This is a genomic window from Streptomyces sp. NBC_00390, assembly GCF_036057275.1.
Lineage (GTDB): Bacteria > Actinomycetota > Actinomycetes > Streptomycetales > Streptomycetaceae > Streptomyces.
The window spans coordinates 6,923,311-7,038,025 of the sequence record NZ_CP107945.1 but is presented as its reverse complement, the minus strand read 5'-3'; the positions used below and the strand labels follow the sequence as shown (position 1 = coordinate 7,038,025).

Annotated in this window: 100 protein-coding genes, 7 tRNA genes and 4 pseudogenes (2 of these 111 running past the window's edge); 25 read left to right on the top strand and 86 right to left on the bottom strand. The window is 70.8% G+C overall.

Annotated elements, in window-relative coordinates; all coding sequences use genetic code 11:
• From OHS70_RS31240 to OHS70_RS31210, 7 genes are all read right to left on the bottom strand, one after another.
• Positions 1–642, bottom strand: the 5' end (the start) of a protein-coding gene (locus tag OHS70_RS31240) for a flavin monoamine oxidase family protein (RefSeq protein ID WP_328402920.1). Its footprint begins 1,053 nt before the window's first position; the window shows 642 of its 1,695 coding nt (coding positions 1–642); its start codon is at positions 640–642; its stop codon lies off the left edge, out of view.
• A 58-nt stretch (positions 643–700) separates the two neighbouring features.
• Positions 701–1,495 carry a carbon-nitrogen hydrolase family protein gene (locus OHS70_RS31235; RefSeq protein WP_328402918.1) on the bottom strand — a complete coding sequence of 265 codons (795 nt, stop codon included), beginning with the start codon at positions 1,493–1,495 and terminating at the stop codon, positions 701–703.
• A 267-nt stretch (positions 1,496–1,762) separates the two neighbouring features.
• Positions 1,763–2,218, bottom strand: a complete 456-nt coding sequence (locus OHS70_RS31230; protein WP_328402916.1) for an Lrp/AsnC family transcriptional regulator — start codon at positions 2,216–2,218, stop codon at positions 1,763–1,765.
• 10 nt (positions 2,219–2,228) lie between these two features.
• Positions 2,229–3,695, bottom strand: a complete 1,467-nt coding sequence (locus OHS70_RS31225; RefSeq protein ID WP_328402914.1) for an amino acid permease — start codon at positions 3,693–3,695, stop codon at positions 2,229–2,231.
• A 256-nt stretch (positions 3,696–3,951) separates the two neighbouring features.
• Entirely contained in the window at positions 3,952–4,320 is a 369-nt protein-coding gene (locus OHS70_RS31220) for a DUF742 domain-containing protein (RefSeq protein WP_328402912.1), read from the bottom strand.
• Positions 4,321–4,350: 30 nt separating this feature from the next.
• Positions 4,351–4,803 carry a roadblock/LC7 domain-containing protein gene (locus OHS70_RS31215; protein WP_328402910.1) on the bottom strand — a complete coding sequence of 151 codons (453 nt, stop codon included), beginning with the start codon at positions 4,801–4,803 and terminating at the stop codon, positions 4,351–4,353.
• Positions 4,796–7,546 carry a sensor histidine kinase gene (locus OHS70_RS31210; RefSeq protein WP_328402908.1) on the bottom strand — a complete coding sequence of 917 codons (2,751 nt, stop codon included), beginning with the start codon at positions 7,544–7,546 and terminating at the stop codon, positions 4,796–4,798. The genes OHS70_RS31215 and OHS70_RS31210 overlap by 8 nt, the downstream gene beginning before the upstream one ends.
• Before the next feature lie 179 nt (positions 7,547–7,725).
• Between OHS70_RS31210 and OHS70_RS31205 the strand changes: the two genes are divergently transcribed.
• Positions 7,726–8,145, top strand: coding sequence for an ATP-binding protein (locus OHS70_RS31205; protein ID WP_328402906.1), 420 nt, complete (start codon positions 7,726–7,728; stop codon positions 8,143–8,145).
• 256 nt (positions 8,146–8,401) lie between these two features.
• Here the strand turns inward: OHS70_RS31205 and OHS70_RS31200 are convergent, their stop codons facing one another.
• The 4 genes from OHS70_RS31200 to rpe all read right to left on the bottom strand — a co-directional run bounded on the left by OHS70_RS31200 (position 8,402) and on the right by rpe (position 12,915).
• Positions 8,402–9,277, bottom strand: a complete 876-nt coding sequence (locus OHS70_RS31200) for an RNA polymerase sigma factor SigF (protein ID WP_328402904.1) — start codon at positions 9,275–9,277, stop codon at positions 8,402–8,404.
• A 146-nt stretch (positions 9,278–9,423) separates the two neighbouring features.
• Positions 9,424–10,866 (bottom strand): GuaB1 family IMP dehydrogenase-related protein, encoded by a 1,443-nt coding sequence (locus OHS70_RS31195; protein WP_328402902.1) that lies wholly within the window; start codon positions 10,864–10,866, stop codon positions 9,424–9,426.
• 225 nt (positions 10,867–11,091) lie between these two features.
• Entirely contained in the window at positions 11,092–12,135 is a 1,044-nt protein-coding gene (locus tag OHS70_RS31190; RefSeq protein ID WP_443062679.1) for a sugar-binding transcriptional regulator, read from the bottom strand.
• 93 nt (positions 12,136–12,228) lie between these two features.
• A complete protein-coding gene (rpe, locus tag OHS70_RS31185; RefSeq protein ID WP_328402900.1) occupies positions 12,229–12,915 on the bottom strand; it encodes a ribulose-phosphate 3-epimerase in 687 nt (228 codons plus the stop codon).
• 267 nt (positions 12,916–13,182) lie between these two features.
• Here rpe and OHS70_RS31180 point away from each other — a divergent pair.
• Together OHS70_RS31180 and OHS70_RS31175 are read left to right on the top strand one after the other, a co-directional pair.
• Positions 13,183–14,555 (top strand): annotated as a pseudogene (locus OHS70_RS31180) (S41 family peptidase).
• Positions 14,556–14,718: 163 nt separating this feature from the next.
• Positions 14,719–16,644 carry a glycoside hydrolase family 5 protein gene (locus tag OHS70_RS31175; RefSeq protein WP_328406040.1) on the top strand — a complete coding sequence of 642 codons (1,926 nt, stop codon included), beginning with the start codon at positions 14,719–14,721 and terminating at the stop codon, positions 16,642–16,644.
• 102 nt (positions 16,645–16,746) lie between these two features.
• Here the strand turns inward: OHS70_RS31175 and katG are convergent, their stop codons facing one another.
• A complete protein-coding gene (gene katG / locus OHS70_RS31170) occupies positions 16,747–18,978 on the bottom strand; it encodes a catalase/peroxidase HPI (RefSeq protein WP_328402898.1) in 2,232 nt (743 codons plus the stop codon).
• A gap of 448 nt (positions 18,979–19,426) precedes the next feature.
• Here katG and OHS70_RS31165 point away from each other — a divergent pair, with 448 nt between their 5' ends.
• Positions 19,427–19,837 carry a Fur family transcriptional regulator gene (locus OHS70_RS31165; RefSeq protein WP_328402896.1) on the top strand — a complete coding sequence of 137 codons (411 nt, stop codon included), beginning with the start codon at positions 19,427–19,429 and terminating at the stop codon, positions 19,835–19,837.
• A gap of 125 nt (positions 19,838–19,962) precedes the next feature.
• Positions 19,963–20,325, top strand: coding sequence for a hypothetical protein (locus OHS70_RS31160; RefSeq protein WP_328402894.1), 363 nt, complete (start codon positions 19,963–19,965; stop codon positions 20,323–20,325).
• A gap of 181 nt (positions 20,326–20,506) precedes the next feature.
• Here OHS70_RS31160 and OHS70_RS31155 read toward each other — a convergent pair whose 3' ends face one another.
• Together OHS70_RS31155 and fmt are read right to left on the bottom strand one after the other, a co-directional pair.
• A complete protein-coding gene (locus OHS70_RS31155; protein WP_328402892.1) occupies positions 20,507–21,946 on the bottom strand; it encodes an RsmB/NOP family class I SAM-dependent RNA methyltransferase in 1,440 nt (479 codons plus the stop codon).
• Between the two features lie 82 nt (positions 21,947–22,028).
• Positions 22,029–22,973, bottom strand: a complete 945-nt coding sequence (fmt, locus tag OHS70_RS31150; protein WP_328402890.1) for a methionyl-tRNA formyltransferase — start codon at positions 22,971–22,973, stop codon at positions 22,029–22,031.
• Positions 22,974–23,293: 320 nt separating this feature from the next.
• On the opposite strand from fmt, the gene OHS70_RS31145 reads away from it, so the two are divergent.
• The gene (locus tag OHS70_RS31145) at positions 23,294–23,848 is read left to right on the top strand and encodes a hypothetical protein (RefSeq protein WP_328402888.1); all 555 of its coding nucleotides are present in this window, start codon (positions 23,294–23,296) and stop codon (positions 23,846–23,848) included.
• A gap of 457 nt (positions 23,849–24,305) precedes the next feature.
• Here OHS70_RS31145 and OHS70_RS31140 read toward each other — a convergent pair whose 3' ends face one another.
• The 15 genes and pseudogenes from OHS70_RS31140 to pyrR form a co-directional block, all read right to left on the bottom strand.
• The gene (locus OHS70_RS31140; RefSeq protein WP_328402886.1) at positions 24,306–26,450 is read right to left on the bottom strand and encodes a primosomal protein N'; all 2,145 of its coding nucleotides are present in this window, start codon (positions 26,448–26,450) and stop codon (positions 24,306–24,308) included.
• A 120-nt stretch (positions 26,451–26,570) separates the two neighbouring features.
• A pseudogene (locus OHS70_RS31135) lies at positions 26,571–26,647 on the bottom strand.
• Between the two features lie 203 nt (positions 26,648–26,850).
• Entirely contained in the window at positions 26,851–28,059 is a 1,209-nt protein-coding gene (gene metK / locus OHS70_RS31130; protein ID WP_328402884.1) for a methionine adenosyltransferase, read from the bottom strand.
• Positions 28,060–28,299: 240 nt separating this feature from the next.
• A complete protein-coding gene (gene coaBC, locus OHS70_RS31125) occupies positions 28,300–29,502 on the bottom strand; it encodes a bifunctional phosphopantothenoylcysteine decarboxylase/phosphopantothenate--cysteine ligase CoaBC (protein WP_328402882.1) in 1,203 nt (400 codons plus the stop codon).
• A 147-nt stretch (positions 29,503–29,649) separates the two neighbouring features.
• Complete coding sequence (rpoZ, locus tag OHS70_RS31120) at positions 29,650–29,922, bottom strand: DNA-directed RNA polymerase subunit omega (protein ID WP_005319902.1); 273 nt, start codon at positions 29,920–29,922, stop codon at positions 29,650–29,652.
• A gap of 44 nt (positions 29,923–29,966) precedes the next feature.
• Positions 29,967–30,530: a guanylate kinase gene (gene gmk, locus OHS70_RS31115; RefSeq protein WP_328402880.1), complete on the bottom strand. Its 564-nt coding sequence runs from the start codon at positions 30,528–30,530 to the stop codon at positions 29,967–29,969.
• Positions 30,531–30,568: 38 nt separating this feature from the next.
• The gene (locus OHS70_RS31110) at positions 30,569–30,892 is read right to left on the bottom strand and encodes an integration host factor (RefSeq protein WP_005319887.1); all 324 of its coding nucleotides are present in this window, start codon (positions 30,890–30,892) and stop codon (positions 30,569–30,571) included.
• A gap of 259 nt (positions 30,893–31,151) precedes the next feature.
• A complete protein-coding gene (gene pyrF / locus OHS70_RS31105; RefSeq protein ID WP_328402877.1) occupies positions 31,152–32,000 on the bottom strand; it encodes an orotidine-5'-phosphate decarboxylase in 849 nt (282 codons plus the stop codon).
• A 94-nt stretch (positions 32,001–32,094) separates the two neighbouring features.
• Positions 32,095–33,219, bottom strand: coding sequence for a quinone-dependent dihydroorotate dehydrogenase (locus OHS70_RS31100; protein WP_328402875.1), 1,125 nt, complete (start codon positions 33,217–33,219; stop codon positions 32,095–32,097).
• 57 nt (positions 33,220–33,276) lie between these two features.
• A complete protein-coding gene (gene carB / locus OHS70_RS31095; RefSeq protein WP_328402873.1) occupies positions 33,277–36,585 on the bottom strand; it encodes a carbamoyl-phosphate synthase large subunit in 3,309 nt (1,102 codons plus the stop codon).
• The gene (gene carA, locus OHS70_RS31090) at positions 36,578–37,714 is read right to left on the bottom strand and encodes a glutamine-hydrolyzing carbamoyl-phosphate synthase small subunit (RefSeq protein WP_328402871.1); all 1,137 of its coding nucleotides are present in this window, start codon (positions 37,712–37,714) and stop codon (positions 36,578–36,580) included. Before carA ends, carB begins: the two co-directional genes overlap by 8 nt.
• Positions 37,711–38,313 carry a PH-like domain-containing protein gene (locus tag OHS70_RS31085; RefSeq protein ID WP_328402869.1) on the bottom strand — a complete coding sequence of 201 codons (603 nt, stop codon included), beginning with the start codon at positions 38,311–38,313 and terminating at the stop codon, positions 37,711–37,713. Before OHS70_RS31085 ends, carA begins: the two co-directional genes overlap by 4 nt.
• Positions 38,310–39,596 (bottom strand): dihydroorotase, encoded by a 1,287-nt coding sequence (locus OHS70_RS31080; RefSeq protein ID WP_328402867.1) that lies wholly within the window; start codon positions 39,594–39,596, stop codon positions 38,310–38,312. Before OHS70_RS31080 ends, OHS70_RS31085 begins: the two co-directional genes overlap by 4 nt.
• 5 nt (positions 39,597–39,601) lie before the next feature.
• Positions 39,602–40,576: an aspartate carbamoyltransferase catalytic subunit gene (locus tag OHS70_RS31075; protein ID WP_328402865.1), complete on the bottom strand. Its 975-nt coding sequence runs from the start codon at positions 40,574–40,576 to the stop codon at positions 39,602–39,604.
• Between the two features lie 92 nt (positions 40,577–40,668).
• The gene (gene pyrR / locus OHS70_RS31070) at positions 40,669–41,247 is read right to left on the bottom strand and encodes a bifunctional pyr operon transcriptional regulator/uracil phosphoribosyltransferase PyrR (RefSeq protein ID WP_328402863.1); all 579 of its coding nucleotides are present in this window, start codon (positions 41,245–41,247) and stop codon (positions 40,669–40,671) included.
• A gap of 234 nt (positions 41,248–41,481) precedes the next feature.
• Here pyrR and bldD point away from each other — a divergent pair, with 234 nt between their 5' ends.
• Complete coding sequence (bldD, locus tag OHS70_RS31065) at positions 41,482–41,982, top strand: transcriptional regulator BldD (protein WP_005319862.1); 501 nt, start codon at positions 41,482–41,484, stop codon at positions 41,980–41,982.
• Positions 41,983–42,441: 459 nt separating this feature from the next.
• Here the strand turns inward: bldD and nusB are convergent, their stop codons facing one another.
• From nusB to OHS70_RS30990, 15 genes are all read right to left on the bottom strand, one after another.
• Positions 42,442–42,870, bottom strand: coding sequence for a transcription antitermination factor NusB (gene nusB, locus OHS70_RS31060; RefSeq protein WP_328402860.1), 429 nt, complete (start codon positions 42,868–42,870; stop codon positions 42,442–42,444).
• A 2-nt stretch (positions 42,871–42,872) separates the two neighbouring features.
• A complete protein-coding gene (gene efp / locus OHS70_RS31055) occupies positions 42,873–43,439 on the bottom strand; it encodes an elongation factor P (protein ID WP_328402858.1) in 567 nt (188 codons plus the stop codon).
• A gap of 58 nt (positions 43,440–43,497) precedes the next feature.
• Positions 43,498–44,604: an aminopeptidase P family protein gene (locus tag OHS70_RS31050; RefSeq protein WP_328402856.1), complete on the bottom strand. Its 1,107-nt coding sequence runs from the start codon at positions 44,602–44,604 to the stop codon at positions 43,498–43,500.
• 111 nt (positions 44,605–44,715) lie between these two features.
• The gene (locus OHS70_RS31045; protein WP_328402854.1) at positions 44,716–45,618 is read right to left on the bottom strand and encodes a Pro-rich N-terminal domain-containing protein; all 903 of its coding nucleotides are present in this window, start codon (positions 45,616–45,618) and stop codon (positions 44,716–44,718) included.
• A gap of 155 nt (positions 45,619–45,773) precedes the next feature.
• Positions 45,774–46,214 carry a type II 3-dehydroquinate dehydratase gene (gene aroQ, locus OHS70_RS31040; protein WP_328402852.1) on the bottom strand — a complete coding sequence of 147 codons (441 nt, stop codon included), beginning with the start codon at positions 46,212–46,214 and terminating at the stop codon, positions 45,774–45,776.
• Entirely contained in the window at positions 46,211–47,305 is a 1,095-nt protein-coding gene (aroB, locus tag OHS70_RS31035) for a 3-dehydroquinate synthase (protein ID WP_328402850.1), read from the bottom strand. Before aroB ends, aroQ begins: the two co-directional genes overlap by 4 nt.
• Positions 47,302–47,826: a shikimate kinase gene (locus OHS70_RS31030; protein ID WP_443062769.1), complete on the bottom strand. Its 525-nt coding sequence runs from the start codon at positions 47,824–47,826 to the stop codon at positions 47,302–47,304. The genes aroB and OHS70_RS31030 overlap by 4 nt, the downstream gene beginning before the upstream one ends.
• Positions 47,827–47,855: 29 nt before the next feature.
• Entirely contained in the window at positions 47,856–49,040 is a 1,185-nt protein-coding gene (gene aroC / locus OHS70_RS31025; RefSeq protein WP_328402846.1) for a chorismate synthase, read from the bottom strand.
• A 210-nt stretch (positions 49,041–49,250) separates the two neighbouring features.
• Complete coding sequence (locus tag OHS70_RS31020) at positions 49,251–49,595, bottom strand: hypothetical protein (protein WP_328402844.1); 345 nt, start codon at positions 49,593–49,595, stop codon at positions 49,251–49,253.
• 51 nt (positions 49,596–49,646) lie between these two features.
• Positions 49,647–50,483, bottom strand: a complete 837-nt coding sequence (locus tag OHS70_RS31015; protein WP_328402842.1) for a shikimate dehydrogenase — start codon at positions 50,481–50,483, stop codon at positions 49,647–49,649.
• Positions 50,467–52,251: an endolytic transglycosylase MltG gene (gene mltG, locus OHS70_RS31010; protein ID WP_328402840.1), complete on the bottom strand. Its 1,785-nt coding sequence runs from the start codon at positions 52,249–52,251 to the stop codon at positions 50,467–50,469. Before mltG ends, OHS70_RS31015 begins: the two co-directional genes overlap by 17 nt.
• Before the next feature lie 106 nt (positions 52,252–52,357).
• Complete coding sequence (gene ruvX / locus OHS70_RS31005) at positions 52,358–52,822, bottom strand: Holliday junction resolvase RuvX (protein WP_328402838.1); 465 nt, start codon at positions 52,820–52,822, stop codon at positions 52,358–52,360.
• A gap of 8 nt (positions 52,823–52,830) precedes the next feature.
• Entirely contained in the window at positions 52,831–55,515 is a 2,685-nt protein-coding gene (gene alaS / locus OHS70_RS31000) for an alanine--tRNA ligase (RefSeq protein WP_328402836.1), read from the bottom strand.
• Positions 55,515–55,916 carry a DUF6167 family protein gene (locus tag OHS70_RS30995; RefSeq protein WP_328402834.1) on the bottom strand — a complete coding sequence of 134 codons (402 nt, stop codon included), beginning with the start codon at positions 55,914–55,916 and terminating at the stop codon, positions 55,515–55,517. Before OHS70_RS30995 ends, alaS begins: the two co-directional genes overlap by 1 nt.
• Before the next feature lie 6 nt (positions 55,917–55,922).
• Positions 55,923–56,354: a DUF948 domain-containing protein gene (locus OHS70_RS30990; protein WP_328402832.1), complete on the bottom strand. Its 432-nt coding sequence runs from the start codon at positions 56,352–56,354 to the stop codon at positions 55,923–55,925.
• A 147-nt stretch (positions 56,355–56,501) separates the two neighbouring features.
• On the opposite strand from OHS70_RS30990, the gene OHS70_RS30985 reads away from it, so the two are divergent.
• Positions 56,502–58,685, top strand: a complete 2,184-nt coding sequence (locus tag OHS70_RS30985) for an ATP-binding protein (RefSeq protein WP_328402830.1) — start codon at positions 56,502–56,504, stop codon at positions 58,683–58,685.
• Positions 58,686–58,728: 43 nt separating this feature from the next.
• Here OHS70_RS30985 and rpsD read toward each other — a convergent pair whose 3' ends face one another.
• Positions 58,729–59,343 carry a 30S ribosomal protein S4 gene (gene rpsD, locus OHS70_RS30980; RefSeq protein ID WP_328402828.1) on the bottom strand — a complete coding sequence of 205 codons (615 nt, stop codon included), beginning with the start codon at positions 59,341–59,343 and terminating at the stop codon, positions 58,729–58,731.
• A gap of 188 nt (positions 59,344–59,531) precedes the next feature.
• On the opposite strand from rpsD, the gene OHS70_RS30975 reads away from it, so the two are divergent.
• Positions 59,532–60,263: a DUF2470 domain-containing protein gene (locus OHS70_RS30975; RefSeq protein ID WP_328402826.1), complete on the top strand. Its 732-nt coding sequence runs from the start codon at positions 59,532–59,534 to the stop codon at positions 60,261–60,263.
• A gap of 32 nt (positions 60,264–60,295) precedes the next feature.
• Here OHS70_RS30975 and OHS70_RS30970 read toward each other — a convergent pair whose 3' ends face one another.
• The 4 genes from OHS70_RS30970 to OHS70_RS30955 form a co-directional block, all read right to left on the bottom strand.
• A complete protein-coding gene (locus tag OHS70_RS30970) occupies positions 60,296–61,666 on the bottom strand; it encodes a replication-associated recombination protein A (protein ID WP_328402824.1) in 1,371 nt (456 codons plus the stop codon).
• A 35-nt stretch (positions 61,667–61,701) separates the two neighbouring features.
• Complete coding sequence (locus OHS70_RS30965) at positions 61,702–62,349, bottom strand: vitamin K epoxide reductase family protein (protein ID WP_328402822.1); 648 nt, start codon at positions 62,347–62,349, stop codon at positions 61,702–61,704.
• 276 nt (positions 62,350–62,625) lie between these two features.
• Entirely contained in the window at positions 62,626–63,888 is a 1,263-nt protein-coding gene (gene hisS / locus OHS70_RS30960; protein WP_328402820.1) for a histidine--tRNA ligase, read from the bottom strand.
• 11 nt (positions 63,889–63,899) lie between these two features.
• Positions 63,900–64,610 carry an MBL fold metallo-hydrolase gene (locus OHS70_RS30955; protein WP_328402818.1) on the bottom strand — a complete coding sequence of 237 codons (711 nt, stop codon included), beginning with the start codon at positions 64,608–64,610 and terminating at the stop codon, positions 63,900–63,902.
• 162 nt (positions 64,611–64,772) lie between these two features.
• On the opposite strand from OHS70_RS30955, the gene OHS70_RS30950 reads away from it, so the two are divergent.
• Both OHS70_RS30950 and OHS70_RS30945 read left to right on the top strand, forming a co-directional pair.
• Positions 64,773–65,561, top strand: coding sequence for a peptidylprolyl isomerase (locus OHS70_RS30950; protein ID WP_328402816.1), 789 nt, complete (start codon positions 64,773–64,775; stop codon positions 65,559–65,561).
• A gap of 175 nt (positions 65,562–65,736) precedes the next feature.
• Positions 65,737–66,966 (top strand): DUF349 domain-containing protein, encoded by a 1,230-nt coding sequence (locus OHS70_RS30945; protein WP_328402814.1) that lies wholly within the window; start codon positions 65,737–65,739, stop codon positions 66,964–66,966.
• A gap of 75 nt (positions 66,967–67,041) precedes the next feature.
• On the opposite strand, the gene OHS70_RS30940 is transcribed toward OHS70_RS30945, so the two are convergent.
• The 15 genes from OHS70_RS30940 to pgsA form a co-directional block, all read right to left on the bottom strand.
• A complete protein-coding gene (locus OHS70_RS30940) occupies positions 67,042–69,528 on the bottom strand; it encodes a RelA/SpoT family protein (RefSeq protein WP_328402812.1) in 2,487 nt (828 codons plus the stop codon).
• A gap of 215 nt (positions 69,529–69,743) precedes the next feature.
• Complete coding sequence (locus tag OHS70_RS30935; RefSeq protein WP_328402810.1) at positions 69,744–70,289, bottom strand: adenine phosphoribosyltransferase; 546 nt, start codon at positions 70,287–70,289, stop codon at positions 69,744–69,746.
• A complete protein-coding gene (gene secF, locus OHS70_RS30930; RefSeq protein WP_328402808.1) occupies positions 70,286–71,395 on the bottom strand; it encodes a protein translocase subunit SecF in 1,110 nt (369 codons plus the stop codon). The genes OHS70_RS30935 and secF overlap by 4 nt, the downstream gene beginning before the upstream one ends.
• A 1-nt stretch (position 71,396) precedes the next feature.
• Positions 71,397–73,178, bottom strand: coding sequence for a protein translocase subunit SecD (gene secD, locus OHS70_RS30925; protein ID WP_328402806.1), 1,782 nt, complete (start codon positions 73,176–73,178; stop codon positions 71,397–71,399).
• A 149-nt stretch (positions 73,179–73,327) separates the two neighbouring features.
• On the bottom strand, positions 73,328–73,801 hold the full coding sequence (yajC, locus tag OHS70_RS30920) for a preprotein translocase subunit YajC (RefSeq protein ID WP_328402804.1): 474 nt from the start codon (positions 73,799–73,801) through the stop codon (positions 73,328–73,330).
• A gap of 163 nt (positions 73,802–73,964) precedes the next feature.
• Entirely contained in the window at positions 73,965–75,035 is a 1,071-nt protein-coding gene (gene ruvB / locus OHS70_RS30915) for a Holliday junction branch migration DNA helicase RuvB (protein WP_328402802.1), read from the bottom strand.
• An 82-nt stretch (positions 75,036–75,117) separates the two neighbouring features.
• Positions 75,118–75,735: a Holliday junction branch migration protein RuvA gene (gene ruvA, locus OHS70_RS30910; RefSeq protein ID WP_328402800.1), complete on the bottom strand. Its 618-nt coding sequence runs from the start codon at positions 75,733–75,735 to the stop codon at positions 75,118–75,120.
• A complete protein-coding gene (ruvC, locus tag OHS70_RS30905; protein WP_328402798.1) occupies positions 75,732–76,265 on the bottom strand; it encodes a crossover junction endodeoxyribonuclease RuvC in 534 nt (177 codons plus the stop codon). The genes ruvA and ruvC overlap by 4 nt, the downstream gene beginning before the upstream one ends.
• 197 nt (positions 76,266–76,462) lie before the next feature.
• Complete coding sequence (locus OHS70_RS30900; protein WP_328402795.1) at positions 76,463–77,215, bottom strand: YebC/PmpR family DNA-binding transcriptional regulator; 753 nt, start codon at positions 77,213–77,215, stop codon at positions 76,463–76,465.
• Positions 77,216–77,277: 62 nt separating this feature from the next.
• Positions 77,278–77,868, bottom strand: coding sequence for a pyridoxal 5'-phosphate synthase glutaminase subunit PdxT (pdxT, locus tag OHS70_RS30895; RefSeq protein ID WP_328402793.1), 591 nt, complete (start codon positions 77,866–77,868; stop codon positions 77,278–77,280).
• Positions 77,868–78,782: a pyridoxal 5'-phosphate synthase lyase subunit PdxS gene (pdxS, locus tag OHS70_RS30890; protein WP_328406038.1), complete on the bottom strand. Its 915-nt coding sequence runs from the start codon at positions 78,780–78,782 to the stop codon at positions 77,868–77,870. Before pdxS ends, pdxT begins: the two co-directional genes overlap by 1 nt.
• A gap of 119 nt (positions 78,783–78,901) precedes the next feature.
• Positions 78,902–79,396, bottom strand: a complete 495-nt coding sequence (locus OHS70_RS30885) for a hypothetical protein (protein WP_328406036.1) — start codon at positions 79,394–79,396, stop codon at positions 78,902–78,904.
• Between the two features lie 289 nt (positions 79,397–79,685).
• The gene (locus OHS70_RS30880; RefSeq protein WP_328402791.1) at positions 79,686–80,843 is read right to left on the bottom strand and encodes a glycosyltransferase family 4 protein; all 1,158 of its coding nucleotides are present in this window, start codon (positions 80,841–80,843) and stop codon (positions 79,686–79,688) included.
• Positions 80,840–81,745 carry a phosphatidylinositol mannoside acyltransferase gene (locus OHS70_RS30875; RefSeq protein ID WP_328402789.1) on the bottom strand — a complete coding sequence of 302 codons (906 nt, stop codon included), beginning with the start codon at positions 81,743–81,745 and terminating at the stop codon, positions 80,840–80,842. The genes OHS70_RS30880 and OHS70_RS30875 overlap by 4 nt, the downstream gene beginning before the upstream one ends.
• A complete protein-coding gene (pgsA, locus tag OHS70_RS30870; RefSeq protein ID WP_328402787.1) occupies positions 81,742–82,413 on the bottom strand; it encodes a phosphatidylinositol phosphate synthase in 672 nt (223 codons plus the stop codon). The genes OHS70_RS30875 and pgsA overlap by 4 nt, the downstream gene beginning before the upstream one ends.
• 269 nt (positions 82,414–82,682) lie before the next feature.
• Between pgsA and OHS70_RS30865 the strand changes: the two genes are divergently transcribed.
• On the top strand, positions 82,683–84,887 hold the full coding sequence (locus OHS70_RS30865) for an elongation factor G-like protein EF-G2 (protein ID WP_328402785.1): 2,205 nt from the start codon (positions 82,683–82,685) through the stop codon (positions 84,885–84,887).
• A gap of 157 nt (positions 84,888–85,044) precedes the next feature.
• Positions 85,045–86,706, top strand: coding sequence for a hypothetical protein (locus tag OHS70_RS30860; RefSeq protein ID WP_328402783.1), 1,662 nt, complete (start codon positions 85,045–85,047; stop codon positions 86,704–86,706).
• Positions 86,707–86,728: 22 nt separating this feature from the next.
• Here the strand turns inward: OHS70_RS30860 and OHS70_RS30855 are convergent, their stop codons facing one another.
• From OHS70_RS30855 to OHS70_RS30840, 4 genes are all read right to left on the bottom strand, one after another.
• Positions 86,729–87,286 (bottom strand): HIT family protein, encoded by a 558-nt coding sequence (locus OHS70_RS30855; protein WP_328402781.1) that lies wholly within the window; start codon positions 87,284–87,286, stop codon positions 86,729–86,731.
• Between the two features lie 82 nt (positions 87,287–87,368).
• The gene (gene thrS, locus OHS70_RS30850) at positions 87,369–89,345 is read right to left on the bottom strand and encodes a threonine--tRNA ligase (RefSeq protein ID WP_328402779.1); all 1,977 of its coding nucleotides are present in this window, start codon (positions 89,343–89,345) and stop codon (positions 87,369–87,371) included.
• 106 nt (positions 89,346–89,451) lie between these two features.
• Positions 89,452–90,678, bottom strand: coding sequence for a hypothetical protein (locus OHS70_RS30845; RefSeq protein WP_328402777.1), 1,227 nt, complete (start codon positions 90,676–90,678; stop codon positions 89,452–89,454).
• The gene (locus tag OHS70_RS30840; protein ID WP_328402775.1) at positions 90,678–91,244 is read right to left on the bottom strand and encodes a DUF4365 domain-containing protein; all 567 of its coding nucleotides are present in this window, start codon (positions 91,242–91,244) and stop codon (positions 90,678–90,680) included. The genes OHS70_RS30845 and OHS70_RS30840 overlap by 1 nt, the downstream gene beginning before the upstream one ends.
• 182 nt (positions 91,245–91,426) lie before the next feature.
• Between OHS70_RS30840 and OHS70_RS30835 the strand changes: the two genes are divergently transcribed.
• Positions 91,427–92,152: a 3'-5' exonuclease gene (locus OHS70_RS30835; protein ID WP_328402773.1), complete on the top strand. Its 726-nt coding sequence runs from the start codon at positions 91,427–91,429 to the stop codon at positions 92,150–92,152.
• 38 nt (positions 92,153–92,190) lie between these two features.
• Here the strand turns inward: OHS70_RS30835 and OHS70_RS30830 are convergent.
• Positions 92,191–92,412 (bottom strand): annotated as a pseudogene (locus tag OHS70_RS30830) (chitinase); the annotation flags it as partial.
• Between OHS70_RS30830 and OHS70_RS30825 the strand changes: the two are divergent.
• Positions 92,408–93,159 (top strand): annotated as a pseudogene (locus tag OHS70_RS30825) (glycoside hydrolase family 18 protein); the annotation flags it as partial. The pseudogenes OHS70_RS30830 and OHS70_RS30825 overlap by 5 nt on opposite strands.
• A gap of 71 nt (positions 93,160–93,230) precedes the next feature.
• Here OHS70_RS30825 and OHS70_RS30820 read toward each other — a convergent pair.
• Both OHS70_RS30820 and OHS70_RS30815 read right to left on the bottom strand, forming a co-directional pair.
• Positions 93,231–93,302, bottom strand: a tRNA-Val gene (locus OHS70_RS30820).
• Positions 93,303–93,341: 39 nt separating this feature from the next.
• Positions 93,342–93,788, bottom strand: a complete 447-nt coding sequence (locus OHS70_RS30815; RefSeq protein ID WP_328402771.1) for an SRPBCC family protein — start codon at positions 93,786–93,788, stop codon at positions 93,342–93,344.
• A gap of 104 nt (positions 93,789–93,892) precedes the next feature.
• Here OHS70_RS30815 and OHS70_RS30810 point away from each other — a divergent pair, with 104 nt between their 5' ends.
• On the top strand, positions 93,893–96,493 hold the full coding sequence (locus OHS70_RS30810) for an SCO7613 C-terminal domain-containing membrane protein (protein WP_328402769.1): 2,601 nt from the start codon (positions 93,893–93,895) through the stop codon (positions 96,491–96,493).
• Between the two features lie 56 nt (positions 96,494–96,549).
• Here the strand turns inward: OHS70_RS30810 and OHS70_RS30805 are convergent.
• Together OHS70_RS30805 and OHS70_RS30800 are read right to left on the bottom strand one after the other, a co-directional pair.
• Positions 96,550–96,621, bottom strand: a tRNA-Val gene (locus OHS70_RS30805).
• 54 nt (positions 96,622–96,675) lie between these two features.
• On the bottom strand, positions 96,676–97,179 hold the full coding sequence (locus tag OHS70_RS30800) for a TIGR02611 family protein (RefSeq protein ID WP_328402767.1): 504 nt from the start codon (positions 97,177–97,179) through the stop codon (positions 96,676–96,678).
• A gap of 201 nt (positions 97,180–97,380) precedes the next feature.
• On the opposite strand from OHS70_RS30800, the gene OHS70_RS30795 reads away from it, so the two are divergent.
• Both OHS70_RS30795 and OHS70_RS30790 read left to right on the top strand, forming a co-directional pair.
• Complete coding sequence (locus OHS70_RS30795; protein WP_003959770.1) at positions 97,381–97,794, top strand: SsgA family sporulation/cell division regulator; 414 nt, start codon at positions 97,381–97,383, stop codon at positions 97,792–97,794.
• A 191-nt stretch (positions 97,795–97,985) separates the two neighbouring features.
• Complete coding sequence (locus OHS70_RS30790; protein ID WP_328402765.1) at positions 97,986–98,543, top strand: CGNR zinc finger domain-containing protein; 558 nt, start codon at positions 97,986–97,988, stop codon at positions 98,541–98,543.
• A gap of 23 nt (positions 98,544–98,566) precedes the next feature.
• Here the strand turns inward: OHS70_RS30790 and OHS70_RS30785 are convergent, their stop codons facing one another.
• Both OHS70_RS30785 and OHS70_RS30780 read right to left on the bottom strand, forming a co-directional pair.
• Entirely contained in the window at positions 98,567–98,743 is a 177-nt protein-coding gene (locus tag OHS70_RS30785; RefSeq protein WP_328406207.1) for a hypothetical protein, read from the bottom strand.
• A 122-nt stretch (positions 98,744–98,865) separates the two neighbouring features.
• Complete coding sequence (locus tag OHS70_RS30780) at positions 98,866–99,288, bottom strand: hypothetical protein (RefSeq protein ID WP_328406034.1); 423 nt, start codon at positions 99,286–99,288, stop codon at positions 98,866–98,868.
• A gap of 163 nt (positions 99,289–99,451) precedes the next feature.
• On the opposite strand from OHS70_RS30780, the gene OHS70_RS30775 reads away from it, so the two are divergent.
• Positions 99,452–99,982, top strand: a complete 531-nt coding sequence (locus OHS70_RS30775) for a DsbA family protein (protein WP_328402763.1) — start codon at positions 99,452–99,454, stop codon at positions 99,980–99,982.
• On the opposite strand, the gene OHS70_RS30770 is transcribed toward OHS70_RS30775, so the two are convergent.
• From OHS70_RS30770 to OHS70_RS30760, 3 genes are read right to left on the bottom strand one after another with little or no spacing between them, the layout of a single operon-like run.
• Positions 99,979–100,818 (bottom strand): GNAT family N-acetyltransferase, encoded by an 840-nt coding sequence (locus OHS70_RS30770; protein WP_328402761.1) that lies wholly within the window; start codon positions 100,816–100,818, stop codon positions 99,979–99,981. The two genes, OHS70_RS30775 and OHS70_RS30770, sit on opposite strands and share 4 nt — an antisense overlap.
• A gap of 42 nt (positions 100,819–100,860) precedes the next feature.
• Positions 100,861–101,691: an aminotransferase class IV gene (locus tag OHS70_RS30765; protein ID WP_328402759.1), complete on the bottom strand. Its 831-nt coding sequence runs from the start codon at positions 101,689–101,691 to the stop codon at positions 100,861–100,863.
• Positions 101,688–102,746, bottom strand: a complete 1,059-nt coding sequence (locus OHS70_RS30760; protein WP_328402757.1) for a chorismate-binding protein — start codon at positions 102,744–102,746, stop codon at positions 101,688–101,690. Before OHS70_RS30760 ends, OHS70_RS30765 begins: the two co-directional genes overlap by 4 nt.
• A gap of 199 nt (positions 102,747–102,945) precedes the next feature.
• Between OHS70_RS30760 and OHS70_RS30755 the strand changes: the two genes are divergently transcribed.
• From OHS70_RS30755 to OHS70_RS30735, 5 genes are all read left to right on the top strand, one after another.
• Positions 102,946–103,018: transfer RNA gene (locus tag OHS70_RS30755), tRNA-Gly, on the top strand.
• A 38-nt stretch (positions 103,019–103,056) separates the two neighbouring features.
• Positions 103,057–103,130, top strand: a tRNA-Cys gene (locus OHS70_RS30750).
• A gap of 1 nt (position 103,131) precedes the next feature.
• Positions 103,132–103,203, top strand: a tRNA-Val gene (locus OHS70_RS30745).
• Between the two features lie 20 nt (positions 103,204–103,223).
• A tRNA-Val gene (locus OHS70_RS30740) sits at positions 103,224–103,295 on the top strand.
• Between the two features lie 49 nt (positions 103,296–103,344).
• Positions 103,345–103,419: transfer RNA gene (locus tag OHS70_RS30735), tRNA-Val, on the top strand.
• Between the two features lie 55 nt (positions 103,420–103,474).
• Here OHS70_RS30735 and OHS70_RS30730 read toward each other — a convergent pair.
• The 4 genes from OHS70_RS30730 to OHS70_RS30715 all read right to left on the bottom strand — a co-directional run bounded on the left by OHS70_RS30730 (position 103,475) and on the right by OHS70_RS30715 (position 106,084).
• The gene (locus OHS70_RS30730) at positions 103,475–103,756 is read right to left on the bottom strand and encodes a TFIIB-type zinc ribbon-containing protein (protein WP_328402755.1); all 282 of its coding nucleotides are present in this window, start codon (positions 103,754–103,756) and stop codon (positions 103,475–103,477) included.
• Positions 103,757–103,824: 68 nt separating this feature from the next.
• Entirely contained in the window at positions 103,825–104,790 is a 966-nt protein-coding gene (locus OHS70_RS30725) for a phosphotransferase family protein (RefSeq protein WP_328402753.1), read from the bottom strand.
• A gap of 634 nt (positions 104,791–105,424) precedes the next feature.
• Positions 105,425–105,631, bottom strand: a complete 207-nt coding sequence (locus OHS70_RS30720) for a hypothetical protein (RefSeq protein ID WP_328402751.1) — start codon at positions 105,629–105,631, stop codon at positions 105,425–105,427.
• Positions 105,632–105,850: 219 nt separating this feature from the next.
• Positions 105,851–106,084, bottom strand: coding sequence for a hypothetical protein (locus tag OHS70_RS30715; RefSeq protein WP_328402749.1), 234 nt, complete (start codon positions 106,082–106,084; stop codon positions 105,851–105,853).
• 231 nt (positions 106,085–106,315) lie between these two features.
• On the opposite strand from OHS70_RS30715, the gene OHS70_RS30710 reads away from it, so the two are divergent.
• The gene (locus OHS70_RS30710; RefSeq protein WP_328402747.1) at positions 106,316–107,494 is read left to right on the top strand and encodes a serine/threonine-protein kinase; all 1,179 of its coding nucleotides are present in this window, start codon (positions 106,316–106,318) and stop codon (positions 107,492–107,494) included.
• 13 nt (positions 107,495–107,507) lie between these two features.
• Here the strand turns inward: OHS70_RS30710 and OHS70_RS30705 are convergent, their stop codons facing one another.
• From OHS70_RS30705 to cbiE, 4 genes are all read right to left on the bottom strand, one after another.
• Positions 107,508–108,326: a TrmH family RNA methyltransferase gene (locus OHS70_RS30705; protein ID WP_328402745.1), complete on the bottom strand. Its 819-nt coding sequence runs from the start codon at positions 108,324–108,326 to the stop codon at positions 107,508–107,510.
• Positions 108,327–108,390: 64 nt separating this feature from the next.
• The gene (cobA, locus tag OHS70_RS30700; protein WP_328402743.1) at positions 108,391–109,620 is read right to left on the bottom strand and encodes a uroporphyrinogen-III C-methyltransferase; all 1,230 of its coding nucleotides are present in this window, start codon (positions 109,618–109,620) and stop codon (positions 108,391–108,393) included.
• Positions 109,621–110,007: 387 nt separating this feature from the next.
• Positions 110,008–113,556 (bottom strand): nicotinate-nucleotide--dimethylbenzimidazole phosphoribosyltransferase, encoded by a 3,549-nt coding sequence (gene cobT, locus OHS70_RS30695; RefSeq protein WP_328402741.1) that lies wholly within the window; start codon positions 113,554–113,556, stop codon positions 110,008–110,010.
• A gap of 310 nt (positions 113,557–113,866) precedes the next feature.
• Positions 113,867–114,715, bottom strand: partial view of a precorrin-6y C5,15-methyltransferase (decarboxylating) subunit CbiE gene (cbiE, locus tag OHS70_RS30690; protein ID WP_328406032.1) — the 3' portion only. It continues 405 nt past the right edge of the window; the window shows 849 of its 1,254 coding nt (coding positions 406–1,254); its start codon lies beyond the right edge, outside the window; it ends in the stop codon at positions 113,867–113,869.

Here is a 114,715-nt window from a genome sequence, read left to right as displayed (position 1 = left end):
GCAGAGGAAGCCGTAGAACGTCTGGTTGTCGAGCTTCTCGACCAGCTTGGCCCAGATCTCCCGGATGCGCGGGACGTCGCGCTCACGCATGGCGCGGTTCATGTCGGAGAAGTCCGCGCCCTCCTCCAGACAGGCGTTCCAGGCGTCCATCACATCGCGGTAGACCTGCGGCAGGTCGTCGATGGTCTCGGCGTAGTGCGACTCGCCCTTGAGGTCCACGACCGTCGACGGGGTGCACGGGGCGAGCGGGTTGGGGAACGGCTGCGTGGTCAGGCCCACCAGGTCGATGTAGTGCTGCAGCGCCGTCGAGGAGGGCGGGAAGCGCATGGCGCCCATCTCGGCGGAGAGCTCAGGGTCGCAGCCGTCGAAGCCGACGGTGCGCAGCCGGCCGCCGATCTTGTCCGCCTCGTAGACGACCGGCTTGAGGCCCATCTTCATCAGCTCGTACGCGGCGACGATGCCGGAGAGGCCGCCGCCGATGACCGCGACCTCCGTGCCGTGCTCGGTCGCCGGTATCTGGCCGATGCCCGCGGGGTGGGCCAGATAGTCGTCGTACGCGTACGGGAAGTCCGGGCCGAACATGGTGATGGGCGGCTGCGCGTCGCTGTGCTGGACGGCGGTGGTGGGCACCGTGGACGTCATGGGGTACGGACTCCTTGCACGGAAGGGTGAAGCAGCGGGGCGGGGGGTCGGGAAGGCGTCAGGCGAGGGAGCCGTAGAGGCCGGGGCGCCGGTCGCGCAGATAGGGGTTGGTCTCCCGCGAGGCGCTGAGCAGCACGGGGTCGACCTCGCCGAACACCAGCTCCTCGCCGTGGCCGGCGCGGGTACGGACGGTTCCGTCGGGGCTTGCGAGGCAGCTGAGTCCGACGAACTCGAACTCGCCCTCGGGGCCTGTCCTGTTGACGTACGCGATGTACATCTGGCTCTCGAAGGCCCGGACGGGGACGACCGAGGTGGCCACGAACTGGAAGGGGTGCATCTGCGCGGTGGGCACCAGCAGCAGATCCGTGCCGGCCAGGGCGTGCGCCCTGACGTTCTCCGGGAACTCCACGTCGTAGCAGATCAGCAGGCCGACCCGGATGCCGTCGAGGTCCGCCTGCACCACAGGCTGGTCGCCGGGCGTGAACCACTCCTGTTCGAAGCAGCCGAAGAGATGGGTCTTGCGGTAGTTCGCGAGCCGGTCGCCGTTCGCCGAGATCAGCTGGGAGGAGTTGTGGATCAGCTCGCCGTTGCGCTCGGGGTAGCCGTAGAGGACCGCGAGGCCGTGGCGCACGGCGATCTCCGCGACGCTCACGGCGCAGGCGCCGTCGGCGGGCTCGGCCAGTCGGGGCACGTCGTCCCCGATCGCGTACCCGGTCAGGAACATCTCGGGGCACACCAGCAGCCCGGCACCGGCGGCGGCCGCGCGGCCCGCGGCCTCGTCCAGCACCTTCAGGTTCTCGGCGACCGAGCCCGGCCGGCCGGAACTCTGGAGCAGGGCGGTGCGCAGGGGCATGGGATGACCTCGGGCGATAGGGCAGGTGAAGGGGAGACGTCTAAAAAGGTACGTTCCGCCCTTCCGCCGGGACAAGACGCGAGCGTTGCGCGCTGGTGCGCGATCTGTTGCGCAATCGGAGGCGCCGGCGGTGATTCGTTGCGCACCCGGTTGCCGACGGGCGGCCATGTGACGGCGGTCACCTCCCGGGCGTCTGTACCGGCGGCCCGGTCCGCGGACGCGGCGCGACGGACCGGCTCGGCCGCCGCGGGCCCCTCGCCTCGGCGTCTACGTCGGCGCGCCCGACGTGAAGCGCCGCAGCAACGGGGAGAGCACGAGCACCGATTTGGTGCGCTCGACGAACGGCTCGCCCGCGATCCGCTCCAGCACCCGCTCGAAGTGGCGCATGTCGGCGGCGAAGACCTGGACGATCGCGTCCGCCTCACCGGTGACGGTGGAGGCGGACGCGACCTCGGGATACCGCTCAAGACCGCGCTGGATGGTCTCGGGCGAGGTGTTGCTGCGTGCGTAGATCTCGATGAAGCCCTCGGTCTCCCAGCCGAGCGCGGCCGGGTCGACCCGGACCGTGAAGCCGGTGATGGCCCCCTCGGCCCGCAGCCTGTCCACGCGCCGCTTCACGGCGGGCGCGGACAGGCCGACCAGTGAGCCGATGTCGGCATAGGAACGACGGGCGTCCTCGGCGAGGGCGTGGACGATGCGTTCGTCGAGATCGTTCAGTCGCACAGGAGGCGGATCACTTCTCTGCTGAGGCCAGTCGGGAACGGCGCAGGCCGTAGACGAAGTAGAACACGAGGCCCGCGGCCATCCAGCCACCGAAGACCATCCACGTGGCGGGCGGCAGGCTCCACATCATGTAGGCGCAGAAACCGAAGCCCAGGATCGGGGTGAGGGGGAACAGCATCACCCGGAAGGTGCGGTTCATCTCCGGCCGCTTGTAGCGCAGGATGACGACGGCCACATTGACCAGGGCGAACGCGAAGAGCGTGCCGATGCTGGTGGCGTTGGCCAGTTCACCCAGCGGGATGAAGGCGGCGAGGATGCCGCAGAACAGCGACACGATCACGGTGTTGGCGCGCGGCGCTCCGGTGCGCGGGTTCACCCGGGCGAACACCTTCGGCACCAGGCCGTCACGGGACATCGCGAACAGGATGCGGGTCTGGCCGTACAGCACGGCGAAGACGACGCTGGCGATGGCGACGACCGCGCCCGCGGCGAGCACCACGCCCCAGAAGCTCTGGCCCGTGACGTCCTTCATGATCTGGGCGAGCGCGGCCTCGGTGCCCTCGAAGTTCTCCCACGGCATCGCGCCCACGGCGACCAGTGCCACGAGGCAGTAGAGCACGGTGACGATCAGCAGTGACAGCATGATCGCGCGCGGCAGGTCCCGCTTGGGGTTCCTGGCCTCCTCGCCGGCGGTGGAGGCGGCGTCGAAGCCGATGTACGAGAAGAACAGGGTGGCCGCGGCGGCGCTGATCCCGGTGACGCCGAGCGGAGCCAGCGGGGCGTAGTTGCCCGCCTTGATGCCCAGGAAACCGATGCCGATGAAGAGCAGCAGCGTCACGATCTTCACGACGACCATGATCGTGTTGACGCGGGCGCTCTCCTTCGCGCCGCCCATCAGGAAGACCATGGCCAGCAGCACCACGACGAGCGCGGGGAGGTTGATGAAGCCGCCCTCGCCGAGCGGCGCGGCGACGGCCTCGGGGATGGTGACGCCGATGGTCCCGGCAAGCAGTTCGTCGAGGTACTCGCCCCAGCCGACGGCGACGGCCGCGACCGAGACGCCGTACTCCAGCACCAGGCACCAGCCGCAGATCCAGGCGACGAGTTCGCCCATCGTGGCGTACGAGTAGGAGTACGAGGAGCCGGAGACCGGGATGGATCCTGCCAGCTCGGCGTAGGACAGCGCCGAGAAGAGCGCGGTCAGGCCGGCGATCACGAACGAGATCGCCACGGCCGGGCCGGCGAGCGGGGTGGCCTCGCCGAGCACGACGAAGATGCCGGTGCCCAGTGTGGCGCCGATGCTGATCATGGTCAGCTGCCACATCGAGAGCGAACGGCGCAGTGCGCCGCCCTCGCCCTGACCGCCTTCGGACACCAGCTGCTCGACCGGCTTGCGCCGCATGAGCCTGGTGGCGAGACCCTGGGCCTTCAGAGGCGGAGGCTCGGTCGCGGGCGGGGCTGCGCCGTGATCCAGCACGTGGGGGCTCCTTCATCGCTGCGGGTCGGCGAAGGTGACCTGAGGCGGCCCGCGGGCATGACGGGGAGCCCGTGCATGGGTGTGGGACCGCCGAGCAGACGACGGTCACCGTCACTCCTGGTTCGAGGCCCGAGCCTACGAGTCCGCCGCTCATGCCCGTAATGCATCGATGTTGCGCACCGGCGAACGATCATTGCGCGCTGAGGGGAGGCGCGGGGAAACATTGCGGCCCGATGCATGCCCGGGTCGGGCGGCGTCACAGCCTGCGCAGGGCGTGGACGATGTCGCGCAGCAGGTCGGGGTCCTCCAGACCGGTGCGCACGGCGGGTGCGGACACGGTGATCAGGCCGGCCTCGGCGAGGTCGGCCAGCAGTACGCGGACGACCGTGAGCGGCAGGTCCGCGTCGGCGGCGATCTCCGCGACGGGGCGCGGCGCGCGGCGAACGAGCTCCAGCAGCGAGCTGCGGGCGTGGTCGAGCCGTGACTCGGTGCCGTCGGCCACCGTCGCCGAGATCCTCGACATCAGATCGAACGAGTGCTCGGCGGCGGGCCGGGTCCGGCCCCGGGTGACGGTGTACGGCCGCACCATGGGGCCGGTCTCGTCCTCGTACCAGGTGTCGCTCACGGCCGCCCGTCCGGAAGTCTGCGTCGTCGGCTAGAGGTCTGCGTCGTCGGCCTGGCCGCCCGATCGCGCGGGTACGGCCATGTGCCGGCCCACCTTCGTGACCAGCAGGGACATCTCGTGGGCGAGCTGGCCGACGTCGGTTGCGAAGTCGGACAGCACGGCGAGCCTGCTGCCGTCGCCGGCCGGTGTGACGAAGAGATACGCGTCGTCGAGCATGACCATGGTCTGCCGCACGTCGCCCGCGCCGAACCGGGAACCCGCCTCGTTCGCAAGGCTGTGGAACCCGGCGCAGACGGCGGCCAGGTGGTCGATGTCCCTGCGAGGCATGCCGCGGGAGGCGCAGATCGCGAGGCCGTCCGCGGTGAGCAGCACGGCCTGGCGGACGTTCTCGGTCTTGGCCAGCAGCTCGTCCAGCAGCCAGCCGAGGTCCGGCTGGCTGTACGCCGGCGCGTCGGCGGATCTGTGCTCGGGTGCCTCAGGCATCGTCGTGCGTCCCTTCATCGGTGGTGCGAGGGCGTGGCGTGCTGCTCGCCGACGCCGGTCCTGCGGGTTCGCCCCTGCGGCCGCGGTCCAGCCCACGCTGGAACGACCCGAAGATGGAACGCATCTCGTCCGCGGACACCTCCCGTGCGGGCGCGGTCTCCGCCGCGGTGGGCGCGTCCCGCAGGGGCGCGGCCAGGGAGGCCTGCCGCACCCGTGTGGGCAACGCATGCGGCACCACCTCGCCGGCCGCCTCGACCGGGCCGGGCTCGGCAGGACCATCACCCCGGCCTCGCTCGGGCAGCTCGCCGGACTCGGCGCGGCGCTGCGGCAGTACATCGCCGTGGCCGCCGAACGCCTCCGCCGTGTCCCCCGTACCGCGCTCGGCCGGCCCATCGGACTCGCCGCGACCGCGCTGCGGCAGGGGACCGCCGTGTTCCCCCTGGTCACGCCCGGGCTGCCCGGCTACGCCACGACCACTGTGCGACGAGCCGTCGCCGCGGTCCGCGCCCCGACTGCGCTGTCGCTGCGGAAGCACACCGGCCGGCGCCTCGGCGGGGGCGGACGTGTCCTCACCATCGTGCTCGTCGAACGAGGCGCCCGCCTGCGTCCGCCGGCCCGCGTCATCCCGCGGCACCCCGGCACCCGGCCTGTCCGGGCCGCGTTCCCGGTCACGGCGGGGCAACACGTCCGTCTCACCGTGGCCGCGGTGGGGAAGCGGGCTCGCACCGTAGGAGCCTGCCTCGTGGGTGGGCCGCGCCGGCTCCTCCCCCGTCGTGCCCTCCGGCCGGTGGGCCCGCGCCCCCGCCGGGACGTCCGTCGGTACGACCGGGGCGAGGACCGCGCTGGGGAGCAGCACCACCGCCGTCGTGCCGCCGTACGGGGACCTCGTGAGCGTCACGCCGATGCCGTGCCGCTCCGCCAGCCGGCCCACGATGTACAGGCCCAGACGCTCGTCCTGCGCCGGGTCGAAGTCGCCGGGCCTGGCGAGCGTCCCGTGGGCTTCCTCCAGCTCGGTGTCGTCCATGCCGAGGCCACGGTCGTCGATCTCCAGGACGAAGCCGTTGCGGACCTCGCTCGTCCGCATGGTCACCTGGGTGTGCGGCGGGGAGAACGCCGCGGCGTTCTCGACGAGCTCGGCGATCAGGTGCACCACGTCCGCCACCGCCTGCGCGCTCACGCCCACCGAGGGCATGGGCGGCACGACGACCCGGGTGTAGTCCTCGATCTCGCCCACCGCGGCGCCGACGACGTCCACGACCGGCACCGGCTTGCGCCACCGGCGTCCCGGCGTGGCGCCGGCGAGGATGATCAGGCCCTCCGCGTGGCGGCGCATACGGGTCGTCAGGTGGTCGATGCGGAACAGGTCCTCCAGCGTGTCCGGATCGCTGGTACGCCGCTCCAGGGTGTCGACGAGCTTGGACTGGCGGTGCACCAGCGCCTGGTTGCGCCGGGCGATGTTGAGCAGCACGGCGAACACCCCGCGGCGCAGGGTCGCCTGCTTGACGGCCGCCTCGACAGCCGCGAGGCGTGCCGTGTTGAGGGCCTGGCCGACCTGGCCGATCTCGTCCAGGTCCTTGGCCTCGGCGCCGAAGTCGAGCGGCGGTGCCGCGGCCGCGGGGTCGATCCGCTCGCCTGCGGCGAGGCGTTCCATCACCTCGGGCAGCTGACGGCTGGCCAGTACGTCCGCGGCGTCGCGCAGTTCCTCCAGGCGCCGGGAGATCCGCCGGCCGCTCGTCATCGAGAACCAGATGGAGAGCCCGACCGCGATCAGCCCCACCCCGCCGACGACCGCGGCCTTGACCATCTCGTCGTAGGCGTAGGCCCGTCCGCGGTCCGCGGCGTTGAGCGCCGACTCGGTGCACAGGAGCATGTAGCGCTTGACCGCCCGGTCGGTGGTCGTACGCCAGGAGTCGGTGGCCATGGCCGCGCCCGCACCGGACGCTCCGGCCCGCAGCAGCGCGTCCTCGCCCGCCACGAGCGCCCGGTACTCGCCGGTGCGCTCGAAGTCGGTGAACAGTCTGCGGGAGTCGGCGGCCAGATCGGGGACATAGGTGCGGTGGAAGACCCGCCGGTCCTCGATGGTGGCGGTGAGGGTGTCGTACTGCCGGTCCGTGAGGCCTCCGGTGGCGCGGGCCCCCGCGACGAAGGCGTCCTCGCGGGAGACGAACTCGCGGACCCGCACCAGTTCCACGACGACCTGCGCTTCACGCGCGAGCTGGCCGGCCTGCAGCGCGGTGAGCGTGGACTGCACGTCGAAGGCCGGCTCGACGATCCCGGTGTAGGCCTCGATCGACCCGTCCCAGGTGATGTCTCTGGCCAGCACCCGCTCCCGCAGCCCGTCGAGGCGGTCGACGGCCGCTCCCATCGCGTCGACGGACTCCCGCTGACGGCCGGAGAGCTCGGATCGCCGCTCACCGTCGCCGATCGCGTCGCGCATCTCGGCGACGGTCCGGTCGGTGTTCCTTTGCTGCCGCATCAGCGCGGCGAGGGCGGCCTCGCTGCGGTTGCGTGCGGTGCCGAGATACTCCGCGGAGAGCCGGCGTTCGATCTGGATCTGGCCCACGGCGGTGTCGATGGGCGTACCGAAGCTCTCGTACACCCCCTGCAGTCTGACCAGGGCGCGGAGGTCGCCGGTGACGGAGACCATGGCGAAGCTCCACAGCATCAGGAGCGCGACGACCGGTATGACGGTGAGTGTCACGATCCGGCCGCGGATCGTGGGGCGGCGAAGTCGCCGTCGCATGGTCTCCCCTGAGCATGTCGAGCACGATGACGTAGTGGACCAACCGCGGTTAGTTACCCCTTGGTAGCGGCGTCAAGTTACGGGATTTCGGCACGTCGGCGCAATGGTTTCCTCCGGTAACGAAATCGTTGGGTTCCGCGCACCGATATCCGGGGGCCGACGGGGTAGGCGAGTCCTCGATGAACGCAGAACCGCACGTCGTGATCGAGGAGTCACGGCGTCACGACACAGGTGACGGATCAGGCAGCGCAGGCGCCCGGTCGGCCACCGCGGCGTTCCTGCTCCAGCACTGCCCCTGGGCGGATCCGGACGCGGTGCTCCTGGTCGTCTCCGAGCTGGTCGCCAACGCGGTACGGCACACCGCGGGCTGGTGGCGGCTGCATCTGACGGCGGGCGCGGACACCCTGGTCGTCGCGATGGAGGACTCCAGCCCGCAGCAGCCCGTCGCGCGCCGGCCGGACCTCGGCGGCGGCGGCGGCTTCGGCTGGCACATGGTGCAGAACCTGGCGGGGCGGGTGGAGGTCCGGCCCCTGCCGCACGGGAAGCGGGTGCAGGCGACCTGGATACGCAGCGCGGCGGGCGCCCCTTCCGGCTGCTGATCCACTCGGCATCCCCCGGCGCTCGGAAAGGCCGGCGGTCAGCAGACGCACCGCCCAGCGCCCAGCCGCACCACCAGAAGGTCCAGCCGCACCACCAGAAGGTCCAGCCGCACCACCAGAAGGTACGGACCACCAGAAGGTACGGATGCAGAGGCGGCGCCCTGGTCGGCCAGGACGCCGCCTCCTCCGTGGGGGGAATGGGTTCATGACGGGCGTTCCGGATGCGTCACCATCCGGGTCGCGGCCCGAGGCGCGGTCACTCCACCACGAGCAGTCCTTCTCGCAGCCGCCCGGTGATCCGCGTCAGCAGCCGCGAGACGTGCATCTGCGAGACCCCCAGCTCCTGGCCGATCTCGGACTGGGTCATCTCGTCGCCGAACCGCATCTGAAGGATCTTCCGGTCCCGGTCGTCCAGCTCCTCGATCAGCGGTTTGAGCGCCTGGACGTTCTCCGCGATCTCGAGGTCGGAGTCGGGCGCTCCGAGCCGGTCGGACAGCGGGGCCGCGGTGTGGTCGGAGGCGTCGTCCATCGGCATGTCGATCGAACCCGCGGTGTAGCCGTTGCTGGCCACCACGCCCTCGATGACCTCCTCCTCGTCGAGCCCGAGATGCCCGGCGAGTTCGGCGGTGGAGGGGGTGTGGTCGAGCCGCTGGGAGAGTTCGTCGACGGCCTTGGCCAGATCGATCCTCAACTCCTGGAGCCTGCGCGGCACATGGACGGCCCAGCTGGTGTCCCGGAAGAAGCGCTTGATCTCACCGACGATGTACGGGACGGCGAAAGTGGCGAACTCGACCTCGCGGCTGAGCTCGAAGCGGTCGATCGCCTTGATCAGACCGATCGTGCCGACCTGGACGATGTCCTCCATCTGCTCCGCACGGTTGCGGAACCGCCCGGCCGCGTACTTCACCAGTGCCAGATTGAGTTCGATCAGGGTGTTGCGTACGTACTGGTATTCGTGGGTTCCTTCGTCCAGCGAGTCGAGCCGCCGGAAGAAGACCTTCGAGATCTCCCGTGCGTCCTTCGGTGCAACCTCCCCCGGGTTCTCCACGTCCGGAAGGTCCAGCTCTGCCGCAATCGGGCGCTGTACTCCCACCTGCGTGAGTTCGGTCGGGACTGTGCTCGCCGTGGACACTTCGTCCTCCCCTGCTCCGTTGTCAGTGCGAAGGGGCGCCTACCCCGGCTTCCGCCGGGCATGCCTGCGAAGTTGGGCGGATCCAACACGCCGGCCTCCGGCCGCCGCGAAGAGGCGGCGACCGGAGGCCGGCGGAGCGGAGTCCGTCAACTCCAGCTGGCGTGCAACGGCTTGCCCTCGGCGTAACCGGCGGCGCTCTGGATGCCGACGACCGAGTTCTCGGCGAACTCCTCCAGCGAGCGGGCGCCCGCGTACGTGCAGGAGGAACGGAGACCGGCGATGATCGAGTCGATCAGGTCCTCGACGCCGGGGCGGTCCGGGTCGAGGAACATCCGCGAGTGGGAGATGCCTTCCTCGAACAGGGCCTTGCGGGCCCGGTCGTAGGACGACTCCTCGCTCGTGCGGTTGCGCACGGCGCGCGCGGAGGCCATGCCGAACGACTCCTTGTACAGCCGCCCGTCGGCGGTCTGCTGCAGGTCGCCAGGAGACTCGTACGTGCCGGCGAACCAGGAACCGACCATCACATTGGACGCGCCGGCGGCGAGGGCCATGGCGACGTCGCGCGGGTGGCGCACTCCGCCGTCCGCCCAGACGTGCTTGCCGAACTTCTTCGCCTCGGCGGCGCATTCGAGAACGGCGGAGAACTGGGGCCGGCCCACGCCGGTCATCATGCGGGTGGTGCACATGGCTCCGGGGCCCACACCGACCTTGATGATGTCCGCGCCGGCCTCGACGAGGTCGCGTACGCCCGCGGCGGCCACGATGTTGCCCGCGACGATCGGTACGTGCGGGTCGAGACCTCGCACCGCCTTCAGCGCGCTGATCATCGACTCCTGGTGGCCGTGCGCGGTGTCGACGACGAGGGTGTCGACGCCCGCATCGAGCAACTGCTTGGCCTTGCCCGCCACATCGCCGTTGATACCGACGGCGGCGGCGATGCGCAGCGTGCCCGCGGCGTCGACGGCCGGGGAGTACAGCGTCGCGCGCAGCGCGCCCTTGCGGGTGAGCACACCGGCGAGACGGCCTCCGGCGTCAACGGCGGGCGCGTAGCGGCGGTTGGCGGCGTCGAGCGTGTTGAAGGCCTCGCGCGGATCGATGTCCGCGTCGAGCAGCAGCAGGTCCCTGGACATGACCTCGGACAGCTGCGTGAAGCGGTCCACGCCCGCCAGGTCGACGTCGGTGACGATGCCGACGGGCCGCTGCTCGTCGTCCACGACGACGCCCGCGCCGTGCGCGCGCTTGGGCAGCAGGGACAGCGCGTCGGCCACGGTCTGGTGCGGGGTCAGGACGATCGGGGTGTCGAGCACCAGGTGGCGGCTCTTGACCCAGGTGATGACATCGGTGACGACCTCGATCGGGATGTCCTGGGGGATGACGACGAGGCCACCGCGGCGGGCGACCGTCTCGGCCATCCGACGGCCCGCGATGGCGGTCATGTTGGCGACGACCAGCGGGATGGTCGTGCCGGTGCCGTCGGGGGAGGAAAGGTCCACGTCCTGGCGGGAACCCACGGCCGAACGGCTCGGCACCATGAACACATCGTCGTACGTGAGGTCGTACGGCGGCTTCAGGTCATTGAGGAAACGCACGTGCTGAACATCCCAGTCGTTCGAGTTGGCCCCCGGGCATTTCAGCCGGGGGGAAAACGCACGTACTTCAGTGTCCCATGACAGGCGATCGTCCGGCCCCGGAGAAACCTCCAGCTCATGGCCGCCTCCACAAGCAGATCCTCCAAATCCGCCCGCGGCGGGAACGCGCGGGTCCCGGCCGCAGCGGCCGCCCGCCCCCTGTTCCCGGGGCCTTCCCGTGCCGGATCAGTCGTCGGGGTCGGCGCGCTCCAGCGCCGGGCGCGGTCCGGGGGCCGCCGTCAGCAGCTGGTCCGCCGCGGCGGTGTCCGTCACGAGGCTCGTGACCAGACCCGAACGCAGGACCGCTCCGATCGCCTCCGCCTTGCGCTGCCCGCCCGCGATCGCGACAACCTCGGGGATACGGCGCAGCCGGTCGGCCTCGACCGTGATGCACCGCTCCCCCAGGTCACGGCCGACTCGCCGGCCCTCGGTGTCGAAGAGATGCGCGGACATCTCGGCGGCGACGCCCAGAGACGCGTAGTGGGCGCGCTCCTCGTCGGTGAGCATGTCGTGCACGGTGGAGATACCCGGCTCCCACGAACCGATGGAGACGCAGGCGACGGTGACCTTGTCGAAGTACTCGAAGGCCCGGGCGATCCCCGTCTGGTTGCGCAGGGCTGCCGCGGTGGCCGGGTCGGGCAGCAGCATGGGGGCGTAGATGGGGTGCGCCTCGCCGCCGGAGACCTGCGCCGCCCGCCGTACCGCCTCGACCGAGCCGCGCTCGGCGGTGCCCGCGTCGTACACGCCCGTCAGCTGGACGACCGTGCAGGGCGGCAGCCGGTCCAGCGCGGCCGCCATGTGAATCGTGGAACGGCCCCAGGCGAGTCCCAGCACATCGCCCTCCGCCACCAGCTCGCCGAGCAGGTCAGCGGCCACCTCGCCCAGGTTCTCCGGGTCGGGGGACTCGTCCATGCCTTCCGCAGGGGTCTCGACGACGACCGCGTGGCGCAGCCCGTAGCGTGCGCGCAGGGCGTCGGAGCGCTCCGCGTCCAGCTCGGCGGGAACGCGGATCTCGATCCGTACCAGATCACGCTCGAGCGCCGTCTCCAGGACCCGGGCCACCTTGAAGCGGCTCACGCCGAACTCCTCGGCGATCTGGATCTTGGACTTGCCCTCGAGGTAGAAGCGGCGCGCCATGGCAGCCGCCTGAACCAGCTCGGCGGGTCCCATCCGCAGGGCTGGCCGTCCCGCCGACATTGCAGACACCGCGCTCTCCTCACTGCTGTACACACTCCGGATCCGCCATCCTGTCAGATCCGGTTGCTGTTGATCGGCCCTGATGGGCCAACATCGGTTGAACAAGCACAGCCGCCGAGCCGGGGCTCAGTGGCTGCACGCCCAGGCTGCCGAAGCGGTCGCCCGCGTCGCCTGGTCGCGCAGTGCCCGTACGGCCGCCGCCGGGTCCTGCGTGTTGTAGACCGCCGAGCCCGCGACGAAGACATCGGCGCCCGCTTCCCCGCACCGCTCGATGGTCGACGCGGACACTCCCCCGTCGACCTGGAGCCACAGCTCGAGGCCGTGCTTGGAGATCAGTTCCCGGGTGCGGCGGATCTTGGGGAGCATGATGTCCAGGAACGCCTGGCCCCCGAAGCCCGGCTCCACGGTCATGATCAGCAGCATGTCGAGCTCGGGAAGCAGGTCCTCGTACGGCTCGATGGGCGTGGCGGGCTTGAGCGCCATGGAGGCGCGGGCGCCCTTCGCCCTGATCTCGCGCGCGAGCCGGACGGGTGCGTCCGCGGCCTCGACATGGAAGGTGACCGATCCGGCCCCGGCCTCGACGTACTGGGGTGCCCAGCGATCGGGGTCCTCGATCATCAGGTGGCAGTCCAGCGGGGTGTCCGTCGCCTTGCTGAGCGACTCGACCACCGGCACGCCCAGCGTCAGGTTGGGCACGAAGTGGTTGTCCATCACGTCGACGTGCAGCCAGTCGGCGCCCTCGACGGCACTGGCCTCTTGCGCAAGGCGGGAGAAGTCGGCGGAGAGAATACTGGGGTTGATCTGTACGGCCATGGGCCAAGCCTGCCACGTCCGGCGGCTCTTCCCCTCCCCGAGACGGGCATCGGTACGGACCGGAGACCCCCGGGCCCGGCACAGGCCTCGCAATCCCGGCGATTCGGTCCGCCTGCCCGTGCCGCGGAAGGCGGGTTTTCCAGGGTGAGGGCGGGGGGCCTGCCCGACCCCGTACCCACCTGCGGGCCGGATGTCCTCGGCCCGCCCGCCCCGTGAGCCACCGGTTCACTCAGCCACTCAGGGGGCACGCCCATGCGCCGTACGGCCATCACCCGCACGACCGTCACCGCCGTCGCACTCGCGCTCGGAGCAACGCTCGTCACCGGCCCGGCGCCGGCGGCGGCGGCCGCGAAGGACGCACACGTCGAGGGGGTATGGCGCAGCGACGGTTACGGGGCTGTGTACGCGATCGACGAGGGGCGGCTGCGGGAGTTCCAGACCACGGCGGCAGGGTGTCTGCCGGGCGCCACGGCGCAGCGGACGGGCAGCGGTCGCCGGGCCTCGTACACCACCGAGGACGGTACGGTCCTGGACGTACGGCCCGGGAAGCTGCGCTTCGCCGGGTCCCCCGGGGAACGGGGGCTTCGCCGCCTTTCGGCACTGCCCGCCGAGTGCACACGGCCGGCGCCGAGCGGCCCGCTCGCCACGTTCGACGTCTTCCGGCAGACGTTCGAGGAGAACTATCCGTTCTTCGCCGCCAAGGGCATCGATCGGCATGCGGTCCGGGACCGCCACCGCCCCCGGATCAGCGGCCGCACCACCGACGAGGAACTGTTCGCCGTGCTGAGCGACATGGTCCGGCCGCTGTACGACGCGCATGTGCGCATCACCGCGGGCAAGGACCGGTTTTTCTTCGAGAAGCGCCCCGGCACCGAGATTCCCGGGCCCGAACTGGACCAGCGGGTCAAGGCGCACATCGAACGCCGCGACCTCGGCGGCCGCCCGCTCCAGGAGTTCGCCAACGGCCGGATCGGCCACGCGGACCTGCCCGACGGCCAGGGCTACCTGCGCGTCACGGGCTTCGGCGGCTACACGGACGCCGATCCCGAGACGTACGACGACTGCTCTGCGGCGCTGGACCGTGCCCTGGACGCGGTCTTCACACGCGAGCGCACGGCCCGGCTGAACGGCTTGATCATCGACCTGCGCATCAACGGCGGCGGATCGGACAGCCTGGGCCTCCGCCTCGCGGGGCGGCTGACGGACCGCACACACTTCGCCTACGCCAAGCGCGCCCGCAACCACCCGTCCGACCCGGCACGCTTCACGCGCTCCCAGCCCCAGTACGTCCACCCGCCCGAGGCCCGCGCTACACCGGTCCGGTCGCGGTCCTGACCGGAGGCTCCACGGTGAGTGCGGGTGAGACCGTCACTCAGGCCCTGATGGACCGCCCGGGCCGCACGGTCCGCATCGGAGCGCCCACCCAGGGTGCGTTCTCGGACATGATGCCCCGAGTACTGCCGAACGGCTGGCAGCTCATGCTCCCGAACGAGGAGTTCCGCACCCGGACGAGCCGCACCTTCGACGGCCCCGGCATCCCGCCGCACCTGACCGAACCGGTTTTCACGGACGAGGAGTTCGACCGCAACAGGGACTCGGCATTCGACCGCGCGGTGAGCGTACTGCGCCTCTCACGCTGAACGCTCGCGAGTGTCGTGCACCTGGGCCACTGGTCAACGTCATCGGACGCCCGCCATCATGGCGCAGACATGCCAATGACGCAGTTCGCCGGACGGATCGCACTCTGCGAGGGAACGGGTGGTCGTGAACAGGTATTTCGTCAGGTGGGCGCCGGCCGCCGTGATGCTGGGCGTCCTGGCGGGCGCTTCGGTCGCGCCTCCGGCAGCAGCCGAGTCGGTGCCCTCTGCCCCCGCGCCTGCCCCCGCCCCCGCGCCTGCCGGGCATGGCACCGAACTCGCCGCCGTCCGGCCGGCGGAGGCATGGACACCTCCCCTGAGCACCCGGGGCCGTTACGTCGTCGACGCCGGCGGCAACCGGTTCAAGCTGAAGTCGGGCAACTGGCACGGGGCGAGCGGCACATGGACCGGTTCGGGCAGCCCCGACGACCCGGCGAACAACCACGCGGGCGAGAAGTCGGACCGTATGCCGCTGGGCCTGGACCGCGCCCCGATGTCCGAGATCGTCGGCGGATTCCGCGAACTCGGTCTCAACAGCGTCCGCCTCCCCTTCTCCAACGAGATGGTCCACGACGCCCGCCCGGTCGCGGACGCCTCGGTGGCGGCCAACCCGGCGCTGAAAGGAAAGACGCCTCTCCAGGTCTACGACGCCGCCGTCAAGGCCCTGACGGACGCGGGCCTCGCGGTGATCCTCAACAACCACACCAACACGACGCGCTGGTGCTGCGGCGTCGACGGCAACGAGCGGTGGAACGCGAGCCGGAGCACCGAGACCTGGGAGAGTGACTGGCTGTTCATGGCCCGCCGCTACCGGGACAACCCCCGGGTCGTCGGCGCCGATCTCTACAACGAGGTACGCCGCTCCGTCCTCGACGACCCCAACTGGGGCCTCGGCGACCGGCACGACTGGTTCGCCGCGTCACAGCATCTGGGAGACCGGATCCTTCAGGAGGCCAATCCAGACCTGCTGGTGATCGTCGAAGGAATCAACTGGACCGGAATTCCGGTGGACGGTCTCCCGCACGAACGGCCCACCCTCGAGCCCGTCCAGCGGCTCTCGCACACCCTCGTGCGATCCGGGAAACTGGTGTACTCGGCCCACTTCTACGACTACACGGGACCGAACCACAGCGGAGCCACCGGCATCGGAGAGACCTCCGACCCCCGCTACCGCGACTTCAGCCGCTCCGAGCTGTACGACGTGCTGCGGCGGCAGGCCTTCTACGTCGCCTCACAAACGGACCGGCACTTCACGGCACCGGTGTGGATCAGCGAGTTCGGCGTCGGCGGCCGGGAGGAGACCGGGGCGAAGCAGCGGGCATGGTTCCGCCACTTCGTCGACTTCCTCATCGAGACGGACGCCGACTTCGCCTACTGGCCGCTCGTCGGCTGGCACAAGGACCGCAAGGGCAACGGCTGGGCGCTGCTGCACTGGGACTCCGCGGGACGCAGGGCCGGCGTCTTCGACGGCGACGACTGGCGCGCCGAGCACTGGACGCGGCTGATCGAAGCACGGGGCCGGACGGGCGAGGTCGCCCCGGCCGACCGCTGGTCGATGCTGAGCCCGGACCACGGGGACTTCGTCCAGTCACTGCGGATGCGCGAAGTGCAGGACTGGGACCACGGCGCGCGGAAGGCGGCGTGCCCGGACGACCAGCGACTTGCCGGGCTCAGCCACTCCGGCAACCGGGGACTGTGCTCCGACGCCGGAGCCCGCGCTCTTCGCGCACCTGGCGGCGCCCATGAGGTGGTCCGCGACGAACGGCACGTCGAGCCCGGCCGCGACTGGGCCTCCGGATACACCAAGCTCCAGTGTCCGCCGCGGCACTTCCTGGTCGGCTACAGCGTGCGCGGGGCCGCCGTGTCCGCCGCCCTGTGCGCCGAGGCGGGCGAACCGCTGGGATCGGCGGGGCGGACCGTATGGTTCGACCGGTCCGACAGCCGCCCGCCGGCGGCAGGCGGAGGCGACTTCGCGTACGGCCACCACAAGGGGCAGTGCGCGAACGACGAGTACGCCGCCGGTATCGCGTACACCGGCCGCCTGGGCTCGTCACGGACCCCGGATGCGCTCCTTTGCCGGAAGCTGCGCTGATGCCGCCACCGCCCCGCCGTACCCGGCGGATCAGGGCGGCGGCAAGGTCCACGGGCTGAGGACGTCCAGGCCGGCCGGCGCGGGCCGGCCTGGACGTCATGATCAGACGAGGTCGAACCGGTCGAGGTTCATCACCTTGTTCCACGCCGCGACGAAGTCGTTCACGAACTTCTCCTTCGCGTCATCGCTCGCGTAGACCTCCGCGAGCGCGCGCAGCTCGGAGTTCGACCCGAAGACGAGGTCGGCCCGGCTGCCGGTCCACTTGACCTCGCCCGTGGCGGCGTCGCGGCCCTCGAACGTGTTCTGGTCCTCGGACGTCGCCTTCCACGTCGTGCCCATGTCGAGCAGGTTGACGAAGAAGTCGTTCGTCAAGGACCCGGGCGTCGTGGTGAGGACGCCGAGCGACGACTCCTGATAGTTCGCGCCCAGGACGCGAAGGCCACCGACGAGGACCGTCAGCTCCGGCGCGCTGAGGGTCAGCAGGTTCGCCTTGTCCAGCAGCAGGTACTCGGCCGGCAGGCGGTTGCCCTTCCCGAGGTAGTTGCGGAACCCGTCGGCGGTCGGCTCGAGCGCGGCGAACGACTCCACGTCGGTCTGCTCCTGCGACGCGTCCACACGCCCCGGCGTGAAGGGGACCTCGACATCGAAGCCGGCGTCCTTGGCGGCCTTCTCGACACCCGCGGCACCGGAGAGCACGACCAGGTCGGCGAGGGAGATCTGCTTGCCGCCGCTCCGGGCGTCGTTGAAGTCCTTCTGGATGGTCTCCAGCGTGCGCAGCACCGCCGCCAGCTCGTCGGGCTCGTTGACCTCCCACCCGCTCTGCGGCTGGAGGCGGATGCGCGCACCGTTGGCGCCGCCGCGCTTGTCGCTGCCACGGAAGGACGAGGCCGACGCCCACGCGGTGGACACGAGCTGGGACACCGACAGGCCCGAGGCGAGGATCCGCTCCTTGAGGGAGGCGATGTCCTCGGAGCCGACGAGCTCGTGCGTCACCGCGGGGAGGGGGTCCTGCCACAGCAGCGTCTCGGCCGGGACCTCCGGGCCGAGGTAGCGCACGATCGGGCCCATGTCGCGGTGGGTCAGCTTGAACCACGCGCGGGCGAAGGCGTCCGCGAACTCGTCGGGGTTCTCGAGGAAGCGCCGCGAGATCTGCTCGTAGGCCGGGTCGAACCGGAGCGAGAGGTCGGTGGTCAGCATCGTCGGGGCGTGGCTCTTCGACGGGTCGTGGGCGTCGGGCACGGTGCCCGTCCCGGCCTCCTCCTTCGGCCTCCACTGGTGCGCACCGGCGGGGCTCTTGAACAGCTCCCACTCGTAGCCGAACAGGATCTCGAAGAAACTGTTGTCCCAGGTGATCGGGGTGTTCGTCCAGATGCCCTCAAGGCCGCTGGTGATCGCGTCGCCACCCTTGCCGGTGCCGAAGGAGTTCCTCCAGCCGAACCCCTGTTCCTCGATCGGGGCGGCCTCGGGGTCGGCGCCTACGCTGTCCGCCGGGCCCGCGCCGTGGGTCTTGCCGAAGGTGTGGCCGCCCGCGATCAGGGCGACCGTCTCCTCGTCGTTCATCGCCATCCGGCGGAACGTCTCGCGGATGTCGCGGGCCGCGGCGAGCGGGTCCGGATTGCCGTTCGGGCCCTCCGGGTTGACGTAGATGAGGCCCATCTGGACCGCGCCGAAGGGATTCTCCAGCTCACGGTCGCCGCTGTAGCGCTCGTCGCCGAGCCAGCTGGTCTCGGGACCCCAGTAGACGTCCTCGTCGGGCTCCCAGACGTCCGCACGACCGCCGCCGAAGCCGAAGGTCTCAAAGCCCATCGACTCCAGGGCGACGTTGCCGGCGAGGATCATGAGGTCGGCCCACGAGAGGTTCTGGCCGTACTTCTTCTTGACCGGCCACAGCAGGCGGCGAGCCTTGTCCAGGTTCCCGTTGTCCGGCCAGCTGTTGAGGGGGGCGAAGCGCTGCTGGCCGGCTCCGGCGCCGCCGCGGCCGTCGCTGATCCGGTAGGTACCCGCGCTGTGCCACGCCATCCGGATCATGAACGGGCCGTAGTGCCCGAAGTCGGCGGGCCACCAGTCCTGCGAGGTCGTCAGCACCTCCGCGATGTCCTGCTTCACCGCCGGGAGGTCGAGGGTCTTGAACGCCTCCGCGTAGTCGAACTCCTCGCCGAGGGGGTTGGCCACGGCAGGGTTCTTGGCAAGGATCTTCAGGTTCAGCCGCTCCGGCCACCACTGGCGGTTTCCGCCGCCCTGAGTCGGGTGCGGGGCGCGCCCGTGCGCGACCGGACAGCCACCTCCACCCTCCGCCTTCGCGTCTACGACGATTGCATCATGGTTCTCAGACATGGGAATCCTTCCGGACCAGACGGATCACGGTGCTCAGAAACTGCGGGCGGTGGAACAGCCGGGGCGCAGGCCCCGGTGGATGACCTCGGCCTCGTCCACGAGAAGTCGTGGTCGCCGACGGCGGCGGGGCAGGGGGGCCTTGCCGAGCGCGCACCCCGGAGGCGATCGCCTCGATGCCGAGGTGTTCACGCCCTGGAAGGTCTCGGGCGGCGGGACACGGACGGCCGTCATACACAGGCCGGCACCGCCCAGCTCCTCGGCGGTAGTCCCGTCACGTCCCTGTCTCCTGCCCCTACTGGAGTCTTCCTGTCCCTTGGCCGGCGCCAAAACCGATCCTACGATGGACAGAGTCCAAGTCAAGAAGCGCGCCAAGCCCATATCCAATCAGAAACCGGACGTCCACCGGTAAACTTCGGGCATCCCACCGAATCTGAATAGGTGAACCGATATGAGTGACCTGCTGGAGCGACTGCGAGGGCGTGGCTGGCGGATGACCTCCCAGCGGCGTGTCGTTGCGGAGGTCCTCGACGGTGACCACGTGCATCTCACGGCCGACGAGGTGCACGCCCGCGCGGCACAGCGGCTGCCCGAGATCTCCCGGGCGACCGTCTACAACGCCCTGGGCGAGCTGGTCTCCCTCGGCGAGGTCATGGAGGTCTCCACCGACGGCCGCGCCAAGCGTTACGACCCCAACGCGCACCGTCCGCACCAGCACCTGGTGTGCTCCCGCTGCGGCACCATCCGCGACGTCCACCCGACCGGCAATCCACTGGCCGATCTCCCGGCGGAGGAACGGTTCGGCTTCACCGTGTCCGACGTCGAGGTCACCTACCGCGGACTGTGCCCCTCCTGCGCCTGACCACAGCGCGTTGCAGAGGGGCAGGCCCCGCTTCCACCGTTGACCTGGTTGCTGAGTACCTCGCATCCGCGACGTGAGTACGCGGACGGATGCGGCGGAACGGGGAGTTGACGTCGGATGGGGGCATGAACACAACGGAGTCCCGGTCGACGCCCGCGACCAAGGAGATGCGCGCCACGGACCGCGCCGGCTTCGGCGGCCGCAGCAGCCGATTCTGGTCCGTCCTGGCCGCCGTGCTCTTCGTGCCTGCGGCGCCGGCCGCGGGCGTGCTGACCCTCGCCTCCGAGCGGGCGGGGCGCTGTATGACGTACGGGGAGCAGTGCGGCTCGCCGCTGCCCGGGTGGCTGTTCGTGTGGGGCGTCGGCCTGGGCGGTGTGGCGTGTGTCGTCGCGCTGGCCGCGCCTGCTGTACGGGTGCGTCGGGTGGCGTTGATCGCGCAACTCCTGGCGGAGTGCGTGGCGCTGATGGTGATCCTCAGCTACGCGTGACACGCGAGCTCGCGGGCCGCGCACCCGCCAGCCGCCGGCGGTGAGCGCTTCAGCAGGCGGGCCTCGCCGGCTGAAGCGCTCCTTCTCAATTCCCGGGGGGGTCGGCTACCTCGCTTCAGTCGGCCCTGTCGCGCTACAGCTCACAACAGTCGGCCCTGTCGCGCTACAGCTCACACCTGGGTCACGCCGTGCGGCGCAGCAGTGCCAGATACATCGCGTCCGTGCCGTGCACATGCGGCCACAGCTGCACGTCCGGTCCGTCGCCGAGCATCGGGACGCCCGGCATCAGCGGGCGGGCGTCGATCCACTCCGCCTCGGCCGGTGCGGCGCCGCCGCGTCCCCGCAGGACGTCGTCGACGACGATCCTGGTCTCCGCGAGATGCGGCGAGCAGGTCGCGTAGCCCACCACGCCGCCCACCCGCACGGCACTCAACGCCTCGCGCAACAGGCCGCGTTGCAGCGGTGCGAAGCCTTCGAGGTCCTCCGGTCGCCGACGCCAGCGGGCCTCCGGGCGGCGGCGCAGCGCGCCGAGGCCCGAGCAGGGGACGTCGACGAGTACGCGGTCGAAGCTGCCGGGGCGCCACGGTGGGCGGGTGCCGTCGGCGGCGATGACCTGGTACGGGCCGGGGTTGCCGGCCAGCGCCCGCTCGACCAGCCGTGCGCGGTGCGGCTGCCGCTCGGAGGCGAGCAGCGCGGCGCCGCGTCCGGCCGCCATCGCCCCGAGCAGGGCCGCCTTGCCGCCCGGCCCCGCGCAGCCGTCGAGCCAGCGCTCGTCCGGACCGTCCAGGGGCGCGTTGGCCAGGGCGATCGCCACGAGCTGGCTCCCCTCGTCCTGGACACCGGCCCGGCCGTCCCGTACCGCCTCGATGGCACCGGGCTCGCCGCCCTCGGCCAGGCGTACCGCGTACGGGGACCAGCGCCCGGGCAGCCCGGAATCCTCGCCGAGCACGTCGAGCAGTTCGTCGGTGGTGGCCCGGCCGGGCCGTGCCACCAGGGTCACCTCGGGCCGCTCGTTGTCCGCCTCCAGGAGGTCCTCGATGCCCGCGCGCCCGCCGCCGAGCGAGTCCCACAGCGCCGAGACGATCCAGCGCGGATGCGAGTGCACGACCGCGAGATGCTCCTCGGCGTCCTCGTCGTACGGCGGCGCGACCCGGTCCAGCCACGTGCCCAGGTCCTCCTGCGCGATCTTCCGCAGCACGGCGTTGACGAACTTCGCCCGGCCGTCGCCCAGCACCACCCGCGCGAGCTCCACGCTCGCCGAGACCGCGGCGTGCGTCGGGATGCGCGTGCCCAGCAGCTGGTGGGCACCGAGTGAGAGGACGTCCAGCACGGGCGGATCGACCTCGCGCAGCGGCCGGTCGATGCATGCCGCGATGATCGCGTCGTACGTGCCCTGGCGGCGCAGCGTCCCGTACACGAGCTCGGTGGCGAGCGCCGCGTCGCGCCCGTCGAAGTCGTCCTTCTCGCGGGCCTTCTTCAGCAGGGGCGGCAGGACGAGGTTCGCGTACGCGTCCCGCTCGTCGACGGCCCGCAGCGCCTCGTAGGCGAGGATCCGCACGGGATCCTTCTGGGGCCGGCGGTACGGCTTGTGCGGGGGACGGCGACGTGCCTGCTCGTTCAAAGGTGCTCCGCTGGTGACATTCGTGCTGATGAATCCGCTGGTACCCGGCGAATGGGGCCGGCTCAGAGAGGCGGGCCCGCTCTCAGCGTACGTCCGTCGTACCGAGCCGCTCGCCCGGGGCGATCCGCACCCCCCGCGCCCAGTCCGCCGCGCGCATCGGCTTCTTGCCCTGCGGCTGGACCCAGAGCAGCTCCACGGCGTGCGATCCGGTGCCGACGTAGACGTTGTTCCTGTGCACGTCGAGCTGGCCGGGAGCGAGATCCGCCCGGTCCGGCAGCGGCAGCAGATTGACCAGCTTGAGCCGCTCGCCCCGGAAGACCGACCATGCGCCGGGCGCGGGCGTGCAGCCCCGGACGACCCGGTCCACGCGCAGCGCCGGAGCCGCCCAGTCCACGTGCGCACTTTCGACCGTGATCTTGGGGGCGTGGGTGACGCCGTCGGCCGGCTGCGGCACCGCCTTCAGCGAGCCGTCCTCGATGCCGTCCATGGTGGCGGCGAGCAGCCCCGCACCGGCGAAAGCGAGCCGGGTGAGCAGATCACCGCTGGTGTCCGTGGGCCGTACGTGCTCGGTGATCACGCCGTAGACCGGTCCCGAGTCCAGCCCCTCCTCGATCAGGAAGGTCGAGGCGCCGGTCATGTCGTCGCCGGCCAGGATGGCGTGCTGCACGGGTGCGGCGCCGCGCCAGGCGGGCAGCAGCGAGAAGTGCAGATTGACCCAGCCGCGTGCCGGGACGTCGAGAGCCACCTTGGGCAACAGCGCGCCGTATGCGACGACCGGGCAGCAGTCGGGGCCGATCTCGCGCAGCCGCGCCAGGAAGTCCTCGTCCCGCGGCCTGGCCGGCTTGAGCACCTCGATCCCGGCTTCCGCGGCCCGCTGGGCGACCGGGCTGGCCACCAGCCTGCGCCCGCGTCCGGCAGGGGCGTCGGGGCGGGTGACGACGGCCGCGACCTCGTGCCGGCCGGAGGCGATCAGGGCGTCCAGGGCGGGCACGGCGACCTCGGGGGTACCTGCGAAGACGAGCTTCATCGGTTGCTGACTGCCTCTCAGACGTGTACGTGCAGGTGACGGCTGTACGTGCGGCTGTCATCAGTACACGCGACATGCGGTTGGCGTGCGGAAGCCCAAGGTGCCGACATGCGGTGTGCGTGCGGTGACGACCAGCACACCAGTCTATGGGCCGTGGCGGCGGGGGCGTACGGACGGCCGCGCGCCCCACTCTGATGCGTACACGCCCCCGAAGCGTGACCAGATCGACGGGTTGAGCGTTGGTCAAGACAGATTGACCCCAAGCGGGCCGCCCTGACGCGGCCCGGCCCCTTTCCAACGCCGGTTCGAGAGGCTTTTCCATGGCCGACCACGCAACCCACGACGCCCAAGCCCGGGCAAGCCTGCACCTTCTGGTGCGGGACATCGAGCGGGTCCGCCGGCAGGTGGACGCACTGCGCACGCTCACCGCCCAGCTGGGCAACGTCTACCGACCGCGCCGCTCCGGCCCCTCCACGGGCTTCGTCGTCTATGGCAGGGCCCCGGCTCCGACCGTCCGTCTCGCACAGGAACTGCGGGACAGCGTCGAGACCCTGGTGACCGCGGCTGTGGACTTCGACCGTTCGCTGGGCTTCTCCTGGGATGCGGTCGGCTCGGCCCTCGGGGTCACGAAGCAGGCCGTGCACCGCAGGTACGGGGCCCGGCGGGCCGCAGCCCAGGCCGGACCGGCCGACGCCGAGGGGACGGGCGACGGCACCACGACCCGTACGCTGCCGAACCCGTCGGGCATGCCGGCGTTGTCCCCGGTGCCCGCCGTACCTGCCGCGCGCTCCATGCCGCCGCAGCCGACGGCGAGCAGCCAGTCGCTCCGGGAGGAGCCGCGCACGAGCACGTTCCCGGGTCCGCGCAACGGCTGACGACCGCGGCGCGACCGAGCAGCCCCGGGGCGCTCCGGGCTTCGTGCCGGGGCCGCTCCTGGCACACGGCCACGAGCCGTTCCCGCAGGAGGCCCGGGAAGCTGGGCGCCAGGGACGGATCGGCACACGTGCCGAGGCACCTCGCAAGGCCCCGGGTTCGCGCCGCAGGCCGCGCTGCCCGGTACGGAAGAAGCACCGGCCGGTGCCCGGGACGGCAGGCACCGGCCTGAGCGCGTCCGCCCGGCGGGTGCCCCGCCTCGACGCCGGATGCGGCGCATCGGCGGACGCCCGAGCCGAAGGGGCTGCGTCCGCCAGGCATCGGGTGCCTCGAACCTGCCGTTACGCACCGGCCGTCACACACCGGGCGAGAAGGGCCGGGCCACACGGGCGGACAGCCCGGCACGGCTCGGGGCCGCACCCGGGCAGGGCCGGCCCGGCGAGGGCGTACGCGCCCGTGTCAGCCGATGTCCGGCGGGTCCACCCTGATCCGTACCGTCTCTGCGCCGCCCCGCGCCAGCCGCGCCGCCTGCGCCGTCTTCAGGGCGGTGGCCAGCGCTGCCCCGCTCCCCGGCGGCACTCTCAGCAGCGCCCGCTCCCACCGCTCCCCCACCGGAGGGTCCTTCGGCCTGCGCGTCCGCCCCGGCTCCGTGACCGGCAGCGGCACAGGCCCCAGCACCTCGGCGTCAGCGGGCAGTTCGGCCGTGACCAGGAACTCGGCAACAGCCTGAGGACTGCCGGTCACCTCGGCCATCCTGGACACCGGCGGAAAGCCCAGCTCGGCCCGCTCGGCCAGTTCGCGCAGGGCGTGCCCGACGGGGTCCCAGCGCACCAGTGCCTGCACCGGCCGCAGCGTCGGCTCCGCCACGACCACGACCGTGCCGCCGTCCTGCTGTCCGCGCACCAACGAACCCGCGGCGATCCAGCGGCGCAGCGCCTCCTCGCCCGCCCGCAGATCGGGCCGGCCAAGCATGGCCCAGCCGTCCAGCAGCAGCGCGGCCGCATAGCCCCCGTCGGCGACCGGTTCGGCGCCCGGTGTGGCCACCACCAGCGCGGGCCGCCCTGGTACGGAGTCGAGCACGTGGTCGCGCCCCGAGGTTCGCACGGGCACGGCGGGGAACGCCCGTCCCAGCTCTTCGGCCGTGCGGCGGGCGCCGACTATCTGCGCCCGCAGCCGCGTGGACCCGCATGCGGCGCAGTGCCACTCCGGCTCGTCGAGTCCGCACCACGCACACCGCAGTTCCCGCTCGTCCGGAGCCTGCAGCGGCCCGGCACAGTGGCGGCACCGCGCGGGCGTCCGGCAGCGCTCACAGGCGAGCCGGGGCACGTACCCCCGCCGGGGCACCTGCACCAGCACGGGCCCGCTCTTCAGCCCGTCCCGCACCGCCTGCCAGGCGAGACTGGGCAGTCTGGCCGCCCGTGCGGCCTCGTCCCTGGCCAGCTCCTGGTCGCCCACGGTCCGCACCAGCGGCGCCGCGGCCCGCACCTGGGCCCGGTCGGCCACCAGCGGCACGGCCCAGCCGCTCTCGACGAGCTGCGCGGCCTCGACCGTGCAGCTCGTACTGCCCAGCAGGAAACCACAGGCGTCGTGCGCCGCACGCAGCTCCAGCACCTCGCGCACATGCGGGAACGGCGCGTTGTCGTCGCTGTGGCTGGAGTCGCCGTCGTCCCATATCGCCACCAGACCGAGGTCCGGTACGGGGGCGAACATGGCGGCCCGCGTTCCCACCACCGCCCGCACCGAGCCCCGGCGCACGGCGAGCCACTGCCGGTAGCGCTGCTCGGGTCCGGACTCCGCGGTGAGCACGGCATGCCGCCCGGCCCCCAGCAGTGCGGTGAGCGCGGCATCCACCCGCGCCGCCCGCCTGCCGTCCGGTACGACGACGAGCGCGCCCCGGCCGGAGGAGAGCGTCGCGGCGACAGCACGCGCCAGCTCGTCCGGCCAGTGCGGCCCGGGCAGCGCGGTCCACACGGCCCGTGGCGTGCCTCGGCCCGACAGCGCCTCCAGGAATGCCGGCCCGCGGCCGTATCTCACCCAGGTGCCCGGGTCGGGCGCAGGGGGCGGCGGCAGGGGCTCTGGTGAGGGCTTGGACTCGGCCCGTCCGTTACGCGGCGGGACGGCGAGCTGCAGCACATCCGCCAGGCTGCCCGCGTACCGGTCGGCGACGGCTCGGGCGAGGGCGAGCATCTGCGGGCTGAGCACCGGCTCGGGCGAGACGACATAGGCGAGCGCGGCGAGCGCTCCGCCGTAGTCCGATTCGGCGCGGCGCTCGATCAGGAACCCGTCGATCAGGCCACCGCCTTCGCGCCGCCCTTCCCGCACCCGGTGCGCTCCCGCCCCGAACCGCACCCGGACCCGCACCCCGGGCTGGGCCGAGGCGTCGAGCTCCTCGGGTACGGCGTAGTCGAAGAACTGGTCGAGATGCAGTGCGCCCTTGTTGACCATCACCCGGGCGACGGGCAGCTCCTTGGCGAGCGGCGCCCCGCGCCAGGTGCGCGGCTTGGCCTTGGGCACCGCGGCCTTGCGCACGGTCTCCCGGATGAGCGCAAGCTGCTCCGGCCCACCGGCGGGGGGCTCTTCGGGCTGCTTGTCGTTGCTGCTCACAGCCACATACCTACCAGACGGGACCGACAGCCCGGCGTGCCCGAGATCGGAGCGGCCGCGGATCGCTCACGCCCTGGCGGGGCGCGTCTGCCTTTGCCCACTCGGCCACACCGGCCCACGGGCCGGCGGCAGGATTCGAACCTGCGAGGGAACACGTCCCGGGAAGTATCCGCTGCCTGCGCACCGGGCACACCGGCGCGTCGGTCTCCCGAGATCACTCAGGCGGCGGAAAGAGGTTCCTTCACGGCGGGACACGTCCCGCTCCAGATGTATCCGTCGCCTTCGCACCGGGAGATCACGAGCGTATCGAGGGCGCGTGCGGACCGTCACACGATTAAGAGGCCTGCGCGCGAGGGCCCCGGACCAGTTGGTCCGGGGCCCTCGTACGAAGCGGTACGGCTCAGAGGCCGGCGGCCTGGCGCAGCGCGTCCACGCGGTCCGTGCGCTCCCAGGTGAAGTCGGAGAGCTCGCGGCCGAAGTGGCCGTACGCCGCGGTCTGGGCGTAGATCGGGCGCAGCAGGTCGAGGTCGCGGATGATCGCGGCCGGACGGAGGTCGAAGACGTCCGCGATGGCCTGCTCGATCCTGTCGACGTCCACCGTCGCGGTGCCGAAGGTCTCCACGAACAGACCCACGGGCTCGGCCTTGCCGATCGCGTACGCGACCTGGACCTCGCAGCGGGCCGCGAGACCGGCGGCCACCACGTTCTTGGCGACCCAGCGCATGGCATAGGCGGCCGAGCGGTCCACCTTGGACGGGTCCTTGCCGGAGAACGCGCCGCCGCCGTGGCGGGCCATGCCGCCGTACGTGTCGATGATGATCTTGCGGCCGGTGAGGCCGGCGTCGCCCATCGGGCCGCCGATCTCGAAGCGGCCGGTCGGGTTGACCAGCAGACGGTAGCCCTCGGTGTCGAGCTTGATGCCGTCGTCGACGAGCTCCTTGAGCACGTACTCGACGACGAACTCGCGGATGTCGGGGGCGAGCAGCGAGTCCAGGTCGATGTCGGAGGCGTGCTGGGAGGAGACGACGACCGTGTCGAGCCGGACGGCCTTCTCGCCGTCGTACTCGATGGTGACCTGGGTCTTGCCGTCGGGGCGCAGGTACGGGATGGTCCCGTTCTTGCGGACCTCGGACAGGCGGCGGGAGAGCCGGTGCGCCAGGTAGATGGGGAGCGGCATCAACTCGGGCGTCTCGTCGCACGCGTAGCCGAACATCAGGCCCTGGTCGCCCGCGCCCTGCCGGTCGAGCTCGTCGTCGTCACCCTCGACCCGGTTCTCGTACGCCGTGTCGACACCCTGGGCGATGTCGGGCGACTGGGCGCCGATGGAGACCGAGACGCCGCAGGACGCGCCGTCGAAGCCCTTCTTCGAGGAGTCGTACCCGATCTCGAGGATCTTGTTCCGCACGAGCGTGGGGATGTCGGCGTACGCCTTGGTGGTGACCTCACCGGCGACATGCACGAGGCCGGTGGTGATGAGGGTCTCCACGGCGACCCGGGAGGTCGGGTCCTCGCGCAGAAGCGCGTCGAGAATGGTGTCGCTGATCTGGTCGGCGATCTTGTCGGGGTGACCCTCGGTCACGGACTCCGAGGTGAAGAGACGGCGGGACACATCGCTCCCTGGGGTTGCAGCGGCTGCTGGCTGATCATTGGCGGACCGGCAGGGGGCTGCGCCCCACGACGTTCCGCGACCAGTTTACGGGTCGCGCTCCGCCACCGGACAACCCGTCTCGCGGCTTGGAAGGGCATCTGCCTGCGGTCCAATGGCAAACGGTACGTGGCCGACGCCGGCTCCGGGAGCAATTCGCCAGTTTTCTCCGAATTTCTTCAGCGCCGGGATGACACCCAGAGTTCATCCGAGCCGTGGTGCGACAAGATCCCAGACCGTGTCGGCAAGTGACTCCTTCGGGCCGTAGGGCACCGGGGTCTCGGCGCCGTCGGCGGCGAGCACGACGGCTTCGTTCTCCTCGGACCCGAAAGTCTTACGCTCGCCCACCTCGTTGACGACGAGCAGATCACAGCCCTTGCGGCGCAGCTTGTCGCGGCCGTTGGCCAGCACGTCGTCGGTCTCGGCGGCGAACCCGACGACGATCTGGCCGGGGTGGGCGCGATCGGCGGAGATCTCGGCGAGGATGTCCGGGTTGCGGACCAGGGCGACGGGCGCGGGCTCCTGCCCGTCCTTCTTCTTGATCTTGCCCTCGGCGTACGCGGCCGGGCGGAAGTCGGCCACCGCCGCGGCCATCACCACGGCATCGGCGTCCGCGGCCGCCTTGAGCACGGCCTCGCGCAGCTGCACGGCGGTTCCGACATGGACGACATCGACGCCCGCCGGGTCCGGGATGCCGGTGTTCGCCTCGATCAGGGTGACGCGCGCGCCACGAGCGGCCGCGGTACGGGCCAGGGCGTAGCCCTGCTTGCCGGAGGAGCGGTTGCCCAGGTACCGGACGGGGTCGAGCGGCTCGCGGGTGCCGCCGGCGCTGACGACCACATGGCGGCCGGCGAGGTCGGGGGCGGTGACGCCGCGGGCGAGGACCCGGCGGCAGACCTCGAACAGCTCGCCCGGCTCGGGAAGCCGGCCCTTGCCGGTGTCGACGCCGGTGAGGCGGCCGCTGGCGGGCTCCACGACCAGGGCGCCGCGCCGGCGCAGCGTGGCGACGTTCTCCTGGGTGGCGGGGTGCTCCCACATCTCGGTGTGCATCGCCGGCGCGAAGACGACCGGACACCGCGCGGTGAGCAGCGTATTCGTCAGCAGGTCGTCAGCGAGGCCGTGAGCGGCCTTGGCCAGCATGTCGGCGGTGGCGGGGGCGACCACGACGAGATCGGCGTCCTGACCGATGCGCACATGCGGGACCTCGTGCACATCGGTCCAGACCTCGGTCGAGACGGGACGGCCGGACAGCGCCGACCAGGTGGCGGCACCGACGAACTGCAGCGCCGACGCGGTCGGGACGACCTGGACGTCATGACCGGACTCGGTCAGCCGCCGCAGCAGCTCGCAGGCCTTGTACGCGGCGATGCCTCCGCTGACACCCAGAACGACCTTCGGCTTGTCCACTGCGTCTCCCCGCACTCGGATGCGTACGACACGTTCCGTACGACTCCATGCTGCATCACCCTGGGGGAAGGCTCCCCGGGACCCCCCGGTACGCACCACAGGCCCGGCGGATGTTCCGCCGGGCCTGTGGTGAAGAACTGTTGACGCCTACTGGGCCGGGCCCTCGATGGCCTCGGAGGTCAGCAGACCCGCGTTGATCTCACGCAGGGCGATCGAGAGCGGCTTCTCGTGGACGTGGGTGTCCACCAGCGGACCGACGTACTCGAGCAGGCCCTCCCCGAGCTGCGAGTAGTACGCATTGATCTGACGCGCGCGCTTGGCCGCGTAGATCACGAGGCTGTACTTCGAGTCAGTGGCCTCGAGCAGCTCGTCGATCGGCGGGTTGATGATGCCCTCGGGCGCAGTGATGGAAGAGGACACGCTCTAGCCTTCCGAAGAACTTGCAAAAAAGATCGGACAAAAGATCAAACAACTGCCATCAAGGCTAGCAGCTCACGGGCTACGTCCTCGACGGAGGTGTTGACCAGGGTCGTATCGAACTCCGATTCGGCGGCGAGCTCCACCTTGGCGGCCGCCAGCCGGCGCTCGATGACCTCGGGGGACTCGGTGCCCCGTCCGGTGAGCCTGCGGACCAGTTCGTCCCAGCTCGGCGGGGCCAGGAAGACCAGCTGGGAGTCCGCCATGGACTCCTTGACCTGCCGGGCACCCTGGAGATCGATCTCCAGCAGCACGGGTTCGCCCGCCTCCAGGCGGTCGAGAACCGCACGGCGCGGCGTGCCGTAGCGGTTGCCCGCGAATTCGGCCCACTCCAGAAGCTCTCCGTTGGCGACGAGCTTGTCGAACTCGTCGTCGGTCACGAAGAAGTACTGGACGCCGTGGCGCTCGCCTGGGCGCGGCTTACGGGTGGTGGCCGACACCGAGAGCCAGACCTCGGGGTGGACCTTGCGCATATGGGCGACGACCGTGCTCTTACCGACCCCGGAGGGGCCGGAGAGCACGGTCAGCCGCGGACGTACCTCTGCTGCCATGCAGCGATTATCCAGGTTCTCGGGAGTGCCCGGGAACGTCAGGCAGCGCCGCCGCCGAACTCGCGCTCGAGGGAGGCGATCTGGTTGGAGCCGAGACCCCGCACGCGGCGGCTCTCGGAGATGCCGAGCCGCTCCATGATCTGCTTGGCGCGGACCTTGCCCACGCCCGGCAGGGACTCGAGCAGGGCGGAGACCTTCATCTTGCCGATGACGTCGTTCTCCTGGCCCTGCTTGATGACCTCGTGGAGCGAGGCGCCGGAGTGCTTGAGTCGATTCTTGACCTCGGCCCGCTCCCGGCGAGCCGCGGCGGCCTTTTCGAGCGCGGCTGCGCGCTGTTCAGGGGTAAGGGGCGGAAGAGCCACGCCTACGTCACCTCGGATGTCGAACTGTCGGATACGGACCGGTGAGGAAGCTGGGTAGCCCCGCACCAGGCGAGCAACGAACAACGCAGATCACCTGCGCTGCACGTTCGCTCTGGTCGGAGACTAGCGGCCATGGCCGCTCTCGTCAGCGAGAACAGACGAAAAGTCCTGGTCAGCATCGACCGACCAGGACATTTCCGCCATAACGACCGACATTTGAGCCAAGATTCCGTCAAGGGCGCCGGATCCCGCCCCTGGATCACGCGGAGGCGACTGCCTCGCGCACCTCGTCCGCGAACCGCAGGGCCGCTTCACGCAGCGCCGCCGCGTCCGGACCGTGACGCAGGACACCACGGCTGACATTCGGAACGACATTGCGCACCGCCGGGCCGAAGACCGCCGGAAGATCCGCGGCATTCGCGCCCTGGGCTCCGATACCCGGGGCCAGCAGCGGGCCGTTGATGTCCAGATCGAAGGAGGCGAGGTCCCCGAGCGTCGCGCCGACCACCGCGCCGAACGAGCCCATCGGGCTCCGGCCGGCGTTCTCGGCGGCCAGGTGACCGAGCATGGTCGCGCCGACGGAGCGGCCGTCCTCACACACCGCCCGCTGGACCTCCGCGCCCTCCGGGTTGGAGGTCAGGGCCAGCACGAACAGACCGGCGCCGCTCTCCCGGGCCAGCTCCACGGCCGGCTTCAGCGAGCCGTACCCGAGATACGGGGAGACCGTCAGGGCGTCCGAGAACAGCGGCGAGTCCTTGCGCAGGAAGGTCTCGGCGTATGCGGCCATGGTCGAGCCGATGTCCCCGCGCTTGGCGTCCATGACGACCAGGCCGCCGGCCGCGCGGAGATCCTCGACGGCCCGCTCCAGTACGGCGATGCCCTTCGAGCCGAAGCGCTCGAAGAACGCGCTCTGCGGCTTGAAGACGGCGACGTGGCCGGCCAGAGCGTCCACGACCGTACGCGTGAACGTCTCCAGGCCCGCGATGTCGTCGCTCAGGCCCCAGGCGGACAGGAGGGACGCATGCGGGTCGATGCCCACGCACAGCGGGCCGCGGGTGTCCATGGCGCGGCGCAGGCGGGCGCCGAAGGGCTCGGTGATGTCGGTCATGGCAGTTCCTCCGTGGATGATCGCGCACGCGCGCGGTGAAGCGGTCTTGCCGGGGGCGCCGTCGGCGGCGGCCGCAGGACGCCTCCGGGTGCGCTCACCCGTGGTTCTTCGCGGCGGCGGCCCCTACCGCCTCGGCGAGAGTGGCGTACGGGCTGGCCGCGAGGCGCGCGGCGAGGCCCTTGTGGATCGCGCGGGCGTAGAACGGGCCCTCGTAGACGAAGGCGCTGTAGCCCTGGACGAGCGTGGCCCCGGCCAGGATGCGCTGCCAGGCGTCCTCGGCGTTCTCGATGCCGCCCACGCCGACGAGCGTGATCCGGTCCCCGACGCGGGCGTACAGACGGCGCAGCACCGCCACAGAGCGTGCCTTGACGGGAGCGCCGGACAGGCCGCCGGTCTCCTTGATCAGCTCGGGCGAGGACTTCAGGCCCAGTCCGTCGCGCGCGATCGTGGTGTTGGTGGCGATGATGCCGTCCAGGCCCAGCTCGACCGCGAGATCGGCGACGGCGTCGACGTCCTCGTCGGCGAGATCGGGGGCGATCTTGACGAGCAGCGGGACCCGGCGGTCGGTGACCGCGCGGTCGGCGGCCTCGCGTACGGCGGTGAGCAGGGGGCGCAGCGACTCGGTCGCCTGGAGGTTGCGCAGCCCGGGGGTGTTGGGCGAGCTGACGTTGACGACGAGATAGTCGGCGTGGGCGGCCAGGCGCTCGGTGGAGGTGACGTAGTCGCCGACGGCCTCGGCCTCCGGGACGACCTTGGTCTTGCCGATGTTGACCCCGACGATGGTCCGGCCGCGCTTCGTGCCGAGGGTCGCCTTGCGGGCGGCGAGGCGCGCGGCGACGGCTGCCGAACCCTCGTTGTTGAAGCCCATGCGGTTGATCAGCGCACGGTCCGGTACCAGCCGGAAGAGGCGCTTCTTGGGGTTGCCGGGCTGGGGCTGCGCCGTGACCGTGCCGATCTCGATGTGGTCGAAGCCGAGCATCGCCATGCCGTCGATGGCGACGGCGTTCTTGTCGAAGCCGGCCGCCAGCCCGAAGGGGCCGTGCATCCGCAGGCCGAGTGCCTCGGTGCGCAGCTCCTTGTAGCGCGGGGCGAAAGCGGCGGCGACGAAGGTCCGCAGCACGGGGATGCGGACCGCGAGCCGGATCCAGCGGAAGGCCAGGTAGTGGGCCTCCTCGGGGTCCATCCGCTTGAAGACCAGGTTGAAGAAGAATTTGTACATCTCAGCGGTGTCCTCATGAGGAGGGGGACACCGTTTCCGGTGTCCCCCTCTCGGTTGCTAGTCGCGGGCCGCGGTCAGGTGTTCCGCGTGTTCCTGAAGTGAACGCACGCCCACGTCGCCGTGGTTGAGCGCGTCGATGCCCTGGACGGCGGCGGCGAGCGCCTGCACCGTCGTCAGGCACGGCACGGAGCGGGCCACCGCAGCCGTACGGATGTCGTAGCCGTCGAGGCGGCCTCCGGTGCCGTACGGGGTGTTGACGATGAGGTCGACATCGCCGTCGTGGATCAGCTGGACGATGGTCCGCTCGCCGTTCGGGCCCTCGCCCTCGGACTGCTTGCGCACGATGGTGGCGTGGATGCCGTTGCGCTTGAGCACCTCGGCCGTGCCGGAGGTGGCGAGCAGCTCGAAGCCGTGGGCGACCAGCTCACGCGCCGGGAAGATCATCGAGCGCTTGTCGCGGTTGGCGACCGAGATGAACGCGCGGCCCTTCGTGGGCAACGGGCCGTACGCACCGGCCTGCGACTTGGCGTACGCCGTGCCGAAGACCGAGTCGATGCCCATGACCTCACCGGTGGAGCGCATCTCCGGGCCGAGGATGGTGTCGACGCCGCGGCCGTGGATGTCGCGGAAGCGCGACCACGGCATGACCGCCTCCTTGACGGAGATCGGGGCGTCCATGGGGAGCGTGCCGCCGTCGCCGTGCGCCGGGAGGAGGCCCTCGGCACGCAGTTCCGCGATGGTCGCGCCCAGCGAGATGCGGGCGGCGGCCTTGGCCAGCGGCACCGCGGTCGCCTTCGAGGTGAAGGGGACGGTCCGGGAGGCGCGCGGGTTGGCCTCGAGGACGTAGAGGATGTCGCCGGCCATCGCGAACTGGATGTTGATCAGCCCGCGGACGCCGACGCCCTTGGCGATCGCCTCGGTGGAGGCGCGCAGGCGCTTGACGTCGAAGCCGCCCAGCGTGATCGGGGGCAGCGCACAGGCGGAATCACCGGAGTGGATACCGGCCTCCTCGATGTGCTCCATCACGCCGCCGAGGTAGAGCTCGGTGCCGTCGTACAGCGCATCGACGTCGATCTCGATCGCGTCGTCGAGGAACCGGTCGACGAGGACCGGGCGGCTCGGGGAGATCTCGGTGGACTCGGCGATGTACGTCTCCAGACGCGCCTCGTCGTACACGATCTCCATGCCGCGGCCGCCGAGCACGTACGACGGGCGTACCAGCACGGGGTAGCCGATCTCGTCGGCGATGGCCTTGGCACCGGCGAAGGTGGTGGCGGTCCCGTGCTTGGGGGCGGGCAGTCCGGCCTCGGCGAGCACTCGGCCGAAGGCGCCGCGGTCCTCGGCGGCGTGGATGGCCTCCGGGGGCGTGCCGACGACCGGTACGCCGTTGTCCTTGAGGGCCTGGGCGAGGCCGAGCGGGGTCTGGCCGCCGAGCTGGACGACGACACCGGCGATCGGGCCGGCGAGCGACTCCGCGTGGACGATCTCCAGCACGTCCTCCAGGGTGAGCGGCTCGAAGTAGAGCCGGTCGGAGGTGTCGTAGTCGGTGGAGACGGTCTCCGGGTTGCAGTTGACCATCACGGTCTCGTAGCCCGCGTCGCTCAGCGCGAAGGAGGCGTGGACACAGGAGTAGTCGAACTCGATGCCCTGGCCGATACGGTTCGGACCCGAGCCGAGAATGATCACGGCCGGCTTGGTGCGCGGCGCGACCTCGCTCTCCTCGTCGTAGGAGGAGTAGAAGTACGGCGTCCTGGCGGCGAACTCGGCGGCGCAGGTGTCGACCGTCTTGTAGACCGGGCGGATGCCGAGCGCGTGCCGTACCTCGCGCACCACCTCCTCGCGCAGCCCGCGGATCTCGCCGATCTGGGCGTCGGAGAAACCGTGGCGCTTGGCCTCGGCCAGCAGCTCGGGGTCGAGCTTCTCGGCTGCGGCGAGCTCGTCCGCGTACTCCTTGATCAGGAAGAGCTGGTCGACGAACCACGGGTCGATCTTCGTCGCCTCGAAGACCTCCTCGGGACTCGCGCCCGCGCGGATGGCCTGCATGACGGTGTTGATACGGCCGTCCGTGGGGCGCACGGCCTCGCGCAGCAGCTCGTCCTTGTCGCCCGCCTCCCCGGTGAAGGAGAACTGGCTGCCCTTCTTCTCCAGGGAGCGCAGGGCCTTCTGCAGTGCCTCGGTGAAGTTGCGGCCGATGGCCATGGCCTCGCCGACCGACTTCATGGTGGTGGTGAGGGTGGCGTCCGCGGACGGGAACTTCTCGAAGGCGAACCGCGGGGCCTTGACCACGACATAGTCGAGGGTCGGCTCGAAGGAGGCCGGGGTCTTCTCGGTGATGTCGTTCGGGATCTCGTCCAGCGTGTAGCCGACGGCGAGCTTCGCGGCGATCTTGGCGATCGGGAAGCCGGTGGCCTTGGACGCGAGCGCCGAGGACCGTGAGACGCGGGGGTTCATCTCGATGACGATGATCCGGCCGTCGTCCGGGTTGACCGCGAACTGGATGTTGCAGCCGCCGGTGTCGACGCCGACCTCACGGATGATCGCGATACCGATGTCGCGCAGCCGCTGGTACTCGCGGTCGGTCAGCGTCATCGCGGGGGCGACGGTGATCGAGTCGCCGGTGTGCACGCCCATCGGGTCGAAGTTCTCGATGGAGCAGACGACCACGACGTTGTCGTGCTTGTCGCGCATCAGCTCCAGCTCGTACTCCTTCCAGCCGAGGATGGACTCCTCCAGGAGCACCTCGGTGGTCGGGGAGAGCGTCAGTCCCTGGCCGGCGATACGGCGCAGCTCGCCCTCGTCGTGGGCGAAGCCGGAGCCGGCGCCGCCCATGGTGAAGGAGGGGCGGACGACGACGGGGTAGCCGCCGAGGGTCTCGACGCCCCCGAGGACGTCGTCCATGGAGTGGCAGATGACCGAGCGGGCGGACTCGCCGTGGCCGATCTTGGCGTTGACGGCTTCGACGACGCCCTTGAACAGGTCGCGGTCCTCGCCCTTGTTGATCGCCTCGACATTGGCGCCGATCAGCTCGACGCCGTACTTCTCCAGCACACCCTGCTCGTGCATGGAGATGGCGGTGTTGAGCGCGGTCTGTCCGCCGAGGGTGGGCAGCAGCGCGTCGGGGCGCTCCTTGGCGATGATCTTCTCGACGAACTCGGGGGTGATCGGCTCGACGTAGGTGGCGTCGGCGATCTCCGGGTCGGTCATGATCGTGGCCGGGTTGGAGTTGACCAGGATGACCCGCAGGCCCTCGGACTTGAGGACGCGGCAGGCCTGGGTGCCGGAGTAGTCGAACTCGGCGGCCTGGCCGATGACGATCGGGCCGGAGCCGATGACCAGGACGGACTGGATATCGGTGCGCTTAGGCACGCTCGGCCTCCATCAGGGATACGAAGCGGTCGAAGAGGTACGCGGCGTCGTGCGGGCCAGCGGCCGCCTCGGGGTGGTACTGGACGCTGAAGGCCGGCTGGTCGAGGAGCCGGAGGCCCTCCACCACGTTGTCGTTCAGGCAGACGTGGGAGACCTCGGCGCGGCCGTAGGGGGTGTCGGAGACCTTGTCGAGCGGGGCCTCGACGGCGAATCCGTGGTTGTGCGCGGTGACCTCGACCTTGCCGGTCGTGCGGTCCTGCACGGGCTGGTTGATGCCCCGGTGGCCGTACTTGAGCTTGTACGTGCCGAAGCCCAGCGCGCGGCCGAGCAGCTGGTTGCCGAAGCAGATGCCGAACAGCGGGGTCCTGCGCTCCAGGACCGCCTGGACGACGCTCACATCCGCGGTGGCCGGGTCGCCGGGACCGTTGGAGAGGAAGACGCCGTCCGGGCCCACCGCGTACACGTCGTCGGCGGTGGCGGTGGCGGGCAGGACATGCACCTCGATGCCGCGCTCGGCCATGCGGTGCGGCGTCATGCCCTTGATGCCGAGGTCGATGGCGGCGACGGTGAACTTCTTCTCACCGATCGCGGGGACGACGTACGGCTCGGTGGTAGCGACCTCGGCGGAGAGGTCGGCGCCCTTCATCTCGGGGGCTTCGAGCACCCTCGCGAGCAGGGTCGCGTCGTCGGCCAGCGCCTCGCCGGAGAAGATGCCGACGCGCATCGCGCCGCGCTCACGCAGATGGCGGGTGAGCGCCCGGGTGTCGATGCCGCTGATGCCGACGATGGACTGGGCGACGAGTTCGTCGTCGAGGGTGCGCCGGGAGCGCCAGTTGGAGCGGACCCGCGCGGGGTCGCGGACGACATATCCGGCGACCCAGATCTTCTTCGACTCGTCGTCCTCGTCGTTGACGCCGGTGTTGCCGATGTGCGGCGCGGTCATCACGACCACCTGGCGGTGGTATGAGGGGTCGGTGAGCGTTTCCTGGTAGCCGGTCATACCGGTGTTGAACACCGCCTCGCCGAAGGTCTCCCCCACGGCCCCGTAGGCACGGCCGCGGAAGGTGCGGCCGTCCTCCAGGACGAGTACGGCGGGAGCTTTGCCGGCTCCCCGGGTGGAGATCGTCATCGTGCGGTGCCTTCCGTCGTGTGGGTCATGGCTTCGGGGGTGCCGGGGGTCGTCCCCGGAATGAGGGCGGCCAGGGCCTCGACCCAGGCGACGTGTTCCGCCGCGTGGTCGGAGCGGAACCCTGAGTCGATCAGTTTGTCGCCGTGCGCCCAGGTGATGACGAGCAGTCCGCCCTCGGCGAGGACCTTGCCCGCGATGCCCTTGTCGAGGCGGGCCTCGCGCAGCGCGTGACTCGGTACGAAGAAGTCCTGTGCGCCGGGCCGTACGACATCCAGGCCTGCGTCGGTGAGCCGGAGCTCGACGCGGCTGCGGACGCCCAGGCCGTGGGCGACGATCCGGTCGAGCCACTGCCCCGCGGTCGTCGAGCCGTGGTAGCGGCCGCTCATCGTCAGCTTCGCCTCGCCCGGCTCTTCCGGCGCGCCGGGCAGCTCGGGCAGGTCCGACTGGAGGCTGCCGCGCCACTTCCAGCCCTGGCGCATCAGCCAGTAGACGAAGGCGATGAAGAGCAGGAGCCCGGCGACCCAGGAGAGGCGGGCGGCCCAGTCGGTCACCTCCGCCGACTTCTGCTCGGCGGCCAGATTGATCAGTGCAGGTGTCACGCCAGCTTCCCGTCCACGACCGTTGCCCGGCCCCGCAGGAAGGTGTGGGTGACGCGCCCGGGCAGCTCGCGGCCCTCGTAGGGGGTGTTGCGGCTGCGGGAGGCGAAGCCCGCGGGGTCCACCACTCCACGGTATGCCGGATCGACCAGCGTGAGGTTCGCGGGCTCACCTGCCGAGACGGGACGGCCGTGCCCCTTGGCCTGTCCGATCTGCGCGGGCTTGAACGACATCCGGTCGGCGACGCCGGCCCAGTCCAGGAGCCCGGTCTCGACCATCGTCTGCTGGACGACGGACAGCGCCGTCTCCAGGCCGACCATGCCCATGGCGGCCGCGGCCCACTCGCAGTCCTTGTCCTCGTGCGGGTGCGGGGCGTGGTCCGTGGCGACGATGTCGATCGTGCCGTCGGCGAGTGCCTCGCGCAGCGCCAGGACGTCGCGCTCGGTGCGCAGCGGCGGGTTGACCTTGTAGACGGGGTTGTACGAGCGGACCAGTTCGTCGGTCAGCAGCAGGTGGTGCGGGGTGACCTCGGCGGTGACGTCGATCCCGCGGGACTTGGCCCAGCGCACGATCTCGACCGAGCCGGCCGTCGACAGGTGACAGATGTGCACCCGGGAGCCGACGTGCTCGGCGAGCAGGACGTCGCGGGCGATGACCGACTCCTCGGCGACGGCGGGCCAGCCGCCGAGGCCCAGCTCTGCGGAGACGATGCCCTCGTTCATCTGGGCGCCCTCGGTCAGCCGGGGTTCCTGCGCGTGCTGCGCGACCACGCCGCCGAAGGCCTTCACGTACTCCAGAGCGCGGCGCATGATCACGGCGTCGTCGACGCACTTGCCGTCGTCGGAGAAGACGGTGACACCGGCCGCCGAGTCGTGCATCGCGCCGAGCTCGGCGAGCTTCTTGCCCTCGAGTCCCACGGTGACGGCCCCGATGGGCTGGACGTCGCAGTAGCCGGACTCCTTGCCGAGCCGGAAGACCTGCTCGACCACGCCGGCGGTGTCGGCGACCGGGAAGGTGTTGGCCATGGCGAACACGGCCGTGTAGCCGCCGCTTGCGGCCGCGCGCGTACCGGTGAGGACGGTCTCGGAGTCCTCGCGGCCGGGCTCACGGAGGTGGGTGTGCAGGTCGACGAGGCCGGGCAGCAGGATCCTGCCCTCGGCCTCGACCACCGCCGCGTCGCCGGCCTCGATGCCCGTCCCGACCTGAGCGATGGTCTCGCCGTCGATCAGAACGTCCTGGGCCTCGCCCCCGAGCACCTTCGCACCACGGATAAGGATCTTGCTCATGGTTCTTACTTCTCCTCGGTACGGGTGGTGGTGGCCGGCTCGTTGCCGCCCAGAAGCAGGTACAGGACGGCCATGCGGATGGACACGCCGTTGGCGACCTGCTCGACGACCGTGCACCGGCCGGAGTCGGCGACCTCGGCGGTGATCTCCATGCCGCGGACCATCGGCCCGGGGTGCATCACGATGGCGTGCTCGGGCATCCGCGCCATGCGATCGCCGTCCAGGCCGTAGCGGCGCGAGTACTCGCGCTCGGTCGGGAAGAAGGCGGCGTTCATCCGCTCGCGCTGGACGCGCAGCATCATGACGGCGTCGGACTTGGGCAGCGTGCTGTCCAGGTCGTACGAGACCTCGCAGGGCCAGGCCTCGACTCCGACCGGCACCAGCGTGGGCGGGGCGACGAGGGTGACCTCGGCGCCGAGGGTGTGCAGCAGGTCGACATTGGACCGGGCGACGCGGCTGTGCAGGATGTCGCCGACGATCGTGATCCGCTTGCCGGCCAGGTCCCGGCCGATCCCGTCGTCCTTGCCGACCAGGCGGCGGCGCATGGTGAAGGCGTCGAGCAGGGCCTGCGTGGGGTGCTGGTGGGTGCCGTCGCCCGCGTTGATGACGGCGGCGTCGATCCAGCCGGAGGTGGCGAGGCGGAAGGGGGCTCCGGAGGCGCCGTGGCGGATGACGACGGCATCGACGCCCATCGCCTCCAGGGTCTGGGCGGTGTCCTTGAGGGACTCGCCCTTGGAGACCGAGGATCCCTTGGCGCTGAAGTTGATCACATCGGCGGACAGGCGCTTCTCGGCGGCCTCGAAGGAGATCCGGGTCCGGGTCGAGTCCTCGAAGAAGAGGTTGACGACGGTGCGGCCGCGCAGGGTCGGAAGCTTCTTGATCGGCCGGTCGGCGACCCGGGCCATCTCCTCGGCGGTGTCGAGGATGAGGACGGCTTCGTCGCGGGTGAGGTCGGCGGCCGAGATGAGGTGGCGCATCATCTGGGGGATATCTCCAGGTCTGTGGAGGTTGTGACGACATGAGGGCGCGCAGGGCGACCCGCCGTACGCAAGGGGTGGGTCGTACGGGGGTGCTACTGCCCGCCTGCCGGGGCGGACTCCTTCACACCGAGCAGCACGGTGTCGCGACCGTCCTCCTCGGCGAGCTGGACCATGACCGTCTCCCGCAGCGACGTGGGGAGGTTCTTGCCGACGTAGTCGGCGCGGATGGGCAGCTCACGATGGCCGCGGTCGACGAGGACGGCGAGTTGCACCGCGCGGGGGCGGCCGATGTCGCCGAGCGCGTCGAGGGCGGCACGGATGGTGCGGCCGGAGAAGAGAACATCGTCGACGAGGACGACCAGGCGGCCGTCGATGCCGTCACCGGGGATGTCGGTGCGGGCGAGCGCGCGGGCGGGCCGCATGCGCAGGTCGTCCCGGTACATCGTGGTGTCGAGCGAGCCGACCGCCGTCTTGCGGCCGGTGATCGATTCGAGCTTGTCGGCGAGCCGGCGGGCGAGATGGACCCCGCGGGTCGGGATGCCGAGGAGCACCACGTCGTCGGCGCCCTTGGCGCGTTCGACGATCTCGTGGGCGATGCGGGTCAGTACCCGCGCGATGTCGGGCGCCTCGAGGACGGGGCGGGCCACATCGGAGCTGTTGTGCGTGTCCATATGAAACGGACCTCCTTCTCCGCCTCACGGGACGGACCTTAAAGGACGCCGGAAATTGCGGCCCCCACGTTACCAGGGCCCGCGGCCCGCTCCTGATCCGCCCCGGGTACCCCGGCCGGCCGAAAGCGGTCCGGACCGTTCGGCTTGACTCACCCAAGTCACGCTGCGTAACCTCACAGTGAGTGACCAGCCGCGCGGCGGAGCCGCACGTCGACACAGTGTCCGGGGAGCTATATGTCCAGCGAATACGCAAAACAGCTCGGGGCCAAGCTCCGCGCCATCCGCACCCAGCAGGGCCTTTCCCTCCACGGTGTGGAAGAGAAGTCGCAGGGCCGCTGGAAGGCCGTGGTGGTCGGGTCGTACGAGCGCGGCGACCGTGCCGTGACCGTGCAGCGGCTCGCCGAGCTGGCGGACTTCTACGGCGTCCCGGTACAGGAACTGCTTCCCGGCACCACGCCGGGCGGGGCCGCCGAGCCGCCGCCGAAGCTCGTCCTGGACCTGGAGCGCCTGGCGCACGTGCCCCAGGAGAAGGCCGGCCCGCTGCAGCGCTATGCGGCCACGATCCAGTCCCAGCGTGGTGACTACAACGGCAAGGTGCTGTCGATCCGCCAGGACGACCTGCGCACCCTGGCCGTGATCTACGACCAGTCGCCCTCGGTCCTGACCGAGCAGCTGATCAGCTGGGGCGTGCTGGACGCGGACGCGCGCCGCGCCGTGGCTCATGAGGAGAGCTGAGAAGCAGCCTCCATCGCTTCAGAAAAAACGTCACCTCCGAGGGCGGGCCTGGTCTGACCGGGTCCGCCCTCCGACGTCTGTCCCGTTTGCGGACCGTCCCCGGACGCGGTAAAGACGGCCGAGCGCCTCCGGAAGCAGGCTCTCCCGGGCAGGTTCGCGGAGTACGGGCCACCCCGGTCGTGAGGCGCACCCCCTCCCCCGGCGCGGCGCCACGGCGACCTCGTCGCGGCGCCGTCCGGCGTCCGGCTGCGCCGCAGCGGCAGCGATCACGGCATCGGCTCGGCCGGGCCCTCTGGCGGCCGAGCTTTGGCCACGGCTCAGGCGAGCACACTGGGACGGTTCGCCTCTCGCTCCCGGGTGTGCCGGGGGCGCTCCGGCCGCAGCGCCCCTTGGCATGCATCAGGCCCGGAGCAGAAGGCGAACAACCTTCCGCTCCGGGCCTGATGAGACCGGCCACCGCTAGTCGCGGCGCAGGCTCGGCTTGAGGTCCTTGAACCGGCCCAGCAGCCCGTTCACGAACGACGGAGACTCGTCGGTGGAGAACTCCTTGGCGAGCTGGACCGCCTCGTCGATCACGACAGCGTCCGGGGTCTCGTCCATCCACACCAGCTCGAACGCGCCGAGCCGGATGATGTTCCGGTCGACGACCGGCATCCGGTCGAGCGTCCAGCCGACCGAGTAGGTGCTGATGAGTTCGTCGATGCGGTCCGCGTGCTGCGCGTACCCCTCGACGAGCTCCATCGTGTATTCGGCGACCGGTGGCTGCCGGTCGTCGGACCGCGAGTGCCTGACCCAGTCCGCGAGGACGGTCTGCACGGACGCCCCGCGCTGATCGGCCTCGAAGAGGATCTGGAAGGCACGCTTACGGGCCTTGTTGCGGGCAGCCACGGTTAGCTGTTCACCCGGCCGAGGTAGTCGCTCGTGCGGGTGTCGACCTTGATCTTCTCGCCGGTGGTGATGAAGAGCGGGACCTGGATCTGGTGACCGGTCTCCAGCGTGGCCGGCTTGGTGCCACCGGTGGAACGGTCGCCCTGGACACCCGGCTCGGTCTCCTGGATGACCAGCTCGACGGCGGCCGGGAGCTCGACGTAGAGCACCTCGCCCTCGTGCGTGGCGACGGTGGCGGTGAAGCCCTCGATCAGGAAGTTGGCGGCGTCACCGACGGAGGCGCGCGAGACATGCAGCTGGTCGTAGGTCTGCATGTCCATGAAGACGAAGTATTCGCCGTCCATGTACGAGAACTGCATGTCGCGGCGGTCGACGGTGGCCGTCTCGACCTTCACACCGGCGTTGAACGTCTTGTCGACGATCTTGCCGGAGAGCACGTTCTTGAGCTTGGTGCGCACGAAGGCCGGGCCCTTGCCGGGCTTGACGTGCTGGAACTCGACGACGGACCACAGCTGGTCGTTGTCGAGCTTGAGCACCATGCCGTTCTTGAGGTCGTTCGTGGAAGCCACGGTTGCGGAATCTCCTGGACTGACGCTGGTGGACGACCCAGTGGCTGCCTGTGGCGCGCTACAGCGCGAGCAGCTCCTTGGTCGTGATGGTGAGTAGCTCGGGTCCGCCGTCCGCCTCCTGGCGCACGACGAGCGTGTCATCGATCCGGACGCCGCCCCGGCCAGGGAGGTGAACCCCCGGTTCGACGGTGACCGGCACACAAGTGTCCAGTTTACCCATGGCCGCAGGGGCCAGCTGCGGGTCCTCGTCGATTTCGAGCCCGACGCCGTGCCCCGTGCGGGCCGCGAGGGCCCCGCCGTGGCCGGCCCCGTCGAGGATCTGGCGGGCGGCGCGGTCCACATCGCGGTATGCCGCGCCGGGCACCAGAGCCTCGCGGCCGGCCCGCTGAGCGGCGAAGACGAGCTCGTACAGCTCGATCTGCCAGTCCGCCGGCGTCGTGCCGATCACGAAGGTACGGCCGATCTCGCAGCGGTAGCCGCGGTAGTTGGCGCCGAGACAGACGGAGAGGAAGTCACCCTCCTCGACCCTTCTGTCGGTGGGACGGTGCCCCGCCCGCCCGGCGTTCGGCCCCGTGGCCACGGAGGTCGCGAAGGCGGGCCCGTCCGCGCCGTGGTCGACGAGCCGCCGTTCGAGCTCGAGCGCGAGATGCCGCTCGGTACGGCCGACGAGGATGGATTCGAGCAGCTCGCCGAGGGCCTGGTCGGTGATCTCCGCGGCGATGCGCAGGCAGGCGATCTCGTCCTCGTCCTTGACGATCCGCTGCTGTTCGACCGCGAGCGCGAGGTCGTCGAGACGCAGCCGCGGCGCCACGGAGCGCAGCGCGCGATGCCGGGCGACGGTCAGATGGTGCTCCTCGACGGCCAGCGACTCCACCCCGGTGCCACGTGCCATCTCGGCGGCGGCGACCGCCGCGTCACTGGCCGAGGTGGGCAGGGCGGTCAGCCGCACCTCCTCGTCGGGTCGCCCGTCGGCTGGGTCGCCGCTGGGCGTGCGGGGACACAGGAGCATGTCCTCGTCTGGCCCGAGCAGCAGCACGGCACCGGGCGGGGCAGCGCCCGCGAGGTAGCGGACGTTGGCGGGCCGGGAGACGAGGGCCGCGGCACTACCGGTCGCGGCGCACCGGTCACGCAGCCGGCTACGGCGGACGCCATACACCTCTGACATTCTCCGAGCGTACGAGCGATGCGGCGGCTCGGCCCGGTCAGCGCGTCCGGACGGGGTGCGCCCCGGCGTCGGACGCGCATCTGCCCACACCTTTCCGGCAGCGGGGCGCAGCTACCAGCTCGGAGGGCTCGCTATCGCGCGCGCCAGGACGTCGTCCAGGACGCGGGCCGTGGTCTCCACGTCGTAGGTGGAGTTGTCGATGATCGGCAGGCCCGATCCGTACCAGCCCGCCATCCGGCCGTGGATACCCGCCACCTCCTCGTCCGACAGCCGGCGGTTGCCGCTGCGCTCGGCATTGCGCTCCAGCACGATCTCGAGGCCCGGGAGCAGGACGACGGGCAGCAGGCCGGGGCCGACATGGCGCTTCCAGCCGCCGAGGCCGACGACGGGGCGGTCCGGGAACACGGCGTCGTCGAGGATGCACGAGATGCCGTTGGCAAGGAAGTTGCGGGCGGCGAAGCCGCAGGTGCGGCGTGCGAGCCGGTACTGCGCCTCGGAGTTCTCGTTCCACCCGGACTGGGGGTCGGCGAAGCCCGAGCAGACCCACTCGCGCACGTCGTCGAGGCTGATGTGGGCGGTGGGCACCCGGCGCGTACCGGCCCAGTGCCGGGCCACGGTCGTCTTGCCCGCGCCGGCCGGGCCGATGAGCAGTACGGCCAGCATGGTGGCGCCGGTGCCGGTGTCGGCGGGCGGCGGTGCCGGTATGGGTACCGGCCCGCCCGGCGGCAGTTGGATGTGGCCCGTGTGCTCGCGGGAGGGGTGGTACGGGGCGGGGGCGCTCCAGCCGGAGGCCGGCGACTGCCCCTGCGGCGGTGCCGGGGGCGGCGGCGGTCCGGAGGGAGCCCCGGCCGGCCGCGGAGGCAAAGGCCCTGCGGGAGCACCGGGCGCGGGCGGCGGTGGCCCTGCGGGGAGGTGGGGAACGGGCCCCGGGTGCTGGGCGCTGTGTGTCCATCCGGCCGGTCCCTGCCCCGGTCCGTGGGGCGGCGGCAGCGGAGCCCCCACTGCGTGCTGCATCCGGTGCCACTCCGTCTCGTGCGACTGACGCTGGTCAGAGCGGCATCGGCCGCCTTGTTCCCGAACGGTACCCCCTGGACCACCGCTCGCACGCGGCCCGTTCCCGGCCGCCACTGCGGCAACGACCGGGAACGGCACAAAGTGCCAGGGCCGGGTCAGCCGCCGAGTTCCTCCGCCAGCGCGCGCAGAGCGAGCCGGTAGGAGCCGATCCCGAAACCGGCGACCGTGCCGCTGGCCACCGCAGCGACCACCGACGTGTGCCGGAACGACTCCCGGGCGTACGGGTTCGAGATGTGCACCTCGATCAGCGGGGCGGTCCGCTGAGCGGCGGCGTCGCGCATCCCGTACGAATAGTGCGTGAAGGCACCGGGGTTGAGAACGACCGGAATTGAACCGTCCGCCGCCTCGTGCAGCCAGCGGATCAGCTCGCCCTCGTCGTTGGTCTCGCGCACGTCGACGTCGAAGCCGAGCTCCTTGCCGAGCTGACGGCACGCCTCGACCAGGCCGGCGTAGGACGTCGAGCCGTACACATCGGGCTCGCGGGAACCGAGCCGGCCCAGGTTGGGCCCGTTCAGCACGAGCACCTGGCGGGTCACGCGGAGACCTCCCCGTACGCGGCGAGGAGCACGGCCGGGTCGGGGCCTTCGAGGACGGTCGGCTTCGCGAGGCCGTCAAGGACGATGAAACGCAGCACGCTGCCGCGGGACTTCTTGTCGACCTTCATGGTCTCCAGCAGCTTGGGCCACTGGTCGCCACGGTAGGTCAGCGGCAGCCCGACGGAGGCAAGGACGCTGCGGTGCCGGTCCGCGGTGGCGTCGTCGAGCCGCCCGGCCAGCCTGCCGAGCTCGGCGGCGAAGACCATGCCGACGGACACCGCCGCGCCGTGGCGCCACTTGTAGCGCTCGTTCTTCTCGATGGCGTGCGCGAGAGTGTGCCCGTAGTTGAGGATCTCGCGCAGTCCGGACTCCTTGAGGTCGCTCGAGACGACCTCGGCCTTGACCCGGATCGCACGCTCGATCAGCTCGGCGGTGTGCGGCCCGGCGGGCGTACGCGCCCCTTGCGGGTCCGCCTCGACGAGATCGAGGATCACCGGGTCGGCGATGAACCCGGCCTTGATGATCTCGGCCATTCCGCTGACGTAGTCGTTGACCGGAAGCGAGTCGAGCGCGGCCAGGTCGCACAGCACTCCGGCCGGCGGGTGGAACGCGCCGACGAGGTTCTTGCCCTCGGCGGTGTTGATCCCGGTCTTGCCGCCGACCGCCGCGTCCACCATGCCGAGCACGGTCGTCGGCACGGTGATCCAGCGCACTCCGCGCAGCCAGGTCGCCGCGACGAACCCGGCGAGGTCGGTCGTGGCGCCGCCACCGACACCCACGACGACATCGGTGCGGGTGAAGCCCGTCTGGCCGAGCGCCTTCCAGCAGTACGCGGCGACCTCGGCGGTCTTGGCCTCCTCGGCATTGGGCACCTGGATGGCAACGGCCTCGTACCCCTGCTCGGCGAGGTCACCGCGCAGCGCCTCACCGGTCTCGGCGAGTGCCTCGGGGTGGATGACGGCCACACGCTGGGCCCTGGTCCCGATCAGGCCGGGCAGCTCGCCGAGCAGCCGCCGGCCGACGAGCACGTCGTACGGGTCGGTGCCCGCGGTGCCGCCGACCTGGATACGCGTCACTGCCTGCTCCGTCATGATGTCTCTTCCTTGCCGGGGGTCCGGGGGCCGTCCCCCGGGGAATGCGGCAACTCCAGTGCGTCGAGGACCGCCTGGGCGACCTCTTCAGGGGTGCGGTCGTCGGTGGCCACCACGACCCGGGCCACCTCGGTGTACAGATGACGCCGGGCCTCCATCAGCTCGCGCCACTGGCGGCGCGGGTTGACAGCGAGCAGCGGGCGGGCGGTGTTCAGCCCGACGCGCCTGACGGCTTCCTCGACGTCCATCGAGAGATAGGCGACGGGCAGCCCGGCAAGCAGTTCCCGGGTTCCTTCGTCGAGGATGGCGCCTCCGCCGAGGGCGAGCACGCCCGTGTGCTCGTCGATCGCGGTCCGCACCGCGGCGCGTTCCAGCGCACGGAAGTGCGGCTCGCCGTCCTCGATGAAGATGTCCGAGATCTCCCGGCCCTCGGCCGCGACGATGTCGGCGTCGGTGTCCCGGTAGGGCACGCCGAGCCGGTCGGCGAGCAGCTCGCCGACCGTGGACTTGCCCGAGCCCATCGGCCCGATCAGGACGATCAGCGGCGCGTTCACCGGATGTGCAGGTGGTCGAGGTAGGAACGGACGTTGCGCCGGGTCTCGGTGACGCTGTCGCCGCCGAACTTCTCCGCGACGGCGTCCGCGAGCACCAGCGCGACCATGGCCTCGGCGACGATTCCGGCAGCCGGCACCGCACAGACGTCGGAGCGCTGGTGGTGGGCCGCGGCAGGCTCGCCCGTCTCGACGTCGACGGTCCGCAGAGCCCGCGGCACGGTCGCGATCGGCTTCATCGCGGCGCGCACGCGCAGCAGTTCACCGGTGGACATCCCGCCTTCGGTGCCTCCGGAGCGGCCGGAGGTCCGCTTGATGCCGTCCTCGGTCGGGACGATCTCGTCATGCGCCTTGGAGCCGGGCACCCGGGCGAGCTCGAAGCCGTCGCCGACCTCGACGCCCTTGATCGCCTGAATGCCCATCAGGGCGGCGGCGAGCCGGGCGTCCAGGCGGCGGTCCCAGTGGACGTGCGAGCCGAGGCCTACGGGCACCCCGTAGGCGAGCACCTCGACCACACCACCGAGGGTGTCGCCGTCCTTGTGGGCCTGGTCGATCTCGGCGACCATCGCCTTCGAGGCGTCCGCGTCCAGGCAGCGCACCGGATCCGCGTCCAGCTTCTCCACGTCGGCGGGCGTCGGGTAGACGCCGTACGGGGCCTTGGCCGCGGCCAGCTCCACGACGTGGGAGACGATCTCGATGCCGGCCGTCTCCTTCAGGTAGGAGCGGGCGACCGCGCCGAGCGCGACCCTGGCCGCGGTCTCGCGGGCGCTGGCGCGCTCCAGGATCGGCCGGGCCTCCTCCAGCGCGTACTTCTGCATACCGGCCAGGTCGGCGTGGCCGGGCCGGGGCCGGGTCAGCGGTGCGTTACGGGCGAGCTGGGCCAGCTCGTCGGGGTCGACGGGGTCGGCCGCCATGACCTTCTCCCACTTGGGCCACTCCGTGTTGCCCACCATGACCGCGACCGGTGATCCCATGGTCAGACCGTGCCGCACACCGCCGAGGAAGGTGACCTCGTCGCGCTCGAACTTCATCCGGGCACCGCGTCCATAGCCGAGGCGCCGCCGGGCGAGGTGGTCCGCCACCATTTCGGTGGTGACGGGGACACCGGCGGGAAGACCCTCCAGCGTCGCCACCAGTGCGGGTCCGTGCGACTCGCCCGCGGTCAGCCAACGCAACCTGCTCAACGGTGCTCCTCATGCTCGCGCCTGCAACTGCGACGGCGCGGCCTGGGGGCACCTCCCAGCGGTAGCTGGGGGAGCGCGGCCCTGCCCCGCCTGACTCGATCCTCCCACGTCCGGGCGGATCGCCCGGCCACCGGTCCATCAGGCGGACGGGGCGTGGACAGCCCGAAGGCCGGTCCCCGGGGCCCGGGGACCGGCCTTCGGGACCCGGTCTCAGTCGCCGTCGCGACGCTGCTGCGGAGCGTACGAGCCGAGGAAGTCGGCACCGCTCGGCTCCTGGCGGGCGGGCTGCGGGTCCTGTGCCGGCGAGGCCGGCGCGTACGGGCCGAGGTAGTCGGCTCCGCTGCCCTGGCCGCCGGCCGGCGGCACAACGACAGGCTGCCCGGTCCGTGCCGCCCGCCGCTCGGCGACCTTCTTCCGGAGCGACTGGATCCAGCCGAACACGACGAGGAGGACGATCAGGCAGAGCAGCGGGATCTCCAGCCAGTCGGGCAGGAACGAGATCAGGCCCTCGAAGATGTTCTTGGCGATCGATGCCTGCGGCTGACCGGTTTCCATGGCCGGGCTCCCCCTGTGCTGTTGACGTGCTCCTGCATGAACGCGCAGATACTAGCGGGCTTCGAGCGCCTGTTCACCAGCGATACGCATCGCCTGCAGCGGGGCAGGCGAACGGCCCGTCATCTGCTCGACCTGGAGCACCGCCTGGTGGACCAGAAGATCGAGTCCTCCTACCACCGCACCGCCGCGCCGCGACCAGGCGGCCGCGAGCGGGGTGGGCCAGGGTTCGTACAGCACGTCGAAGAGCGTCCCCGGCCCGTCGGGCACGGCGGTGGCGAGAGCGTCGGTCGTCCCGGCCGGAGTCGTCGCGATCACCAGCGGCGCCGCGAAGGCGCCGGGCGCCTCGGCCCAGTCGGCGGTGCGCACGTCGAGGCCGATGCGCTCGCCCCACCCACGCATCTCCTGAGCGCGCGCCTCGCTGCGTACGTAGGCGGTGACCGGCCCCGTACAGATACGGGACAGTGCGGCGAGCGCCGATGCGGCGGTGGCGCCCGACCCGAGGACGGCGGCCGACTCCACCTTCCCCACACCCCGCTCGCGCAGGGCGGCGACCATCCCGGGGATGTCCGTGTTGTCGCCGAGGCGCCTGCCGTCCTCGGTGATGACGACGGTGTTGACGGCCTCCACAGAGGCAGCGGTGTCGCTGATGCCGTCCAGCAGGGGAATGACCGCCCGCTTGAGCGGCATGGTCAGCGACAGCCCGGCCCATGTGCTGTCGAGCTTCCTCATGAAGTCGGCGAGCCGGAACTCGTCCACCTCGTACCGTTCGTACGACCAGTCGGTGAGGCCCAGCTCCGCGTAGGCGGCGCGGTGCAGCACCGGCGACAGTGAGTGCGTGATGGGTGAGCCGAGGACCGCCGCCCGGCGGACCTCAGTCCCGGCTTTCATCGAACTTCGCCTTCAGCTTCAGGAACTCGGCGTGCGTCTTGGCGAACTCCGTCTTGTGCCGGCCGTCGGTCGCCACGAAGTACAGCCAGCCTTCCTGAGTCGGATTGAGCGCCGCCGACAGCGCCACGTTGCCAGGGTTGCTGATGGGCCCCGGTGTCAGGCCCTTCTGCGTGTACGTGTTGTACGGGTCCTGGTTGCTGTTGATCTCGTCCTCAGGGATGTCAATCTTGCTCTGGCCCTTGAGGTAGTTGAATGCCGAGTCGAACTGGAGCAGCTGGTTCGTCTCGGTGTTGGTGGGCTTGAGGCGGTTGTAGACGACCTCGGACATCTTGCGGTAGTCGTCCTTGGTCTTGCCCTCGACCTGCACCAGGCTCGCGAGCGTGAGCAGCTCCCACGGGCTCTTGAGCCCCAGGCCCTTTGCCTTTTTCTCCAGGCCGGCCTTCTCGTACTCCTTGCCGGCCCGGGCGACCATCTCCTTGAGGAGGGCCTCGGGCTTGGTTCCCTTGGGCAGCGGATAGCTGGCCGGGAAGAGGAAACCTTCCAGCGGGTCCTTGACGTCGCGGTGGCCGGTCGCCCACTTGGGCAGGCCCAGGTTCTTGGCCTTGGCGGTCGCGACCGACTTCGTGGTGCCTGCCTTGAGCTCGAGCTCCTTGTCGATCTGTTCGTAGATCTGGCTGTTGCGCTGACCCTCGGGAATGATCAGGACGTTACGGCTTTCCGGGTTGAGCATCAGGGCGACCGCGCTCTTCGCCGACATGCCCTTCTTCAGGAGGTAGGCACCGTCCTGGATGGAGTTCCCGTCGGGGTTCTGGCTCTGGGCGGACACGAACGCGTCGACGCTCTTGACCACACCGGCGGCCTTGAGAATGTTGCCGATCTCGTAGCCGGTGGCGCCCTTGGGAATCGTCACGGCTGCGGAACCGCTGCCGCTGCCGTCGTAGTCCGGTGCCCCGCCGAACTGCTCCTGCCAGAACTCGTAGCCGAAGTAGGCGGCACCGCCGAGGCCGCCGACGAGGACCGTGGCGACGAGGAGGCAGGCCATGCCGTTGCGGCCCTTTTTCTTGCCCTTGCCCCCGCGATCGCGTCCGCCGTCGTCGCGACGCCGATCGCCCGGGTCGTCGTCGTACTCGTCGTCATCGTCGTCGTCGCGGCCGCCGGCGCCGGTGAAGAAGGGGTGGTTCTCCGCCTGCGAGTCCTCCGCGTCCCAGTCCGGCGCGGGGTCGGGTTCGGGCTGCCGCCTGCGGTTCGGGGGCTCCGGTGGCGGATAGGCCTGGGGAGTGCCGTAGTAGTCGGCCTCCTGCCGGCTGCCGTAACCGGGTGCCGGCTGTCCCGCGTAGGTGCCCGTCGGATCGGCGCCGTACGGCATGACCGGGTGCTGTCCCGTCTCCCAGGCGCCGGTGTACTGCTGCTGCTGATACTGCTGCTGGCCCTGGCCCTGGCCGTACGACTGGGGCGCCTGCGGGTGGTACTGCTGCTGGCCCTGGCCGTACTGCTGCGGGGCCTGCTGGGGGTACTGCTGTCCGGGCTGCTGACCGTACTGCTGCTGACCCTGGCCGTACGGATCCTGGCCGTACTGCTGGCCGTAACCCTGCTGATGCGGGTCCGGAGGCGTGCCGTACTGCTGCGGCTGCTGCGGGTACTGCTGCTGCGGCTGGCCGCCGTACGGGGCATGGCCGTCGGCCTGCTGCCCTCTCCACCCCTGGTCCCCGTACAAGGGATCCTCGGGATGCCACGGTTCGGAGCCCGGGCCCCGGCCATACTCAGTCATCGATCCCCTAGCGGCCGCGAGACAGGGCGCCTGTCGGTCCCGCCTCTCTCTGCTGTGCGGCAGCTGTTCGAACCGCCGCACCGCGCGGAACGTTACCGTATCGCGATCAGATGACCACTTCGACGCCCTCGCCGGGCGGATTATCGGATACCCGTTCAGACTCAAGAGCATTCTGAAGGATGATCACAGCGGCCGCCTGATCGATGACCGACCTGCCCTTTTTCGACTTCACGCCCGAGGCGCGCAGCCCCTGGCTTGCTGTCACTGTGGTCATCCTCTCGTCGACCAGTCGTACCGGCACCGGGGTGACGCCCCGCGCCAACTCCTGGGCGAAGGCACGGACCTTGGCCGCGGCCGGGCCCTCCCCGCCGCTGAGCGAGCGGGGCAGGCCGACCACGACCTCGATCGGCTCGTACTCCTCGACCAGCTGCCGCAGCCGCCGGTGGGCGGCCGGGACATCACGTCCCTGCACGGTCTCCACCGGCGTCGCGAGGACCCCGTCGGGGTCGCACGAGGCGACCCCGATACGGGCGTCCCCGACATCGATCGCGAGGCGTCGGCCGCGGCGCATGCCCACCGTCACGCGGTCTCGGCGACGAGGCGCTCGACGGCGGCCACGGCTTCGCCGATGGCCTGCGGGTTCTGGCCGCCGCCCTGGGCGACGTCCGGCTTGCCGCCACCGCCGCCGCCGAGGGTCTTGGCGGCCGCACGGACCAGGTCGCCGGCCTTGAGACCGCGCTCGCGAGCGGCCTCGTTGGTGGCGATGACGGTCAGCGGACGGCCGCCCGCGGTGGTGAACAGGGCCACGACGGAAGGACGGTCGCCGGCCCCGGACATTTGATCCAGCCGACCGCGGACGTCGAGGACCAGCTTGCGCAGATCGTCGGCTGCGGTGCCGTCCGGCACCGTGCCCGTCACCAGCGCGACACCGCGGACGTCCTTGGCACCCGAGGCGAGACCGGCGGCGGCGCCGAGCACCTTCTCCGCACGGAACTTCTCGATCTCCTTCTCGGCGTCCTTGAGCTTGCCGAGCATGGCGGCGATCTTCTCCGGGAGCTCCTCCGGACGGCCCTTGACCAGCTCCTGGAGCTGGGCGACGACCGTGTGCTCCTTGGCGAGGAAGCTGTAGGCGTCCACGCCGACCAGCGCCTCGACACGGCGCACACCGGAACCGATCGACGATTCGCCGAGCAGCTTCACCAGGCCCAGCTGGGCGGTGTTGTGCACATGCGTACCGCCGCACAGCTCCTTGGAGAAGTCGCCGATGGTCACGACGCGCACGCGCTCGCCGTACTTCTCACCGAACTCGGCGATGGCGCCCTGCTTCTTGGCCTCGTCGATGCTCATGATCTCGGCGTGCACATCGAGCTCACGCGAGAGGACCTCGTTGATCCTCTGCTCGACATCGGTGAGGACCGTGCCGGGAACGGCGTTGGGCGAGCCGAAGTCGAAGCGGAAACGGCCCGGCGAGTTCTCCGAACCGGCCTGGGCGGCCGTCGGGCCGAGGGCATCGCGCAGCGCCTGGTGGGTCAGGTGGGTGGCGCTGTGGGCGCGGGCGATGGCACGGCGGCGCTTGACGTCGATGGCGGCGTAGGCGGAGGCGCCGACCGTCACCTCGCCGACCTGGACGGAGCCCTTGTGCACGGAGACACCGGGGACCGGCTGCTGGACGTCGCGCACCTCGATGACGGCGCCCGAGTCGAGCTTGATACGTCCCTGGTCGGCGAGCTGGCCACCGCCCTCGGCGTAGAACGGGGTGCGGTCGAGGACGACCTCGACATCGTCACCCTCGGAGGCGGCGGGCGACGGGACACCGTTGACGAGCAGGCCGACGACCGTGGACTCGCCCTCGTTGGCCGTGTATCCGGTGAACTCGGTGACACCGGCGCCGTCGGCGATCTCGCGGTAGGCGGAGACGTCGGCGTGACCGGTCTTCTTGGCCCTGGCGTCGGCCTTGGCGCGGTCGCGCTGCTCCGTCATCAGACGGCGGAAGCCGTCCTCGTCCACGGACAGGCCCTGCTCGGCGGCCATCTCAAGGGTGAGGTCGATCGGGAAGCCCCAGGTGTCGTGGAGCAGGAACGCCTTGTCGCCGGCCAGGACGGTGCCGCCGGCGGCCTTGGTCTCGGTCACGGCGGTGTCGAGGATGTTCGTGCCGCCCTTGAGGGCCTTGAGGAAGGCGGCCTCTTCGGCGAGCGCGACGGTCTCGATGCGCCTGCGGTCGGTGATGAGCTCCGGGTACTGCTGCCCCATCGTGTCGATCACGACGTCGATGAGGTCCTTGACGACCGGACCGGAGGCGCCCATGAGGCGCATGTTGCGGATGGCACGGCGCATGATGCGGCGCAGCACATAGCCGCGGCCCTCGTTGCCCGGCGTGACGCCGTCGCCGATGAGCATGACGGAGGTGCGCATGTGGTCCGCGACCACGCGCATCGAGACGTCCGTGTCGTGCTTGTCGCCGTAGCGGACACCGGTGAGCCCGGTGGCCTTGTCCATCACGACGCGCAGGGTGTCGGTCTCGTACATGTTCTGTACGCCCTGCAGGATCATGGCGAGGCGTTCGAGGCCGAGACCGGTGTCGATGTTCTTGGAGGGCAGGTCGCCGAGGATCGGGAAGTCCTCCTTGCCCTCGCCGGCGCCTCGCTCGTACTGCATGAAGACGAGGTTCCAGATCTCCACGTAGCGCTCGTCGTTGACGGCGGGGCCGCCCTCGGCGCCGAACTCCGGGCCGCGGTCGTAGTTGATCTCGGAGCAGGGTCCGCAGGGGCCGGGGACGCCCATGGACCAGAAGTTGTCCTTCTTGCCCAGGCGCTGGATCCGCTCGGCGGGCACGCCGATCACGTCGCGCCAGATCGTCTCGGCCTCGTCGTCGTCGAGGTAGACGGTGATCCAGAGCTTCTCGGGCTCCAGGCCGTAGCCGCCGTCCGCCACGGAGCCGGTGAGCAGCTCCCAGGCGTACTTGATGGCGCCTTCCTTGAAGTAGTCACCGAAGGAGAAGTTGCCGCACATCTGGAAGAACGTGCCGTGCCGGGTGGTCTTGCCGACCTCTTCGATGTCCGGCGTGCGGACGCACTTCTGCACGCTGGTGGCCCGCGGGGCGGGCGGCTTGGCCTCACCGAGGAAGTACGGCTTGAAGGGCACCATGCCCGCGTTGACCAGCAGCAGAGTCGGGTCGTCCGCGATGAGCGACGCCGAAGGGACGACGGTGTGCCCGCGCTCCTCGAAGAAGCTCAGCCAGCGGCGGCGGATTTCAGCCGACTCCATCAGTGGTCCTCATTCCGGTTGTACGAATGCTCGGTGGGTGAATCGTTGGTCTGCGGTCGCTCCGCCTTCGGCGGCTTCGCCGGTGCGTGCTTGCTGTGCAGGTAGGCGATGGGCGCGGGCCCGCTGCGTTCGACCGCACCCAGCCTCGGCTGGGCGGGGAGCTCGCGGTCCGGCGATGTGTTCAGGCCCAGCACCTCGCCGAGCTCCGCCTCGCGCTGCAGCATCCCCGACCGGACGTCGAGGGCGAAGTCCTTGAGGCGGTGGCCCGCCTCGACCGCCCTGTTCGCGGCCTGCGCCGCAAGGCTTTCAGGGGTGAGCTGCTTGAGCTTGCGGTTGACCTTGGTGGTGGCCCACACTCCGGCTGCTGCGCCGGCGGTGAACCAGAACGTGCGGCGGAACATCGTTCGTCAGCCTTTCCGCTTTCCGCGCCTCGCGGCCGGCACCGTGCGTCCGACGATCAGCGTGCGACGGGTCGGCGCGGCGGGGGTGTCGTCGCTCGTGCGGCCCAGCGCCCGGCGTACGCCGTACCCGAAGGCGGCGACCTTGACCAGGGGGCCGCCGAAGGTCGATGCGACCGTCGTGGAGAGCGCGGAGGCGTTGGAGGTGACTTCCTGGACGTCGGATGCGATGGCATCGACCCGGTCGAGCTGGGTCTGCGCCGCGCGTACCGTCACGGAGGCGTCTGCCAGCAGCGGAACGGCCTGTTCGGTCACGTCCGCAACCAGCTTGGTGGTCGCCCTGAGCGTCTGCGCCAGCCTCACCAGCACCACGGCGAGGAAGGAGACCAGGATCGCCCAGAAGACGGCCACCAGAAGCCCGGCAACCTCTCCACCGGTCACTGTGCACCGCTCCCTGCTTGTAGAAAATCTCCCTCCGACCCTATCGCGCCCGGGGTGGCACCCCATACCGCATTAGCGGTGCACGGGACGGCAGTTGCCCCGGGCAGATTGTACGGAGTGCTTACGGGTGGGTACGCTGCGTGTCTCATGCGCCGCTCCTCTCGCTCCTTACCTCCCGTCGGCGACCGCCCGCCCCGTCAGGGCAATCTCCCCGCCGAGCTGAACCGCTTCGTGGGGCGGGCCGACGAGCTGGCAGCCCTCGACCGGGCGCTGGACGACACGCGCGCCCGCCTGGTGACCGTGGTCGGACCCGGCGGGGCCGGGAAGTCGAGGCTCGCGGCACACGCTGCGGCCGCAGCGCAGAATCGGTACGCCGACGGCGTGTGGCTGACCGAGCTGTCGCTGCTGCACGACGCCGATCTGATGGCCCATACCGTGGCGGAGTCGCTGGGGATCACCGACCACACCCGCCGGCCGCCCCGCGAGGTTCTGCTCGCACATCTCGCACGCCGCCGGTTGCTGCTCGTCCTGGACGGCTTCGAGCATCTCGTCGACGAGTGCGCGGCGCTGGTACGGGACATCCTGCGCCGTGCATCCGCCGTCCAGGTCCTCGCCGTGGGCCGCAGGCCGCTGCGCCTCTCCGGTGAGCAGGTCTTCACACTGTCGGCGATGACCGAGGACGACGCCGTGGAGCTCTTCACCGACCGGGCGAGACGCACCTGCCCGACGTTCCGGCTCACCGGCGCCGACCGTCGGCCGGTCGAGGAGATCTGCCGCCGCCTCGACCGGATCCCGCTCGCGCTGGAGCTGGCCGCCGGGCGGCTGCCCGCACTCTCCCTCGATCAGCTGCTGGACCGGCTCGACGACCGGTTCGGGCTCCTCACCGGCGGCTGCCGGGGTGCGCTGCCGCGCCATCGGACACTGCGTACGGCGGTCGGCTGGAGCCATGAGCTGTGCACGCCCGAGGAGCGGCTGCTGTGGGCGCGACTGTCGGTGTTCGCCGGTCAGTTCGACCTGGAGGCTGCCGAGTACATCTGCAGCGGACCCGAGCTGCCCGCGGACCGGGTGCTCGACGTACTCGGTGAGCTGCTGGCCCAGTCCGTGGTCGGCCGCGAGGAGACGCGCGCAGGCGTCCGCTACCGCATGCTCGACACCGTCCGGGCCTACGGCGCCGAGTGGCTGGAGGCCCTCGGCGACGACGAGCGGCTGCGCAGACGGCACCGTGACTGGTACATCGGTCTGGCCACCTGGTGCGAGCTGGAGTGGTTCAGCCCTCGTCAGGCGGAGGTCGCGGCCTGCGCCGACAGCGCACTGCCCAATCTGCGGGCGGCGATCGAGCTGTGCCTCGAGCAGCCCGACGAGGTGCATCTGGGCCAGTATCTGGCGGGCACGCTGTGGTTCTACTGGGTCGGCTGCGGCCGGCTCGCCGAGGGCAGACACTGGCTGGACCGGTCGCTGGAGCTCCAGGCGGATCACGAGGAGTCCCGGCTGAAGGCGCTGTGGGTGCTCGGGTACGTGGCGGTGCTACAGGGTGACAACGCCTCGGCCGCGGGCGCGCTGTACGAGTGCCGGGATGCCGCGGAGCTGTCCGGCAACCGCGTGGCCGCCGCGTACGCCGTCCATCGCATCGGCTGTCTGTCGCTGGTCACCGATGACATGCCGCGCGCCGAAAGGCTGCTGCGGTCGGCACTGATCGGGTACGAGGAGGCCGGAGAGCTCAACAGCAATGTGCTGATGGCCCGGGTCGCGCTGGCGATGACCCTGGTGTTCCAGGACCGGCTGGACGCCGCGGTGGCGCTGTGCGAAGAGGTCCGGGAGATCTGCGAGGAACGCGGAGAGCGCTGGACCCGGTCGTACGCGCTGTACGTGCTGGCGTACGCCGCCTGGGCGGCCGGTGATCCGGGTTTGGCGCGGACACTGCTGGCCGAGTGCATCGATGTCGGCCACCGGTTCAACGACCTGGTGGCCCTGGTGCTGGCGATCGAGCTGCTGGCCCTGGTCACCGCGACCGAGGGCGATGCGGCAGAGGCCGCCGTGCTGCAGGGGGCGGCGGCGCCCGTGTGGGACGCGGTGGGCCTGCCGCTGTTCGGTTCCGGCCATTTCGGCGCACCACGGGCGCTGTGCGCGGAGCAGGCGGGCCGGCTCCTGGGGGCCGAGCGCTTCGAGGAGTGTCTGCGGGAGGGGCGCGAGCTGTCGCTGGACGCGGCCGTGCGGCGTGCGCTGACCGCGCCGGAGCCACCGCAACGGCACATGGCCCACCGGCGCAGCGTGCCGGCCCCGCCGCCGGTGGACCCCAGGAACGCGGGAGCCCGCCGGCTTCCCCACCGGTGAGGCGGGGAAGCGGCGGGCAGAAGCGCTGTGAGCTACGCCTTGATCAGCGGGCGTAGTACTCGACGACCAGCTGCTCGTCGCAGATGACCGGAACTTCCTTGCGCTGCGGGTCACGGTCCAGGCGGAACGCCAGGGCCTTCAGGTTGACCTGCAGGTAGCGCGGGGTCTCGCCGTCGGGGGCGAAGCCACCCTCACGCGCGACCTGGAAGAGGGCCTTCTCGCGGCTGCGCTCGCGGACCATCACGACGTCGTCGGGACGGACGCGGAACGACGGCTTGTCGACCTTGCCACCGTTTACCTCGATGTGGCCGTGGACGACCATCTGACGGGCCTGGTAGATGGTGCGGGCGATGCCCGAACGCAGGACCAGGGCGTCGAGGCGGCGCTCGAGCTCGATGACGAGCGCGTCACCGGTCTTGCCCTCGGCCTTCTTGGCGCGGTCGTAGGCACGCGCCATCTGGCGCTCGCTGATGTCGTACTGGGCGCGCAGACGCTGCTTCTCGAGCAGACGGACCTTGTAGTCCGAGTTCTGCTTGCGGCCACGGCCGTGCTCGCCCGGCGGGTAGGGGCGGGCCTCGAAGTACTTGACAGCCTTCGGCGTCAGGGCGATACCGAGCGCCCTCGACTTCTTGACCTTGGGACGCGACTGGTTAGGCACGTTCTCCAGACCTCCGTTGTAGGTTAGGTTAGGCTCACCTTACTCAAGGAGATCGCATGTCTCGCCCTGGGAACACCAAGCGCATCACGGACAGCACAACAAACACCGACGCATCTCAAGGCGTCGAGGTGACGGAGGTCCGATCAGCTCATGGTCAGCCGCGTCCCAGCGGGCTTGAAATCACTCGGATGCCGTCAGCAGCCGAGCGCACACGAACTCTCGTACAGAGTACATGCTCCGCACTGCTGCTCGTCCCCGGCCTGGAGTCGGCCCGGCCCGAGCAGCTGATGCCGCAGGCCCGTGTGGTGGGGACGGACGGCGAGGTGTTCCTGCTCTTCCCCGCCGACGCACCGACCGTACGCGCCGCGACGCACGCGCAGGACGACGAACTGTCCGCGGTGCTGGAGATCACCGATGTCGCGCCGATCTCGGTCCCCCAGCGTATTCGCGGCCGCGCCTGGGTCTCCGGCTGGCTGACCTGCGCGCCGGACTTCGCCGAGCCCGGGTCGATGATGCTCCGCCTGGAGGTCGGCGAGGCGAGCGTCGACGATCTGTGGGGCGCCGAGAGCGTCGACCCGGAGGCCTTCGCGAACGCGGCGGTCGATCCGCTCGTCGCGCACGAGGCCGAACTGCTCCAGCATCTGCACGCCGCGCACGACGATCAGGTGCAGGCGCTGTGCGGGCTGCTCGGCGAGCGCAGCGGGACGGTGGTCCCGCCGGCCGAACGCCGGGCGGACGCGCCGGAGGCGGTCACGCCGCGACTGCGGGCGGTGCCGCTGGCGCTGGACCGGTTCGGCCTGCGGGTGCGGTTCACGGGTGAGCAGTGCTTCGACGCGCGGTTCGACTTCCCCACCCCGGTGCGGGACATCACCGAACTGCGCCGCGCGATGCACACGCTCTTCGGGGCGGCCTCGCACTGACGCTTCGAGGCGGCTCGACCCGACGCGTGGCGTCAGCCCTGCTGCTCGCTCGGGCCCTCCCCGCGCAGCCGCTCGCGCACCTTCTCCACCACGTCGGCGTACCGCGCTTCCGCCCCGTAGCGGGTCGGCTCGTAGTAGCGGCGGCCGTGGACCGCGTCCGGTGCGTACTGCTGGGCCGCGATACCGCCCGCCACGTCGTGCGGATACACATAACCCTGCGCATGGCCGAGCTTGGCCGCGCCCTTGTAGTGGCCGTCGCGCAGATGGGCCGGCACCGGGCCCGCCAGCCCGTTCCGCACGTCCTGCCGGGCGGCGGAGATCGCGGTCGTCGCGGCATTCGACTTGGGGGCCAGTGCGAGGGCGATGGTGGCGTGGCTGAGGGTGAGGGCGGCCTCCGGGAAGCCGATCATCGCCACGGCCTGTGCGGCCGCCACCGCTGTCGGCAGCGCCGTGGGGTCCGCGAGGCCGATGTCCTCGCTCGCCGAGATCATCAGCCGGCGAGCGATGAACCGCGGGTCCTCCCCCGCCTCGATCATGCGCGCCAGATAGTGCAGTGCCGCGTCCACGTCGGAGCCGCGGATCGATTTGATGAGCGCGCTGGCCACGTCGTAGTGCTGGTCGCCGTCGCGGTCGTACTTCACCGCCGCACGGTCGACCGTCTCCTCGAGCGTCGCCAGGGTGATGTCCGGCTCGCCCTTGTCCAGCGCGGCGCCCGCGGCAGCCTCCAGCGCGGTCAGCGCACGGCGCGCGTCACCGCCGGCGATCCGCAGCAGGTGCGCCCTGGCGTCCTTCGGGAGCGTGACCGCGCCGCCCAGTCCGCGCGTCTCGGTGAGCGCCCGCTGCAGCAGCCCGCCGATGTCCTCGTCGCCGAGCGGCTCCAGGGTGAGCAGCAGGGAGCGGGAGAGCAGCGGGGAGATCACCGAGAAGTACGGGTTCTCCGTGGTGGCCGCGATCAGGGTCACCCAGCGGTTCTCCACGGCGGGCAGCAGGGAGTCCTGCTGGGCCTTCGAGAAGCGGTGGATCTCGTCGAGGAAGAGGACGGTCTCCTTGCCGAAGCCGCCGGCGGCGCGCCGGGCACCGTCGATGACCGCCCGGACCTCCTTGACGCCCGCGGTGATCGCGGAGAGCTCCACGAATCGCTTGTTGGTCGCCTTCGACACGACATACGCGAGGGTCGTCTTGCCGGTGCCCGGCGGGCCCCAGAGGATCACCGACGACGCGCCTGCGGGCCCGCCGTTGCCCTCCCCGACGAGACGGCGCAGGGGCGACCCGGGCTTCAGCAGGTGCTGCTGGCCCACGACCTCGTCGAGGGTGCGCGGGCGCATCCGGACGGCCAGGGGACTCGCGGACGGGTCCTTCTCCTGGCGTTCCTCGGCGGCTGCGGTAAAGAGATCGGGCTCCACTTCATGAAGCCTAGGTCAGCCCACTGACAACGAGGTCAGCCGGTCCAGAAGTCCCACCAGCGGGTCAGGATCAGCATGCCGATGATGCCGGTGTGCAGCACCGGCAGCACCCAGGTGAACTCGTCGAGGAATCCGCGCAGCCACGCCGGGGCGGGCAGCAGTCCTTGGCGGATGTTGTGCGAGGTCACGTACCAGAACATGAAGATCGTGGCGACCCAGGCCAGGCAGCACCACAGGCACAGCGCGTTGATCGTGTACAGCGACTGGTACTGGAGCCAGGTGCAGAAGCCGACGCCGAAGAGCGTGCCCGCATTGAAGGTGAGCCAGTACCAGCGGCGGAAGCGAGCGCCCGCCAGCAGGCTCATGCCGACGCAGATCACCATCCCGTAGGCGACCAGTCCGAGCATCGGGTTGGGGAACCCGAGCGCGGACGCCTGGTCGCTCTCCATCACGTTGCCGCAGGAGACGACGGGGTTGAGGCTGCAGCCGGGGGTGAAGGTCGTCCCGGCGATCTTGGCCTCGAGGATCTTGAACTTGTCGATCGTGATGACCCAGGCGGCGAGGAGTCCGGCCGCGCCCGTGATCACCAGCAGCCAGGCGAACGCCCTGCCGCCGCCGACCGTGCCGCGCGCATCACGCGCCCCGTGGTCGGAGGACACATCGCCGGCCGCTGCAGTCGTCATATCGCTTCCATCGCTCGATGCCTGTGGGGGCCCGGCCATTCTGCCCCACGCACCTCGGTGTCCGCCGTTCGAGGGACATAAGGAGTCCCTCCGGCCGTCCCGGTCGGGGTCCGGCGGGAAAGGCAACTGGCGATGCAGGTGAGCCGCGAGTCGACGGGACGCCCATCTGCCGTGCGAGTTCGGCACGTTGGGCACGTCGGGCACGACAGGACGGTGGCCGGACGACGCGGGGCCCGGGCCGTTCATCCGGCCCGGGCCCCGCGCTCACTGCCGTACTCAGGCGAGCTTCGTCCGGATCTCCTCGATCAGCACATCCAGGGCGACGGCCTGCTGCTCGCCGGACTCCATGTCCTTGAGCTGCACCACGCCCTCGGCGAGGTCACGCTCGCCCGCGACGATCGCGTACCGCGCGCCGCTGCGGTTGGCGTTCTTCATCGCGCCCTTGAGGCCCTTGCCGCCGTAACTGAAGTCCGCGGCGACGCCCGCCTTGCGCAGCTCGGTGACCACACCGAACAGTACGCGGCGCGCCTCCTCGCCCAGCGGTACAGCGAACACACTGGTGCTGGCGGGCAGTTCGAGCTCGATGCCCTCGGCCTCCAGCGCAAGCACCGTGCGGTCGACGCCGAGCGCCCAGCCCACCGACGGAAGTGCCGGGCCGCCGATCATCTCGGACAGACCGTCGTAGCGGCCGCCGCCGCCCACCGCGGACTGCGAGCCGAGGCCGCCGTGGACGAACTCGAAGGTCGTGCGCGTGTAGTAGTCCAGACCGCGCACCAGCTTCTCGTCGTCCTCGAAGAGGACACCGGCCGCGGTCAGCAGCGCGCGCACCTCCTCGTGGTACGCCTTGCAGGCGTCGCAGAGGTAATCACGCAGCAGCGGCACGCCCACCAGCTGCTTCTGCACGCTGTCGCGCTTGTCGTCGAGAACCCGCAGCGGATTGATGTCGACCCGGCGGCGCGTGTCCTCGTCCAGATCCAGCCCCCGCAGGAAGCCCTGGAGCGCGTCACGGTAGACGGGACGGCACTCCTTGTCTCCGAGCGAGTTCAGCAGGATGCGGAAGTTGCGCAGGCCGAGCGAACGGTACGCCTGGTCCGCCAGGATGATCAGCTCGGCGTCCAGCGCCGGGTCCTCTGCGCCGATCGCCTCGGCACCGACCTGGGAGAAGTGCCTGTAGCGGCCCGCCTGCGGCTTCTCGTAGCGGTAGTACGAGCCCGAGTACCAGAGCTTCACGGGCAGGTTGCCCGCCTTGTGGAGGTTGGCCTCCAGCGCCGCGCGCAGCACGGACGCGGTGCCCTCGGGGCGCAGGGCGAGCTTGTCGCCGCCCTTGGTTTCGAAGGCGTACATCTCCTTGGACACGATGTCGGTGGACTCGCCGACACCGCGCGCGAACAGCTCGACGTTCTCGAAGCCGGGCGTCTCGACATAGCCGTAGCCGGAGTTCTTCAGCGGCGTGGAGATCGCCTCGCGCACCGCCAGGAACTTGGCGGAGCGCGGCGGAATCAGGTCGTACGTGCCCCTGGGGGCCTGAAAAGTGCTCACGGAAGGTCTCGTCACATTCCTCGTCGGGGAGCGGCCTGTGCGCTCCCGAGGCCGGCGGCCACTTCCCTCAGGTAGGGATTGCTGGCGCGCTCACGGCCGATGGTCGTCTGGGGACCGTGGCCGGACAGCACCACGGTCGAGTCGTCGAGCGGCAGGCAGACACGCGCCAGCGACTCGAGCATCTCGGCGTGGTCGCCGCCGGGCAGGTCCGTGCGTCCGATGGAGCCGGCGAACAGCAGGTCGCCCGAGAAGAAGACGGACGGAACGTCCGCGGACTCGGGCATCCGGAAGGTCACCGACCCCTTGGTATGCCCGGGCGCATGCGCGACGGAGAAGTCGAGGCCGGCCAGCTTCAGCGCGGCGCCGTCGGTCAGCTCCTTGACGTCGTCGGGCTCACCGACGGTCAGCTCACCCAGGAGCGGCATCCCGATGGACCGCCCGAGCGCCTTTTCCGGGTCGCTCATCATGTACCGGTCGGCGGGGTGGATCCAGGCAGGCACGTCGTGAGCACCGCACACGGGGACGACCGAGGCGACATGGTCGATGTGGCCGTGGGTGAGGACGACGGCGACAGGCTTGAGCCGGTGCTTCTTCAGCGCTTCCTCGACGCCTTCGGTGGCCTGGTGGCCCGGGTCGATGATCACGCACTCCTCGCCTGCGGCAGGGGCGACCAGATAGCAGTTGGTCCCCCAGGCCCCGGCAGGGAACCCGGCAATAAGCACGATCGTCCTCGGTTCGGTCGTCGAAAGGGCAGCTGGCGCAGCTGATTGCAGCAGATCAGAGCCTACCGGCGCCGCTTGTCCCACAGCCAACCCGTATACGGTACGGGCAAGCTCGGCGGTCAGCATTGACGTGACATCACGACGTACAAGGAGAAGACCTCGGTGGTCACCAGCGATCAGCGGCGGCGGCAGCTCGCCAGAGAGAAGTTCGTCCGCCAGCAGCAGCGGCGGGAGCAGGCGCAGATCAAGGCGAAGCGCCGCAACACCGTCATCGCCTCGGCACTGGCCGTCGTACTGCTCGCCGGCGCGGCCGCCTATGTCTCGGTCGGCCTGTCGGACGGCGACAAGGAGAACAGCGCCGCACCGGGCGAGAGCACATCGCCGGAGCCCACTCCGTCGAAGAGCGAGAACCGCGAGCCCGCCATGTCGATCGACACGAAGGCGAAGTACGCGCTGACGCTCAAGACCAACGAGGGCGACATCACGGTCGCGATGGACGCGACCAAGACCCCGCACACGGTGAACTCGTTCAAGTCGTTGGCGGACAAGGGGTACTTCGACGGCACGAAATGTCACCGTCTGACCACGCAGGGCATTTTCGTTCTGCAGTGCGGCGACCCCAAGGGCGACGGCACGGGCGATCCCGGTTACACGATCCCGGACGAGAATCTGACGAGCCTCGGCAAGGCGGGCGCGGACGGCACGGTCACCTACCCGGCCGGCACGGTGGCCATGGCCAACACCGGTGCTCCGAACTCCGGCGGCAGCCAGTTCTTCCTCGTGTACAAGAACACCAAACTGGCCCCTGGGTACACGCCGTTCGGCACCATGGACGACAAGGGCCTGAACACCGTGCTCGAGGTGTCGAAGGCCGGAGTCGAGGGCGGCGCGGGCGACGGCGCCCCGAAGAAGGCCGTCACCATCGAGAAGGCCACCGTCCCGAAGGTGTGAGCCGGGCAATTTCGGCCGCGCTGGGTGCGGACAGCCGGGCGGCCGTTCGCCTAGATTGGCGTTGTGCAGCGCGGACCGGGTTCGCGTTGTGAAGGGCGGGCGAGGCCCGTCCAGGAAACTGTGGACGATGCCCGGGGGGCGAACCCCCTCACTGGCATCAGGTGGAGGAGGCGCTGTGAGCAGCGACCCGTGGGGCCGCGTCGATGAGACGGGCACCGTGTACGTGCGTACTGCCGATGGCGAGAAGGTCGTCGGCTCGTGGCAGGCCGGGACTCCCGAGGAGGCGCTGGCCTACTTCGAGCGCAAGTACGAGGGCCTGGTGGTCGAGATCGGCCTCCTCGAGCGGAGGGTGAAGACCACCGACCTGTCGGCCAAGGACGCCCAGACCGCCATCGACCACCTGCGTACGCAGGTGGACGAGCATCACGCTGTGGGTGACCTCGACGCGCTGAGGACCCGGCTCGACGCACTCGTCGCGACGGTCGACAAGCGTCGCGAGGAGCGCAAGGTCCAGAAGGCGAAGCAGCACGACGAGGCCCGGCACGCCAAGGAGGCGCTGGTCGCCGAGGCGGAGGAGCTGGCACAGAGCGAGCAGTGGCGGGCGGCCGGCGAGCGGCTGCGCGCCCTGGTGGACACCTGGAAGGGCCTGCCCCGGCTCGACCGGAAGTCCGACGACGAACTGTGGCACCGCTTCTCGCACGCGCGCTCGGCGTTCTCCAAGCGCCGCAAGGCGCACTTCGCCTCGCTGGACGCGCAGCGCGAGGAGGCCCGGAAGACCAAGGAGAAGCTGGTCGCCGAGGCCGAGTCGCTGTCCGCCTCGACGGACTGGGGTGTCACGGCCGCCCGCTACCGCGAGCTGATGGCGCAGTGGAAGGCCGCGGGCCGGGCGCAGCGCGAGGCCGAGGACGATCTGTGGAACCGCTTCCGCGGTGCCCAGGACGTCTTCTTCGCCGCGCGCAGCGGTGTCTTCGCGGAGCGGGATGCCGAGCAGGCCGAGAACCTGAAGCTCAAGGAGGAGCTCGCGGCCGAGGCCGAGAAGCTGGTGCCGGTGACGGACCTCAAGGCGGCGCGTGCCGCCTTCCGGTCCATCAACGAGCGCTGGGAGGCCATCGGCCATGTGCCGCGCGACGCCCGTCCCAAGGTCGAGGGACGGATGCACGCGGTGGAGCGGGCGATCCAGGAGTCCGAGGACAACGAGTGGCGCCGTACGAACCCGGAGGCGCGTGCGCGTGCCGCGGGTCTGACGGGTCAGCTGCAGGCGGCCGTGGACAAGCTGCGTGGGCAGATCGACGCCGCGCGTGCCGCGGGCAACAACGCCAGGGCGGACAAGCTGGCGAAGGAGCTCGAGGGCCGGCAGGCGCTGCTGGACCAGGCGCTGAAGGGCCTGGAGGAGTTCGGCGGCTGATCGTCGCGGTGAAGGGGGCTCCCGGACCTCGGTCCGGGAGCCCCCTTCGTCTGCGTGGTCAGGGCGTCTGCCCGGTCAGGGACGGCGGGCCGAGGTCACGCGGTACACGTCGTACACGCCCTCCACGCCCCGTACCGCCTTCAGCACGTGCCCGAGGTGCTTGGGGTCGCCCATCTCGAAGGTGAAGCGTGAGGTGGCCACCCGGTCGCGGGAGGTCTGCACCGCCGCCGACAGGATGTTGACATGCTGGTCGGACAGGACCCGTGTGACGTCCGACAGCAGCCGGGAGCGGTCCAGTGCCTCCACCTGGATGGCGACGAGGAAGACGGACGACTGGGTCGGGGCCCATTCGACCTCGAGGATCCGCTCGGGCTGCTGCGAGAGCGAGTCGACGTTGACGCAGTCCGCCCGGTGAACCGATACGCCACTTCCGCGCGTGACGAAACCGATGATCGGATCGCCGGGCACCGGCGTACAGCAGCGGGCCAGCTTGACCCACACGTCCTCGACACCCTTGACGACCACACCGGGGTCGGCGCTGGAGCGGCGCTTGCCGCGGCTGCGCGAGGGCGGGACGGACTCGGCGATGTCCTCGTTGGCGGCCTCCTCGCCGCCGAGGGCCTGCACCAGCTTCTGTACGACGCCCTGCGCGGCCACATGACCCTCGCCGATCGCCGCGTACAGGGACGAGATGTCGGGGTAGCGCATCTCGTGCGCGAGCGTGACCAGGGAATCGCCGGTCAGGATGCGCTGGATCGGCAGGTTCTGCTTGCGCATGGCCCGCGCGATGGCGTCCTTGCCCTGCTCGATGGCCTCGTCGCGGCGCTCCTTGGAGAACCAGGCCCGGATCTTGTTGCGCGCCCGGGGGGACTTGACGAAGCCCAGCCAGTCGCGTGAGGGCCCGGCGCCTTCGGCCTTGGAGGTGAAGACCTCCACCAGATCGCCGTTGTCGAGGGTCGATTCGAGCGGGACGAGCCGTCCGTTGACCCGCGCGCCTATGGTGCGGTGGCCGACCTCGGTGTGGACGGCGTAGGCGAAGTCGACGGGGGTGGCGCCCGCGGGGAGCGCTATGACATCGCCCTTGGGGGTGAAGACGAAGACCTCGTTGCGGGACAGGTCGAAGCGGAGCGACTCCAGGAACTCGCCCGGGTCCTCGGTCTCCTTCTGCCAGTCCAGCAGCTGCCGCAGCCACGCCATGTCGTTGACGGTGTCCTGGCCGGCGCTGCCCTTGGCGGCGCGGGGCACGTCGGTGCGCACCTTGGAGGTGCCGGCGACGGTCTCCTGCTTGTACTTCCAGTGGGCGGCGATGCCGTACTCGGCGCGGCGGTGCATGTCGAAGGTGCGGATCTGCAGTTCGACCGGCTTGCCGTTGGGTCCGATGACCGTCGTGTGCAGCGACTGGTACATGTTGAACTTGGGCATCGCGATGTAGTCCTTGAACCGGCCCGGGACCGGATTCCAGCGCGCGTGCACGGTGCCGAGGGCCGCGTAGCAGTCCCGCACGGTGTCGACGAGGACTCGGATGCCCACCAGGTCGTAGATCTCCGCGAAGTCCCGGCCGCGGACGATCATCTTCTGGTAGACGCTGTAGTAGTGCTTCGGCCGGCCGGTGACGGTGGCCTTGATGCGGGCGGCGCGCAGATCGGACTGGACCTCGTCGGTCACTATGGCGAGGTACTCGTCGCGCTTGGGCGCGCGCTCGGCGACGAGCCGCACGATCTCGTCGTACATCTTGGGATAGAGGATCGCGAAGGCGAGGTCCTCGAGCTCCCACTTGATGGTGTTCATGCCCAGGCGGTGGGCCAGGGGCGCGTAGATCTCGAGGGTCTCGCGGGCCTTCTTCTCCTGCTTCTCCCGCTTCAGGTACCGCATGGTGCGCATGTTGTGCAGCCGGTCGGCGAGCTTGATGACCAGGACGCGCGGGTCCTTGGCCATGGCGACGACCATCTTGCGCACGGTCTCGGCCTGTGCGGCCTCACCGAACTTCACCTTGTCCAGCTTGGTGACGCCGTCGACGAGCAGGGCGACCTGGTCACCGAAGTCGCGGCGCAGGGTGTCCAGGCCGTACTCGGTGTCCTCGACCGTGTCGTGCAGCAGCCCCGCCATCAGGGTCGCCGGGTCCATGCCGAGCTCGGCGAGGATGGTGGTGACGGCGAGGGGATGCGTGATGTACGGGTCGCCGCTCTTGCGCTTCTGACCGCGGTGCCAACGCTCGGCGACCTGGTAGGCCCGCTCGACCTGGCGGAGTGTGGAGGTCTCGATCTTGGGGTCGTTGCTGCGCACGATCCGCAGGAGCGGTTCGAGGACCGGGTTGTACGGGGAGGAGCGCTGGACACCGAGGCGGGCGAGACGGGCGCGGACGCGGTTGGACGAGCCGCCGCTGCGCGCCACGGCGGGGGGCGCGGGCTTGGGGGCGGAGACAGGCGCCGGACCGTGTGCCCGCTCGGCACCGGCCGGCTTCTGCTGCTGTGCCTGCCCGCGGTCGGGCGTGACTGGGGCTGCCGCGGCCTTGTCGGCCTTCTGGTCGGGCTGCGCGGCGGCGGGCTGGGCCTCGTCTGGCAAGGGCACTCCTCGTGCGGTTCCGGGTCCCCCGGTCAGGCCCGGAAAGCCCATGGTATCGACCTCGCGCGTTCGGCTCGCGCTCGGACCGGGGCCCGGGCACGACCGAGGACGGGCACCTGGGTGTTCCCAGGTGCCCGTCCTCATGGTGAACGCTGCGCCGACCGGCTGCTGAACCCCACGGGACGGCGCCGGGAATCCGCTGATCAGGACGGTGTTCAGATGGTGATCAGTGCCTCCAGCGGAGCCCCGCCGAGAGTCGGCTCCAGGCGGGCACGGCCGCCGAGGAAGGCCAGTTCCATCAGGACCGTGAGGCCGACCACTTCTGCGCCGGCCCGGCGGATCAGCTCCAGCGACGCCCCGGCCGTGCCGCCGGTGGCGAGGACGTCGTCGATGATCATGACCCGGTCGCCCGCGGCCAGATCCTCGGCGTGCACCTCGACCTCGGCGGTGCCGTACTCCAGCTCGTACGCCTGGGAGAGCGTCGCTCCGGGCAGCTTGCCCGCCTTGCGTACGGGGATGAACCCGAGCCCGGCGCGTACCGCGACCGGCGCCGCCAGGATGAAGCCGCGCGCCTCCAGACCGACGATCTTGGTGGCCTGCGTCCGCACGCATACATCGGCGAGCGCCTCGGTCAGCGCCGTGAAGGCGACCGGATCCGCGAGCAGGGGTGTGATGTCCTTGAACATCACTCCCGGCTTCGGGTAGTCGGCCACATCACGGATACGGCTGAGCAGGAGCTCCTGGATGGCGGCGTCGGTCATCGACGCCTGCCCGACGGACGCCCACGGCCACGGCCGCGCTGGCCGACGACCGCGCCCGCGGGGGCGGCGTCACCGGGCACCCCGCCGAAATCCTCGTCGGAGCCCTCCGTCCCGTCCTGCGCCGACTCGCCCTTGGCAGCGGCGGCAGCGCGCTTGGCGAGCACCCGCTTCTTCAGGGCCTTCATCTGCGGCTCGCGCTCCTTGAGGTCGGCGACCAGCGGAGTGGCGATGAAGATCGAGGAGTACGCACCGGCCGCGAGACCGACGAACAGCGACAGGGAGATGTCGTTCAGCATGCCGGCGCCGAGGACACCGCCACCGATGAACAGCAGGCCCGCCACCGGCAGCAGCGCCACGACCGTGGTGTTGATCGAACGCACGAGAGTGCTGTTGATGCTGCGGTTGGCGACGTCGCTGTAGGTCCAGCGGGTCTGCTTGGTGATGTCCTTCGAGCCCTCCTTGAGGGAGTCGAAGACCACGACCGTGTCGTACAGCGAGTAACCGAGGATCGTGAGCAGACCGATCACGGTGCCCGGGGTGACCTCGAAGCCGACCAGCGCGTACACACCGACGGTGATGGTGATGTCGTGGATCAGCGCGACCAGTGCGGCGACGGCCATGCGCCACTCGAAGGCGATCGCGAGATAGATCACCACAAGGATCATGAAGACCCCGAGACCTGTCCAGGCCTTGTTGGCGATCTCCTTGCCCCAGCTGGGTCCGACCAGTTCGGCGTTGATCGTCTCCGCGTCGACCTTGAAGTCCTCGGCGAGCTCCTTCTCGACCTGGTTGGCCTCCTGAGTGTCCAGTTCGCTGACCTGGATGCGCAGGGTGCCGTTGCCGAGCTTCTGGACGATCGCGTCGTGGCCGGAGGCCCGTTCCGCCGCTTCCTGTGCCTGGGCGACGGAGACGCTCGTCTTCGAGGTGGTGAAGACGGCACCGCCCTTGAACTCGATGCCCATGTTCAGGCCCGGCACCACCAGGCTGACCATGGCCGTGATGGTGATCAGGATCGAGATGCCGTACCAGATCTTGCGCTTGCCGATGAAGTCGTAGCCGACCTCACCGCGGTACAGACGGGCGCCGAGATTGCCGAGTCGCGACATCTCACGCCTCCTTCGGGTCGACGGGGGCGGTGACGCGACGGGAGCGGCGCAGCGGCGGCTTGGCGCCGAGACGCTTCGGGTCCAGTCCGGACCACGGGTGGCCGTCCGCGAAGAACTTCTTGCGGGCCATGATCGTCATGAGCGGCTTGGTGAACAGGAACACCACGACGACGTCGAGCAGGGTGGTCAGGCCCAGCGTGAACGCGAAGCCCTGGACCTTGCCGACGGTGACGATGAACAGCACCGCGGCGGCGAGGAACGACACGAAGTCGGAGACCAGGATCGTGCGGCGGGCGCGTGGCCAGGCTCGCTCGACGGCCGGCCGCAGGGTGCGGCCCTCGCGGATCTCGTCCCGGATACGTTCGAAGTACACGATGAACGAGTCGGCGGTGATACCGATCGCGACGATGGCGCCACAGACCGCGGGCAGGTTCAGCGCGAAGCCGATACCCGGGCCGAGCAGGGCCATGATCGTGTAGGTCAGGATCGCGGACACCAGGAGGCTGAGGAGCGCGATGAACGCCAGGCCGCGGTAGTACGCCACGAGGTAGATGACCACGAGCGCGAGGCCGATCGCACCGGCGATCAGGCCCGCCTTGAGCTGCTCGCCGCCGAGGGCGGCGGTGACGGTCGTGACACTGTCCTCGTCGAAGGAGAGCGGCAGCGCACCGTAGGACAGGATGTTGCCCAGGTTCTGTGCGGAATCCTGGTCGAAGTCTCCGGTGATCTCGGCGCTGGCGCTCAGCGTCTGGTTCACCCGCGGGGCGGAGACCACTTCACCGTCGAGGACGATGGCGAACTGGTTCATCGGGGGCTGCTGCTGCGACAGGCGGCTGGTGATCTTCTGGAACTTCTTGGCACCGCTGCCGGTGAAGTCCATCGTGACGATCCACATGCCACGGTTCTGGTCCAGCTGGCCCTTGGCGTCGTCGACGTCCTTACCGTCCACCTCGGCGGGGCCGAGGATGTACTTGAACCACTCGCCGTCCTCCTGGCCACAGGCGACGGTCGGCTCGCTCGGCTTGACGTTGTCGCCGAGCTTGCCCCGCACCTTGTCGTCCGCGCAGTTCAGCTCGGTGAACTGCTTCTGGAGAGCGGCGGTGGCAGGGTCGGCCGACGGCGTCGCGCCCGGCTTGGGGCTGTCCGACGGCTCGGGGCTCTGCGAGCCCTTCGGGTCGGTGGACGCGGAGGGGGTCGGCGACGCCGCCGGAGCCTTGAGCGCGTCCGTGACGGCGCGGCCCTGCGTGGTCGGCGTCGCTGTGGGCGAAGGCGAACCGGACGGCGCGCCGGCCGTCGGCTTGTCCTTCGCCTTGCCGTCCCCGGCCTTCTCGCCCGCCGAGGCGCTGGGCTTCGGCTCAGGGGCGGTGGGGCCACCGGCGGCAACCGTCAGCACAGGCCGGAAGTAGAGCTGGGCGGTGGTGCCGACCTGGTCACGGGCCTGCTGGGAGTTCGTCCCCTTGGGGATGTTGACGATGATGTGCGATTGACCTTGGGTCTGAACTTCGGCCTCGGAGACACCCAGACCGTTGACACGGCGCTCGATGATGCCGACCGCGGTGTTCATGTTGGTCTCGTTGACCGCGTTCTCCTGGCCGGGCTGGGCCTTGGCCTTGAGCGTGATGGTCGTACCGCCCGCCAGGTCGATGCCCAGACGCGGCGTGAGCTGCCCCGCCCAGAACATGCCGCCTGTGAGCGCGACCATGGCGATCAGGATCAGAGCCAGGGCGCGCCCCGGCTTGCTCTGAGCCCCCGCGGGCCTTCGGCCCCTGTTCGGTGCTGCCACCTTCTCGTTTCTCCCTGTCCAACCGCCCCCGCGCCGGTGCGCGCCGGTGCGGCCACGAAGTGTTGTGGGGACCTGCCCCCGCGATCAGTCGGCACAACCCCAGGGACCGCCGGACGCCGGCAGGCGTCCGATGCGGTCCCCGGTCGTGACTACTTCGCGTCGCCGTCGGCCTTGCCGTCCTTGGGCTCGGCCTCGTCCGACTCGGCCTTCTTGCCGAGGTCGATCTTGGCATCGTCGGCCGAGGAATCGGTAACGGCGGCGTCGGCAGCGTCGGAGTCGGTGGTCAGCGAGGAAGCGTCGTCCGGAACGACCGGACCGTCCGCCTTGAGGTCGTCGTCGCCGTCACCGTGCACGATGCGGTTGTACTCCTCGTCGTCGAGGACGGCACCGATGGCGTTCTTCGCGAACACGAGGTGGACGCCCGGGGCGGCCTCGAGGAGGACCGTGTCGTGGTTGACCTCCTTCACGGTGGCGTACAAGCCGCCGATGGTCCGCACGCCGGTGCCGGGCTGCATCTGGTCGCGCATCTGCGCGGCCTGCTGCTGCTTGCGCTTGGCCGAGCGGGTCATCAGGAACATGGCCCCGATGAGCACGATGAAGGGGAGGAGGGTCAAGATATCCACGGGGGAATTCCTTCGTACGACCGCGGTGATGAACGGCCTGATCTACGGGGGTGGGCACGCCGACCCTGGAAGGGCGGCATCGGCGGAGTCTAAGCGAGTCCGCATCACTGGAACAACGCCCAGCATCCCACCGTGGTTCCTCGGCCGACGACTGTCCTCGCCGTCACGCCCCGAACAGACCCTGTTGTCGATGTGCACCGGTGGCCTGTGGCGGGGGTACGAGTCCGAGATGCGCCCATGCCGCGGCCGTGGCCACCCGGCCACGGGGAGTACGCGCCAGCAGCCCCTCGCGCACAAGGAACGGCTCGGCGACCTCCTCGACCGTCTCGCGCTCCTCGCCCACGGCCACCGCCAGCGTCGACAGACCGACCGGCCCGCCGCCGAAGAGCTTGAGCAGCGCCTCGAGCACGGCACGGTCCAGCCGGTCGAGGCCGCGGGCGTCCACCTCGTACACCTGCAGGGCCGCGGCGGCCACCTCCCGGCTGATCAGCCCGTCCGCCTCGACCTGGGCGTAGTCCCGCACACGGCGGAGCAGGCGGTTGGCGATCCGGGGTGTGCCGCGGGAGCGGCCGGCGATCTCGGCGGCGCCGTCCGCGTCGATCTCGACGTCGAGGAGCTGTGCGGAGCGGTGGACGACGCGCTCCAGTTCCTCGGGCCCGTAGAACTCCATGTGCGCCGTGAACCCGAAGCGGTCGCGCAGCGGGGGCGGCAGCAGACCGGCCCTGGTGGTGGCCCCGACCAGGGTGAACGGCGGCAGCTCCAGCGGGATGGCGGTGGCGCCGGGGCCCTTGCCGACGATCACGTCGACGCGGAAGTCCTCCATCGCCATGTAGAGCATTTCCTCGGCAGGACGGGACATCCGGTGGATCTCGTCGAGGAAAAGGACCTCGCCCTCCTGGAGGGAGGACAGGATCGCGGCGAGATCGCCGGCGTGCTGGATGGCGGGACCGGAGGTGATGCGGATCGGCGCCTCCATCTCCGCGGCGATGATCAGGGACAGCGTGGTCTTGCCCAGTCCGGGCGCGCCGGAGAGCAGGACATGGTCGGCGGTGGCACCGCGCCGTCGGGCGGCCCGAAGGACCAGGTCGAGCTGGGTGCGGACCTTCTCCTGCCCGATGAACTCGTCGAGGACCTTGGGCCGCAGCGCCGCCTCGACGGCGGTGTCCTCCCCATCGGCGGAGGCTCCGACCAGGCGCGCCTCCGCTTCGGCGGTGGTCTCGTCGTCCCAGTTCACGTTGTCTGCCTTCTCGGTTCGTACGGTTGTCGGCCGGTCGGTGGGCGGGTGCCCTGCGGAAGGCTTCCGCAGGGCACCCGTGTCAGCGCGCCCGGTTCAGCGTCTGCAGGGCGGCCCTCAGCAGAGGACCCACCTCGGGCGCGGCGCCCATGGCCTCCGCCTGGGGAGTGACCGAGGCAACCGCTTCGTCGGCCTCGCGCGTGGCGTAGCCGAGGCCGATCAGCGCGGCGTTCAGCTGATCACGCCAGGACGCGGTGACGGCCGTGCCGATGCCCTGCCTGCCGATGTGGGTGCCGACGGGCTCGCCGAGCCGGTCCTTCAGCTCCAGGAGCAGCTTCTGGGCGCCCTTCTTGCCGATGCCGGGCACGGCGGTCAGGGCCTTCTCGTCGCCGGTGGCGACGGCCACGCGCAGTGCGTCCGGGGTGTGCACCGCGAGCATGGCCTGGGCGAGCCGTGGGCCGACCCCGCTCGCGGTCTGGAGCAGCTCGAAGACCTGGCGCTCGTCGTCGTCCGCGAATCCGTACAGCGTCAGCGAGTCCTCACGCACGACCAGGGAGGTGGCCAGTCTGGCCTCCTGACCGATCCTCAGTCCGGAGAGTGTGTTCGGCGTGCACTGGACGGCCATGCCGACGCCACCGACCTCGATGACCGCGGTGGTGGGGGCGAGGGCGGCGACGGGGCCGCTCACAAAGGCGATCATGCGGTACGGCCTTTCCTTGCGTGATGCGCGGCGACCGCCTCCTGCAGGCGGTTCTGCGCGGGTGCGCGCCAGATGTGACAGATGGCCAGGGCCAGCGCGTCTGCGGCGTCGGCGGGCCTGGGCGGGGCGTCGAGCCGCAGGAGCCGGGTCACCATCGCGCCCACCTGGGCCTTGTCGGCGCGGCCGCTGCCGGTGACCGCGGCCTTGACCTCGCTGGGGGTGTGCAGGGCGACAGGCAGTCCGCGGCGGGCGGCGCAGAGCATGGCGACGGCGCTGGCCTGGGCGGTGCCCATCACCGTGCGTACGTTGTGCTGGCTGAACACCCGCTCCACCGCGACCAGTTCGGGCCGGTGCGCGTCCAGCCACTCTTCGATGCCGCGCTCGATGGCCACCAGGCGGTCGCCGATCTCGGCGTCCGCCGGAGTCCGTACGACGCCGACGCCGAGCATGGTCAGCGGGCGGCCGGCCACTCCCTCGACCACGCCGATGCCGCACCGGGTCAGTCCGGGGTCCACCCCGAGCACACGCATGCGCCCACCCCTCCCCTCTCTGCGGCTGAGCCTCCCCCACAGCTTCGCCCGGGGGTGCCCCAAGCCTCGCGGAAGTGGTCGTTCGCCGTCGTGGCCGATCAATTGACGGTTGTGGTCGTCAGGCTAACCGCTGCCTCCGACAACGACGGCGGGCCGACGGGGATCCGTCCCCGTCGGCCCGCCGCGTCGAAGCTGGATCAGGCGTCGACCTTCGCCATGACATCGTCCGAGACGTCGAAGTTGGCGAAGACGTTCTGCACGTCGTCGCTGTCCTCCAGCGCATCGATCAGCTTGAAGATCTTGCGCGCGCCCTCCTCGTCCAGCTCCACCTGCATGGTCGGGACGAAGTTGGCCTCGGCCGAGTCGTAGTCGATGCCGGAGTCCTGGAGCGCGGTACGCACCGCGACCAGGTCGGTGGCCTCGCTGATGACCTCAAAGGCCTCACCGAGGTCGTTGACCTCCTCGGCACCGGCGTCCAGCACCGCGCCGAGCACGTCGTCCTCGCTCAGCTCACCCTTGGGCAGGACGATGACACCCTTGCGGTTGAACAGGTACGACACGGAACCCGGGTCGGCCATGGAGCCGCCGTTGCGGGTCATCGCCACGCGCACGTCCGATGCGGCACGGTTGCGGTTGTCGGTGAGGCACTCGATGAGCACCGCGACACCGTTCGGGCCGTAGCCCTCGTACATGATCGTCTCGTAGTCGGCGCCACCGGCCTCGAGGCCGGCGCCGCGCTTGACCGCGGAGTCGATGTTCTTGTTCGGGACCGAGCTCTTCTTGGCCTTCTGCACGGCGTCGAAGAGGGTCGGGTTACCGTCCAGATCGGCTCCGCCGGTGCGGGCGGCGACCTCGATGTTCTTGATCAGCTTCGCGAAGAGCTTGCCGCGCTTGGCATCGATCACGGCCTTCTTGTGCTTCGTCGTAGCCCATTTAGAGTGGCCGGACATCTGCCTGTCTCCTTCGCGTAACCAATTCTGCGGTGTTCGGCAGAGATCCTACCGGGATCAGGTCACAGGCCCTTGCGCACCATGTCCACGAACAGCGCATGCATCCGGTGATCACCCGTGAGTTCGGGGTGGAAGGATGTGGCCACGGCATTGCCCTGACGGACGGCGACGATATGACCGTCGTACTCGGCGAGCACCTCGACCTGGGCGCCGACCGACTCCACCCACGGCGCGCGGATGAAGACGCCCTCGACCGGGCCACCGTCGATGCCCTTGACGTCGACGGCCGCCTCGAAGGACTCGTTCTGCCGTCCGAAGGCGTTACGGCGGACGATCATGTCGATCCCGCCGAGCGTCTCCTGCCCCGAACGCGGATCGATGATCTTGTCGGCCAGCATGATCAGCCCGGCGCAGGTGCCGTAGACCGGCAGCCCCGCGCGCAACCGCTCACGCAGCGGCTCCATCACACCGAAGAGCACCGCCAGCTTGGAGATCGTGGTGGACTCACCACCCGGTATCACCAGGCCGTCGACCTCCGCGAGCTCCTCGGGGCGCCGAACCGGCCTGGCCACGGCGTCAGCCGCGGCCAGGGCGATCAGGTGCTCCCGTACGTCGCCCTGGAGAGCCAGGACACCAATGACGGGAGTGGTCATTACCAGCCTCGGTTGGCGTAGCGCTCGGTCTCGGGCAGGGTGTCGCAGTTGATGCCGACCATGGCCTCACCGAGGTTGCGCGAGGCGTCCGCGATGATCTTCGGGTCGTCGTAGAAGGTGGTGGCCTTCACGATGGCGGCGGCGCGCTTGGCCGGGTCGCCGGACTTGAAGATGCCGGAGCCGACGAAGACGCCCTCGGCACCGAGCTGACGCATCAGCGCGGCGTCCGCCGGGGTGGCCACACCGCCGGCGGAGAACAGCACGACCGGCAGCTTGCCCAGCTCGGAGACCTCCTTGACGAGCTCGTACGGGGCGCGCAGCTCCTTGGCGGCGGCGTAGAGCTCGTTGTTGTCGAAGCCACGCAGCCTGGCGATCTCGTTCTTGATCTGGCGCAGGTGGCGGACGGCCTCGACGACGTTGCCCGTGCCGGCCTCGCCCTTCGAGCGGATCATGGCCGCGCCTTCGGCGATACGGCGCAGGGCCTCACCGAGGTTGGTGGCACCGCAGACGAACGGCGTGGTGAAGGCCCACTTGTCGGAGTGGTTGACCTCGTCGGCCGGGGTCAGCACCTCGGACTCGTCGATGTAGTCGACACCGAGCGACTGCAGGACCTGGGCCTCGACGAAGTGGCCGATACGGGACTTGGCCATCACCGGGATGGAGACCGCGTCGATGATCTCCTCGATCATGTTCGGGTCGGACATCCGGGCCACGCCGCCGTCCTTGCGGATGTCGGCGGGTACGCGCTCCAGGGCCATGACGGCCACGGCGCCGGCGTCCTCGGCGATCTTCGCCTGCTCGGCGTTGACCACGTCCATGATCACGCCGCCCTTGAGCTGCTCGGCCATGCCGCGCTTGACGCGCGCGGTGCCGGTCTCGGGGGACTGGGGGGTGACGGGGGGCGTGGTGGACACAGAGACCTCACTCAGGACGACGTAGTAATGCGTCACCGATGGAACACTCCGCAACCAGTCCACATCAAGGGCCAATGAACAGCCGGTGGATCGTTTTGCCGGTGTTCATCCACCCCGGCCTACTGCGGCCGGTCCGCCAGGGCAGTCGGCGGCTCGTCGTCCATCTCGAACGCCAGCGGGAACGGGGCGTGGCCGGCCAGCCGGAACCAGCGGACCTTGCGGTGCAGGCGCAGCGCACGCGCCGCGCGCACCGCGTCGTTGTGGAACCGGCGCGCCATGGGCACCCGGCGCACGGCCTGCGCCAGTTCCTCGGCCGCCTCCTCGCCACCCGGCACCTCACGGACCGCCTCGACCTGGGCCGTCTCCCCGAACACGGCCCGCAGCGCGGCACTCAGCTCGCTCTCGGCCACCTCGCGATGGTCCTCCTCCGCCTGTCGGGCGGCGTGCGCGGCCTCGTAGAGCACGATGGACGCGGCCGGATCGAGAACGCCGGAGGTGGCGAGCTCCTGGGCCACCGAGGCACGGCGCAGCAGTTGGGCGTCGAGGGCGGCGCGGGCGGCGTCGATCCGCGTATGGAGTCGGTCCAGGCGGCCGGCGGTCCAGCTGAGGTACATGCCGACGGCTACGAGGCCGACGATGATCCAGATCACGGTGCTCACGGGCGGCAAGGCTACCGGTGCGCTGCGCGGTGCCCTTGGGCGGGCGACGCCGGGGACGCTCCCGGGCGTGGCCCTGTCCTGGTGCGGTCCCTGTCGGGCGAGCACGTGGCTCCCGGGCTGCACTCACGGGAAAGCAGTCCGGGTACCCCACTCCAAAGGCCCCGGCCCCCGCACCACCCACCGGCCAGGCACCCTGCGGGCAACACCCACGGGCGCGCCCGCCCGACGGGACGCCTCGCGAGCGTCAGCGAGCCTGGCCGAAGCGGGAGCGGAAGCCGCTGCGTTCGTCCGCCGCCACCGACGCCGCACCGTGCGTCACCGTCTCGTACACCGCCAGGATGTCCGCGCCCACCGTCGACCAGTCGAAGCGCCGCACATGTGCCGAGCCCCGCCCACTCAGCTCCGCGCGGCGCGCCGGGTCCGACAGCAGCCGTACCGCCGCCGACGCGAGCGCCCCCGCGTCCTCGTTGGCGAACAGCTCACCTGCCGCCCCCTGGTCCAGCACCTGTGCGAAGGCGTCCAGGTCCGACGCCAGCACCGGCGCCCCCGCCGACATGGCCTCCACCAGGATGATGCCGAAGCTCTCACCACCCGTGTTGGGCGCGACATACACATCGACGCTGCGCAGCAGCCGCGCCTTGTCCTCGTCGCTGACCATGCCGAGGAACTCGACGCGTGAGCGCATCTCCTTCGGCAGCGTCGCGACTGCCTCCTCCTCGTCGCCACGCCCTGCCACGAGCAGCCTCACGTCCGGGCACTCGGCGAGGATCGCCGGGAGCGCCCTCATCAGCACCGGCAGCCCCTTGCGCGGCTCGTCGATGCGCCCTATGAAGCCGATGGTGTTGCCCTGCCACTCCTCCTTGGGCTCGGCCTTCTCGAAGAAACCGACGTCGACACCGTTGGGAATGACGACAGCGTCACCCCCGAGGTGCTCGACCAGCGTGCGCCGGGCGTACTCGCTGACCGCGATGCGGGCACTGATCTTCTCCAGTGCGTGCTGCAGGATCGGGTACGCCGCGATCATGGCGCGCGAGCGCGGGTTGGAGGTGTGGAAGGTCGCGACGATCGGGCCCTGCGCCGCCCAGCAGCTCAGCAGCCCCAGCGACGGGGAGGCCGGCTCATGGATGTGGATGACGTCGAAGGCGTTGTCGTGCAGCCAGCGCCGCACCCGCGCCGCCGACAGGAAACCGAAGTTCAGGCGGGCGACCGAGCCGTTGTACGGCACGGGCACCGCCCGGCCCGCGGAGACCACGTACGGCGGGAGCGGCGTGTCGTCGTCGGCCGGAGCCAGGACGGACACCTCGTGCCCGAGCCGGATCAGATGATCCGCCAGGTCACGGATGTGGAACTGCACGCCGCCCGGCACGTCCCACGAGTACGGGCAGACGATGCCGATCTTCACGTACGGCGCTCCTCGAGGTCGTCGAGCCACAACCGCTGCAGCATGTGCCAGTCCTCCGGGTGGTCGGCGATTCCCGTGGCGAAGGCATCGGCCAGCGCCTGTGTCATGGAGGACGTCTTCTCGGCCCGGGTACCTGTCTCGGGTACCTCGACGGGCGGGTGGATGCGTCCCTTCATCACCGACGACTCGTCGTACCAGAGAGTCACCGGAACCAGCAGCGCGCCGGTCTGCTGCGCGAGCAGCGCCGGACCGGCCGGCATCCGGGCCGTGTCGCCGAAGAACTTCACCTCGACGCCGGACGCGGACAGATCGCGGTCGGCCACCAGGCAGACCAGACCGCCGTCCCGCAGCCGGCGGGCGAGTGTGCCGAAGGCGGAGCCCCCGGAGTGCGGCAGGACCTCCATGCCGAGGCTCTCCCGGTAGGCCACGAACCGGTCGTACAGGGTCTCCGGCTTGAGCCGCTCGGCGACCGTCGTGAACGGCACGCCCAGCGCACGGGTCACCCAGATCCCCGCCACGTCCCAGTTGGCCAGATGCGGCAGCGCGGCCACCACGCCCTTCCCGGAGGCCAGAGCGTCGGTCAGGTGGTGGAGGTCCTTCGCGGAGAAGCTCTGTGCCGCACGCTCCTGGCTCCAGGTGGGGAGCCGGAACGACTCCATCCAGTACCGCATGTAGGAGCGCATGCCCGCCTTGGACAGCTCGGCCAGCCGCTCGGCCCCGGCGTCGGGCACCACCCGCGCCAGATTGGCCTCAAGGCGCAGCACCCCCTTGCCACGCCGCTTCCAGGCGATGTCGGCGATGGTGCGGCCGAGCGCCGCCGCGACCGGCTCGGGGAGCTTCTTGACCGCGGCCCAGCCCAGTCCGTACAGCGCGTCCGTCAGCCGGTCCCTGGCCCCGCTCATGCCTCACTCCCCTGCGATGTGCCGTGCGCGGTGGGCGACCCGTCGGCTTCCGCCGCCTCACGCCGTACGGTCACCACCCGCTGCCCCAGAGTCACCAGACTGCCGACGGCCACGATCCACAGGGCGATCGGCAGCAGCACGTCGACCCCGGGAACGCCGAATCCGTGCAGACCCGCCAGACCGGCGGCCACCAGCGAGATCACCAGCCGCTCGGCACGCTCGACGAACCCGTTGACAGCCACCGGCAGGCCGATCGACTCGCCGCGGGCCTTCGTGTACGACACCACCTGGCCGCTGGCCAGACAGAAGATGGCAACCGCACACAGCACATTGTCGTTGCCCTTGCCCGCGTACCAGAGCGCGAACCCGCCGAAGATGGCCCCGTCGGCGACCCGGTCCAGCGTCGAGTCCAGGAACGCACCCCAGCGGCTGGAGGTCCCCGCCTGACGCGCCATGTTCCCGTCGACCAGGTCCGAGAACACGAACATCGTGATGACGATCGTGCCCCAGAAGAACTCGCCCCGGGGAAAGAAGACCAGTGCTCCCACCACGACTCCCGCCGTGCCGATCAGGGTGACCGCGTCCGGGCTCACCCCGCGGCGGAGCAGAAACGCGGCGAACGGTGTGAGAACACGCGTGAAAAATGCACGCGCGTACTTGTTCAGCATGGCCTTCCCGAGGGTTCGGTGGGCCGAGTGGCCCCTACGGCCACCGGCTGGCCCATCGTAGCCACGACGTCAGCACCGCATGGGCGGCACCCGGCCTCCCGGGTTCGCGTACGACGTATGGACGCACCATGACGGGAGTGGAAAGCTCGAAAGACCACCCGCGGGCACCGCCGGAGCTGCCCCGGACGCCGTTCGGGGTCCACCACCCATCTCCCCCGCGCCCGCAGCTCCCCACTCCTCACCGGGCAATCGATCGGGAGGCATGAATCATGGGCGACAAGGCGAATGCACACCCCGGGGCCGCCGGCAGGGCAGTAACGGCCGACCACCCCGCATCCGTACGGAATGTGGTGCTGGTCGGCCACAGCGGTTCCGGCAAGACGACCCTGGTCGAGGCGCTCGCGCTGACCGCAGGAGCGGTCAACCGGGCCGGCCGGGTCGAGGACGGGGCCACGGTCTCCGACTACGACGAGATCGAGCACCGTCAGCAACGATCCGTACAGCTCTCCCTCGTCCCGCTCGAATGGGGCGGGTGCAAGATCAATCTGTTGGACACTCCCGGATACGCCGACTTCGTCGGCGAGCTGAGGGCCGGTCTGCGCGCCGCGGACGCGGCCCTTTTCGTCGTCTCGGCCGCCCAGGAGGCCGACGCGGTGGCAGGCGCGACGCGCATGGTGTGGGAGGAGTGCGCCGCGGTAGGCATGCCGCGCGCCATCGTCGTCACCCACCTGGAGACCGCGCGCACCGGCTTCGAGGAACTCACCCGGGTCTGCGGAAACATCTTCGGCGGCGACGACCCCGACGCCGTACTGCCGCTGTACCTGCCGCAGTACGGACCCCAGCACGCGGACGGGCACGCCCCGGTCACCGGACTGGTCGGCCTGCTCTCCGAAAAGGTCTTCGACTACACCTCCGGCGAGCGCAAGGAGAGCCCGCCCGACGCCGATCAGTCGGCGCTGATCGACGAGGCCCGCAACCGCCTGATCGAAGGGATCATCGCGGAGAGCGAGGACGAGACCCTCATGGACCGCTACCTCGGCGGCGAGGAGATCGACATCAAGACAATCATCGACGACCTCGAGAAGGCCGTCGCCCGCGGCACCTTCCACCCCGTGCTCGCCGCGGCGCCCGCATCCGACGGCGGAAAGCAGGGCCTCGGGACCGTGGAACTCCTCGAACTCATCACCGGCGGCTTCCCCACCCCGCTCGAGCAGACGGCACCTGCCGTCACGACCCCCGCCGGCGCACCACGTCCACAGATCACCTGCGACCCCGCGGGCCCGCTGGTCGCCGAGGTCGTCAAGACCGCATCCGACCCCTACGTCGGCCGGATATCACTCGTACGGGTCTTCTCCGGCACCCTGCGCCCCGACGAGACCGTCCATGTCTCCGGGCACGGCCTCGCGGACCGCGGCCACGAGGACCACGACGTCGACGAGCGGATAGGAGCCCTGACGGCGCCCTTCGGCAAACAGCAGCGCCCGCTCGGCCAAGCCATCGCCGGCGACCTCGCCTGTGTCGCCAAACTGTCCCGCGCCGAGACCGGCGACACGCTGTCGGCCAAGGACGACCCCCTGCTCATGGAGCCCTGGACCATGCCCGACCCGCTGCTGCCCCTGGCCATCCAGGCCCACAGCAAGGCCGACGAGGACAAACTCTCCCAAGGGCTGTCCCGGCTGGTCGCCGAGGACCCGACCATGCGACTGGAACAGAACCAGGCGACCCACCAGGTCGTGCTCTGGTGCCTGGGCGAAGCACACGCGGACGTCGCCCTGGAGAGGCTGCGCAACCGCTACGGGGTCCAGGTCGACGTCGTACCGCACAAGGTGTCCCTGCGCGAGACGTTCAGTGCCAAGGCCGCCGGACGCGGCCGGCATGTGAAGCAGTCCGGCGGCCACGGGCAGTACGCCATCTGCGAGATAGACGTCGACCCGCTGCCGCCCGGATCAGGCATCGAGTTCGTCGACAAGGTCGTCGGCGGCGCGGTGCCCCGCCAGTTCATCCCCTCTGTCGAGAAGGGCGTACGCGCCCAGGCAGCACGCGGCGTCGCCGCCGGATACCCGCTCGTCGACGTGCGCGTCACCCTGCGCGACGGCAAGGCCCACTCCGTGGACTCCTCCGACGCCGCCTTCCAGACCGCCGGCGCACTCGCCCTGCGCGAAGCCGCCGCCGAGGTCCCCATCCACCTGCTGGAACCGGTCGCGGAGATGCAGATCCTGGTCTCCGACGAATACGTGGGCCCCGTGATGAGCGACCTGTCCGGACGGCGCGGCCGCGTCGTCGGCACCGAACAGGCCGGAGGGGCCCGCACCCTCGTACGCGCCGAGGTACCGGAGATCGAGATCGGACGGTACGCAGTCGATCTGCGCTCCATCTCCCACGGCACCGGCCAGTTCAGCCGCTCCTACGCACGCCACGAGGCCATGCCCCACGCGGTCGCCGAACGCATGCGGGAACAGGCCGACAGCCACTGACAGTTACCCCTCCCGCCCGCCCACCACCCGGTGGGCGGGCGTCATTCCCACGTCCCCTGACGCGCCGGGCGCACCCCCGATACGCTGGGGTGCCCAGCTCAGCAGGTGTGCGGGGCACGGTAGTTGGGAACAGGCCGCTGTGCGGACGCACGCGGCGATGGGGGCGGCAGTGACAGACGGATTCGATTTCACACCCGGGGCCCAGGTCCCGCTCATGGGGTCGGCCGGACAGACCGCGGCGACGCACGCACTCGCGTCGGCGGCGTACCGCGACAGCCCGGTCAAGGACATCCTCAAGGCCAACAGCGACTGGCATGCCTCCGAGGTGAAGGAGGGCAGGTTCTCCCTCTTCGAACCCAACCTCGGCGAGGCGTTCTCACGAGCCGTGCAGGTGCGGCTCCTCGGCGGCGCCCGCGCGGCACTCATCCAGTCCTTCGGCACCGAACCACAGTCCGTCGTCGAGCACTGCCTCGCCGCCACCCGTATCCGCAAGGAGCGCGACACCAAGCTCACTGCGGTCATGGCGGTGTGCGGGCTGCTGTTCCTGCCCGGACTCCTGCTGTGGATGGGAGTCTTCCAGCTCCGCCGTACCATCGCCGGAGCCCAGAACAAGAGCGCCGGGGCGCTCGGCACCCTGCTCCTCGTCGGCATCGCCGGCCTCGCCATGCTCTTCCTGATCCGGCTGCCCTTCAGCGGACTGTGGGGCTACTACATCCGCGGCATGATCGTCGCACCCATCGTCGGCTGGGTCCTCGCCAAGCGGATCTGCGAAACCACCGCCAAGGACATGCGTGCACGCTGGGACAGCCTCCTCAGCGGCGGCGGCATCGGCGCCAAGATCCCCGAGGCCGTACCCGGCAACCCGGACGACGCCGCACGCGAGCAGCTGCGCCAGAGCCTGGAAAAGCTCACGGCCGAGCAGAACTCAAACGCCGTCTTCTACGCCGGCCCCAAGGGCATCCTCGGTATGGGCACCCGCTGGGGCAGCTGGCAGCTCGCCGAAGAGCTGGTCTCCAAGGAGTCCGGCAAGGAGATCAACCAGTTCCGCAGCTGGGACGTCATACGGGCCATCCACGACAAGCTCAAGATGCTCGAACGCGGCCCGCTCCACTCCGGCGGATTCCCCACCCCGTCGGTCAAGCACTGGATCGTGGCTCCCGTCGGCGAGAACGCCGCGGCCGTCACCCGGCCCGAGGGCGACGTGGACGCCTTCCAGATCCGGAACCACGAAATACAACGCATCTGCAACGAGCAGCAGTTCGGCGGCGGCAACCGCCACTACCTCGGCGTCCAGTTCACCCTCTGGGACGGCCAGCTGGTGATCACCATGATGATCACCGTCACCGTCCTGCACGAGACCCTGCGCATCGAGGTCACCGGCCATGCCCTCGGCCCGGTGCACTCCCTTTTCACCACCAAGCCCGAGCCCAAGATCGTCACCGTCAACAAGACGATCAGGTTCTGGGAGACCGTCGACCGGGTGCTGCCCCTGGTCGAGACCAGGGAGGTCGTACGGCTCGCCGTACGGGCCCCCTTCACCTGGTATCCGCCGCTCCTCGACTACCTCGGCGGCAAGCTCGTACTCCCCGAACCCTTCGGGCTGCGCCACGCCTGGGCCGAGAAGCCCTGGCGGCACCGGTTCATGGCCGACGACGCGATGCGCGCCGCCACACCTGTCCTGCGCGTGGCCCACGCGGCGGCGATGAGGGTGCTCGCGGACAACGGCGTCGACACCGAGAAGTTCGACAACCGCTCCATGGTCGTCAGCGGGTTCGTCCAGGACCCCACACCGAGGAACGCCGACCTCTACGACGCGTGACCCTGCGGCCGCCTGGCCCGTGCTACGCGGGCCAGGCCTCCGCCAGCATCTTGCGGGTGTCCGCGAGCAGCTGCGGCAGCACCTTGGTGTTGCCGACGATCGGCATGAAGTTGGTGTCGCCGCCCCAGCGGGGCACGATGTGCTGATGCAGATGGGCGGCGATACCGGCGCCCGCCGCGGTGCCCTGGTTGAGCCCGATGTTGAAGCCGTGCGCACCGGACGCGGTACGCAGCGCCACCATCGCGCGCTTGGTGAAGTCGGCGAGTTCGAGCGTCTCGGCGTCGTCCAGATCCGTGTAGTCGGCGACGTGCCGGAACGGGACGATCATGGCGTGGCCACCGTTGTACGGGTACAGGTTCAGCACCGCGTAGACCGTCTCGCCACGAGCGATGATCAGACCGTCCTCGTCGGACTTCGACGGGATCGAGCAGAACGGGCAGCCGTCGTCGGAGCCCGGCCCGGTGGGCTTGTTCTCACCCTGGATGTACGCCATCCGGTGAGGAGTCCACAGGCGCTGGAACGCGTCAGGCGTCCCGACTCCGATCTGCTGCTCCGGCTCAGTCGTCATGCGGGCCAGCATATTCGCTGGGGCCGACATGATGCGGCGAGGGGCGGCCCCGGCCGGGACCACCCCTCGAAACCCCACTTGCGCGGGGACCATGTCACACCTGTACGCGGCGCTCCACCACGTCGACGAGCTTCGCGACCGCCGCGTCACGCGGAATCCCGTTCTCCTGCGAACCGTCGCGGTAGCGGAAGGACACCGTGCCGGCGTTCATGTCGTCGTCGCCGACGATGATCATGAACGGGACCTTCTGCTTCTGCTGGTTGCGGATCTTCTTCTGCATCCGGTCCGAGGATGCGTCCACGTCGACCCGCAGGCCCTTCTTCTTCGCCTCCGCGGCGAACTCCTGCAGGTACCCGACGTGCGCGTCACCGATCGGGATGCCCACGGCCTGCACCGGCGCGAGCCACGGCGGCATCGCGCCCGCGTAGTGCTCGAGGAGCACCGCGAAGAAGCGCTCGATCGAGCCGAACAGGGCGCGGTGGATCATGACGGGGCGCTGCTTGGTGCCGTCAGGGCCGGTGTACTCCAGGTCGAAACGCTCCGGCAGGTTGAAGTCGAGCTGCACGGTGGACATCTGCCAGGTACGGCCGATGGCGTCCCGCGCCTGCACCGAGATCTTCGGGCCGTAGAAGGCCGCGCCGCCCGGGTCAGGGGTCAGCGGGAGGCCCTGCTTCTCGGCCACCTGGCGCAGGACCTCGGTGGCTTCCTCCCACACCTCGTCGCTGCCGACGAACTTCTCCGGGTCCTTGGTGGACAGTTCCAGGTAGAAGTCGTTCAGACCGTAGTCGCGCAGCAGGTTCAGGACGAAGGTGAGCGTCTTGTCGAGCTCCTCCGCCATCTGCTCCTTGGTGCAGTAGATGTGCGCGTCGTCCTGGGTGAAGCCACGGGCACGGGTCAGACCGTGCACGACGCCCGACTTCTCGTAGCGGTACACGGTCCCGAACTCGAAGAGACGCAGCGGCAGTTCACGGTAGGACCGGCCGCGCGCGTCGAAGATCAGGTTGTGCATCGGGCAGTTCATGGGCTTGAGGTAGTAGTCCGCGCCCTCGTCGAGCTGCATGGGCGGGTACATGCCCTCGGCGTACCAGTCCAGGTGGCCCGAGATCTCGAAGAGCTTCCCCTTGGTGGCATGCGGGCTGTAGACGAACTCGTAGCCCTCCTCCTCGTGCCGCTTGCGCGAGTAGTCCTCCATGACCCGGCGGATGATGCCGCCCTTGGGGTGGAAGACGGCGAGGCCGGAGCCGATCGCGTCCGGGATGGAGAAGAGGTCCAGCTCGGTACCGAGACGGCGGTGGTCGCGCTTCTCGGCCTCGGCCAGGAAGTCGAGATGCGCCTTCAGCTCGTCCTTGGACGGCCATGCGGTGCCGTAGATGCGCTGAAGCATCGGGTTCTTCTCGCTGCCGCGCCAGTACGCGGCGGCATTGCGCATCAGCTTGAACGCGGGGATGTTGCGGGTGGTGGGCAGGTGCGGACCGCGGCAGAGGTCCTTCCAGCACAGCTCACCGGTCTTGGCGTCCAGGTTGTCGTAGATGGTCAGCTCACCGGCTCCGACCTCCACGTCCGCGCCGTCGTCGTGGGACGCGGAGCCCTTGAGGCCGATCAGCTCCAGCTTGTACGGCTCGTCCGCCAGCTCCTCGCGCGCGGCCTCGTCGGTCACGACGCGGCGCGAGAAGCGCTGGCCGCGCTTCTGGATCTCCTGCATCTTCTTCTCGACGGCCTTGAGGTCATCGGGGGTGAAGGGCTTGTCGACGTCGAAGTCGTAGTAGAAGCCGTCCCGTACCGGCGGGCCGATGCCGAGCTTCGCCTCGGGGAACAGCTCCTGCACGGCCTGGGCCATGACATGCGCGGTGGAGTGGCGCAGGATGTTCAGTCCGTCCTCGGAGGAGATCTCGACGGGCTCGACCTCCTCGCCGTCCTTGATCTCGTACGCGAGGTCCTTCAGCTCACCGGCGATGCGGGCGGCGACGATGGTGCGCTCACCTGCGAAGAGGTCCGCCGCCGTGGTGCCCGTGGTCACCACGCGCTCTTCCCGCTCGGAATCGCGTTGGATGATCACACGGACGTCTGACACCGGTCTCTCCTGACTGAAGGGGTACGCCGCATTCGTATTGCGCACGCGCTACGAATCGTACCGAGCCGCGGGGACCACTCGCGAAATGGTTTGTCTGACGCGCTCCCTATGCCTCCCCTGGTCCGCAGGCGTCCTCGAAGGTGTCGAGATTCTCGTGCAGGGACTTCATCAGCCGGTCCCGTTCGGCCTCGTCGACCTGCACGGGCACCACATCGGTGGCGTCGGTCAGGCGCCGGAAGCCGCCGCGGCTCTCCAGCCGTCCCACCACCCTGATCGGCAGACCCACCAGGTGGGCGTGGCCTGCGGTGCGGTACGCCTCCTCGTCGAGCGCCACCCGTACGTGGGGCACCTCGGCGCCGCCCAGGACCCGAAGCCGCACGGTCCCGGCGCCACGCGGCCCCGAGCGGCGCATGCGGACGACCGTGCCGGTGATCCGTACGGGTACGGACGGCTCGTCCTGGAGGTAACGGGCGCCCGCCTCGCGCAGTGCGGGCAGATCGCCGGGGGAGAACTCCACCGGCTCCATCCGGGCGGTGCACCCGTGCGGCACGCCCGCGGCCGGTGACCACTCCAGTGCGATGCTCGCTCCTTCGGAACCACGGACGAGGGCGATCACGGCCTCGGTGAGCTCTCTGCTGACTCCTGCCTGGACCCCTGCGTCGAAGGCCTCCATGCCCCCGGCCGCGCGCTGGAAGTCGATGGCCTCCCGGGTGGCCTGCAGGGCGTGGCTGAGGCGGACCGCGACGGCGCGTCCGCTCTGCACGGGGACGAAGGCGGTCAGTGACCGGCCGCCGGGGGCGGGGCCGACCAGGATCCCTTCGAGCGAGGCCTGGGCGGTCCTGCGGTGGCGTGCTCCGTAGTAGCCGGCCCGGCCGCGTACCGCGAGCGCTCCGGCGAGCAGCATCTGCCGGGCGGCGGAGCGCAGTTGTTCCTGTGCGGGCCAGGAGGCGGTGCCCGAGGGGCCCGGTGGCACATCCCGCCACCAGCGGATCTCGTCGCTGGGCACGGTCAGGCCGACGAGGACATCGCGCGCGGAGGGTGCGGCGCTGCGGGCGAGGGCGGTGAGCGCCTCGCCGAGCAGGTCTTCGCTGTCGGGGAAGGCCCTGCTGTCGGGCACGAGAAGACTGGTGCCGCCCCCTGCGGGCGGGGGCGGTGTCCAGCGCGTGTAGCGTCCGGCGGCTCCTCCGCGGCGGCGCCAGCCGTGCCGGTCGAGGAGTGCGCCGAGGACGGCGGGGTCGACCTTTGCGGGGTCGGGCTGCCCTCCGCCGTACCAGGGGCCGGGCGGTTCGCTCGCCGGGTGTGGGCGCATGGGCTCGTCGAATGGCCGGTGCATCAGGGTCTCCCTCCCGCCCCGACGCGCATCATGATCTCGCAGAGCGCCCGGTCGTCGAAGATCCGTGCGGTGGGTATCCGCACGGTGGTCCTGCGCCGGCCGGTGACAGGGTGGCCGGCCAGGTTGGTCCAGTAGCAGCAGTGGCGCAGGTCGAGGCGGTCGTGGCCGGCACGCAGCCACTCGTCCTGGGTCCGGGGGACGAGCATGACGACGAGGATCTTGTGCACGGAGACGGGGGTGCGGGCGAGCTTCACCAGGTGGTCGTTGTCGAGGGTGAAGGAGAACGCCGGTCCCGGCGGGTGCGGGGGGATCTGGTAGGTGCATTTGAGCTGCACCTTGATGGTGACCTCGTCGTCGACGGTGTGCCGGGCCGAGCTGTGGCTGACGTGCCAGTCGATGCCGTTGTCGGGAAAGGGCTGGGACAGCGAGCATCCGGCTGCGGCGGCGACCGCATGCAGATAGCCCACCTGAAGGGTCTCCATGCAGGCGGTGGTGGCGAGAGCGCCGCGCAGCGGGACCGTCCGCTGGGGCAGCAGCCCTCCCGATTCGGGCTGCGCGAGCGCCATGGCTCCGTGTGCCTTTCGGGCTGTGCCGGTCGATGTCTTCGCACGACGGAGCCGTCCTGCCGTCATATCCGCACCCCGTCATCTGTGTTGTCACCGCCCTGCGTACAGCGCAAACGGTCCGGGTATCACCGATTCGGGCAGGGGTTGTCGCCATCTGCCGGGTACGTGCGAGGAGTTCGGGGATGACGTACTGGTTCGACGGCCCACTGGCCGCATTTGACACAGAGACCACAGGCGTGGATGTCGAGGAGGATCGGATCGTGTCGGCGGCGATCGTCGTCCAGGACACGCCGGGCGGGCGGCCGCGGGTGACGCGGTGGCTGGTGAATCCGGGGGTGCCGGTGCCTCCTGGTGCCACGGAGGTGCACGGCCTGACGGATGATCATCTCCAGCGCAACGGCCGTTGGCCGGCGCCGGTGATGGAAGAGGTGGCGAGGTCGCTGGCGGAGCACTGTGCGGCGGCGCGTCCGCTGGTGGTGATGAACGCGCCGTTCGATCTCACCATTCTGGACCGCGAGTTGCGGCGCCACCGGGCGTCGTCGCTGGGCCGCTATCTGCAGAACTCGCCACTGTGCGTGCTGGACCCGCGGGTGCTGGACAAGCATCTGGACCGCTATCGCAAGGGCCGGCGTACGCTCACCGATCTGTGTGCGCACTACGAGGTGGTCCTGGAAGGCGCTCATGATGCCGCGGCCGATGCGGCGGCGGCGCTGGAGGTCGTACGGGCGGTGGGGCGCCGGTTCGCGTCGCGGCTGGAGCGGTTGTCGCCGGCGGAGCTGCATACGCTGCAGGCGGTGTGGCACGCGGCGCAGGCACGGGGCCTGCAGGCGTGGTTCGCCCGCAGCGGCACGCCGGAGGTCGTTGATCCGGCGTGGCCGCTGCGGCCGGAGCTGCCTGCCGCGGCCTGAGCATGACGGCTCGTCATCCTCAGGGCCCCGGCCTCGGGTCAGCCGGTGAATCCCGCCGTGATGGAGGTGAACTGCCAGTTGCTCCGGCTGATGCCGGAGCAGTTGCTGACGACTCCGCCGCCGGGGCAGGGCCGGTCCCGGTTGACGGACCAGAAGGCGACTCGTGCGATGTGGTGGGAGTTGGCCCAGTCCTTGATCTGGGTCCAGGTCGCCGGGCTGGTCAGCTCCTGCTGGTCGCTGAGGCCGTTCATGCCCGAGATGCAGTGGCCCGGCTCCCCCGACGGTCACCCGGGCAACCACTGGAGCACGGCGGACAAGGCAAACAACACCGCCCTGATCGCGGAGTTCCGCAAACAGCTCGACGAACTGGGCGGCGAGCACAAGCTGCTGACCGCCTTCACCCCTGCCGACCCCAAGAACATCGATGCGGGCTGGGATCTGTCGAAGATCTTCGACTCCATGGACTACGCCAACGTCCAGGGCTACGACCTCCACGGCGCCGGCAGCGACAACTCCTGGGAGCCGAACCGCACCGGCCATCAGGCCAATCTCTACCCCGACGCACAGTCGCCGTACGCGAGCGACTTCAGCGTCGACGGGGCGGTGCAGAAGTACCTGGGTGCAGGAGTCCCGCCCCGCAAACTGACCATCGGCTTCCCCTTCTACGGGCGCGGCTGGAAGGAGGTCGCCGCGGGAGGCGTCAACGGCGAATGGCAGTCCGCCAACGGGGCAGATCCGGGCCGGTTCAGGAGGAAGCGGGCACCCGCGGCTACCAGAACCTGGTGACCACGGTCCCGAACATGACGGTCCACCATGACACCCAGTCGGTGGCGACCTACGGTTACCAGGGCGCGAACGGCCAGTGGTGGTCCTTCGACGACACCTGGTCCATCGGACAGAAGGCCGCGTACATCAAGTCCAAGGGTCTGCTGGGGGCGATGGTCTGGGAGATGTCGGGTGACACTCCGAGCGGCTCACTGATGGGAGCGCTCGACAGCGGGCTCCGGTCGCGCCCGCCCGGAACACGTCGGGACACAAGTGAGGCCGGTCCGTCTGATGACGGACCGGCCTCTCCCGGTGGGCGATACTGGGTTCGAACCAGTGACCTCTTCGGTGTGAACGAAGCGCTCTCCCACTGAGCTAATCGCCCGGGAACGGACTGAACCATACAGGGCGTCGCGCCGTTCCTTCAAACTCCTTCCAGGTAGGCCACGAGCCCACGCCGTCCTCCGCGCATCATCAGCGCGTGATTGGCGAGGAAGACGGGGCGGCACGGCAGTGCCAGCCGCCTCATCAGCGGCTTGCGTACCTCGACCTCCTGCTCGTACACCGCCCGTGTACCGGTGTGGTGCGCCCGCAGGGTCCAGCGCACCCAGCCCTCGAGATCGCCGTCCATCCGGATCTCCAGCACCCCCGCCGCCCGGTCGCTGCGCTGCGCGCGAGCGGTGACGAGAAGGTCGTAAGGGAGGACGGAGCGGAAACGGGCAGTGCCGCGGTCGTCGCCGGCCAGGGTGACCGCGCGGACCTGCGGCCACCACCTGGGATACTCCTCGGCACGTTCCAGTACGCCGTAGACGGCGCCCGGGGCCGCCGGTAGATCCCAGACACTGCGGAAGCGGAAGTGGCACCAGTCCATGGCCCCAGTCTGCGCCGCGGGCGTGTGTACCGGGAAGGTACTCACCCGGCATCTGAGTACTCGCACCCATGTCCGGCGCGTGTGGCCGCGGCCACACTGCGGCCATGGACAACGTTCCGCCGCCGGCCGAGGAGCTGGCCACCATCGACCGCGAGCTGAGACAACTGGATGCCCGACGGGCACAGTTGCTGGCTCGCCGCGCCTGGCTGCTCAATGTGCTGCGCTCGCCCGCCTTGGCGCCGCCGGCCCCCGCCCGCCCCTTCGCCGCGCCGTCGGCCGAGACCTCCCCGCCGAGTGTGCAGAATCTGCTGCTGACCCTGGGCGGCATCCTGCTGGCCGTCGCGGCGATCGCGTTCACACTGGTCAGCTGGGGCTCCATGGGCATCGGCGGCCGCTCCGCCGTGCTCTTCACTGTGACCGCCGCGGCCCTCGGCGCGCCGGTGGTGCTGCTGCGCCGCGGGCTCGCCTCGACTGCGGAGTCGCTGGCCGCCCTCGGCCTGCTGCTGATGGTCCTCGACGCCTATGCCCTGCACCGGGTGGCACTGCCGGACACGGACGGTCTCGGTTACGCGGCCGTCGCATCCGCCGCTCTCGCCGGGCTCTGGACGGCGTACGGCCTGTCCCTGCCGCGGCTGCGCACACCGCTGCCGTTGGCCGTGCTGACCGCTCAACTCCCGCTCCCGCTCTGGTCCCTGGCCGCCGGGCCGCTCGATGTGCCGCTGGAATGGGCGCTGCTGCTGACGGCCGCGCTCGATGTCGTGCTCGTGGTGCGGACGAAGCCTGCCGTGCTGCGCGGGTTCGCCGGAGCGGGTGCGGTGCTCGCGGGCGGCTGGGCGCTGGTGATCGGCGGCTGGCAGTCGCTGACGGCGGCGACGGCTTCCACTGCGGCGGGCCCGGCGGTGCTGCTGGTGGCGGCCGCCGCGGTCGCACTGTTCACGGCGTGGCGGCTACCGTCCTGGGCCGTGGCCCTCTCGGCGGTGGCCGGACTTGCTGCCGTCGCGGGTGTCGGCGGCGTGATCCGCGCCACGGTGCCGGACGGCTGGGCGATGACCGGGTATCTGCTGTGCGCGATCGCCCTGTTGGTCTCGCTCCGCGCACCGCTGCCGCGCCACCTGTTCCCGGGTCTCACGGCCGCGTCGGCGGCGGTCCACGCCGCGGCGCTGCTGTCCGCGCTCCCCCTGGTCGCCGTGGCTCTGGCGGGCCCGGCCCGTGCCCTGACCGACATCTGGTCGGGGTCCCCGGCCGGTGTACGCGAGGCCCTGGGTGGCCGGCTGCCTGTGCAGCCGCTGACCCCGGTCCCGATCATCCTTCTCGTCACCGCCGCCGTCGTGGCGGCGGTCGCGTCCTTCCGCCCGGCGCGGGCTGCTTCCGCCGCACACGCCGGCGACGAGTCCGCCCGTCCGCCGGTCACGCCCGGCGACGCGGGGCCGGCAGCCGGCCCCTCCGGGCCTCGGTCCGACGCACCCGGGGCCCCTGGGGACCGGACCGCTCCGGGCAGCGAGCCCGACGGCAGTGCGTGGGGACAGACCTGGGACGCGGCGCGCTCCGCGAAGGCCGGACCGTCGCGGGAGTCCCTGCGCGCCGGCGCTGCCGCGGGCGCGCTCGCCCTGGTCTGGGCCGCGCTGCTCGTCGTGCCCGCCGTGGCCGGCTTCGGGTACGCCGTGGGCGTCGCGTGGCAGCTCGCCCTGAGCGTCGGCCTCCTCGCGCTCGCCGCGCTGCGGCCCGGAGCGGACGCCCGGGGTGCCGCCGTCGCGATCACCGCCCTGGCCTGCGGGCTCGGCGGCGCGGTGAGTGTGGGACTGCTGGCCCTGGCCACCGAGCCGGCCACGCTCACCGTGCTGGGTGTCCTGGTCGTGGGGCTCGCGGGCGCGGCGCTGCGCGCCGGCCGCTCAGTGCAGACCGTGCTCGCCTGCGCTGCCGTGCTCTTCGCGATCGGGCTCGTGTGGGCGTCGGTCGCCGCCGGCGGGCTCCCGTCGCACCGTTCCGCGGTGGTCCTGCTCGTCGTGCCGGCGGCTGTCGGGCTGCTCGGCGCCCGGCTGGGCCGCCACCCGGTCGCGCTGCCGGTGGAGATCACCTCCGCCTCGGCGGGGTTCGTGGCCCTGGGGCTCGCCGCCGGTGACCGGCCGTCGATCGCCCTGGTGCTCGCGCTGTGCGGAGTGATCGCGGCGGGCGCGGCCGTGCGGGCGGAGCGCCGCCCTGCCGCCGGATATCTCGCGGCGACGCTGTTCGTGCTCGCCACCTGGGTGCGTCTGGCAGCGTCCGAGGTCGAGGCCCCGGAGGCGTACACGCTCGCGGTGACCGTCCCGGCGCTGGTCGTCGGTGTGCTGCGCCGCCGCCGGGATCCGCAGGCGTCGTCGTGGACGGCGTACGGGCCGGGTCTCGCCGCCACCCTGGTGCCGAGCCTGGTCGCGGCCTGGGGCGACGAGCACTGGCTGCGGCCGCTGGTGCTGGGCGTCGCGGCCCTGGGGGTCACGCTGCTCGGTGCCCGGCTGCGGCTGCAGGCGCTGCTGGTGCTGGGCGGCACGGTGCTCGCGCTGGACGCGCTGCACGAGCTCGCGCCGTACGTGGTACAGGTCGTCGGCGCGCTGCCCCGCTGGCTGCCGCCGGCCCTGGCCGGTGTGCTGCTCCTGGCGGTGGGTGCGACGTACGAGCAGCGGCTGCGCGATGCGCGCAGGCTGCGGGACACCCTGGGCCGGATGCACTGAGCACGACAACGCCGAAGGCCCCGGAGACGTGGAGTCTCCGGGGCCTTCGGTCCGGGTGGGCGATACTGGGTTCGAACCAGTGACCTCTTCGGTGTGAACGAAGCGCTCTCCCACTGAGCTAATCGCCCGGGCGCACCGCAAACATTACCCGATGTCAGCGCGTCCCCCTGACCACTTCGAGGTCACTCGTCGATCTTCCAGGGCATCACGATCCCGAACTTCCAGACATAGATCGCGACCAGCACCGTGATGATCACGACACCGATCGTGGTGAGGATGATGTTGCGCCGGCGGACCCTGGGGTCGAGCGCCCGCTGAGCCGCTTCGGTGACCTTGCGCTTGGTCCAGCGCAGCACCAGTTGGGCCCAGACGAACTCCGTCGCCCAGATCGCCATACCACCGAAGATCACCAGCCAGCCGGGGCCGGGCAGCGGCAGCATCACGATGCCGGCACCGACCACCGCGAGGCCGACGATGAAGACGCCGACCTGCCAGCTCAGATGCAGCGGTCTGGACCGCTTGATGAAGTGCGGCGCCCGGGACCCGAGCTCCGGCTCCTCCTTGCGCACCGCTTCCGGCTCCGCGGCCCGACCGGGCTGCACCGGCCCGCCTGTCACGTCCCCCGTCGCAGGGATCGAGGCCGTCGCGGCGACGGCCTTCCCCTGCTCGTCACTCTCCGCATTCATGATTCCCAACCTACCGGATCCGAGCACGATTGAACGTGATCACCGAAATGGCCGTATAACACAAAGTCGAGCACGGCCGGATGAGCGACATGAGGGATCACAAAACGGTCAGAGGGGTTTACAACGGCACCGTAGGTGGCATGTCGATTTCGCCGACGTGCGAATCCCCGAGCGCACACTGAGCGAAAGGCCCTGGCGCTTATGAACACCACGGTCAGCTGCGAGCTGCACCTGCGCCTCGTTGTATCGAGCGAGTCTTCACTGCCTGTACCCGCGGGCCTGCGGTATGACACGGCCGATCCCTACGCCGTGCACGCCACCTTCCACACCGGAGCCGAAGAGACGGTCGAATGGGTGTTCGCCCGCGACCTTCTCGCCGAGGGTCTGCACCGGCCCACCGGCACGGGCGATGTCAGAGTCTGGCCGTCCCGCAGTCATGGACAGGGCGTCGTCTGCATCGCACTGAGCTCCCCGGAGGGCGAAGCCCTGCTCGAGGCCCCGGCGCGGGCCCTGGAGTCGTTCCTGAAGCGGACGGATGCCGCGGTGCCACCGGGCACCGAACACCGGCATTTCGACCTCGACACGGAGCTCTCCCACATCCTGGCCGAGAGCTGAGCCAGGCCGAGAGCTGCACGGCGCCGTCCGACTCGGGGAGACGGCGCCGCGCGGAACAACCGCATATCGCGCACGGCCACGCCGTCACCATGGGTTCCACCATGGTGACGGCGTCCAGGTGCCCGGGAACGAACCGCTAGAGTCAGCGCAATTCGGCGGGCACCGGCCCGCAGCAGGCCAGGGAGCGAATCGTGCTGATCCCCCACGACACCCGTTTTGCCCTCGACACCGTCGTCGATCTGGTGAACACCGCACCAGAGAGCGAGCAGGACGACAGGCTCGCGGACGTCGAGGCACTGTACGAGTTCGTGCAACGCCACAACGTGAGCGACGTCGGTGAACTGGGTCCGCGGGACCTGAAGGCGGTGCACGGCGTACGCGCGCAGTTCGCGGCAGTCTTCGCGGCGCCCGACAGCCGCGGCGCCGCAGATCTGATCAACGGGCTGGTGGCGGGCGCGGGAACCACCCCGCGGCTCACCGACCACGACGGCTACGACTGGCACGTGCACTACTTCGCGCCCGGCGCCTCGATCGCCGACCATCTCGCGGCGGACTGCGGAATGGCGCTGGCGTTCATCGTGGTCGCGGGTGAGCAGGAGCGACTGCGGCGCTGCGAGGCACCGGACTGCGGGCGGGCCTTCGTCGACCTGTCGCGCAATCGCTCCCGGCGCTACTGCGACAGCCGCACCTGCGGCAACCGCCTGCACGTCGCCGCCTATCGCGCGCGCCGCAAGGAAGCGGCGGGCTGACCGGCGCGGGGCGCGGCCTGCGCTCATAGCAGGAAGAGATCGTGCACGGCGGCCATCAGAAGCAGAAAGCCGATGACCCCGAGGAAGATCATCAGGGGCGGCTGGGACAGCGCGAAGAGGCAGCCACGGGGCTCTGGGGTCGGTGCGGGGGCCTGGCCCCGGGAGGTATCGAGCATCTCGGGGTGATGATGGCGCAGCACGGGGCGCAATGATCGACCAACACGCCTTCCGAGCTGGGTAGTTCATCACATCCCGGGCACCGCCAAGGCGGACTTTGCTGCTGCCGGGCGCTGCCCGCTCGCGCTCACGAAAGCGCCCGGAGTCAGATCCCGTGCTTCTTGAGGATCGCCTCGATGTCGCTGAAGTCGTCCCCGGTCCCGGCCGACTTCGGCGCGGGCCGGGCGGCGGCGTCGCGCGAGGGCGCCGGGGCCGGGGCGATCGCGTCGCGCTGCGCCCCCTTTGCGGCCTTGGGTTCCTTGCCGGCGCCGACGCGGCGCCGCTCGACGGCCCTGGTCGTCATGAACAGCAGCCAGGCACCGCCGAGCAGGCCGAAACCGACCCAGGCGGTGGGGCTGAAGGCCGTGTCGACGAGCCACTCGACCGCGCCGGTCAGCACCAGGCCGAGGGGGACGAGTGAATAGGCGGTGATGCGGGCCGCGGCGAGGAAGCGCCTGCGGTACGCCGTGATCGCGGCGATGCCCAGGCCCGCCGCGGACACCGCGGAGCAAATGGTCTCGGCCAGCATCCGGTCCTCCAGCCATCGGCGGGCAGCGGTTACGTCCCTTCCATCCTGCACCGTCGCACGTGATCCGGGCCACGGTCACGGACGACCTTCAGGGACATCTCCGGGACGCCCTCCTCCCCAGGTCCCGGTTGGGCAGGCGGAGCCGGGCTGGGAGACTGGCCCCATGAGCGACTCCACCCCCACCCGCCCCGTCGTCCTCGATGTCTGGTGCGAGCTCCAGTGCACCGACTGCCATCGCGCCATGGAGGACCTGCGTGCTCTGCGCGCCCGCTACGGTGACCGTCTCGAGCTGCGGCTGCGGCATTTCCCGCTCGAGCGGCACAAGCACGCGTTCGCCGCGGCGCAGGCCGCCGAGGAGGCGGCCGAGCAGGGCAAGGGCTGGGCGTACACGGAGGCGGTGCTGGCGCGGGCCGAGGACCTGGCGGCGAAGGGCGAGCCGGTCCTGCTCGAGGTCGCTCGTGAACTGGGCCTGGACGCCGAGGAGTTCGACACCGCGCTGATCGACGGGCGGCACATCCTGATCGTCGACGCCGACCAGGCCGAGGGCAAGGCGATCGGTGTCACGGGCACCCCGACATATGTCGTCGACGGGCAGCGGCTGGACGGCGGCAAGAGCCAGGAAGGTCTGCGGGAGCGGATCGAGGAGATCGTCGACCGGCTGCTCACCGAGCCGTCGGACGCCCAGCGCGGTTAGAGCAGTTGCTTGACGTAGTTGTGGTGCGTGACGCGGTAGCCGAGTGTCTCGTAGAGGCTGACCGCCGGGGTGTTGTCCGCGAAGACGTGCAGGGCGATCAGGCTCGCGCCCGCCTCGTGCGCGAGCCGCTCGGCGAGCAGCATCAGCGCGCGGCCGTGTCCCCGGCCGCGGTGCCGCTCCGCCACCTCGATGTCGAACACGTACATGCCGCGCTCGCCCGTGCTCTCCTCGCGCGACGCCACCCAGAGGTGGCCGACCACCGTGGCGTCCGCGGTCAGGACGCGCATCCAGGCGCCGGGGGTCGCGAGGCCGTCGGGGAGCTTGGTGCGGTGGTCGGCCTCGGACTTGGCGCGGGCCTGTTCCTCGGGCACTCCGCGGACCATCCAGTTCTGCGCGTAGCTCTCGACGGCGCCTGCCCGCCAGGCGCCGAACTCCGCCTCGCTCATGGGACGTCCTTCGACGCACTCGGGCAGGGCGGGAGCCGGGCCGGACAGCTGCTTGGCCATGTTGCGGCCGCGTTCGGTGTAGCCGAGGGCGGCGGCCAGGCGCAGCGCCGTGGTGGCCTCCGCGGGGACGGAGGCGAGGATCTGGGTGCAGCCCCAGCCGCGCAGCACTTCCTCGGCCGCGAGCGCGGCGACGGTGCCTCTGCCGCGCCGCTGGTCGGGCTCGTCGATCCGCAGGGCACGTACGACGCCGGCCGACGGTCCGAATCCGGGGTGGGTGGCGAGCTCGACGGCACCGACGGGTCTGCCGTTCACACAGACGTCGTAGATACGCGAGGTGTCACCGGACTCGCCGCGCTGGATCGGCCCGGACGGCCGCAGGGTGGTGGTCATCAGGTGTGTTCTACCTGTCCCGCGGCCGCCCGTCACCCGTTATTACCGGGCTCGCGGATCCGGGTCGGCGGCCGAGCGCTCGTCGAAGATCCGCATGGCCTTGGCGGTGACGGGTCCCGGGGCTCCCGTGAGATCACGGCCGTCGACGCGGTGAACCGCCTGGACGTCGCGGAGCGTGGAGGTCAGGAAGATCTCCTCGGCCCGGTGCAGTACGTCCAGCGGCAGATCGGTCTCCTTGGCCCCCGTCCACTCCACCGTCAGGGCGCGGGTGATGCCCGCGAGGCAGCCGGAGGATACCGGCGGGGTGTGCAGTTCGCCGTCGAGCACCACGAAGACGTTGGAGCCGGTGCCCTCGCACAGCTGCCCCACGGTGTTGGCGAACAGTGCCTCGGACGCACCCCGCTCGCGCGCCTTGGCGAGCGCGACCACGTTCTCCGCGTACGAGGTGGTCTTCAGCCCGGTCAGCGCGCCGCGCTCGTTGCGTGTCCAGGGGACGGTGATCACGGCGGTGGTGTCGGGACGGCGCGGGCTCTCGCCGAGGGCGACGACGAGGGTCGGACCCTGCTCACCACGGTCGGAGCCGAGCGGTGAGAGGCCGCCGGTGTAGGTGAGACGCAGCCGGCCCAGGGGCATCGGGTTGGCGGCCAGGACCGCATCGCAGGCGTGGCGGATCTCGTCATGGTCGGGCTCGGGCAGGTTGAGGCCCGCCGCCGAGCGGGTCAGCCGGTCGAGGTGGCGGGTGAGCGCGAAGGGCTGCCCGTGGACCGCTTTGATGGTCTCGAAGATGCCGTCGCCCACGGTCAGTCCGTGATCGAAGACCGACACCCGCGCGTCCTCGGCGTCCACGAGTGCGCCGTTGACCCAAAGCTTCATCCAGCTGTCCTTCCGCTTGCCGCGTATGCGCCCGACGCTACCGCGAGCAGCCGCGAGGCCTTGAGCTCGGTCTCGGCCCACTCCAGCTCGGGGTCGGAGCCCCAGGTGATCCCGGCGCCCGTACCGAAGCGGAGTCGGGGGCCGTCGGCCGGTGTGCGGTCGATCCAGAAGGTGCGTATGCCGACCGCGAGCTCCCCGGTGCCGCGGTCGGCGTCCACCCAGCCGATTCCGCCGCAGTACGGTCCGCGGGGAGCGGTCTCCAGAGCGTCGATGATCTTCAGGGCGCTGGATTTGGGTGCGCCGGTGACCGATCCGGGCGGGAAGGTGGCGGCGAGCAGTTCGCGCCAGCCCGCGTCCCGCGCGAGCTCGCCGCGGACGGTGGAGACGAGGTGCACGAGTCCGGGGTGGGGCTCGACGGCGCACAGCGCGGGGACGCTCACGCTCCCCGTGGCGCAGACCCGGCCCAGGTCGTTGCGGACCAGGTCGACGATCATCACGTTCTCGGCGTGATCCTTCTCGAGCAGCTCCTCGGCGGTGCGTCCGGTGCCCTTGATCGGGCCGGACTCCACCGTGTCCCCTATGCGCCGCAGATACAGCTCGGGCGAGGCAGTGGCGATCTCGACGCCGTACGCCGGCAGCCGGATCGTTCCTGCGTAGGGGGCCGGGTTGCCACGGGCGAGCAGTGCCGTCAGTGCGTCGACATCGGCGGCCGCCGGGTCGGGCAGCGGGGCGGACAGCACCCGGCAGAGGTTGGCCTGGTAGACCTCGCCCGCCGCGATGTGCTCCCGGATCCGGCGTACGCCCGCGGTGTAGGCGGCGCGGTCCAGCGAGGTGCTCCAGTCGCCGGCGGCCGGGCCCTGCCACTGGCCGGGCACCGGGTCGGGCACCGGCTCGATACGGATGTCATCGAAGCGGGCACAGGTCAGACGGCCCTCGAAGTCTGCGGCGACGGCCCAGAAGCCGGCGGAGTCGAGGGCCGCAGGGTCGTTGGTCACATCCCGCAGCCCGGTGGCGACGAGATGGCCGAAGCGGGCCATAGGAGCAAGGTCGTGCACGTCTGTGAGTGTATGACCGGGGACTATGGAGTGCCGACGGCAGTGGGCAGGGCGTTGATCAGCCGCCGCCGAGCCGCGGATGAGCTGCCGTGACGCGAACACACGTCAGCACGCTGCGGAAACGCGTTTTTGTGCTGGCCCAGGAATCCGCTAGAGTTCAACACGTCGCCGGGACGCGCAAGCGGGCCGGAAACGACAAGCGGACGTGGCTCAGTTGGTAGAGCATCACCTTGCCAAGGTGAGGGTCGCGAGTTCGAATCTCGTCGTCCGCTCGAGAAGAGGGGGATCTTCCCGAACCCCCTGCACTCCGGGTGGAGTGGCCGAGAGGCGAGGCAACGGCCTGCAAAGCCGTCTACACGGGTTCAAATCCCGTCTCCACCTCCAAGGACGATTAGCTCAGCGGGAGAGCGCTTCCCTGACACGGAAGAGGTCACTGGTTCAATCCCAGTATCGTCCACTGGATCCGTCCGGATCCCCGCGCGATTAGCTCAGCGGGAGAGCGCTTCCCTGACACGGAAGAGGTCACTGGTTCAATCCCAGTATCGCGCACGTGGTTGCAGTACCTGCAGGTTCTCCCCCGGCTTCGGCACGGGGACCTGCGCGATTAGCTCAGCGGGAGAGCGCTTCCCTGACACGGAAGAGGTCACTGGTTCAATCCCAGTATCGCGCACCAGCCAAAGCCCCCCGGCCGTCGAGACGGCCGGGGGGCTTTGTCGTTCCTCCGGGGTTCAGGAGGAGAAGAGCATCCGGCCGAAGCCGCGCTGATGGTGGTGGCCGCCGTGGTGGCCGCCGTGGTGCTGCGCGCCCCAGGCAGGAGCGGGGGCGGCGGGGTAGGCCTGAGGGGCCGGCGGCGCGGGCGGGGCCTGCTGCACCCACTGCGACTCGAGGCGGGTCAGGGACTCCAGCTCCCCGTAGTCGAGGAATATCCCGCGACAGCCGCTGCACTGCTCGATCTGGACCCCGTTGCGGTTGTACGTGTGCATCGCTGCATGGCACTTGGGACACTGCATGTTCTTGTCAGCTCCTCGCCGTTCGGTCGGCGTCGCCGGGATGCCTGCCCGGCGACGAGAGATTCACCCTACGACGCAGGATGGCACTCCAACTCGGGTGGGAGTGTGCCGATTCGGGCACAGGTGTCGATCACCGCCTGCTCGACCTCGTCGAGCTCGCGGCGCTCGGCGGCCGACTTCGCCAGCGCGAGGGCGGCGGTCTGGACGGTCAGAGCGCGGGCCGGGACGTCGAGCCGGGGCCACGGGTCGCCGGCCGCGGGGACCGCCGGGCCGTGCCCGGCGGTGTAGGCGCCGAGGAAACGCTGCCAGACCTCCGGGGGCAGCAGGCCCGCCGCGAACCATGCGGCGGGGCGTGCCAGGTCCCAGGCGGGATCACCGAGCCCCAGGTCGTCGACATCGATCAGCAGCCACGGCCCCGCCGGGACGGGGTGGCGGACGAGCTGGCCGAGGTGCAGGTCGCCGTGGCACAGAGCACTGCGAGACGGGGCGGGGGCCTCGTCGCGGGCCCAGGCGGGCAGGCGCTCCCAGGCGCGGCGTACCGCGCCGGCCGCGGGGCGGTCGGCTGCGGCGGCCTCCATACGAGCCACGGCGGCCGCGGCCTTGGCGGGTCCGCGCATGGGGGGCAGCGGGCCGGGCAGAGCGTCCGTCCGCGTGCGGTGGAGTCGGGCGAGCAGGAGCGCGGCCTCCTCCCAGGGGGCGGCGTCGGGGTCCTCGGGGTCGACGGGGAGGCCGTAGGGCCAGGCCGTTACGGGCCGGCCGTGGGTGTCGCTCGCGGGCAGCGGCAGCGGGGGCAGCAGGATTCCGCCGAGGGCGGGGTGCGCCGCGACGGCGATGCGGACGCGGTGCGCGTGGGGGTCGGTGTCGGGTGCGTGCGCCTTGGCGACGGCTTGGCCGTGCCGTACGACGACGCCGTCGGCCCGGTCCGCGAGTACAGCCTCGCCGTGGCCGCAGGCACGGCAGGCCTGGCGGGGCGCGGGAAGGTGGGCTGCGTCGCGGGCGGCGTCGGCGAGGGCACGTACGACGGATGCGGTCACACTGTCCCCCGGGTGGCGTTGCACGGTGCTCGCCCGAGCCTAGCCTCCGGACGCGCCCGGGTGCCTTGTGCGCTGTGTCCTCGGGGGCGGGCCTTGGTGCTCGGGCGTGGCCGGGGTCCGTGCGCTTGGCGTTGGGCCGCTCCAGGGCGGGGCCCTCGGGCGGGCGGCGCCGGGGTGACGCCCCCGGGCCTCGCCCGGCCCGCGCGCGTGACGTTGGGCCGCTCCGGGGCTCGTATCCGGGACTGCTTTCCCGGGACTTGCCCCGCTCAAGACTTACGACGCCTTACGCCCCGGACACGACCCCTGCGCGTCCCCGCCGGGCCGTACGACCCGGGCCCGCCCGCCAAGGACCATCACGCCCGGCGGGAGACGACGCCCTGCCCGGCGAACGACCGGCGGCCCGCGGTCGCCCTGCCCCCGTGAGGGGGACGGGGGCACAGGAGAGGGTTGCCCGGACGCGACGCGTCGGCAGACAGGGACCGGCCCGTCACGGGAAAGCAGTCCGGAACGCGCGATGGCCGGCCAGCTCCCCAGCTGACCGGCCAAACGCTGCCGTCCGCCGCACCCCCGTCCCCACGGGGTTGTTGGCCGGATGTCCCCGACCCGGACCGCTCTTCCGGGTCCGGGGCGCCCTTCAGCGCCCCAGCATCACGCCCACGGACGACGCCTGTGTGACCACCGCATCCCAGCCGCCGAAGACGACCACGAGCAGGGCCGCGAGAGGGAGGACCATGGCCGTCGCCACCAGCGGGTGGCGCCTGCCGGACGGGCTGACGCCGAACGCGGTGAAAGCCCTGCGTCCTTGCGTGCGGATCATCGTCCGCGAAGCCGTGTCCGCCATGGTCCTTCTCCTGTCGTGGTTGGCAGCGGCGGGTGTCTGACCTCGGGGGACGAGTGCTGCACCCGCCGCTTGACATCAACATTAGGGAAACGACAATCCCCGGGCGTCATGCCCGAGTCCCGATTACCGGGCCTCCCGGAGGATGAGCCGTCAACCGGCGGCGTACTCCCCTGGGTGGAGACGCGGCCTCGGGACTTGGGGTCTTCCCGGAGGGGGCGCTCAGTCCTCCGAGGCGTCGTCGCGCGGAACGGGCTGTTCCACCAATGCCAGGACCCGGTTGGCCATGAACCGCGCCGTGCGCACCACTGATCCCGAACGCGTGACTTCGCTCACTTCGACCACCCCTCTGCGCACCGCCGTCTCGACCCGTCGGCCTGCCCGGCTTGCCACCACTTCGTAGGTCCGAGTGGTGTCTCCCGCGTCCACCACTATCTCCACGCGGTCACCCTTCATCGATCCAATCCCCCTTCTGCGACTGACCGTTGAGATCTCGCACGGGTCCGGAGCGCTGGATCCGCCGTCCCCTGACCACTCCTCAAGTTTCGCACCCGGCACTGACAATCGATGGAATCGCGAGGGCGCGGCCTATGAGCACACCGGCGCGCCGATACGTAAGCTGTGCCACGTCAAGCGACGACGACCGGGCAGCGGGGTGGGGCACCCCACCGTAGGTAGGGGACGGACATGGCGATGATGCGGCTCCGGCGCGAGGACCCGCGTGTCGTCGGTTCGTTCAGGCTGCACCGGCGCCTCGGCGCGGGGGGCATGGGTGTCGTCTATCTGGGATCCGACCGCCGTGGGCAGCGGGTCGCTCTCAAGGTGATCCGGCCGGACCTGGCCGAGGACCAGGAGTTCCGGTCGCGGTTCGCGCGCGAGGTGTCGGCCGCGCGCCGTATCCGCGGTGGCTGCACGGCGCGGCTGGTGGCCGCCGATCTGGAGGCGGACCGCCCCTGGTTCGCCACCCAGTACGTGCCCGGCCCCTCCCTGCACGACAAGGTGGCCGAGGACGGCCCGCTGCTCGCCGCCGAGGTGGCCGCGATCGGCGCGGCGCTGTCCGAGGGGCTGGTGGCGGTGCACGAGGCCGGCGTGGTCCACCGGGACCTGAAGCCCTCCAACATCCTGCTGTCCCCCAAGGGCCCCCGGATCATCGACTTCGGTATCGCCTGGGCGACGGGCGCCAGCACCCTCACCCATGTCGGCACCGCGGTCGGCTCCCCCGGCTTCCTCGCCCCCGAGCAGGTCCGGGGTGCCGTCGTCACCCCGGCCACCGACGTCTTCGCGCTCGGTGCCACGCTCGCGTACGCGGCGACCGCCGACTCCCCCTTCGGGCACGGGAGTTCGGAGGTCATGCTGTACCGGGTGGTACACGAGGAGCCGCACCTGTACGGGGTGCCCGACGCACTGGCGCCACTGGTGTCGGCGTGTCTGGCGAAGGACCCGGAGGAGCGGCCGAGCACGCTGCAACTGTCCATGCGGCTCAAGGAGATCGCGGCCAGGGAGACGCACGGCCTGACGGAGGCGCGCCCGCCCGCCCAGCGGGACAGGGAGCGGGAGCGTGTCGAGCCGGTGCGGCCGACCGCACGCTACGCGGAGCGCGCGGACCGTACGGAGCGCATGGAGCGGCGTACGGGAGGCTCGTCCGTGCCCCGTCCGCAGCCGTCGTCGCGCCCCAGCGGCTCACGGCCGCACCCTGCGCGCAACACCAGTCGTCCGAACGGCCGTCCGGGCACCAGACCGGGGGTGCGCACCACGTCGGCCGGACGGCGGCCCGCCAATCCGCGGCTGCTGCGTCAGCGGATCGTCGTGTTCTTCGTCGTCACGCTGATCGTGGCACTGGGCATCGCCGCCGCCCAGCAGTTGTAGACCGGGCAGCGCCTCAGGACCCGGGGCGGCCCGTCGCCACCGCGTAGAACGCGACCGCCGCGGCCGCGCCGACGTTGAGCGAGTCCACGCCGTGCGCCATCGGGATGCGCACCCACTCGTCGGCGGCCATCAGGGCCTTGGTGGAGAGGCCGTCGCCCTCCGCGCCGAGCATGAGGGCCACCCGCTCGAGCCGGTGCGGTGCGGCCTCGTCGATCGCCGCGGCCTTCTCGTCGGGGGTGAGGGCGAGCAGCTTGAAACCCGCCTCCCGGACCGCTTCGAGCCCCTTGGGCCAGGTGTCGAGGCGGGCGTACGGGACGGAGAACACCGCGCCCATGGAGACCTTGACCGAGCGGCGGTAGAGGGGGTCGGCGCAGTCGGGTGACAGGAGCACGGCGTCCATGCCGAGGGCGGCGGCACTGCGGAAGATGGCGCCGATGTTGGTGTGGTCGTTGACCGACTCCATGACGACCACCCTGCGGGCCGTACGGAGCAGTTCTTCGGCGGTCGGCAGCGGCTTGCGCTGCATGGAGGCGAGGGCGCCACGGTGCACGTGGTAGCCCGTGACCCGTTCGGCGAGGTCGGGGTGGACCGCATAGACAGGGGCCGGGACCTCGTCGATGACGTCGCGCATGACATCGACCCACTTGGCGGACAGGAGCATCGAGCGCATCTCGTATCCGGCCTGCTTGGCACGGCGGATGACCTTTTCGCCCTCCGCGATGAACAGGCCCTCGGCGGGCTCGCGCTTGCGGCGCAGCTCGACGTCGGTCAGGCCCGTGTAATCGCTCAGGCGCGGATCGTCGGGGTCCTCGACTGTGATGAGATCGGCCACAGGGTGATACTGCCTTCTTCGGAGTGGGGTGCCAACGGCTCGCGCCGAGATCTGTAACCGCTGGTTACTCGGTCCGGTCCGCGCGGACGCCGACCACATCGCCGACAACGATCACGGCCGGCGGCCGCACGTCCTGCGCCTTCACGGTCTCGCCGACGGTGGCGAGGGTGGCGTCCACGCGGCGCTGGGCCGCGGTGGTGCCCTCCTGGATCAGGGCGAGGGGGGTCTGCGGAGCCTTGCCGTGGGCGACGAGGGCCGCGGCGATCGCGCCGATCTTGTCGACGCCCATGAGGATCACGAGGGTGCCGGTCAGCTTGGCCAGCGACTCCCAATCGACGAGCGAGCGGGGGTCGTCGGGGGCGACATGGCCACTGACGACGGTGAACTCGTGGGCGACACCGCGGTGGGTGACCGGGATTCCGGCGGCTCCGGGCACCGAGATCGAGCTGGAGATTCCGGGCACGACGGTGCAGGGGATGCCCGCCTCGGCGAGCGCCTGGGCCTCCTCCATGCCGCGGCCGAACACGAACGGGTCGCCGCCCTTGAGGCGTACGACCGCCTTGCCGGCCTTCGCGTGCTCGATCAGCGCGTTGTTGATGGCCTCTTGGGCCATGAAGCGCCCGTAGGGGATCTTCGCGGCGTCGATCACCTCGACGTGCGGCGGGAGTTCGTCGAGGAGGTCGCGCGGGCCGAGCCGGTCGGCGATGACGACATCGGCCTCGGCAAGAAGCCGGCGCCCGCGCACGGTGATCAGGTCCGGGTCACCGGGGCCGCCACCGACGAGGGCGACGAACGGGGCGCGGCTGCGGTGGTGGGGTGCCGCGAGGCTGCCGTCGCGCAGGCCTTCGACGATCGCGTCACGGACGGCGGCCGAGCGGCGGGGGTCGCGTCCGGTGAGGACGGCGACGGTGACGCCCTCACTGCGGCCGGTGGCCGGTGTCCAGGCGGTGGCGGCCTCGGCGTCGTCGCTGCGTACGCACCAGGTCTTGGTGCGGTCGGCCTCGGCGGAGGCGCGGGCGTTGGCATCGGGGTCACTCGTGGCGACGAGGGCGTACCAGGCGTCGGCGATGTCCCCGTCCTCGTACCGCCGCCGGGTCCAGGTGATCTCTCCGGATTCGGCCATCGCCTCCACGGAGGGGGTCGCGGAGGGTGAGATCAGGGTGACGTCGGCGCCGGCGGCGATGAGCGCGGGGAGCCTGCGCTGGGCGACCTGGCCGCCGCCGATGACGACGACGCGCCGCCCGGAGAGGCGGAGACCGACGGGGTAGGCGGGGTGCTCGGCGTGCTCGGCCATGGCGGTGCGGCTCCTCGTGCAGGGCGGGTACGTGCGGTACGTATTGAGGCCGCTGCGGCGGTGAAGCGGCTGGTGGGGAGAGGGTAAGGGGCCCTGTGGACACCTTAAGGGTGCGGGCATTCTCCCCGCCCTCCCCCTGCGGCCCGGAGGCCGTGGGAGGTGCCCCCATCCCGTTCCCCCGCGCCTCGGACTCCCCCGGCGCTTCGTCCGGGGGACCCCCACGCGGCTGGGTCTGCCTCGGGCAGGTCCAGGCCGACCGGCGGTCGAGGGCACTCCCCCTACGCCCCGCGGGCGTGCGAGGTACCCCACCTCAGGCCGTACGGGTGCGGGGGCTTGCCCCCGGTTACGGGACGGGCCGGGTGGGGCACAGCCCCACCCGGCGGAGAGTTACTTCTCCGTCACACCCGCCGAGTCGAACGTCGCGACCTCGTGCATCGCGCGGGCCGCGCTCTGCACCAACGGGAGGGCGAGCAGGGCTCCGGTGCCCTCGCCGAGGCGGAGGTCCAGGTCGACCAGCGGGCGCAGGCCCAGCTTGTTGAGGGCCGCGACATGGCCAGGCTCCGCACTGCGGTGGCCCGCGATGCAGGCGGCCAGCGCTTCCGGAGCGATCGCGCGGGCGACCAGCGCCGCGGCGCCGGCGCTGACGCCGTCGAGGACGACCGGTGTACGCAGGGAGGCTCCGCCGAGGATGAAGCCGACGAGCGCGGCGTGCTCCAGGCCGCCGACCGAGGCCAGTACGCCGATGGGATCGGCGGGGTCCGGCCGGTGAAGTTCGAGTGCGCGGCGGACCACGTCCACCTTGCGCGCGTGCATCTCGTCGTTGATGCCCGTGCCCCGCCCGGTGATCTCCGTCGGGTCCGCGTCCGTGTAGACCGAGATCAGCGCCGCCGAGGTGGTGGTGTTGGCGATGCCCATCTCACCTGTGAGCAGTGCCTTGTTGCCGGCGGCAACCAGGTCGCGGGCCGTCTCGATGCCGACCTCGATCGCGGTGAGCGCTTCCTCGCGGGTGAGCGCGGGACCGGTCGTGAAGTCGGACGTACCCGGCCTGACCTTGCGCGGCAGCAGGCCGGGGGTGGCGGGCAGGTCTCCGGCGACGCCCACGTCGATGACGCAGACCTCGGCGCCGACCTGGTTGGCGAACGCGTTGCACACCGCGCCGCCGCCGAGGAAGTTGGCGACCATCTGGGCCGTCACCTCCTGGGGCCAGGCCGTGACGCCCTGGGCGTGCACGCCGTGGTCGCCGGCGAAGATCGCGACGGCCGCGGGCTCCGGGATCGGCGGCGGGCACATCCGGGACAGACCGGACAGCTGCGCGGAGATGATCTCCAGCATGCCGAGCGCACCTGCGGGCTTGGTCATCCGCTTCTGGCGCTCCCAGGCCTCGCCGAGCGCCTTCGCGTCCAGCGGGCGGATGTTGGCGACGGTCTCCTGGAGCAGGTCGTGCGGCTCCTCCCCGGGCAGCGCCCGGCGGCCGTACGTCTCCTCGTGGACGACCCACGACAGCGGTCGGCGCTTGGACCAGCCCGCCTGCAACAGCTCAGGGTCCTGCGGGAACTCGTCGACGTAACCCACGCAGAGGTACGCGACCACCTCGAGGTGCTCCGGCAGGCCGAGGGCACGGACCATCTCGCGCTCGTCGAAGAAGCTGACCCAGCCGACACCGAGACCTTCGGCGCGGGCGGCGAGCCAGAGGTTCTCGACGGCGAGCGCCGACGAGTACGGCGCCATCTGCGGCTGTGTGTGGCGGCCGAGGGTGTGGCGGCCTCCGCGGGTCGAGTCGGCGGTGACGACGATGTTGACCGGCGTGTCGAGGATTGCCTCGATCTTCAGTTCCTTGAACTGCTTGGCCCGGCCCTTGGGCAGCGACTTGGCGTACGCCTCCCGCTGGCGCTGGGCGAGTTCGTGCATCGTGCGGCGCGTCTCGGCGGAGCGGATGACCACGAAGTCCCACGGCTGGGAGTGGCCGACGCTCGGCGCGGTGTGTGCGGCCTCGAGAACGCGCAGCAGCACCTCGTGCGGGATGGGGTCGCTGCGGAAGCCGTTGCGGATGTCGCGGCGCTCGCGCATCACGCGCAGTACGGCTTCGCGTTCGGCGTCGTCGTAGGCGGGAGCGGGGCCGGCGTCACCGTCGGGGGCCGGGGGGTCCTCGGCCACGGCTTCCGGTGCGGCCTCGGGCCCGGCGTCCGGCACGGACCCGGAGCCCTGCACGGTCTCGGACACGGCGGCGTCCGGTGCCGGCTCGGCTTCCGGTGCGGCCTCGGACGCGGACTCGGCGGCTGCTTCGGGTGCCAGCTCGGACGCCGCGGCGGGCTCCGGCGCCGGGACCACGACGGCCTCGGGAACGGGAGCGGCCTCGGTAGCGGGGGCGGCCTCGACCGTGATCTGTGCACCTGACTCGAGATCGGCCACAGGCTCTGCGGCGGCCTCGGGCGCGGGCGCCGCTTCGGCCACTGCCTCAGGACCGGGCACGGCCTCGTCCACCGGCACGGGCACGCCCTCCGGCGCGACCTCCGGCTCCGGCTCGGGCTCCGGTGCGGCCTCGGCCACAGGAACCTCCGCCTCGCTCGCGGCGGCGGCCACGGTCTCATCCGTGAACTGCGGGACATCGGCGACGGGCTCCGGCTGCGGCGCCAGCTCCGCGGGCTCCACAGCGGACGGGACCTCAGCGGTTTCGGCGGCGAGGGGTGCCGCTGTCTCCGCCACCGCGAGCGGGACCTCCGAGTCGCCGACACGCGGCGCCGGTACGGTCGCCTCGACCGCAGGCTCGGCGGCCGCCAAGGGCTCCGGCGCGTCGTGGGGCACGACCGTTTCTGCTCCGAACGGCGGCTGCGGGTCCCACGGAATCCCGGCCTGCGGCGGAATTTCACCGAGCTGCGGCCCCGGCAGCACCGCCGCGTCGTCACGCGGCCCGTCGAGGTACTCCAGGCCCATCGTGGGCGGTGCCGGGTTGTTGCGTACGACCATGGCGTGCGGCGGTGTGTCGGCCGGGCCGCGGTCGGCGAGGGAGCGCACGACACCACCGGAGTTGTCGGGTACCGGCGGGCCCATGTGCAGCGGCCTGCGGGCGGGCGGCGGGGTGGGCATGGCGGAGGTCGCGGCCGCCGGCACTCGTACGGCTCCGAGGTCGACGGAGCCCGAGTCGCGGCCGCCTGCCTCGTGCGCTCCCGTCTCGTGGGCGGGCGTCTCGTGGACGGGCATCTCCTGTGCGGCCTGCGCCGGAGCCGGCGCCTCGGCGTGCGCCGGTTCCGCCGCGACCGCCTCGGTCAGCGGGTCGGGGGCGACGCCCGGCATCACGGACATGGTGCCCTGCGCCTGGAGCAGCGGTTCCGCCGCGTATCCGGACACCTCGGGTGCGACCGGGGACTGCTGAGCGCCGAACGCGACGTCCGGGGCCGAGAGGTCCACGGGAGCTCCCGGAACCGCGTGTGCCACCGCCACGAACTCGGGCGCGGCAGGCGCAGCTGCGTCGGGCCCGGACGGCGGGGCCGGCTCCGGGGCGACGGGCTGGATGTCCGGCGCGGCCACGGACTGCGGACCCGCCGTCTGCGCGGGCGCACCGAGCTGGTCCAGCGCCGACTGTTCGGATCCTGTCAGGCCTTGCATCTGAAACTCCGGCTGGTACGCGGTGCTGTGGTACTCGCTGCCCTGGACGTCGACCGCGTGCCCCGCCGCCGCGTACTGCTCGGCGAGCGGTGCACCCGGCAGACCCGGCAGCTGCCCTGTCGGCATCTGGGTCACGGGCGCCCCGGGGGGCATCTGCTGGGGATCGCTCCAGGCGCCTTGCGTACCGGGCATCAGCAGCAGGTCGTCCTCTTCGGGGGTGTGCTCGGAGGGGTCGAGGTAGGTGTACGCGCCGGGAGCGGGGATGCCCGGCTGCTCCACCATGCCTGCGTTCTCCGGCAGCCCCTCGCCCGGGATCTGGCCGGTGTCAGTCATGCGCGTACCCCTCGCCCATCGGTTGCTCCTTCGCCCATCGCCCAGGGCGCCCGATCGCGTCGCACCTGACGCCCGTCAACAAGAACGAGCGTGTGCGCCGCGCGGCACGATTGACCCACGGACCCCAGGCAATTGTCGCCGTCGTTCGCCACCGCGACAGTGAGATCCGCCGCGGTCCGCTGTGGGCTGCGCCACGTCGCGCGACCCCCCGGTTTCGACGTACCACATCCTGGGGCCAAAGCGACCCTCTTTTCCGGACATTGACGAACGAATCGACGAACGCCGGGGTGCGGTACAACGATCGGCCAGCCTACCTCGGACCGTCCTGCGACACGGGGCGGGGGCGCGGGTCGGACTGCCGGCCACAGAGCAGGAAGACGACCGACCGCTCCCGTTCCGACCAGGCGGCGGTGTCCAGTTCGACGGACTGGAGCAGCGCGCATTCGACCGTGTACCCGCCGGCCGCCAGGGCGGCGCCGATGGCCTCCGCCTCGTCACGGGTCGAGGCGTGGGTGACGATGCGCTCCGGCCGCCGGTCGGCGACGGCGGTGACCACGGGCACTCCCCCGCCGCCGATCCGTACGACATCGGGCTCGGGCAGCCGTTCGAGCACGTGGGGCGCGCGTCCGTGCACCACCTGGAGCTGGACGCCGAGGCGCCGGCCCGCGGCCTCGGTCCGGGTGCAGGCGTCGGGGTCGTTGTCGACGGCGATCACCGCGGCGCCGAAGCGGGCCGCATCGGCGGCCAGAGCGCCGCCGCCGGAGCCGATGTCCCACACCAGATCGCCGACACGGGGCCCGAGCCGTGCCAGCTGGGCGGCGCGCAGCCCGGCCCACTCGCCCTCTCCGGCCGTGGCGGCTGTCGCCTCGTCCGGCGGCAGGGCCCAGCCGCGCGGGGCGGGCGGGAAGCCGGGTTCGCGGCCGGCGATCCAGCCGCCGGTGACGGTGCCTCCGGCGCTGCCGCTGCCTCCGATGACGATGACGACATTGGGGTCGCGCCACACATGGTCGACGACCTTGTCGGAGGTGAGGACGGTGACCTGTTCCCGTTCGGTGCCCAGTTCCTCGCAGATCACGAAGGTGCGGTGGACTCCGTCGAGCAGCAGGGCGAGTTCTGCGGGGCCCGCGCCCGGGGAGGTGAGGACGGCGACCTTGGTGTG

What these genes read in the sequence shown, in the direction of transcription:
- OHS70_RS31235 (WP_328402918.1), bottom strand. Translation starts at nt 1,495, where the DNA reads ATGCCCCTGCGCACCGCCCTGCTCCAGAGTTCCGGCCGGCCGGGCTCG.
- OHS70_RS31215 (WP_328402910.1), bottom strand. Translation starts at nt 4,803, where the DNA reads ATGCCTGAGGCACCCGAGCACAGATCCGCCGACGCGCCGGCGTACAGC.
- OHS70_RS31210 (WP_328402908.1), bottom strand. Translation starts at nt 7,546, where the DNA reads ATGCGACGGCGACTTCGCCGCCCCACGATCCGCGGCCGGATCGTGACA.
- OHS70_RS31205 (WP_328402906.1), top strand. Translation starts at nt 7,726, where the DNA reads ATGAACGCAGAACCGCACGTCGTGATCGAGGAGTCACGGCGTCACGAC.
- rpe (WP_328402900.1), bottom strand. Translation starts at nt 12,915, where the DNA reads ATGGCCGTACAGATCAACCCCAGTATTCTCTCCGCCGACTTCTCCCGC.
- OHS70_RS31175 (WP_328406040.1), top strand. Translation starts at nt 14,719, where the DNA reads ATGCTGGGCGTCCTGGCGGGCGCTTCGGTCGCGCCTCCGGCAGCAGCC.
- katG (WP_328402898.1), bottom strand. Translation starts at nt 18,978, where the DNA reads ATGTCTGAGAACCATGATGCAATCGTCGTAGACGCGAAGGCGGAGGGT.
- OHS70_RS31165 (WP_328402896.1), top strand. Translation starts at nt 19,427, where the DNA reads ATGAGTGACCTGCTGGAGCGACTGCGAGGGCGTGGCTGGCGGATGACC.
- OHS70_RS31160 (WP_328402894.1), top strand. Translation starts at nt 19,963, where the DNA reads ATGAACACAACGGAGTCCCGGTCGACGCCCGCGACCAAGGAGATGCGC.
- fmt (WP_328402890.1), bottom strand. Translation starts at nt 22,973, where the DNA reads ATGAAGCTCGTCTTCGCAGGTACCCCCGAGGTCGCCGTGCCCGCCCTG.
- OHS70_RS31145 (WP_328402888.1), top strand. Translation starts at nt 23,294, where the DNA reads ATGGCCGACCACGCAACCCACGACGCCCAAGCCCGGGCAAGCCTGCAC.
- gmk (WP_328402880.1), bottom strand. Translation starts at nt 30,530, where the DNA reads ATGGCAGCAGAGGTACGTCCGCGGCTGACCGTGCTCTCCGGCCCCTCC.
- pyrF (WP_328402877.1), bottom strand. Translation starts at nt 32,000, where the DNA reads ATGACCGACATCACCGAGCCCTTCGGCGCCCGCCTGCGCCGCGCCATG.
- OHS70_RS31100 (WP_328402875.1), bottom strand. Translation starts at nt 33,219, where the DNA reads ATGTACAAATTCTTCTTCAACCTGGTCTTCAAGCGGATGGACCCCGAG.
- carA (WP_328402871.1), bottom strand. Translation starts at nt 37,714, where the DNA reads ATGACGATCTCCACCCGGGGAGCCGGCAAAGCTCCCGCCGTACTCGTC.
- OHS70_RS31080 (WP_328402867.1), bottom strand. Translation starts at nt 39,596, where the DNA reads ATGAGCAAGATCCTTATCCGTGGTGCGAAGGTGCTCGGGGGCGAGGCC.
- OHS70_RS31075 (WP_328402865.1), bottom strand. Translation starts at nt 40,576, where the DNA reads ATGATGCGCCACCTCATCTCGGCCGCCGACCTCACCCGCGACGAAGCC.
- pyrR (WP_328402863.1), bottom strand. Translation starts at nt 41,247, where the DNA reads ATGGACACGCACAACAGCTCCGATGTGGCCCGCCCCGTCCTCGAGGCG.
- bldD (WP_005319862.1), top strand. Translation starts at nt 41,482, where the DNA reads ATGTCCAGCGAATACGCAAAACAGCTCGGGGCCAAGCTCCGCGCCATC.
- OHS70_RS31050 (WP_328402856.1), bottom strand. Translation starts at nt 44,604, where the DNA reads ATGTCAGAGGTGTATGGCGTCCGCCGTAGCCGGCTGCGTGACCGGTGC.
- OHS70_RS31045 (WP_328402854.1), bottom strand. Translation starts at nt 45,618, where the DNA reads ATGCAGCACGCAGTGGGGGCTCCGCTGCCGCCGCCCCACGGACCGGGG.
- aroB (WP_328402850.1), bottom strand. Translation starts at nt 47,305, where the DNA reads ATGACGGAGCAGGCAGTGACGCGTATCCAGGTCGGCGGCACCGCGGGC.
- OHS70_RS31030 (WP_443062769.1), bottom strand. Translation starts at nt 47,826, where the DNA reads ATGGGCTCGGGCAAGTCCACGGTCGGCGAGCTGCTCGCCGACCGGCTC.
- OHS70_RS31020 (WP_328402844.1), bottom strand. Translation starts at nt 49,595, where the DNA reads ATGGAAACCGGTCAGCCGCAGGCATCGATCGCCAAGAACATCTTCGAG.
- OHS70_RS31015 (WP_328402842.1), bottom strand. Translation starts at nt 50,483, where the DNA reads ATGAAAGCCGGGACTGAGGTCCGCCGGGCGGCGGTCCTCGGCTCACCC.
- mltG (WP_328402840.1), bottom strand. Translation starts at nt 52,251, where the DNA reads ATGACTGAGTATGGCCGGGGCCCGGGCTCCGAACCGTGGCATCCCGAG.
- ruvX (WP_328402838.1), bottom strand. Translation starts at nt 52,822, where the DNA reads ATGCGCCGCGGCCGACGCCTCGCGATCGATGTCGGGGACGCCCGTATC.
- alaS (WP_328402836.1), bottom strand. Translation starts at nt 55,515, where the DNA reads ATGGAGTCGGCTGAAATCCGCCGCCGCTGGCTGAGCTTCTTCGAGGAG.
- OHS70_RS30995 (WP_328402834.1), bottom strand. Translation starts at nt 55,916, where the DNA reads ATGTTCCGCCGCACGTTCTGGTTCACCGCCGGCGCAGCAGCCGGAGTG.
- OHS70_RS30985 (WP_328402830.1), top strand. Translation starts at nt 56,502, where the DNA reads ATGCGCCGCTCCTCTCGCTCCTTACCTCCCGTCGGCGACCGCCCGCCC.
- OHS70_RS30975 (WP_328402826.1), top strand. Translation starts at nt 59,532, where the DNA reads ATGCCGTCAGCAGCCGAGCGCACACGAACTCTCGTACAGAGTACATGC.
- OHS70_RS30965 (WP_328402822.1), bottom strand. Translation starts at nt 62,349, where the DNA reads ATGACGACTGCAGCGGCCGGCGATGTGTCCTCCGACCACGGGGCGCGT.
- OHS70_RS30935 (WP_328402810.1), bottom strand. Translation starts at nt 70,289, where the DNA reads ATGACCGACGCCGCCATCCAGGAGCTCCTGCTCAGCCGTATCCGTGAT.
- secF (WP_328402808.1), bottom strand. Translation starts at nt 71,395, where the DNA reads ATGTCGCGACTCGGCAATCTCGGCGCCCGTCTGTACCGCGGTGAGGTC.
- ruvA (WP_328402800.1), bottom strand. Translation starts at nt 75,735, where the DNA reads ATGATCGCCTTTGTGAGCGGCCCCGTCGCCGCCCTCGCCCCCACCACC.
- ruvC (WP_328402798.1), bottom strand. Translation starts at nt 76,265, where the DNA reads ATGCGTGTGCTCGGGGTGGACCCCGGACTGACCCGGTGCGGCATCGGC.
- OHS70_RS30900 (WP_328402795.1), bottom strand. Translation starts at nt 77,215, where the DNA reads ATGTCCGGCCACTCTAAATGGGCTACGACGAAGCACAAGAAGGCCGTG.
- pdxT (WP_328402793.1), bottom strand. Translation starts at nt 77,868, where the DNA reads ATGACCACTCCCGTCATTGGTGTCCTGGCTCTCCAGGGCGACGTACGG.
- OHS70_RS30885 (WP_328406036.1), bottom strand. Translation starts at nt 79,396, where the DNA reads ATGTACCTCAGCTGGACCGCCGGCCGCCTGGACCGACTCCATACGCGG.
- OHS70_RS30875 (WP_328402789.1), bottom strand. Translation starts at nt 81,745, where the DNA reads ATGAGCGGGGCCAGGGACCGGCTGACGGACGCGCTGTACGGACTGGGC.
- pgsA (WP_328402787.1), bottom strand. Translation starts at nt 82,413, where the DNA reads ATGCTGAACAAGTACGCGCGTGCATTTTTCACGCGTGTTCTCACACCG.
- OHS70_RS30865 (WP_328402785.1), top strand. Translation starts at nt 82,683, where the DNA reads ATGGGCGACAAGGCGAATGCACACCCCGGGGCCGCCGGCAGGGCAGTA.
- OHS70_RS30860 (WP_328402783.1), top strand. Translation starts at nt 85,045, where the DNA reads ATGGGGGCGGCAGTGACAGACGGATTCGATTTCACACCCGGGGCCCAG.
- OHS70_RS30855 (WP_328402781.1), bottom strand. Translation starts at nt 87,286, where the DNA reads ATGCTGGCCCGCATGACGACTGAGCCGGAGCAGCAGATCGGAGTCGGG.
- OHS70_RS30845 (WP_328402777.1), bottom strand. Translation starts at nt 90,678, where the DNA reads ATGCACCGGCCATTCGACGAGCCCATGCGCCCACACCCGGCGAGCGAA.
- OHS70_RS30840 (WP_328402775.1), bottom strand. Translation starts at nt 91,244, where the DNA reads ATGGCGCTCGCGCAGCCCGAATCGGGAGGGCTGCTGCCCCAGCGGACG.
- OHS70_RS30835 (WP_328402773.1), top strand. Translation starts at nt 91,427, where the DNA reads ATGACGTACTGGTTCGACGGCCCACTGGCCGCATTTGACACAGAGACC.
- OHS70_RS30815 (WP_328402771.1), bottom strand. Translation starts at nt 93,788, where the DNA reads ATGGACTGGTGCCACTTCCGCTTCCGCAGTGTCTGGGATCTACCGGCG.
- OHS70_RS30810 (WP_328402769.1), top strand. Translation starts at nt 93,893, where the DNA reads ATGGACAACGTTCCGCCGCCGGCCGAGGAGCTGGCCACCATCGACCGC.
- OHS70_RS30800 (WP_328402767.1), bottom strand. Translation starts at nt 97,179, where the DNA reads ATGAATGCGGAGAGTGACGAGCAGGGGAAGGCCGTCGCCGCGACGGCC.
- OHS70_RS30795 (WP_003959770.1), top strand. Translation starts at nt 97,381, where the DNA reads ATGAACACCACGGTCAGCTGCGAGCTGCACCTGCGCCTCGTTGTATCG.
- OHS70_RS30780 (WP_328406034.1), bottom strand. Translation starts at nt 99,288, where the DNA reads ATGCTGGCCGAGACCATTTGCTCCGCGGTGTCCGCGGCGGGCCTGGGC.
- OHS70_RS30775 (WP_328402763.1), top strand. Translation starts at nt 99,452, where the DNA reads ATGAGCGACTCCACCCCCACCCGCCCCGTCGTCCTCGATGTCTGGTGC.
- OHS70_RS30770 (WP_328402761.1), bottom strand. Translation starts at nt 100,818, where the DNA reads ATGACCACCACCCTGCGGCCGTCCGGGCCGATCCAGCGCGGCGAGTCC.
- OHS70_RS30765 (WP_328402759.1), bottom strand. Translation starts at nt 101,691, where the DNA reads ATGAAGCTTTGGGTCAACGGCGCACTCGTGGACGCCGAGGACGCGCGG.
- OHS70_RS30730 (WP_328402755.1), bottom strand. Translation starts at nt 103,756, where the DNA reads ATGCAGTGTCCCAAGTGCCATGCAGCGATGCACACGTACAACCGCAAC.
- OHS70_RS30720 (WP_328402751.1), bottom strand. Translation starts at nt 105,631, where the DNA reads ATGGCGGACACGGCTTCGCGGACGATGATCCGCACGCAAGGACGCAGG.
- OHS70_RS30715 (WP_328402749.1), bottom strand. Translation starts at nt 106,084, where the DNA reads ATGAAGGGTGACCGCGTGGAGATAGTGGTGGACGCGGGAGACACCACT.
- OHS70_RS30710 (WP_328402747.1), top strand. Translation starts at nt 106,316, where the DNA reads ATGGCGATGATGCGGCTCCGGCGCGAGGACCCGCGTGTCGTCGGTTCG.
- cobA (WP_328402743.1), bottom strand. Translation starts at nt 109,620, where the DNA reads ATGGCCGAGCACGCCGAGCACCCCGCCTACCCCGTCGGTCTCCGCCTC.
- cobT (WP_328402741.1), bottom strand. Translation starts at nt 113,556, where the DNA reads ATGACTGACACCGGCCAGATCCCGGGCGAGGGGCTGCCGGAGAACGCA.